The sequence below is a fragment of the Gimesia fumaroli genome (genome assembly GCF_007754425.1).
Classification (GTDB): domain Bacteria; phylum Planctomycetota; class Planctomycetia; order Planctomycetales; family Planctomycetaceae; genus Gimesia; species Gimesia fumaroli.
In genome coordinates this window covers 4,992,705-5,108,047 of sequence record NZ_CP037452.1, presented here as the reverse complement: position 1 = coordinate 5,108,047, position 115,343 = coordinate 4,992,705, and the positions used below count along the sequence as shown (strand labels likewise).

At 49.6% G+C, this 115,343-nt stretch carries 102 protein-coding genes (2 of these 102 cut by a window edge); 53 read left to right on the top strand and 49 right to left on the bottom strand.

All coding sequences use genetic code 11. The features are described from left to right. Positions 1-169, bottom strand: the 5' portion of a protein-coding gene (locus tag Enr17x_RS19375) for a hypothetical protein (protein WP_315853002.1). Its footprint begins 146 nt before the window's first position; the window shows 169 of its 315 coding nt (coding positions 1-169); it begins with the start codon at positions 167-169; the stop codon falls past the left edge of the window. A gap of 749 nt (positions 170-918) precedes the next feature. Here Enr17x_RS19375 and Enr17x_RS19370 point away from each other — a divergent pair. Next, positions 919-1,788: a formyltetrahydrofolate deformylase gene (locus Enr17x_RS19370; protein WP_145311368.1), complete on the top strand. Its 870-nt coding sequence runs from the start codon at positions 919-921 to the stop codon at positions 1,786-1,788. Between the two features lie 15 nt (positions 1,789-1,803). Here Enr17x_RS19370 and Enr17x_RS19365 read toward each other — a convergent pair whose 3' ends face one another. Beyond that, positions 1,804-2,493 (bottom strand): uracil-DNA glycosylase, encoded by a 690-nt coding sequence (locus Enr17x_RS19365; protein ID WP_145311367.1) that lies wholly within the window; start codon positions 2,491-2,493, stop codon positions 1,804-1,806. Positions 2,494-2,791: 298 nt separating this feature from the next. On the opposite strand from Enr17x_RS19365, the gene Enr17x_RS19360 reads away from it, so the two are divergent. Further along, positions 2,792-3,271, top strand: a complete 480-nt coding sequence (locus tag Enr17x_RS19360; protein ID WP_145311366.1) for a hypothetical protein — start codon at positions 2,792-2,794, stop codon at positions 3,269-3,271. Between the two features lie 36 nt (positions 3,272-3,307). On the opposite strand, the gene Enr17x_RS19355 is transcribed toward Enr17x_RS19360, so the two are convergent. Both Enr17x_RS19355 and Enr17x_RS19350 read right to left on the bottom strand, forming a co-directional pair. Further along, positions 3,308-5,029 carry an SMP-30/gluconolactonase/LRE family protein gene (locus Enr17x_RS19355; RefSeq protein WP_145311365.1) on the bottom strand — a complete coding sequence of 574 codons (1,722 nt, stop codon included), beginning with the start codon at positions 5,027-5,029 and terminating at the stop codon, positions 3,308-3,310. 58 nt (positions 5,030-5,087) lie between these two features. Then, positions 5,088-5,918 carry a DUF5077 domain-containing protein gene (locus Enr17x_RS19350; protein WP_145311364.1) on the bottom strand — a complete coding sequence of 277 codons (831 nt, stop codon included), beginning with the start codon at positions 5,916-5,918 and terminating at the stop codon, positions 5,088-5,090. Positions 5,919-6,099: 181 nt separating this feature from the next. Here Enr17x_RS19350 and Enr17x_RS19345 point away from each other — a divergent pair, with 181 nt between their 5' ends. From Enr17x_RS19345 to Enr17x_RS19325, 5 genes are all read left to right on the top strand, one after another. Continuing rightward, positions 6,100-6,639, top strand: coding sequence for an NUDIX hydrolase (locus tag Enr17x_RS19345; protein WP_145311363.1), 540 nt, complete (start codon positions 6,100-6,102; stop codon positions 6,637-6,639). A 101-nt stretch (positions 6,640-6,740) separates the two neighbouring features. Beyond that, the gene (locus tag Enr17x_RS19340) at positions 6,741-7,856 is read left to right on the top strand and encodes a pyridoxal phosphate-dependent aminotransferase (RefSeq protein WP_145311362.1); all 1,116 of its coding nucleotides are present in this window, start codon (positions 6,741-6,743) and stop codon (positions 7,854-7,856) included. A 161-nt stretch (positions 7,857-8,017) separates the two neighbouring features. Beyond that, positions 8,018-9,712, top strand: a complete 1,695-nt coding sequence (locus Enr17x_RS19335; protein WP_145311361.1) for a serine/threonine protein kinase — start codon at positions 8,018-8,020, stop codon at positions 9,710-9,712. A gap of 189 nt (positions 9,713-9,901) precedes the next feature. Next, a complete protein-coding gene (locus tag Enr17x_RS19330) occupies positions 9,902-11,626 on the top strand; it encodes a SpoIIE family protein phosphatase (RefSeq protein WP_145311360.1) in 1,725 nt (574 codons plus the stop codon). A 60-nt stretch (positions 11,627-11,686) separates the two neighbouring features. After that, positions 11,687-13,693 (top strand): ATP-dependent DNA helicase, encoded by a 2,007-nt coding sequence (locus Enr17x_RS19325; protein WP_145311359.1) that lies wholly within the window; start codon positions 11,687-11,689, stop codon positions 13,691-13,693. Here Enr17x_RS19325 and Enr17x_RS19320 read toward each other — a convergent pair. Continuing rightward, entirely contained in the window at positions 13,690-14,100 is a 411-nt protein-coding gene (locus Enr17x_RS19320) for a hypothetical protein (protein WP_145311358.1), read from the bottom strand. The genes Enr17x_RS19325 and Enr17x_RS19320 overlap by 4 nt on opposite strands. A 371-nt stretch (positions 14,101-14,471) precedes the next feature. On the opposite strand from Enr17x_RS19320, the gene Enr17x_RS19315 reads away from it, so the two are divergent. The 4 genes from Enr17x_RS19315 to Enr17x_RS19300 all read left to right on the top strand — a co-directional run bounded on the left by Enr17x_RS19315 (position 14,472) and on the right by Enr17x_RS19300 (position 21,460). After that, positions 14,472-15,644 carry a serine/threonine-protein kinase gene (locus tag Enr17x_RS19315; protein WP_145311357.1) on the top strand — a complete coding sequence of 391 codons (1,173 nt, stop codon included), beginning with the start codon at positions 14,472-14,474 and terminating at the stop codon, positions 15,642-15,644. Between the two features lie 179 nt (positions 15,645-15,823). Next, positions 15,824-16,735, top strand: coding sequence for an SGNH/GDSL hydrolase family protein (locus Enr17x_RS19310; protein ID WP_145311356.1), 912 nt, complete (start codon positions 15,824-15,826; stop codon positions 16,733-16,735). A gap of 69 nt (positions 16,736-16,804) precedes the next feature. Next, complete coding sequence (locus Enr17x_RS19305) at positions 16,805-20,290, top strand: PVC-type heme-binding CxxCH protein (RefSeq protein ID WP_145311355.1); 3,486 nt, start codon at positions 16,805-16,807, stop codon at positions 20,288-20,290. 141 nt (positions 20,291-20,431) lie between these two features. Next, positions 20,432-21,460, top strand: a complete 1,029-nt coding sequence (locus Enr17x_RS19300; protein ID WP_145311354.1) for a hypothetical protein — start codon at positions 20,432-20,434, stop codon at positions 21,458-21,460. A gap of 9 nt (positions 21,461-21,469) precedes the next feature. Here the strand turns inward: Enr17x_RS19300 and Enr17x_RS19295 are convergent, their stop codons facing one another. Beyond that, entirely contained in the window at positions 21,470-22,021 is a 552-nt protein-coding gene (locus Enr17x_RS19295) for a hypothetical protein (protein WP_145311353.1), read from the bottom strand. Positions 22,022-22,288: 267 nt separating this feature from the next. Here Enr17x_RS19295 and Enr17x_RS19290 point away from each other — a divergent pair, with 267 nt between their 5' ends. The 4 genes from Enr17x_RS19290 to Enr17x_RS19275 all read left to right on the top strand — a co-directional run bounded on the left by Enr17x_RS19290 (position 22,289) and on the right by Enr17x_RS19275 (position 31,909). After that, positions 22,289-23,782, top strand: coding sequence for an aldehyde dehydrogenase family protein (locus Enr17x_RS19290; protein WP_145311352.1), 1,494 nt, complete (start codon positions 22,289-22,291; stop codon positions 23,780-23,782). Positions 23,783-24,070: 288 nt separating this feature from the next. Next, on the top strand, positions 24,071-27,214 hold the full coding sequence (locus Enr17x_RS19285; RefSeq protein ID WP_198000680.1) for a PSD1 and planctomycete cytochrome C domain-containing protein: 3,144 nt from the start codon (positions 24,071-24,073) through the stop codon (positions 27,212-27,214). Positions 27,215-27,216: 2 nt separating this feature from the next. Continuing rightward, positions 27,217-28,674, top strand: a complete 1,458-nt coding sequence (locus tag Enr17x_RS19280) for a DUF1501 domain-containing protein (RefSeq protein ID WP_145311350.1) — start codon at positions 27,217-27,219, stop codon at positions 28,672-28,674. A 163-nt stretch (positions 28,675-28,837) separates the two neighbouring features. Next, positions 28,838-31,909, top strand: a complete 3,072-nt coding sequence (locus tag Enr17x_RS19275; RefSeq protein WP_145311349.1) for a DUF7133 domain-containing protein — start codon at positions 28,838-28,840, stop codon at positions 31,907-31,909. Positions 31,910-32,030: 121 nt separating this feature from the next. On the opposite strand, the gene Enr17x_RS19270 is transcribed toward Enr17x_RS19275, so the two are convergent. From Enr17x_RS19270 to Enr17x_RS19225, 10 genes are all read right to left on the bottom strand, one after another. Continuing rightward, the gene (locus Enr17x_RS19270) at positions 32,031-34,334 is read right to left on the bottom strand and encodes a glycoside hydrolase family 2 protein (RefSeq protein ID WP_232100781.1); all 2,304 of its coding nucleotides are present in this window, start codon (positions 34,332-34,334) and stop codon (positions 32,031-32,033) included. 53 nt (positions 34,335-34,387) lie between these two features. After that, positions 34,388-35,482, bottom strand: a complete 1,095-nt coding sequence (locus tag Enr17x_RS19265) for an aldose epimerase family protein (RefSeq protein ID WP_145311348.1) — start codon at positions 35,480-35,482, stop codon at positions 34,388-34,390. A gap of 10 nt (positions 35,483-35,492) precedes the next feature. Beyond that, the gene (locus Enr17x_RS19260; protein ID WP_145314071.1) at positions 35,493-37,127 is read right to left on the bottom strand and encodes a solute:sodium symporter family transporter; all 1,635 of its coding nucleotides are present in this window, start codon (positions 37,125-37,127) and stop codon (positions 35,493-35,495) included. Positions 37,128-37,324: 197 nt separating this feature from the next. Next, positions 37,325-38,365, bottom strand: coding sequence for a galactitol-1-phosphate 5-dehydrogenase (locus Enr17x_RS19255; RefSeq protein ID WP_145311347.1), 1,041 nt, complete (start codon positions 38,363-38,365; stop codon positions 37,325-37,327). Between the two features lie 168 nt (positions 38,366-38,533). After that, positions 38,534-39,682 carry an AraC family transcriptional regulator gene (locus Enr17x_RS19250; protein WP_232100779.1) on the bottom strand — a complete coding sequence of 383 codons (1,149 nt, stop codon included), beginning with the start codon at positions 39,680-39,682 and terminating at the stop codon, positions 38,534-38,536. A 147-nt stretch (positions 39,683-39,829) separates the two neighbouring features. Next, a complete protein-coding gene (locus Enr17x_RS19245; protein ID WP_145311346.1) occupies positions 39,830-40,276 on the bottom strand; it encodes a hypothetical protein in 447 nt (148 codons plus the stop codon). 185 nt (positions 40,277-40,461) lie between these two features. Further along, positions 40,462-41,484, bottom strand: a complete 1,023-nt coding sequence (locus Enr17x_RS19240) for a DUF1559 domain-containing protein (protein ID WP_145311345.1) — start codon at positions 41,482-41,484, stop codon at positions 40,462-40,464. Between the two features lie 375 nt (positions 41,485-41,859). Continuing rightward, positions 41,860-43,410, bottom strand: coding sequence for a hypothetical protein (locus Enr17x_RS19235; protein WP_145311344.1), 1,551 nt, complete (start codon positions 43,408-43,410; stop codon positions 41,860-41,862). A 17-nt stretch (positions 43,411-43,427) separates the two neighbouring features. Continuing rightward, on the bottom strand, positions 43,428-43,787 hold the full coding sequence (locus Enr17x_RS19230) for a hypothetical protein (RefSeq protein WP_145311343.1): 360 nt from the start codon (positions 43,785-43,787) through the stop codon (positions 43,428-43,430). A 19-nt stretch (positions 43,788-43,806) separates the two neighbouring features. Continuing rightward, positions 43,807-44,163, bottom strand: a complete 357-nt coding sequence (locus tag Enr17x_RS19225; RefSeq protein WP_145311342.1) for a DUF2089 family protein — start codon at positions 44,161-44,163, stop codon at positions 43,807-43,809. Positions 44,164-44,423: 260 nt separating this feature from the next. Here Enr17x_RS19225 and Enr17x_RS19220 point away from each other — a divergent pair, with 260 nt between their 5' ends. Then, positions 44,424-44,987, top strand: a complete 564-nt coding sequence (locus tag Enr17x_RS19220) for a tetratricopeptide repeat protein (RefSeq protein ID WP_145311341.1) — start codon at positions 44,424-44,426, stop codon at positions 44,985-44,987. Positions 44,988-45,184: 197 nt separating this feature from the next. Next, entirely contained in the window at positions 45,185-46,549 is a 1,365-nt protein-coding gene (gene dgt / locus Enr17x_RS19215; protein WP_145311340.1) for a dGTP triphosphohydrolase, read from the top strand. A 15-nt stretch (positions 46,550-46,564) separates the two neighbouring features. On the opposite strand, the gene Enr17x_RS19210 is transcribed toward dgt, so the two are convergent. Both Enr17x_RS19210 and Enr17x_RS19205 read right to left on the bottom strand, forming a co-directional pair. Then, positions 46,565-49,966, bottom strand: coding sequence for a M56 family metallopeptidase (locus Enr17x_RS19210; RefSeq protein WP_145311339.1), 3,402 nt, complete (start codon positions 49,964-49,966; stop codon positions 46,565-46,567). After that, positions 49,963-50,382 (bottom strand): BlaI/MecI/CopY family transcriptional regulator, encoded by a 420-nt coding sequence (locus Enr17x_RS19205; protein WP_145311338.1) that lies wholly within the window; start codon positions 50,380-50,382, stop codon positions 49,963-49,965. Before Enr17x_RS19205 ends, Enr17x_RS19210 begins: the two co-directional genes overlap by 4 nt. A gap of 365 nt (positions 50,383-50,747) precedes the next feature. Here Enr17x_RS19205 and Enr17x_RS19200 point away from each other — a divergent pair, with 365 nt between their 5' ends. The 4 genes from Enr17x_RS19200 to Enr17x_RS19185 all read left to right on the top strand — a co-directional run bounded on the left by Enr17x_RS19200 (position 50,748) and on the right by Enr17x_RS19185 (position 55,235). Then, complete coding sequence (locus Enr17x_RS19200) at positions 50,748-51,263, top strand: hypothetical protein (protein WP_145311337.1); 516 nt, start codon at positions 50,748-50,750, stop codon at positions 51,261-51,263. A 42-nt stretch (positions 51,264-51,305) separates the two neighbouring features. After that, positions 51,306-52,796 carry an amidohydrolase gene (locus Enr17x_RS19195; RefSeq protein WP_145311336.1) on the top strand — a complete coding sequence of 497 codons (1,491 nt, stop codon included), beginning with the start codon at positions 51,306-51,308 and terminating at the stop codon, positions 52,794-52,796. Positions 52,797-53,036: 240 nt separating this feature from the next. After that, a complete protein-coding gene (locus Enr17x_RS19190; protein ID WP_145311335.1) occupies positions 53,037-53,972 on the top strand; it encodes a PAC2 family protein in 936 nt (311 codons plus the stop codon). A gap of 57 nt (positions 53,973-54,029) precedes the next feature. Next, a complete protein-coding gene (locus Enr17x_RS19185; protein ID WP_145311334.1) occupies positions 54,030-55,235 on the top strand; it encodes a methionine adenosyltransferase in 1,206 nt (401 codons plus the stop codon). Positions 55,236-55,245: 10 nt separating this feature from the next. Here Enr17x_RS19185 and Enr17x_RS19180 read toward each other — a convergent pair whose 3' ends face one another. Together Enr17x_RS19180 and Enr17x_RS19175 are read right to left on the bottom strand one after the other, a co-directional pair. Continuing rightward, on the bottom strand, positions 55,246-55,920 hold the full coding sequence (locus Enr17x_RS19180) for a protein-L-isoaspartate(D-aspartate) O-methyltransferase (protein WP_145311333.1): 675 nt from the start codon (positions 55,918-55,920) through the stop codon (positions 55,246-55,248). A 22-nt stretch (positions 55,921-55,942) separates the two neighbouring features. Then, positions 55,943-56,386, bottom strand: coding sequence for a CBS domain-containing protein (locus Enr17x_RS19175; protein WP_198000678.1), 444 nt, complete (start codon positions 56,384-56,386; stop codon positions 55,943-55,945). Positions 56,387-56,667: 281 nt separating this feature from the next. On the opposite strand from Enr17x_RS19175, the gene Enr17x_RS19170 reads away from it, so the two are divergent. Next, positions 56,668-56,919, top strand: coding sequence for a hypothetical protein (locus tag Enr17x_RS19170; protein WP_145311331.1), 252 nt, complete (start codon positions 56,668-56,670; stop codon positions 56,917-56,919). 191 nt (positions 56,920-57,110) lie between these two features. Continuing rightward, a complete protein-coding gene (locus Enr17x_RS19165) occupies positions 57,111-57,650 on the top strand; it encodes an Hsp20/alpha crystallin family protein (protein WP_198000677.1) in 540 nt (179 codons plus the stop codon). Positions 57,651-57,774: 124 nt separating this feature from the next. Here the strand turns inward: Enr17x_RS19165 and Enr17x_RS19160 are convergent, their stop codons facing one another. Both Enr17x_RS19160 and Enr17x_RS19155 read right to left on the bottom strand, forming a co-directional pair. Continuing rightward, positions 57,775-58,455 (bottom strand): response regulator transcription factor, encoded by a 681-nt coding sequence (locus Enr17x_RS19160; protein WP_145311329.1) that lies wholly within the window; start codon positions 58,453-58,455, stop codon positions 57,775-57,777. Positions 58,456-58,582: 127 nt separating this feature from the next. Continuing rightward, positions 58,583-59,743: a baeRF3 domain-containing protein gene (locus tag Enr17x_RS19155; RefSeq protein ID WP_145311328.1), complete on the bottom strand. Its 1,161-nt coding sequence runs from the start codon at positions 59,741-59,743 to the stop codon at positions 58,583-58,585. A 610-nt stretch (positions 59,744-60,353) separates the two neighbouring features. On the opposite strand from Enr17x_RS19155, the gene Enr17x_RS19150 reads away from it, so the two are divergent. The 12 genes from Enr17x_RS19150 to hypE all read left to right on the top strand — a co-directional run bounded on the left by Enr17x_RS19150 (position 60,354) and on the right by hypE (position 71,240). After that, on the top strand, positions 60,354-60,854 hold the full coding sequence (locus Enr17x_RS19150; protein ID WP_145311327.1) for a Crp/Fnr family transcriptional regulator: 501 nt from the start codon (positions 60,354-60,356) through the stop codon (positions 60,852-60,854). Continuing rightward, positions 60,851-61,978: a 4Fe-4S dicluster domain-containing protein gene (locus Enr17x_RS19145; RefSeq protein WP_145311326.1), complete on the top strand. Its 1,128-nt coding sequence runs from the start codon at positions 60,851-60,853 to the stop codon at positions 61,976-61,978. The genes Enr17x_RS19150 and Enr17x_RS19145 overlap by 4 nt, the downstream gene beginning before the upstream one ends. Further along, entirely contained in the window at positions 61,975-62,850 is an 876-nt protein-coding gene (locus Enr17x_RS19140) for an FAD/NAD(P)-binding protein (protein WP_145311325.1), read from the top strand. The genes Enr17x_RS19145 and Enr17x_RS19140 overlap by 4 nt, the downstream gene beginning before the upstream one ends. Positions 62,851-62,852: 2 nt before the next feature. Beyond that, the gene (locus Enr17x_RS19135; protein ID WP_145311324.1) at positions 62,853-63,641 is read left to right on the top strand and encodes an NADH-quinone oxidoreductase subunit B family protein; all 789 of its coding nucleotides are present in this window, start codon (positions 62,853-62,855) and stop codon (positions 63,639-63,641) included. A gap of 5 nt (positions 63,642-63,646) precedes the next feature. Then, the gene (locus tag Enr17x_RS19130) at positions 63,647-64,939 is read left to right on the top strand and encodes a Ni/Fe hydrogenase subunit alpha (RefSeq protein WP_145311323.1); all 1,293 of its coding nucleotides are present in this window, start codon (positions 63,647-63,649) and stop codon (positions 64,937-64,939) included. A 25-nt stretch (positions 64,940-64,964) separates the two neighbouring features. Then, complete coding sequence (locus Enr17x_RS19125) at positions 64,965-65,441, top strand: hydrogenase maturation protease (protein WP_145311322.1); 477 nt, start codon at positions 64,965-64,967, stop codon at positions 65,439-65,441. After that, a complete protein-coding gene (locus Enr17x_RS19120; RefSeq protein ID WP_145311321.1) occupies positions 65,434-65,805 on the top strand; it encodes a hydrogenase maturation nickel metallochaperone HypA/HybF in 372 nt (123 codons plus the stop codon). Before Enr17x_RS19125 ends, Enr17x_RS19120 begins: the two co-directional genes overlap by 8 nt. Further along, positions 65,802-66,491, top strand: a complete 690-nt coding sequence (gene hypB, locus Enr17x_RS19115) for a hydrogenase nickel incorporation protein HypB (RefSeq protein WP_145311320.1) — start codon at positions 65,802-65,804, stop codon at positions 66,489-66,491. Before Enr17x_RS19120 ends, hypB begins: the two co-directional genes overlap by 4 nt. Next, complete coding sequence (gene hypF / locus Enr17x_RS19110; RefSeq protein ID WP_145311319.1) at positions 66,469-68,766, top strand: carbamoyltransferase HypF; 2,298 nt, start codon at positions 66,469-66,471, stop codon at positions 68,764-68,766. Before hypB ends, hypF begins: the two co-directional genes overlap by 23 nt. Continuing rightward, positions 68,757-69,032 (top strand): HypC/HybG/HupF family hydrogenase formation chaperone, encoded by a 276-nt coding sequence (locus Enr17x_RS19105; RefSeq protein ID WP_145311318.1) that lies wholly within the window; start codon positions 68,757-68,759, stop codon positions 69,030-69,032. Before hypF ends, Enr17x_RS19105 begins: the two co-directional genes overlap by 10 nt. Beyond that, positions 69,029-70,123: a hydrogenase formation protein HypD gene (gene hypD, locus Enr17x_RS19100; RefSeq protein WP_145311317.1), complete on the top strand. Its 1,095-nt coding sequence runs from the start codon at positions 69,029-69,031 to the stop codon at positions 70,121-70,123. Before Enr17x_RS19105 ends, hypD begins: the two co-directional genes overlap by 4 nt. Positions 70,124-70,202: 79 nt before the next feature. Continuing rightward, complete coding sequence (hypE, locus tag Enr17x_RS19095) at positions 70,203-71,240, top strand: hydrogenase expression/formation protein HypE (protein ID WP_145314069.1); 1,038 nt, start codon at positions 70,203-70,205, stop codon at positions 71,238-71,240. A 19-nt stretch (positions 71,241-71,259) separates the two neighbouring features. On the opposite strand, the gene Enr17x_RS19090 is transcribed toward hypE, so the two are convergent. From Enr17x_RS19090 to atpD, 10 genes are read right to left on the bottom strand one after another with little or no spacing between them, the layout of a single operon-like run. Continuing rightward, the gene (locus Enr17x_RS19090; protein WP_145311316.1) at positions 71,260-71,766 is read right to left on the bottom strand and encodes a CBS domain-containing protein; all 507 of its coding nucleotides are present in this window, start codon (positions 71,764-71,766) and stop codon (positions 71,260-71,262) included. A 57-nt stretch (positions 71,767-71,823) separates the two neighbouring features. Further along, positions 71,824-72,726: a F0F1 ATP synthase subunit gamma gene (locus tag Enr17x_RS19085; RefSeq protein ID WP_145311315.1), complete on the bottom strand. Its 903-nt coding sequence runs from the start codon at positions 72,724-72,726 to the stop codon at positions 71,824-71,826. A gap of 1 nt (position 72,727) precedes the next feature. Beyond that, on the bottom strand, positions 72,728-74,275 hold the full coding sequence (locus Enr17x_RS19080) for an alternate F1F0 ATPase, F1 subunit alpha (protein ID WP_145311314.1): 1,548 nt from the start codon (positions 74,273-74,275) through the stop codon (positions 72,728-72,730). 50 nt (positions 74,276-74,325) lie between these two features. Next, positions 74,326-75,123, bottom strand: a complete 798-nt coding sequence (locus Enr17x_RS19075) for a F0F1 ATP synthase subunit delta (RefSeq protein WP_145311313.1) — start codon at positions 75,121-75,123, stop codon at positions 74,326-74,328. 30 nt (positions 75,124-75,153) lie between these two features. Further along, complete coding sequence (locus tag Enr17x_RS19070) at positions 75,154-75,432, bottom strand: F0F1 ATP synthase subunit C (RefSeq protein ID WP_145311312.1); 279 nt, start codon at positions 75,430-75,432, stop codon at positions 75,154-75,156. 14 nt (positions 75,433-75,446) lie between these two features. After that, the gene (locus tag Enr17x_RS19065) at positions 75,447-76,175 is read right to left on the bottom strand and encodes a F0F1 ATP synthase subunit A (protein ID WP_145311311.1); all 729 of its coding nucleotides are present in this window, start codon (positions 76,173-76,175) and stop codon (positions 75,447-75,449) included. After that, positions 76,172-76,492: an ATP synthase subunit I gene (locus tag Enr17x_RS19060; protein ID WP_198000675.1), complete on the bottom strand. Its 321-nt coding sequence runs from the start codon at positions 76,490-76,492 to the stop codon at positions 76,172-76,174. Before Enr17x_RS19060 ends, Enr17x_RS19065 begins: the two co-directional genes overlap by 4 nt. Then, positions 76,489-76,845, bottom strand: coding sequence for an AtpZ/AtpI family protein (locus Enr17x_RS19055; protein ID WP_145311309.1), 357 nt, complete (start codon positions 76,843-76,845; stop codon positions 76,489-76,491). The genes Enr17x_RS19060 and Enr17x_RS19055 overlap by 4 nt, the downstream gene beginning before the upstream one ends. Next, positions 76,838-77,233, bottom strand: coding sequence for a F0F1 ATP synthase subunit epsilon (locus Enr17x_RS19050; RefSeq protein ID WP_145311308.1), 396 nt, complete (start codon positions 77,231-77,233; stop codon positions 76,838-76,840). Before Enr17x_RS19050 ends, Enr17x_RS19055 begins: the two co-directional genes overlap by 8 nt. Beyond that, a complete protein-coding gene (atpD, locus tag Enr17x_RS19045; RefSeq protein WP_145311307.1) occupies positions 77,230-78,633 on the bottom strand; it encodes a F0F1 ATP synthase subunit beta in 1,404 nt (467 codons plus the stop codon). The genes Enr17x_RS19050 and atpD overlap by 4 nt, the downstream gene beginning before the upstream one ends. A gap of 448 nt (positions 78,634-79,081) precedes the next feature. Between atpD and ppsA the strand changes: the two genes are divergently transcribed. The 4 genes from ppsA to Enr17x_RS19025 all read left to right on the top strand — a co-directional run bounded on the left by ppsA (position 79,082) and on the right by Enr17x_RS19025 (position 84,695). After that, positions 79,082-81,505: a phosphoenolpyruvate synthase gene (gene ppsA / locus Enr17x_RS19040; RefSeq protein ID WP_145311306.1), complete on the top strand. Its 2,424-nt coding sequence runs from the start codon at positions 79,082-79,084 to the stop codon at positions 81,503-81,505. Positions 81,506-81,555: 50 nt separating this feature from the next. Beyond that, positions 81,556-82,011 (top strand): hemerythrin domain-containing protein, encoded by a 456-nt coding sequence (locus Enr17x_RS19035; RefSeq protein WP_145311305.1) that lies wholly within the window; start codon positions 81,556-81,558, stop codon positions 82,009-82,011. Positions 82,012-82,076: 65 nt separating this feature from the next. Next, complete coding sequence (locus tag Enr17x_RS19030) at positions 82,077-83,081, top strand: zinc-dependent alcohol dehydrogenase family protein (RefSeq protein WP_145311304.1); 1,005 nt, start codon at positions 82,077-82,079, stop codon at positions 83,079-83,081. Between the two features lie 129 nt (positions 83,082-83,210). Beyond that, the gene (locus Enr17x_RS19025) at positions 83,211-84,695 is read left to right on the top strand and encodes a sulfatase (RefSeq protein WP_232100777.1); all 1,485 of its coding nucleotides are present in this window, start codon (positions 83,211-83,213) and stop codon (positions 84,693-84,695) included. A 20-nt stretch (positions 84,696-84,715) separates the two neighbouring features. Here the strand turns inward: Enr17x_RS19025 and Enr17x_RS19020 are convergent, their stop codons facing one another. From Enr17x_RS19020 to Enr17x_RS19005, 4 genes are all read right to left on the bottom strand, one after another. Then, entirely contained in the window at positions 84,716-85,603 is an 888-nt protein-coding gene (locus Enr17x_RS19020) for a sugar phosphate isomerase/epimerase family protein (protein WP_145311303.1), read from the bottom strand. 50 nt (positions 85,604-85,653) lie between these two features. Further along, complete coding sequence (gene aroF / locus Enr17x_RS19015; protein ID WP_145311302.1) at positions 85,654-86,670, bottom strand: 3-deoxy-7-phosphoheptulonate synthase; 1,017 nt, start codon at positions 86,668-86,670, stop codon at positions 85,654-85,656. A 357-nt stretch (positions 86,671-87,027) separates the two neighbouring features. After that, positions 87,028-87,972, bottom strand: a complete 945-nt coding sequence (locus tag Enr17x_RS19010) for a hypothetical protein (RefSeq protein WP_145311301.1) — start codon at positions 87,970-87,972, stop codon at positions 87,028-87,030. A 233-nt stretch (positions 87,973-88,205) separates the two neighbouring features. Next, positions 88,206-88,973, bottom strand: coding sequence for a 3-keto-disaccharide hydrolase (locus tag Enr17x_RS19005; protein WP_145311300.1), 768 nt, complete (start codon positions 88,971-88,973; stop codon positions 88,206-88,208). 283 nt (positions 88,974-89,256) lie between these two features. On the opposite strand from Enr17x_RS19005, the gene Enr17x_RS19000 reads away from it, so the two are divergent. Further along, the gene (locus tag Enr17x_RS19000; protein WP_145311299.1) at positions 89,257-90,981 is read left to right on the top strand and encodes a GGDEF domain-containing protein; all 1,725 of its coding nucleotides are present in this window, start codon (positions 89,257-89,259) and stop codon (positions 90,979-90,981) included. 156 nt (positions 90,982-91,137) lie between these two features. Further along, positions 91,138-91,935, top strand: a complete 798-nt coding sequence (locus tag Enr17x_RS18995; RefSeq protein ID WP_232100776.1) for a glycosyltransferase family 2 protein — start codon at positions 91,138-91,140, stop codon at positions 91,933-91,935. A gap of 26 nt (positions 91,936-91,961) precedes the next feature. Here Enr17x_RS18995 and Enr17x_RS18990 read toward each other — a convergent pair whose 3' ends face one another. The 3 genes from Enr17x_RS18990 to Enr17x_RS18980 form a co-directional block, all read right to left on the bottom strand. Continuing rightward, positions 91,962-92,879: a leucine-rich repeat domain-containing protein gene (locus tag Enr17x_RS18990; protein ID WP_198000673.1), complete on the bottom strand. Its 918-nt coding sequence runs from the start codon at positions 92,877-92,879 to the stop codon at positions 91,962-91,964. Positions 92,880-92,925: 46 nt separating this feature from the next. Further along, complete coding sequence (locus Enr17x_RS18985; protein WP_145311297.1) at positions 92,926-93,963, bottom strand: mandelate racemase/muconate lactonizing enzyme family protein; 1,038 nt, start codon at positions 93,961-93,963, stop codon at positions 92,926-92,928. A gap of 146 nt (positions 93,964-94,109) precedes the next feature. After that, the gene (locus Enr17x_RS18980) at positions 94,110-95,480 is read right to left on the bottom strand and encodes a HEAT repeat domain-containing protein (RefSeq protein WP_145311296.1); all 1,371 of its coding nucleotides are present in this window, start codon (positions 95,478-95,480) and stop codon (positions 94,110-94,112) included. A gap of 640 nt (positions 95,481-96,120) precedes the next feature. On the opposite strand from Enr17x_RS18980, the gene Enr17x_RS18975 reads away from it, so the two are divergent. Continuing rightward, positions 96,121-97,053 (top strand): histone deacetylase family protein, encoded by a 933-nt coding sequence (locus tag Enr17x_RS18975; protein ID WP_145311295.1) that lies wholly within the window; start codon positions 96,121-96,123, stop codon positions 97,051-97,053. Between the two features lie 30 nt (positions 97,054-97,083). Here Enr17x_RS18975 and Enr17x_RS18970 read toward each other — a convergent pair whose 3' ends face one another. The 3 genes from Enr17x_RS18970 to Enr17x_RS18960 all read right to left on the bottom strand — a co-directional run bounded on the left by Enr17x_RS18970 (position 97,084) and on the right by Enr17x_RS18960 (position 99,177). Then, entirely contained in the window at positions 97,084-98,112 is a 1,029-nt protein-coding gene (locus Enr17x_RS18970; RefSeq protein ID WP_145311294.1) for a prenyltransferase/squalene oxidase repeat-containing protein, read from the bottom strand. A 110-nt stretch (positions 98,113-98,222) separates the two neighbouring features. Then, a complete protein-coding gene (locus Enr17x_RS18965) occupies positions 98,223-98,582 on the bottom strand; it encodes a 2Fe-2S iron-sulfur cluster-binding protein (RefSeq protein WP_145311293.1) in 360 nt (119 codons plus the stop codon). A gap of 124 nt (positions 98,583-98,706) precedes the next feature. Further along, positions 98,707-99,177, bottom strand: a complete 471-nt coding sequence (locus Enr17x_RS18960; RefSeq protein WP_145311292.1) for a universal stress protein — start codon at positions 99,175-99,177, stop codon at positions 98,707-98,709. Between the two features lie 503 nt (positions 99,178-99,680). Between Enr17x_RS18960 and Enr17x_RS18955 the strand changes: the two genes are divergently transcribed. Further along, complete coding sequence (locus tag Enr17x_RS18955; protein ID WP_145311291.1) at positions 99,681-100,784, top strand: hypothetical protein; 1,104 nt, start codon at positions 99,681-99,683, stop codon at positions 100,782-100,784. A 10-nt stretch (positions 100,785-100,794) separates the two neighbouring features. On the opposite strand, the gene yidD is transcribed toward Enr17x_RS18955, so the two are convergent. Genes yidD through Enr17x_RS18935 form a run of 4 tightly spaced genes read right to left on the bottom strand, consistent with a single transcriptional unit; the run spans position 100,795 to position 102,803 of the window. Continuing rightward, complete coding sequence (gene yidD / locus Enr17x_RS18950) at positions 100,795-101,046, bottom strand: membrane protein insertion efficiency factor YidD (protein WP_145311290.1); 252 nt, start codon at positions 101,044-101,046, stop codon at positions 100,795-100,797. Then, on the bottom strand, positions 101,043-101,408 hold the full coding sequence (gene rnpA / locus Enr17x_RS18945; RefSeq protein ID WP_145311289.1) for a ribonuclease P protein component: 366 nt from the start codon (positions 101,406-101,408) through the stop codon (positions 101,043-101,045). Before rnpA ends, yidD begins: the two co-directional genes overlap by 4 nt. 37 nt (positions 101,409-101,445) lie before the next feature. Then, positions 101,446-101,886: a hypothetical protein gene (locus Enr17x_RS18940; RefSeq protein ID WP_145311288.1), complete on the bottom strand. Its 441-nt coding sequence runs from the start codon at positions 101,884-101,886 to the stop codon at positions 101,446-101,448. 5 nt (positions 101,887-101,891) lie between these two features. Further along, positions 101,892-102,803, bottom strand: coding sequence for a DnaJ C-terminal domain-containing protein (locus Enr17x_RS18935; protein ID WP_145311287.1), 912 nt, complete (start codon positions 102,801-102,803; stop codon positions 101,892-101,894). Between the two features lie 349 nt (positions 102,804-103,152). On the opposite strand from Enr17x_RS18935, the gene Enr17x_RS18930 reads away from it, so the two are divergent. Next, a complete protein-coding gene (locus Enr17x_RS18930; RefSeq protein ID WP_145311286.1) occupies positions 103,153-104,508 on the top strand; it encodes an ABC transporter permease in 1,356 nt (451 codons plus the stop codon). A gap of 48 nt (positions 104,509-104,556) precedes the next feature. Beyond that, complete coding sequence (locus tag Enr17x_RS18925) at positions 104,557-105,234, top strand: ABC transporter ATP-binding protein (RefSeq protein WP_145311285.1); 678 nt, start codon at positions 104,557-104,559, stop codon at positions 105,232-105,234. 92 nt (positions 105,235-105,326) lie between these two features. Here Enr17x_RS18925 and Enr17x_RS18920 read toward each other — a convergent pair whose 3' ends face one another. Next, the gene (locus Enr17x_RS18920; RefSeq protein WP_145311284.1) at positions 105,327-105,824 is read right to left on the bottom strand and encodes a hypothetical protein; all 498 of its coding nucleotides are present in this window, start codon (positions 105,822-105,824) and stop codon (positions 105,327-105,329) included. 567 nt (positions 105,825-106,391) lie between these two features. Between Enr17x_RS18920 and argB the strand changes: the two genes are divergently transcribed. Beyond that, complete coding sequence (gene argB / locus Enr17x_RS18915) at positions 106,392-107,267, top strand: acetylglutamate kinase (RefSeq protein WP_145311283.1); 876 nt, start codon at positions 106,392-106,394, stop codon at positions 107,265-107,267. Positions 107,268-107,272: 5 nt separating this feature from the next. On the opposite strand, the gene Enr17x_RS18910 is transcribed toward argB, so the two are convergent. Both Enr17x_RS18910 and Enr17x_RS18905 read right to left on the bottom strand, forming a co-directional pair. Continuing rightward, a complete protein-coding gene (locus tag Enr17x_RS18910) occupies positions 107,273-107,767 on the bottom strand; it encodes a hypothetical protein (RefSeq protein WP_145311282.1) in 495 nt (164 codons plus the stop codon). Then, entirely contained in the window at positions 107,764-108,762 is a 999-nt protein-coding gene (locus Enr17x_RS18905; RefSeq protein ID WP_145311281.1) for a hypothetical protein, read from the bottom strand. The genes Enr17x_RS18910 and Enr17x_RS18905 overlap by 4 nt, the downstream gene beginning before the upstream one ends. A 159-nt stretch (positions 108,763-108,921) precedes the next feature. On the opposite strand from Enr17x_RS18905, the gene Enr17x_RS18900 reads away from it, so the two are divergent. From Enr17x_RS18900 to Enr17x_RS18870, 7 genes are all read left to right on the top strand, one after another. Then, the gene (locus Enr17x_RS18900; RefSeq protein WP_145311280.1) at positions 108,922-110,907 is read left to right on the top strand and encodes a hypothetical protein; all 1,986 of its coding nucleotides are present in this window, start codon (positions 108,922-108,924) and stop codon (positions 110,905-110,907) included. Continuing rightward, the gene (locus tag Enr17x_RS18895; RefSeq protein WP_145311279.1) at positions 110,904-111,575 is read left to right on the top strand and encodes an ABC transporter ATP-binding protein; all 672 of its coding nucleotides are present in this window, start codon (positions 110,904-110,906) and stop codon (positions 111,573-111,575) included. Before Enr17x_RS18900 ends, Enr17x_RS18895 begins: the two co-directional genes overlap by 4 nt. Beyond that, positions 111,572-112,750, top strand: a complete 1,179-nt coding sequence (locus tag Enr17x_RS18890; protein ID WP_145311278.1) for an ABC transporter permease — start codon at positions 111,572-111,574, stop codon at positions 112,748-112,750. The genes Enr17x_RS18895 and Enr17x_RS18890 overlap by 4 nt, the downstream gene beginning before the upstream one ends. An 11-nt stretch (positions 112,751-112,761) precedes the next feature. Then, positions 112,762-113,715: a metal ABC transporter substrate-binding protein gene (locus Enr17x_RS18885; RefSeq protein WP_145311277.1), complete on the top strand. Its 954-nt coding sequence runs from the start codon at positions 112,762-112,764 to the stop codon at positions 113,713-113,715. A gap of 3 nt (positions 113,716-113,718) precedes the next feature. Then, positions 113,719-114,231, top strand: a complete 513-nt coding sequence (locus tag Enr17x_RS18880; protein ID WP_145311276.1) for a GNAT family N-acetyltransferase — start codon at positions 113,719-113,721, stop codon at positions 114,229-114,231. 233 nt (positions 114,232-114,464) lie between these two features. Beyond that, positions 114,465-114,701, top strand: a complete 237-nt coding sequence (locus Enr17x_RS18875; RefSeq protein ID WP_145311275.1) for a hypothetical protein — start codon at positions 114,465-114,467, stop codon at positions 114,699-114,701. 84 nt (positions 114,702-114,785) lie between these two features. Continuing rightward, positions 114,786-115,343, top strand: partial view of a TatD family hydrolase gene (locus tag Enr17x_RS18870; protein ID WP_145311274.1) — the 5' portion only. It continues 291 nt past the right edge of the window; only the first 558 of its 849 coding nucleotides appear in the window; its start codon is at positions 114,786-114,788; its stop codon lies beyond the right edge, outside the window.

Genomic DNA, 115,343 nt, shown 5'->3' with positions numbered 1-115,343 from the left:
AACTTTGATTGAATGATCCAAAGGCATTCGAAAGATCGTTTAGTTCTGTGTTCATAGCGACGGCAATCTGGCTGAGGCCGACGACCATCGCCATGCAGCCGATGGTAAGAACGAGAACAATTTCTGCGGCGATAATGAAACCGGCTTCATTTTTCCAGAATTGATTCATCATAATTGAGTTCCTTTTTAGAGAGGACAAAGATTTGGTCCAAGATTGAGGAATCTTGAGCCGAGAGAATCTGTCAGGTATGGATGATTCCATACACTTCAGCAATTGCGAGTGAGAATCAGCTGCAGTCTGAATGACTGGCTGGAGGACCCACTAACCAGGAAACTCAGGTGAACCAAACGAAGATGTGAGAACCGGTTCACTCACATTGCGTTTGGGGTTAGGCCTTTATTTGTAGGCTTGTTTCATTGAATTTCCCAAACTGCTAAACTGAATAAAAAAGCAGAGCGCATGCCAAACAGGGGGGCTTTATAAACGATCCAGATCGCAATTTTAGAAAAGTCTTCACAATCACTTTTATTGACACTGTTTAGTGGATGTATAGGTGATTTTGTATCTGTTCTAATGGATACATGAAGTGGATTATACAGTGAACGTTTTTGTATAATTTGTGATACGAAATGATCAGGGAGAGTTAATTATTTGTTCATAATTTAATACGGATGACAAAACGAAATGAGTGTAACCCCTCCTATAGTAGGTGTTTACTTAATAAACGACTTTAAGAAGACTACCAATGCACGAAGAGGGGCGATGAGACGAATGTGTAGATGATGCCATACAGAAACTGCTCCTGCTTCTGAGTTTATTTCAGTAAGGAACGCACCCATGTGTTAAAGTTAAGTACGAGATGTTTTGTGTCGTGGCACACGTGTGAATGAATCCACTTAGAAAGCGTTTTCAATAATATGCAGGTTACTATTACCGCCGTTGGTCCGGACAATCGTGGTTTGGCCGACCCCATCGTGCATTATGTCACTGGCGTGGGGGCGAATATTCACGAAATTCAAATGTATGACCATGATTCCGAGCATCTATTCGCGATGTTGCTGCGAATCGACTGGCCTACAGATGTGGAACCTATTGCTGTTCTGCGCGAGCGGATCATGCAGATCGGCACGCAAAAGGGACTGACGCTACGAGTCTGGGCACGTGATGAGCATGATCGCCCCCCCCGCGTTGCCATTTGCACGACCTACCGCAGCGAACCCGCGGAAGCGGTGCTGAATGCCATCCAGGAGGGCGTGATCAAAGCAGAACCCGCTGTGATTATTGGAAACCGGGACCGTTGTCAGTCGCTAGCCGAAAAGCATCAGGTTGATTTTCATAATATCGGCGATGAACGCGGCAATCCGGACAATACACGCATGGTCGAACTGTTTGACTCTTATGAGGTCGATTATGTGTTGCTGGCCCGTTACATGCGCGTCTTACCCCCCAGCATATGCTGGAGTTTTGCTGGCGGGAGAATCATCAATCTGCATCATGGGCTGCTTCCGTCCTATCCGGGTTTCCAGCCTTACGAAGATGCATTCAGCCATCATATGTTGACGTTTGGCGCCACCATTCATTTTATTATTCCCGAGCTGGACGCGGGCAATCAGATTATCCACCAGAACGCGTTTACGGTTTCCCCGGGGACTTCGTTGAAAGAGATTAAGCGGATCGGCGAAACTGAGCATGAGCCGGAATGTCTCGTGGAAGGGGTCCGCCGTGTTGTGGATCGTGAAGTTGAACTCCACTTTCACCGTGTGGTAGGCATGGAAGATCGGAAATAAAGCGGCCTTAATCGCCTACGCACTTGCTTTCAATTTCGTCTTGACCAGCTTAAAGACTGAATCGAACATGGGCTCGGTCAGCCGCCCGGTGAACGTGTTCTGCTGGCTCGGGTGATAACTGCCAACGAGCCAGTGTCCGTCGGGAAACTGAAATGAGGCACCGTGTGAGAAGGTGGGCCTTTTGCCGTCCCATTTGCCTTGGCGTTTTTTGAAATCCAGCACTGCTTTCCAGCCGATCTGACCTAACGCCAGGAAGACTTTGACGGGAAGCAGGTCAACGGTCTGTTCCAGCCAGGGATGACAGTTTTCAACTTCCTCACGTGTCGGTTTATTCGCCGGCGGGGCACAATGACAGGTGGCGGTGATGACACAGTTTTTCAACTCTAATCCATCATCGATGCGCTCCGCCTGAGGTTGATTCGCGAACCCCGCTTTGAACAATGCCCGATACAGCCAGTCCCCACTGCGGTCTCCCGTAAACATTCTTCCGGTACGATTTGCCCCGTGTGCTGCCGGCGCGAGACCCACAATGAGCAGTTCTGCTTGCGGATCACCAAAATTAGGCACCGGTTTGCCCCAGTAGTCCCAGTCCTTGAAGGATTTGCGTTTTTCGGCGGCGATTTTTTGGCAATGTGTCAGTAATCGTTCACATTTTGTGCAGTCTACGATGTTCTGGTTCAGCTGATTCCACTTCAATTCAGGCATCAATTCCTCTTTCCTTCAAGCTCATTCATTGAAATTGTCGGATTGTGACCGTTGTGATACTTAGTCCAGTTAAGCAGATTAAATGCGACCTATCTGGAATACCAATACCAGCAAACAGGCGAGACAGTCAAACCGGACTCTATATTTAAAGAGAACATTTTAAAATCCAGGCTTGAAAAGCCGTCCAATTCCACTCTACGATAGTGTCACAGCGCTACGTATCCCGGTTTTGTGTCGGCACGGCGTTTGTCAATGATATTCCGCTTTTGAATTTCAGCCCATTTCAGGAACAGCGATTGTGTCGAAACTACAACTCCCTCTGATGTCACTGGTGGCGGCAATCCCCGGCGGTCTTTTGACTTACCTGCTGGTGATGGCATTTCTGAATCATGCAGAAGCCATGTCAACTACGCTGCTGGGTGTGGCAGGACTGACGCTGTTGCTGAGCGGTTTTCTGACGATCTTACCCGTCGGTGCCTTGATCTTTGGCCCCAAGGGCGCCTCGAAGAAAAAATCCAAAAGCAAAGACGAACCCGAACTCGAAGCGGATGAGGAAGACGAAGACGATTTCGTCTCCGATTCGGCAGCCGAGCTTTCTGATGAATTCGCTGAAGACGAATTTGAAGAAGATGACGATATGCTCGCCTCAGGCGATGACCTCGACTTTGGCGAAGTCGACGAGTTAAGCGACAGTGAAATCAGCGGTGAAATCGAAGAAGAAGAATTTGATTTCAGCGATGAGTACGAATTCGATGATGAGGATGAAGAGGACAAGTAACGGGCCATTGCCCTCTTTCATTCTCATTATCATTGCTTATTTCAGGTGCTCCTGAAAGAACTGATCCATGTCTACGACCATGTCGTTGAACCACGGCAGTTGATTCCAGCAACCATGTTTCCCGTTGGGATACACTTTGACGCCGGTTGTGACGCCCAGCGACTTCAGTTTTTCACGTGAGGGGGCATTTCGTTCTGGATGATCATGCTCTCCCATCATAAATAACAGCGGGGGTGTCTTCTCGGAAAGATGCAGATAAGCATCACTCAGTTCGTATAACGCGGGTGCTTCATCGATGGTTTTTCCCAGCCATTGATTCGAATTGGATTTCTGGGGACTCTTACGAGAGCGTTCCGCGACCGAGCCTGAAGCCATCTGCATTGGCCCGGCCATCACAATCGCTGCCTGCAGAGCGGAAGACTGGTCCTGGTGACCGGCGTCTCCCTGCAATGCGTTAACATGTGGTGCCGCCGCCATGAGTCCGACCAGGTGACCGCCGGCAGAACCTCCCACGGCACCGATCTGCTGTGGATTGACGTGATACTGTTTTGCTTTCCCCCGTAAAAACCGAACGGCGGCATTACAGTCCTGAATTCCTGCGGGAAACTTTGCTTCATGTCCCAGGCGATACCCAACGGCCATTGTGACATAACCCCGTTCTGCGAGTGCAATCGCCAGAGCGCGGAACTTGGCTTTGTCTCCATTCAACCAACCGCCGCCATGCACGACGACCACAGCGGGGAACGGGCCGTTCCCTTTGGGCACGAAGATATCAGCCAGTAATTTACGCGGTCCGGCCTGGCCATAAACTACATTCAAATGAGGGGTGACCGAATCCGGCACACTTGTCGCAGGGCGTTTGGAACTGGTTTTCTTCGTCGGCTCGGAAGCGGGTTCCGGCACACAGCCGTAAGCATTCATCCGTTGACGATATAATCCGCCAAAGCCGGTGATGTAGAGCGAGCGCAGGTCCTGGTCACCGAACGCACAGTTAATAGGACGAGTCGGCGTATGAATTTTGGCCAGTAGTTTGCCTTGGGGATTCCAGATCCAGATATCCGCAGGGCCTGCACAATAGACGTTGCCCGCACGGTCCACAGTCATGCCGTCGGCTCCTTTATCTGGCCCCGAATCCATTTTCGCAAATAATTTCCCGTTGGCGGTAACGCCCGGCTTGGTCACGTCATAAGCCCAGATCTCTTTTGGGACATAGGCGGCAACGTAGAGCGTCTTTCCATCGGGTGAGAGGATCAAACCGTTGGGTGTTTTGATGTCGTTGATGGCGACGGACTGCTTCCCTTCAGGAGAAATATAGATGACTTCTCCCTGGCCTGTGAGTGTGTAATAGATTCCCCCATCTTGATCAACGACCAGATCGTTGGGGCGGCGGGGAGGCTTGGTGTCTGCTGGTTGACCGGCAATTCGGGTTTTCTGTTTCCCCTTCAACACACTGATCTGGCTGGCGCCATTGTCTGACAGATACAGTTTGCCGTGATTGAAATAACTGGCGCTGATTCGGCCGGCATCATCCAGGAAAACCGAGACTTTGCCGGAGCGGGGATGATAACGATATAGTTTGCCCCCTTTGACGTCGGGGAAATACAGATTGCCTCCTCCATCCCAGGCAGGGCCATCCGCCAGTCCGAAATCGGTGGCGATCGTTTCCAGGGGAGAGGAAGTATCAACGATTGAATCGTCGGCGGTGCCGACCTGGTTCAATAACACTAGCGATAAGAGAAAAAGGGCGAGCTGTTTCATAAATCGTTCCTAAAGTCCGGTTCAAAGGTGTAAGAAAATTTGGCTGTTTTAAAATCTGTTATTGTCTGACAAGGCGGATTTGTCGTACGTCCATTACTGCATTTTTCGCTTTTGTAACTGGTCTCACCTGGAGTGACTGCACGCCGGTTTGATTGATCTTGAGTTTTCCAATGTGACGTTCTTTAAAATTCTGAAAGTGGCCGGTCTCTTCCACGGTAAATTTTAGCTTTTGGTCATTGACTGAAACTTGAACTTCACTACCTCCCTGTCCGCGGCCGCAGCCTTGCAGCAGATAAACATCAAATACACCGGGTGTTTTCAGATCCAGTTTCCATTCACACCAGTCGTTTTCATTGGCCCAATAGCCGACCGTATTTTTATGAGGCTGCGGTTCGTAGCGTAGCAGCGTTCCATGTACGACTGCGTCCTTCGCATCCAGAACGATCTGCTGATCGGCAGTCTCTGAAATGACGCTCGGTTTTACAGGCAGAGTGGGTGCCTCTTTGAATTCAACGATCACGGTCACTGGTGGCGTCAGAGATTGAGGCAGCAGAATTTCCCATTCCTCAATGCCCGGTTTCAGGGTGAGCGGTTTCCTGGCAGTATCGCCTGAAAGGTAAATCGTTTTCACGCGGTTGTTCATCCGGGGGATTGTGACGCTTTTCGGGGACTCGGAATCAGAGAGTTTCAGTTCTAATCCCAGTGGAAGTGCACTGATGGTTCCCCAGCTTTTTTTGATGGGAAAGTGTTTCTGGTCTGCCGTAGCGGCAAATTTCGTAGCGGCTTGAACTGAGTGTCCGTGGCAAAAACCGATTGAGGCCCCTACAATCAGCAGCATAGAAAACCGGAAGGCAAAATATCGGGTGAACCTCAACGTCAAGTTGTGCATCAAAACAGTGCCTCTTGATTGATGTTGAAAAAGTGAGTCAGTGAAATTAATCTCCATTCTTGATGATCTCAATCAGTAGATCAATCGATAAGCAAGTGATTGGGGCAGTTCACCATCAGAAACCTCTACTGTCGTTTTATGGACTGGCGAGAAAAAACCGCTAAAGTATAGAAAGACATCGATGAGCGACGAAGATCAGACGATTGCTGAAGCCCGTTTCATAAAATTAATCAAACGCGGGCGCTGGGAATTTGTCCAACGCGTGAATTCAACCGGCGTTGTCTGTCTGTTTCCACTCACACAAGAGAACGAAGTAATTCTGGTCGAACAGTTTCGGCCCCCCGTTAATGCTCCGGTGATTGAGTTTCCTGCAGGACTAGCAGGAGACATCGAAGGACAGGAACAGGAAGCGTTCGAGACAGCGGCTGCGAGGGAACTGCTCGAAGAAACAGGCTATGTCGCACAGACCATGCTTCCCCTGGGGGCCACCGTTTCTTCTGCCGGTCTGACTGATGAAGCCGTTGAGTTCTTTCTGGCGCTGGATCTCAAAAAAGTTGCGGACGGAGGCGGAGATGAATCGGAAAAGATCACCGTGCACGCGGTTCCTTTCTGTGAAATCGAGTCATGGTTACAGGCCGCACAGAAACGAGGTTGTCTGCTGGATGCGCGGATTTATGCCGGCTTGTACTTTTTATCAAAACACATTCACGAAAACCGCTGACCGGTATCCTTCTTTCAGAATCATTTTCGAGTTATAATCAGTGTGTCAGTCCACTTTGATCTGACATCCCACAGCCCTATCAGAAAAAGAACGTAAATCCTATGAGCGAAGAATGGATAGCCGACCGCATGCATCTGATTGATGCCTCAGGAATTCGAAAAGTATTCGATCTGGCGGCAAACATGAAGAACCCGGTTAATTTGAGTATCGGACAGCCACACTTTGATACTCCTGATACTATTAAGGATGCTTTATGTCAGGCGGTCCGAGACGGAAAAAATGCTTATAGCCAGACGCAGGGGATTGCGCCATTAATTGAGAAAATACAATCACGGGTCGACGCCGAATATCATCATGCAGATCGCCAGGTCTTTATTTCCAGTGGTACCAGTGGCGCATTGATGCTGGTTTTGAATGCCCTGGTCAATCCGGGGGATGAAGTGATTGTCTTCGATCCTTATTTTGTGATGTATACACATCTGACGCGGGTTGTCGGTGGCAAACCGGTTTTTGTGGAGACCTATCCAGATTTCACGATCGATATCGAAAAAGTACGTGCTGCCATTACCGATCGCACCAAGCTGATTCTGTTCAATAGTCCCAGCAATCCGACCGGTCATGTTGCATCCGAAGCAGAGACGCGTGCTCTGGCAGAACTGGCGGCGGAAAAGAATATCGCACTGGTCAGCGATGAGATCTATCGTTCCTTCTGCTACGACGAGTCGTTTATCAGCCCGGCTGCTTTTAATGAGAAAACGATTGTGATCGACGGGTTCAGTAAGTCACATTCGATGACCGGACATCGACTTGGCTTTGTGCATGGCCCCAAGAGCGTCGTGCAACAGATGATTAAGCTACAGCAATACACGTTTGTCTGTGCGCCGCATCCGGTGCAATGGGCGGGGCTGGCGGCACTGGAATGTGACATTTCAGATCGGGTAGAAGAATACCACGAGAAACGTGACCTGATGCGGGATCGCTTATCAGACAAATTCGAAATTGCCGGTGCCGGCGGCGCTTTCTATATGTTCCTCAAAACACCGTGGGGAACGGGGACCGAATTCTGCACCGAAGCAATCAAAAATAACCTGCTGATTATACCCGGCAATGTGTTCAGTAATCGTGACACACATTTTCGAATTTCCTATGCGCAGGAGAATCCGGTGCTGGAGGAAGGGGCCGCAATTCTGAATCGTCTGGCAGACCGCAAAATGTGAAAAACCGGGCCGAAAGTCTGTTGTTTTTCTCTCCACAGTAAGTTTTTTGCGACAATTGAAAACTTTCTCTATACCTCAAAGGGTATCACCTCTATTATGGAGAGTGTGTACTTCTTTCTATCAGGTGATAAACGACTTACGATACTGCCAGACAACAACTTATGCCATCTGACAAACGACGCAAAAAGATCAGACCGGTCTCGGCTGGAGCGACCGGAGAAAGTTCCCCGCCGCCCTCAAGCCAGGGAAAAGGAGTACGTACGCAGCAGGCACCGGGCATTGAGGACTCTGATTCCACTCAGGAAACGATTTATCAAACCAGCGAAACTCCTCGGACCTCGGAGAAGGGGCCCTCAACGAATCTCATCGGACGGCAGTTAGATGATTTCAAGATACTGAGAAAGTTGGGGCAGGGCGGAATGGCCACCGTTTATCTGGCCGAGCAGGTCTCTCTCAAACGTGAAGCCGCCATCAAGGTAATGCACAACGAACTGATGAGTGATGAAACGCATGTCAGACGTTTTGAACGCGAGGCAAAAGCAGCCGCCGGACTGACGCATCCGAATATTGTTCAGGTTTATATGACGGGCGATTTTGAAGGCACGCATTACATCGCACAGGAATATGTGCGCGGGATCAATTTAAGAGAACATCTCGCCCGCAATGCTCCCCCCGATTGTACGTTGATTTTGCGGATCATGCGACAGGTGACCGCGGCATTGAATGCTGCTGCGGAAAAAGGGATTGTGCACCGGGATATCAAACCCGAAAATATCATGATTACGTCCCGGAAACTGATCAAAGTGGCCGACTTTGGCCTCGCCCAAATTGCACAGTCGGACGAACGCGTCGAACTAACCCAGGTAGGCACCACGATGGGTACGCCTTTGTATATGAGTCCGGAGCAAGTCAACGGCAAGCCGCTTGATCAGCGGAGTGATATCTATTCGCTGGGGGTCACGTGCTATCATCTGATTTCCGGGCGTCCGCCCTTTCATGGAGAAACCGCACTTTCGATTGCCGTCAAGCATTTGAACGAGCCACCGCCGTCCTTGTCGAAACGCCGACCGGACCTTCCTGTCGAGCTCTGCGATCTTATCCATCGCATGATGGAAAAAGATCCAGATAAACGTCCGGCGAATGCGGCTGAGCTGATGCAGGCAATTAAGAAAATTCCGGAACAGCCTTCACTGAAGCAGGGGCGAAACTGGACATCACTGATTCCTTTTCAGAGTAATCGGGGATTTCAGAAGCAACTTCTGGCGTTCATTTTGGCATCACTCTGTCTGGGAGGTGTGGCGGCTGCTATCGGTTGGGTGAATCGCCCCGGTGATCCATTGAACGCACCGTTCCAGGAGCAGGCAGGCGGGGAAGCAGTCGAGAGTATCATTCCCCATGAAAAAACGGCGATAGCGCAGTTCTTTCTTGCGATGCGATTGAAAGATAAAGAAGAAGCCTGGAAGGCAGTCATCAACTATGAGCCTGTAAGTGCAGTTTACAAAAACATTGCTCAGATTCGTTTAGGTATCTTATTGATCAAACCAGATCGATATGACGAAGCTAAGGCCATTTTTCAGGAACTGGCAAACTCGGGTCAGCCAAAATATGAAGTAAATGGTTATGCGGGGTTGATGGCGCTGGAGAGTATTAATGGAAATGCGCGGGGGGCTCAGGATATCTGGGATATCCGAGTACGAGATCATGTGAATGATCTGGATGCGGGTTTGATCGAATATGTCGTAACGGCGTTAGAGGAGAATCAGATTGCTCTGAAAGCGGATGAGGTCGATAACAGCGAGTTTATTCGCGACCTCTCCAATTTCGATGATGAGGAAGTTAGATCCCCCGGCCCTTGAAAGCCCCGGCTAGACCTGAGGGAAAACCGGGGTGAGTTCTGACAATCTTCCGAGCTCCAGTCGAGGAGAGATGTCTTTTCGTGAGCAATGACCTATAATGATTGCAGGTTCAGCTTCGTTTGAACGGCGCCCCAGACAGGAGCGTCAATTTCGTTTCTCAGGCCAATTTCAAAACATTTGGGCACAGCGGTGGCGATTTTACAAATTTTAAAAGGGAAAGTTCCCGAACAGATTATCGAACTCAGTGGCGATCGGGTTATCATGGGCCGGCATCCCAACTGTGAGATTGTGCTCGATAATGTCGCTGTCAGCCGCTATCACGCCCAGATTCTGGAAAGTCACGGCTTCTTCTATCTGGAAGATTTGCACAGCCGCAACGGGACCCTGTTGAACGGAACGGTCATTGAGGGCCGCACGGAATTGCACGAAAACGATACGATCAGTATCTGTGATATTCAGATGCAGTTCCTGTTAGACTATCAGGATTCGCCGGATTTCCTTGACTCGGCCATTCAACAGACGATGGAAGTCAGCAATCAGAGCTTGAAACAAGGCTCACATGTCGTTGCCTTGGATGGGGGATCTCATGAAGGTGTACTGGATGGCTCCTCGATTATCAGCCAGCTTGATCTAAACAGCAGCAGCCAGTTGCGAATCAGTGTAAAGCCGGAAGTCAAACTGCATGCAGTTTTGGAAATCAGTCAGATTCTCAGTCGTGCTTTGAAACTGGATGAGGTGCTGCCTCGTATTCTGGATGGTCTGTTTAAGATCTTCGCGCAGGCGGATCAGGGTTTCATCATGTTGCAGAGCCCGGAACGGAAGAAACTGGTAGTGAAAGCTACGAAAGCCCGTCGTGCGGAAGATGAAGATTCGATCCGGATCAGTACGACCATCGTACGCCAGGCAATCATGAGTGGTTCTGCCATTCTGAGCGCCGATGCTGTCGAAGACGATCGCTTCAAAATGAGCGAGAGTATTACCTCACTCCGTATTCGGTCGATGATGTGTGTACCACTGGTTTCCCAGGGGGGCGACATTCTGGGAGTCATTCAAATTGCGAGCCGCGATATCGGTCAGCAGTTTAACAAGGACGATCTGGATGTGATGGTGGCGATTGCACAACAGGCGAGCCTGGCGGTTGAAAATGCCAAACTGCATGAGGATCTGGTCAAACAGCGAGACATTGAGCGCGATCTGGAATTTGCCCATCAGATTCAGTTAGGACTGTTGCCGCACAGCCGTCCAAAATTCAAAGAGTACGAATTCTTTGATTACTACGAGTCAGCACAGAGCGTGGGCGGCGATTATTTTGATTATATCCAGCTTCCGAATGGGAAACTGGTTGTCACCTTAGGCGACGTGGCGGGCAAAGGTGTTCCCGCGGCGATTCTGATGGCACGGCTTTACGCTTCTGCACGCTATCAGGTGCTTTCCCGAAATACTCCGGAAAAAGCCTTGGGCGAGTTAAATGCGGAAATCGCATCCAGTGGAGTCGGACTGCGGTTTATCACGTTCGTGTTGGCTGTGCTTGATCCGAAAAAGCATACTGTTTCGATTGTTAATGCAGGACATATGGCGCCGTTGCTCCGAAAAAGTGCCGACGGAACCGTGGAGCCTGTGGCGCAAGAGAAGTCCGGCATGCCATTGGGTGTGATGAAGAAACAGACGTTTCATGTCGAAACGATTTTGTTCGAACCAGGGGATACTCTTTTGTTTTACACGGATGGAGTCACGGAAGCGATGGACCAGAAGAATAACCTGTATCATAAAGATCGTCTGGTGAAATATCTGAAGTCGGGGCCAGATGAGGTTGAGCCGCTTGTGAAAGGTCTCTTGTCTGATGTCGAGCAGTTCCAAAACGACTCCACGCAAAACGACGACATGTGTGTTGTCTGCTTTCGTCGCAAGAAATAAAACACTCTCTCAGAGACCGCTCAAGGATTGGCTGGTCTCATTCAGGCACCCACTCAACAGATGAGGCCCACTTTGACAACCGATGTGATTTCAATTCTCGGCAACGAAGGCAAAGTCGCTCAGAGACTCGAACGTTACGAGCATCGTCCCGAGCAACTGGAAATGGCCGAAGCCGTCGCACAGGCGATTGAGCAGAAAAACCATTTGCTTGTGGAAGCCGGAACCGGGGTCGGGAAAAGTTTTGCCTATCTGGTACCTGCAATTCTGGCGACCTGTAAACAGAATGAAACCCGCTCGGGAAAAGATCGCAAACGACTGATCGTCTCGACGAATACGATCAGCCTGCAGGAACAGTTGATCAACCGGGACATCCCGTTTTTGAACGCGGTTCTCCCAGTTGAATTTTCGGCGGTGTTGGTGAAAGGTCGTTCCAATTATATGAGCCTGCGTCGCTTGAAAGGGACCGTCGATCGAGCCAGCAGTACGTTTTCGCGGGAAGACGAATTAAGTCAACTCGACCAGATAGTGCAATGGTCGCGCAAGACCAGTGACGGCAGTCGGGCGGACCTGGAATTTCGGCCTCTTCCCAAGATCTGGGATGAAATCCAAAGCGAACACGGGAACTGTCTGGGGAAACGGTGTCCAACGTACAATGACTGCTTCTATTATCGGGCACGCCGTCGTGTCTGGAATGCGGATGTGCTGGTTGTGAATCATGCTCTGTTTTTCTCCGATCTGGCGATTCGCCGTGAAGGCAGCAGCATCCTGCCTGATTACGACACAGTGATTCTGGATGAAGCACATACGATTGAAGCGGTTGCCGGCGATCATCTTGGTCTGTCCATTACCAACAGCCAATTCGATTACCTGTTTAACAAACTCTATAACGACCGAACTCAGAAAGGCCTGCTGCTGCACCACAATCTGATCGATTGTCAGCAGCATGTCACGCGTCTGCGATTTATGGTCGAAGATCTGTTTGATCATTTACTGGAATGGCAGTCGAGTCAGGGCTTGTCGAATCGACGTATTCGGCAGCAACCACCGATTGAGAATGCGGTCACGCACGAGATGAAGTTACTGGCAGCGCAAATTTCCGAGTATGCATTTTCACTCAAGAGTGAAGAAGAAAAAATTGAACTGCAGGCGGTCGCCGAACGCAGTTCTGCATTGGGAGATGCGCTGAACAGCTGGCTTACACAGCAGGCAGACGGCGATTCGGTTTACTGGGTGGAAGTTTCGCGAGGACGAACACAGCGGGTCAAAATGGTGAATGCGCCCGTCGATGTTGGGCCGGTGCTTCGTGACGAACTGTTCAATCAGGCGAACACCGTGATTTTGACCAGCGCCACACTGGCGGTCGGCGATCAGGATTTCAGTTTCACTCGCTCTCGGCTCGGATTAACACAGTGCGAAGAACTGAAGCTGGGGAGTCCGTTTAATTATCGGGAACAGGTCCGCCTGATTTTGCCCGGATCGATGCCCGATCCTGGTGAGGCACCAGCTGCCTACGAAGCGGCGGTGGCCGACAAATTAAAACAGTACATCGAACAGACAGACGGTCATGCGTTTGCACTGTTTACCAGTTATAAAATGATGACGCAGTGTGCCGATCGAATCAGTGGCTGGCTGCAGGAACATAATCTCGCTTTGTATCTGCAAGGCGAAGGTCTACCGCGTTCCTTAATGCTGGAGCGGTTTCGGAATAATCCCCGGGGGGTATTGTTTGGCACAGACAGTTTCTGGCAGGGGATCGACGTTCCCGGCGATGCGCTCACGAATGTGATTATTACCAAGCTCCCTTTCAGTGTGCCCGATCATCCCCTACTCGAGGCCCGGGTCGAAGCGATTCGCAGTCGAGGCGGAAATCCATTTATGGATTATCAGATTCCCGAAGCGGTGATCAAACTCAAGCAGGGGTTCGGCCGGTTGATTCGCTCTGCCAGTGACCAGGGGCAGGTCGTCATTCTCGACCCGCGGGTACGCACGAAACGTTATGGTCAGAAATTTCTGGACAGTCTGCCTGACTGTACGGTGATCATTGATCAGGAAGAGGATTTCGATTAATCCGAGCCAAAAATGATATCGCTGCTGCAGTAAGATCCGCCGAAGTTATTAGCCAATGTGACGACCTGATCCAGTCCGTCTAAAAACAGATTGCGACTCAGGTCGGTCAGGGGATGTAAAAATAGAGACCAGAGCACGCCATCACCAATCGCATAGCGTGCATCAAGGGAACGGTCAAAGTTGGCTTCCATGACTTCCCATAAATCATCTTCATCCAGGTCTTCTTCTTTCAGGATCGGCGTCATGATCCGTACACGGTCGTGGATTTCATCAACAATCAGAAACAGAACCCGCTTTTCATATTCCACTTTCCAGCAGCCGGCTCCTGTCTCAAGGATGGTGCTCACTTCTTCTACCAACTCTGAAATCGATTGCGTGTTCAACGCCGTTTTTATTGTCGCAATCATTGTCCTACTCCTTGAACAAATAAACCCACTGATTGAAATCCTGGACCGACTTGCAGAAGCCAGAGTAATCGAACCTGCTATACTGGTATTCTGTCTAAACCATTACTTTCAGGATGTCAGGCCTTTTCTTGCTTCAAAGATCTGCTACGATTCCTGAAATCGGACCGATTTCAATATTCCTCACATCTCTATTGTTTAGCAACTCGCTTCAAAAAAGCAACATTTTTTTTGATACCTTGCCGAATTCTATTTTTTTGAAGATGGGAAATCTTTGAATTCGGATTAAAATCAACACAGTTTCTCACTCGATTTTTATATCTGATGCAGACAAATACCGGATGAGATTATCATCCTGTTCATGCGGAGTTCCTTTGACGAACCACGACTCAACAAAACCAGGTCACTTGGCAGAATTAGAGAAGCAATATCAGGATTTGCTCAATAATAATTTTCTGCAATGGAATAACCGCCGGACGTTTTCACGTTGCCTTGGAGTCGGAGGCCAGGGGGTCGTTTATTTGAGTGCGCGCGAAGGTGCCGATGGTTTCAATATTCCGGTGGCACTCAAACTCTTTTCTCCTAAACGCTATGACAATGCGCGTGCTTACCAGACCGAGATGGGCCGACTGTCTCAGGTCGCCGCCCGTGTGGCACGGGTTCAGGAAAATCATCTGGTCGCCGTACAGAATTTCGTCAGGCGGAAGCAGATCTACATTATGGAAATGGAATGGGTCGACGGCTATGACTTGCGCAGCCTGTTAACGCCGGCCACGTTCAAACAGATTCGTGAACAGGTGACGTTGCGTCGCTGGAAAAACATCAATAACAATGTTTTTACCAAGGGAGTGCAGCAACCCCGTTTAAAACCGGGCATTGCCGTTGCCATTCTTCGTGAGTGTCTGGCAGCTCTGGCAGCACTACATCGCAACGATATTATTCACTGCGATATGAAACCCGCCAACATCATGCTCAAACGTAGTGGGAATGCGAAGATTATTGATATCGGTTCGGCCATCGATTTGAATAATCTGCCATCCAATCAACCCTGTACGCCTACCTATGCAGCACCGGAAGTCCTTTCAGGCGAACGGGCCACACCGCAATCTGACCTTGCCAGTCTGGGATACATTCTGATTGAAGTCATAACCGGCTTTCAGCCGTTTGCGAATTTGAAATATGCCCAGTTGATCAAAGCCAAACAAAATATCCTGCAGCAGCTTCCGCAGTGGTTTCCCGATGAAGAGTTCGCATTAAGTGAACCGTTAATGAAATTGATTCATCGCCTGGTGCATCCCAACCCTGCCGAACGTTTTGCCAGCGCCGAAGCCGCGGATCTGGGGGAGGACGGTGCCGCCGAGTTCCATCGATTACTCGTGAAGAGCGATCTTCCCAGTGATTACGAGAATGAACTGCGGCTCTGGATTGAGGAAGTCGAAACCGATTATTTTGACGAAGGACAATTTACCGCCGATCCTGACACAACGGTGTTCACTACTCGCGCCTGGCAGGACCAGGATCTGGATGAATTGTCCGCGGAATCCTGATTTATTCCGGGGTACGCGGATATCTTTACAATGCTTATAAATGCAGACGCTGTGCATCCGGTTTTGATCGGCTTTTCCCCCTGATTTTTTCGCAATCCTGATTTGCCGTTGCCCTCAAGGCCTGCTATTTTAGATAGATACAACATCATTTGCTCTCAATCATCATCAGAGGTCCTTCCGTGAAAAAGCGTCTCACCTTATTTCTGCTTTTGTTTGTTTTCATCGCTTCGTCAGCCGTGTCTGCTACCCCGCCGACATTTGAATTAAAGTCAGGTGATCGGATTATCTTTCTGGGTAATACCATGATCGAACGGGCCCAAAAGTTTGGAAGTTGGGAAAGCCTCTTTCTACGAAGTTTTCCGAAAGCAAAACTTTCATTCCGAAATCTGGGATGGAGCGCGGATACCGTCTGGTCTGATTCACGCGGCATTTTTGATCCCCCGGCTGCCGGTTATCAGCGGATGCTCAAACAAGTCAAAGATTTGAAACCGAATGTGATTCTACTGGGTTATGGAGGCAATGAAGCATTTGCCGGAAAGCAAGGATTGCCAGCATTTCAAAAACAGTTGAATCAACTGATCAACGATTTGAAGCCAACGGGTGCCAGACTGATTCTTGTCTCCCCCCATCGTTACGAAAATGCAGGCCACCCACTGCCGGACCCTGCCAAACACAATCGGGATCTACAGCTCTACTGCGATCTGTTGCAGGAGACCGCTGCCGCAGGAAATCATTATTATGTCGACCTGTACTCTGAGCTAATCCCGGAACCTGCAGGCAAGCCCGGACTCAAGCTGACGACTAACGGGATTCACTTGACCAAAGCCGGCTATCAGAAAGCGGCTGAATTGATTGCAGCCGATCTCGACTTAAAACCGATTACATTATCTCCTTCTGTTGAGCAGGAAGTGAGTCAGTTAACATTCGATAAAAACCGTGAGTACTTTTACAACTGGCGACCGCAAAATATCACTTATCTGCTGGGCTTCCGCAAACATGAGCAAGGCCAGAATGCCAAAGAACTGCCTCAGTTCATTCCGCTGATTGAAGAAAAAGAGGCGACCATCCACCGTCTGGTTTCCACCCAGTAACTGGAATCAATGGTTCTTTGCATACGAAATTCTTTCCGACCTGTTTTTGATCTCTAAAGGATCGTTCCCGTGATAAATCAAGCCGCTCTTCCGCTGAAACGCATTATTTCCGGTTCACTTTCACTGCTCTGTCTGTTGACTAGTTCCACTCTCTGGGCACAGCGTGATCTGACTGATATTCCTCCCGCCGATCCCGAACTCGAACGGAAGTCGTTCAAGTTTGCAGAGGGTTTCGAAGTCAACCTGTATGCCGCTGATCCCCAAATCGCCAAGCCGATACAGATGAATTTCGACGCGCAAGGCCGACTCTGGATTGCCGCATCGGAAATTTATCCGCATATCAAGCCAGGTGAAAAAGCCAACGATAAAATTCTCGTTGTCGAAGATAAAGACGGTGATGGCACTGCAGACAAAACAACAGTCTTCGCAGACGGTCTGTTGATTCCGACCGCAGTCATGCCTGGCGATGGTGGCGCTTATGTCGGAAACAGTACAGAACTGCTGCATTTGAAAGACACGGACGGAGACGGCAAAGCCGACGTTCGCAAGACGGTACTCGCCGGGTTCGGAACCGAAGACACGCACCATATTTTGCACACACTTCGCTGGGGACCGGGGGGCCACCTTTACTTTAATCAGTCGATTTATATTCACAGTCATATTGAAACACCGCACGGCGTTCGTCGGTTAAACGGGGGCGGCATCTGGAAATATCGTCCCGAAACGATGGACCTCGAAGTCGTCATGCGCGGCATGGTCAACAGTTGGGGCCATCATTTTGACCGTTGGGGCCAGTCGTTCGCCACCGATGGAGCGTACGGGCACGGGATCAATTACACGTTTCCCGGCGCTGCCTTTGTGACAGCAGTCGGCATGGATCGGATTCTGAAAGGATTGAATCTCGGCAGTCCCAAACACTGTGGCCTGGAAATTCTCAGCGGCCGCCATCTGCCTGAGGACTGGCAGGGGAATATGATCACGAACGATTTCCGCGGCCATCGCGTCTGCCGCTTTGTGGTATCGGAAAATGAAGCCGGTTATGTTTCTCGCGAACAAGTTGAAGTCATCAAAACCGACCACGTCGCGTTTCGTCCGATTGATGTCAAGATGGGACCCGATGGCGCGATCTACATTGCCGACTGGTACAACCCGATCATTCAACACGGCGAAGTCGATTTCCGCGATCCCCGCCGGGACCATACCCACGGTCGTATCTGGCGTGTGACCTATAAAGGCAAGCCGACGTTGCCTCGACCAAAGCTGGTCGAAGCGACCAATCAGGAATTGCTGGATGCATTGAAGCTTCCTGAAGAGTGGACCCGTCAAAACGCCAAAAATGTCTTGAGGGAACGGGGACAGGACAAAGTCGAAAAAGACTTAGAGACCTGGGTTGCCAATCTTGATCCAAAAGACCCGCAATTCGAACACAATCAACTCGAAGCCCTCTGGGTGGCACAATGTATTAACAGTGTGCAGCCTGAACTGCTGCAGAGTTGCCTGAAATCAAAAGACGGCAGAGCCCGCGCCGCCGCGATCCGTGTTGCCCGGCACTGGAAGGATAAACTTTCCAACACTTATGAGCTGATCGCACCGCTGTCCGGTGATCCACATCCGCGAGTGCGTCTGGAAGCGGTCCGAGCACTTTCGTTTTATGATCGACCGACTGTCTTGACTGATGCATTGCAGGCTCTCGATCAGCCCGTCGATGAATATCTGGACTACGCGCTCTGGCTGACCACGCGCGAAACGAAATCGATCTGGCTGCCTCAGGTGCTGGAAGGGACGTCTTCACTGCAAAAAACGCCGAAGAAACTGTTGTTCGCATTGACTGCCGTCAATTCGCCTGAAGTGGCACCGGTGATTACAAAACTGATCAAAACCGGACAGATCCCTGATAGCGAACTGCAAACCAGCCTGAACCTGATCGCCAAATTTGGTAACGCCAAAGATTTGCAGCAACTGTTTGCACTCGCCTTGAAAACCGATACCAAACCGGCTCAACAGGCCGCCATTCTGCGGACGCTGTCGCAAGCATTTCAAGCGAGAAAAGTGCGACCGGCGGGTGACTTGAGTTCGCTGCAACAACTGTTTACTTCGAAAAATCTGTCTGTGCAGCAGGCGGCCATCGATTGTGCCGGGCTCTGGAAAATCGAAGCATTGCAGGGACCAATTCGCGAACTGGCACAATCGGATCAGACCTCATTAGCACTGCGAAAATCGTGTCTCTTTGCATTAGCCCGCTTTGGAGGCGTGGAGAATCAAGATGTTCTCGAGAATCTGAGTATTGACGGTGATTCACAAGATCTTCGCATTGCATCTGTTGCCGCACTGGCAGAGATGAATCTTAATCTTGCTGCCAAACAAACGGTGAGCTTGATGAAAGAGATTACCGCGTCAGATCAGCTTTCCGCGCTGTCGAATATCTTCCTGCAGCGTAAAGGGGGCGCTGGAGTGCTTGTTAAGGCTCTGAAAGGGAAGCAGATCGCGAAAGACGCCGCCATTCAACTGGGGCGATTGATTCAGTCAACCGGACGATCTAATCCGAATCTCGCTAAAGCAATCGCCGTTGCCGGTGGTTTATCCAGCAGTGGTGCACCAAAACCAGTAAAACTGTCTCCGAAAGAGATGGCAGCCATCGTCAATGCAGTCAAAACCAAGGGAGACGCTCATCGCGGCGAAGCCATCTTCCGCCGTGAAGATCTATCCTGCCTTAAATGTCATGCCATTGGGGGCGCCGGTGGCAAAGTCGGTCCTGATATTATCAGTCTTGGTGGTAGTGCGCAGCTGGATTACATCGTAGATTCCCTGTTAGACCCGAACAAAGCCGTCAAAGAAAATTATAATGCAGTGACTGTGATTACCGATCAAGGGAAAGTTTTCTCCGGGGTTCTGGTCCGCCGCACCGACAGCCAGTTGGTACTGCGAGATGTAAATGATCAGATCATGAATGTTCCACTGGATCAGATTGACGAAGAAGTCCCAGCTGCCTCACTGATGCCGGTTGGGTTGCTCGACAAACTGACTCAGCAGGAATTGATCGACCTGGTTCGCTTCCTGTCGGAGCTTGGTAAAACGGAAGCTTATACCGTTGGCAAAGATCGCGTCGTACGTCGCTGGCGCGTAATGAAAGGGACGCCGGAAGCCATGCATGCCATCCGCCGTACCCGACATGCAACCGCTGCTACGGAAAACCCTGCGTTTGTCTGGGAGCCCGCATACAGCCGCGTGGACGGCAGCTTGCCTGTTAGATCGTTCGACGAGATAGGAAAACTGCACGTTTCCAATCGTGCCAGGGGTGCTGCGTTTGTCCGTTGTGAACTTGAAGCGACTTCGCCTGGCAAAACGATTCTGAAATTCGATTCCGTCGATGGTTTAAAAATGTGGATCGGCGAAAAACCGGTGGTTCTCAAACCAGAGACCGAACTGGAACTCACCAAAGGCAAGCACCGTTTGACTTTCTCCATTGACCTGACTCCCGAACGGGACGTGCTGCGTCTGGAGTTGCTGGATGCCCCAAACTCACCGGCTCAAGTCGCGATTGTGAACGGAAAGTGATTGTGTCTCGATCACAGTAGAACAAATTGACTAGACAGGAATTCATAGGGACAATTGACCTTGATCTAGATGTGCGTATATTGGAGACGTCGATTTTGCGCTTTCCCTGACCGTTTTTCTGTTGAATTCAGGTGATTTTCAGTGAGTACACCAGCTCCCCGCCGCCGTCATCGTCGTCGCAAACCGAGAAGTACCGAGGAAGGAGAGATTTCTCCTCGCAGACGAAAGAAGCCTACAGACAGCAGGGGAAGTAGAAAGAAGAACGTTAATAATATTTTTATCGTCAAATCGATAGTGGCTGTCATTGCGGTCTTTGCAGTTATCGTCGGGATTTTCTTCTTTGACTGGAGAGATATCGGTGTGTCAATCGGGATGGAACGGTCTCCTGAGAAATTATTGTCAGATCTGAAGTATTATCAAAAAAAGCAACTAAATTTAATTGCCTCTTTTCAAGATAAAGAACATGCGAAAGCGGCAATTCCTCAACTGAATAAGGTTGCAAAAGAACTCGCGAAGATTTCTGCTGAATACGATGACTGGCATACCATTGAAGAAGATGATGAGATCCAAGAGCATCTGAAGCTCGCGCCAGAAATCCGCGAAAGTATGTCTAAAATAGCTCGGGAAATTAGTCGATTACGCTCTAAGCACCAATTTCTTCTACGAGAAGAAATAAATCGTCTCCAGGGAAATACTGCTTTTAAATCCTATGTGACTCAATTAGTAGGTAACGCAAGAAGCGCAGGTGGGAAATATGCCCAAAAGCTGAGGCTGGAAAAAGCGAAAGAAGGTGCCTATAAACACGGGTATTCCTCTGTGACAGAGAATACGAAACTGACACAAGGGATGCACCTGCAGGGGATCAGTGATCAATACGATTGGGAAGATTGTGTTGTCAGAGCCGTAAACCAGGACGGTACTGTTCGAGTCAGCTTTCATGACCAAACCACCCAAGAAATATTCGGCGAAGGGTCTGCATACTTTGACAAGAAGCTGGAACGCGATCAACTGCGGATTCCCGATGGTGTCGGAGCCATTCAGGTTCAACAGAATCCGGCGCCCTCCAGGACAGGCCGACGCATTGAGGGAACAGCAAAACGTCCCGACGTTACAGGAAAACGTATCCTGTCACACCCACCTGCCAAACCTCGCTCAGATCGCTCTTTTTGATAGCCTCATTTAAACTGACTTCCAGAGCATCTGGTATTTTTTCTGATACTTCGCATCGGTTTCGGTTTCGATCAATTCGAGTGCCAGCTTCTTGATCTTGGCATCCTGAAGCTGGTCGTAGAGATTCCTTAGACCTTGCAGCAGATCGTAGCGGATGAGTGTGCCGTTTTTTTCTGACTCACATTCCGCAAATCGGAGTTGTGTCCCTTCCAGGAGCAGCTTGAGTTGTTTCTTGCCCGCCACTCCCACTTTCCAGAGGGCTTGAATCGTGTGCCGGGCCGTCACGAACCGTTCGTCTCGTGTCACTTCTAACAGTGCCGGGAAAGTTTTGACCATTTTGTTTTGGGGGTCGCTCTTTGCCAGATTACAGAGCAGCTGCGCCGCGATGGCACGCCGGCGGTTATTTTTGTGACTGAGATCCGCTACAAACTCGTCCCAGACTTCATAAGACCACTCAACTGGTTTGTCTGTTTCTTTTAACAGGCTGAGAAATGCCGTATGTTGGACTTCACGATCTTCGGAAGCCCGTTGATCCAGTCGGGTTTTCGTTGCTTTTTTCATAAGAGATTTTAACTGTCAAACTTGTTGAAGTAGTCAACCAATGATTTTATTCATTCCAACCGCTTTACACCAGATTAGAGTGAACTGTGAAACAAATTCCTGATATCAGTTTAAATTCAGAATGGATTCCGGTTATCATGAATCAAGGCAGCAGGACGCCGTCGGGGAAAATTAATGCAAGAAAACAGCCTTGGATCAAAACAGCGATGTTTTGAAGATCGAGGCGCGAATCCGTCATTTCTGAAATTCATTGAACAGGAGCGCACGATGTCAACAACTTTAGCCAGTGAACTGTATCCCGAAGTCAAAGCCTTTCTTGAAGGAGGGCCGCTCAAAGGTATTGTCGGGGGCAACGAAGTCGAAGCGAATAGCGGTGAGACGTTTGTTACATCCGATCCGGGATCGGGGAAACAGTTAGCCGAAGTCTTCAGTTTCCAGGCTGCTGATGTGGACATGGCTGTCGATGTCGCGGATGCTGCGTTCCGGAAAACCGGCTGGGCACAATTACCGCAGAACGAACGCAGTGCGCTGCTGCATCGTCTGGCGGATGCCGTCGAAAAGCACAAGCCGATGATCGCGCAACTGGAATCATTGGACGCTGGGAAGATCGAAGCACAGGCACAAGGCGACGTGCAGAACTTTGTCGATACGATGCGCTACTTCGCCGACCTGGCGCAACACGTTCAGCGTCGTTCCGTGCTGGCCGTTCCGAATCACGAAGCCTGGACCGTGCGTCAGCCTTATGGTGCGTGTGGATTCATCTTCCCCTGGAACTTCCCCTTCCTGCTGATCGGCTGGGGCATCGCTCCCGCTTTAGCAGCTGGCAATACAGTAGTGATTAAACCGGCAGAAGATACGCCGATGTCCGCCATTTATCTGGCACGACTGGCGAAAGAAGTCGGCATTCCCGATGGCGTGATTAATGTCGTCCCCGGTCTCGGTTCAGTCGCGGGAGCCGCTTTGTCTGCTAATCCCAAGCTCAAACGCATGTCCTTCACCGGTTCTCCCGAAGTGGGACGTCTGGTTGCTGAATCGTGTGGCCGCAATCTGGTGCCCGTCAAACTGGAATTGGGTGGAAAGGGCGCTGCGGTTGTCTTTAACGACGTCGATATTCCAGACACCGCAGAAAAACTGGTGAATGCGATTACCTTCCACACAGGACAGGTCTGTTGTGATGCAACGCGCTGGCTGGTTCACAAAAACATCTACGACGAATTCGTGAATGAGTGCGTTGGACGTTTGAAAAAAGTCCAAGTCGGTTATCAACTGGATGATGCCTCACAGATGGGGCCCGTGGTGAATGAAAAGCAACACAAACGCGTGCTTTCTTATCTGGAAAAAGGACAGGCCGAAGGAGCCGAGTGCGTACTCGAAGGGGGCGCTGCGAAAGTCGAAGGCTACAACGGTTACTACGTGAAGCCGGCGCTCCTGGCAGGCTCGCTGGATAATGTCGCGGCCCGTGAAGAAATTTTCGGCCCGGTCGCTTATCTGGCTCCCTTTGAAACCGAAGAGCAGGCGATCGAGATGACCAACGCAACCGACTATGGTCTGGCGAACAGTGTCTGGTCGTCTGATCTGAGCCGGGCGGCCCGCGTTGCCGAAGCAATGTGTGCTGGCAATAGCTGGATTAATGCACATAATGTCTTCGCTCACGGCGTGCCTTATGCCGGCATCAATAAGAGCGGCATGGGAGGCGGCGTCTTGTCTGTCGAAACCCTGTTTGACTACTGGCGCAGCCTGTCGGTCGTACGTCCTCTGTAAGCGGCATCCGCGCGTGAAAGCATCAGGCCTGCAGCACGTTTCTTTTGAGACGTGCTGCAGGCTTTTTTTGATACGTTTCTTCACTATGCCGTGCGATTTAAAATCCGTCCTCACAAATGGTTGCAGGATGTGGATTCCTTGCTTGACAGTCCCTGCTTCGAGGCTCTAAGATCAAGGTAACGATCCGTTTGCTGGGACCCACCTGTTCTCCCGAACCATGATGGCATGGTTTGGTTTCTAAGAGACGCACCAGGATCGCTTTCAGATGACAAACAGGGCATGATCAGTATGCGTTCCCGTTTCCTTTCAATCTGGTTCCCCGGTGTTGTGTTGGGGGCTACGTTTATTTCGGTCTTTGCTGCGGAAAAGAGTCAATCGCAACCAGCGTCTGCCGAAACAAAGGGCGATTTCAGTCGTGATATCCGTCCGATTCTCTCCAATAACTGTTTTTTCTGTCATGGCCCCGATGAAAAACACCGCGAAGCCGACTTGCGTCTCGATACCAGAGCGGGCGCCTTTGAGAGTGCTATTGTACCGGGCAATCTGAAAGAGAGTGCCTTGATCGAGCGGATTCTGTCGACTGATGCAGACGTGCAGATGCCACCCGCTGATTCGGGAAAAACATTGAAGCCCGCAGAGATCGAGTTGCTTAAGCAATGGGTCGAGCAGGGCGCGGAGTGGCAGGATCACTGGGCGTACGTCAAACCAAAACGACCAGCCTTACCGAAAGTGAAACAGACCGATTGGCCGAAAAATGAGATTGATTACTTCGTGCTCGCCCGGCTGGAACAGGCGGGGCTCGCTCCTTCCAATGCAGCCGACCGTCGCACTTTGATTCGTCGCCTCTATCTGGATCTGCAGGGCTTGCCCCCCTCAGCAGCCGAAGTTGATGCGTTTGTGAATTCGAAAGATCCAAAAGCGTATGAAAAACTGGTCGACCAACTGCTGGCATCACCACAGTATGCGGAACGGATGACGCTCAAGTGGCTCGACCTGGCCCGCTATGCCGACACAAACGGTTATTCGATCGACGGCGGGCGGCATATGTGGCTCTGGCGGGACTGGGTGATTGATTCCTTCCATAAGAATAAACCGTTTAATGAATTCATCACCGAACAGATTGCCGGCGATCTGATTCCCGAAGCGACTCCCTGGCAGAAAGTTGCCACCGGTTTCAGTCGCAACCATATGATTACGCACGAAGGGGGCACGATTCCCGAAGAGAATCTGGTGAACTACACCGTCGATCGTGTGAAAACGACATCTGAAGTCTTCATGGGACTCACCATGGGCTGTGCGCAATGTCACGATCACAAATATGATCCGATTACGATGAAAGACTTTTACCAGTTCTTTGCCTACTTCAATACCCTCGAAGATCGCGGACTTGATGGAAACAGTGGTATCAACGCTGGTCCCAAGTTGTCAGTGAAGACGGAACTTTCATTCGCGGCTGAAGAATTAAAATCACTGGATCAAGAACTGGTCCAACTGCAGAATGAACTGGCTCACCCGGACGAGATCAAGCTCGCTGCCTGGGAAGCCCTGGTCAAGAGGGAACTGGCGGAACGCGGGCAGGGTTTGAAACTGCATGAACTGGAGATTGTCAAGGTCTCCGATCCGAATACGCGGTCCGCCTTTGAAACCAGTGAGGATGGCCACGTACTGGCATTGAAGCCCAGCGGCCGCTCGCCTTCGATTTCACTCAAAGTCAAGCCGGGCGTCGATCAACTGACGGGCCTGCGGATTGTCTTTTATCCGAATGAAAAACTACCGGAAGGGGGCATCGGGCACGGCAAGAAAGAGTCATTCCCCGGTGGATTCATTCTGACCAGCCTTTCCGCCTCGGGAACTGCGATTCCCTCCGACCAGCTTGATCTGTATTCGATGTTCAATATCGCGAAGATCACGACCAGTGCGGCGCACCCTGATTACCCGGTGAAAGATTGTCTTGACCCGCGCGATCACAACGGCTGGTCTCCTGCCCCCGAAAATAAAAAACAACAGCATCTGACAGTCACGTTTGACAAGCCCTACGATACAAACAATTCACGATATCTTACCGTGATGCTGGTTTGGGGCGGTGGCAAATTCGGTGGACGACAATCGTTGATGGCCGGCGATTACCAGGTATTTGGAATCTCAGGTCAGGATGATGGCACCAACATTCCCGATGACATTCAGAAGATATTGGCGGTTGATCCGAAAAAACGAGATGCCAAGCAGATAACGGCTCTGAAAAACTATTACAGCCAGATTGCTCCTGAATTCGAAAATCTGCGACATCAATTAGTCAATCTCAAAGAGCGTCGTAAGATGCTGACAAGTTCGTTCGAAACGATGGTTATGAACACGGCGAAAAAGCCGCGAGAAACGTTTATCTTGACTCGCGGACAGTACGATCAGCCGACTGAGAAAGTTTCAACAGGCGTCCCCGGCTTCTTACCCGGGTTACCTGAGAAGGCCCCCGCCAATCGCATGGCGCTCGCCCAATGGCTGACCTCGCGTGAGAATCCCCTGGTGACGCGTGTGGCCGTCAATCGGTTCTGGGAAATGCTGTTCGGGCAGGGCATCGTTTCCACGACCGCCGACTTCGGTTCCCAGGGCGATCCGCCGACGCATCCGAAACTGCTCGACTGGCTGGCGGTCGACTTTTATGAATCGGGCTGGGATGTCAAACGGATCATGAAAAAGATTCTGATGTCGGCCACGTATCAACAGTCGTCCGCGGGAACACAGGAACTCTGGAAGCGGGACCCGCAGAATCGTCTGCTGGCGCGCGGCGGTCGATTCCGTCTGCAGGCTGAAGCGATTCGGGACGCGACACTCAAAGTCTCGGGCTTGCTCGTCGAACGCGTGGGCGGAGCGAGTGTGAATCCGTATCAGCCCGAAGGGCTCTGGCGGGAAGTCAGTCATTACGGAAGCTCACCCGCGACTGCGCAGGTCTTCGTGCAGGATCATGGCGAGAAACTGTATCGCCGGAGTATGTATACCTACTGGAAGCGGACAGTACCGCCACCCAATATGCAAACCTTTGATGCACCGAACCGTGAAGTCTGTCTGGTGAGCCGGGCGCGCACGAATACGCCTTTGCAGTCGCTGGTTCTGTTGAATGACGTGCAGTTCGTGGAAGCATCGCGGAACTATGCCGAGCGAATCATGAAAGAAGGCGGCTCGGAGATCGACTCGCGGATTCAGTTTGCTTTCATAGAAGCGTTAGGGCGTTTGCCTGAAGCGTGGGAAGTGAAAACGGCCAAAACTGCTTATGAACGCGAGTTGAAAAATTACCAGTCAAATGAAAGTGCCGCGCTGGCTTTGTTGAGTCAGGGAGAGTCGAGTCGCGATGAAGCGCTGGCTCCTGCGGAAGTGGCTGCCTGGACCGCAGTGGCCAGCATGATTTTCAATACATACGAATTTATTACCCGGGGATAGTGATGGACCCAATATTTGAATACGAACGTAATGTCACCCGTCGTACGCTGCTCGGACGCTCGGCACGCGGCATTGGCGGAGCAGCGCTGGCGAGCCTGCTGTACCCGGAACTGTTTAACAACAGTGTGAGCGCCGAAGCGATCCCCGAAGGCGTACAGCAAATTGCACCCAAGGCAAAACGGATTATCTATCTGTTTCAGTCAGGCGGTCCTTCGCACGTCGATCTGTTCGACTATAAGCCGATTCTGCGCAAACTGCATGGTTCGGACCTGCCCGATTCGGTAAAGGGAACACAGCGAGTCACCGGGATGACGGCTCGCCAGAAATCGTATCCGGTTGTGGCACCGTTCTGGGAAATGAAGCAGTGCGGTCAGCATCAGACCTGGATCAGCGAGCGGTTGCCGTATACGCAGACGATTGCCGATGACATTACAATTCTCAAATCGGTCAATACCGAAGCCATCAACCACGATCCCGCGATTACCTTCATCAATACGGGAACCCAGCAGATCGGCCATGCCAGCCTTGGCTCCTGGCTCAGTTATGGTCTGGGAAGCGAAAATGAAAATCTGCCCGCCTATATGGTGATGCTGTCACAAGGCACGGGAAAAAATCCGGGGCAGCCACTGTTTGATCGATTATGGGGTTCCGGTTTTCTGCCACCCAGTCATCAGGGCGTCAAACTGCGTCCTGGTTCCAGCCCAGTATTGTATCTGTCGAATCCCGCGGGCATTGATCGGAAACAGCGTCGCAAATTATTAGACGATTTAGCCATCCTGAATCGTGGGCAGGCCGAAGAAATCGGTGATCCCGAAATTCAGGCCCGTATCAATTCCTACGAGATGGCCTATCGGATGCAGACCTCGGTTCCCGATCTGATGGACCTTTCCAGCGAAACACAAAAGACATTCGAAATGTATGGACCGGAATCACGCAAGCCGGGCAGCTTCGCCGCCAACTGTCTGCTGGCCCGCCGGATGACCGAGCGTGGCGTGCGGTTCGTGCAACTCTTCCATCGTGGCTGGGACCAGCACGTTTCACTCAAAAGCCAACTGCCCAACCAGTGTCTTGACGTGGACCAACCCTCGGCCGCTTTAGTCAAGGACCTGAAACAACGCGGCCTGTTGGATGAAACGCTGGTCATCTGGGGTGGCGAATTCGGTCGCACCGTTTACAGTCAGGGCGCGATTGGCAGCCCGAGTGCGGGTCGCGATCATCACGGTCGTTGCTTCTCCATCTGGATGGCAGGCGGCGGCATCAAACGCGGCTTCGAATACGGCAAGACTGATGATTTTTGCTACAACATCGTCGAGAACCCGGTTCACATCCGCGACATGAACGCCACCATCCTGCACTGCATGGGCATCGACCACCGTCGCCTGACCTACAAATACCGCGGCCTCGACGCCCGCCTTACCGGTGTTGAAGAAGCCCACGTCGTGCATGATATTTTGAGCTGACGCTGAGTTCGAGTGGATGCATTTGGGATAAGGATACTGTAGAATCCGCGCACTGTCGGGCCAGCCGACAGTGACACACGCCGTTGAATCTTTTTTGCTTAACTGTTCTTTTCCGACGCTGTCTTTATTTATTGTCTCATCTTGATTGACTGAAAGTCTCGGCATGAAATCATGTTTGATTGTGCTTGCGTTCCTGCTCTGTTTACCGGTTTCTTCAGAGGCTGCTGATGTTTCTAAGCCAGACAAGCATGTTGGCAACTATCGTCGGGGGCGGGCTCTGTTTGCGCAGCGGGGGTGTGCGGCCTGTCATGCCGTGGATGGGAAAACGGTTTCGCTGGGACCGGATTTGACCAAGCCGGAGAAGCCGTTGACGCGGCAGGAATTTCTGGAGTCGATTAACGAGCCGAGTAAACAGATTAAAAAAGGATTTGAGGCGTATTCGATTCTACTGGAGTCGGGAAAAGTTCTGACGGGTCGGATTACGAAACAGACCGACGATGCGGTGACTGTGCTGATTCCAGATAATCAATTTGTGAAGGAACAGACGATTCCTCGCTCTGAAATTGAGGAACTGGTCAAACAATCGGTTTCTGTGATGCCGAAAGGACTTTTGAAGGGAGTCCCTGAGTCACAGGTTTCTGATTTGCTGGCTTACCTTGCCTCTGTGGGGGATCCGAAATTTACGCCGCCGCCCCGCGCCACAATTCCTGCAAAACAGCCCGGTGTGATGCGTGATCCGGAAGATGCGGATTCCACTTTTTATTCTCCTGAAGAATCGATGAAACGCATTCATCTGGCACCCGGCTATCGGCTGGAACTGGTGGCTGCGGAACCGATGATTGAAGAGCCGGTGCTCTGTGTCTGGGATGGTAATGGGCGGATGTATGTGGCTGAGATGCGAACCTATATGCAGGACGCGGATGGCATCGATCAGGATTTGCCTCGGTCGCGTGTCTCGATGCTGGAAGATACGGACGGCGACGGCCGCATGGATAAAGTCTCGCGGTTCGTCGACAACATGGTGCTGCCGCGAATGATTCTGCCGCTCGATGATCGGATTATTGTCAACGAAACATACACCGAAGATTACTATAGCTATCGCGATACGAACGGCGATGGTGTAGCCGACGAAAAAATTCTGCTTTATCCGGGAGGCAAAGCAGGGGGGAACCTCGAACACCAAAACAGTGCGCTGACCTGGGGCATCGATAACTGGATTTATACTGCGCGACTAGGAGCCCGACGGCACCGCTTCCGAAAAGGGAAATGGGAGTCCGAGCGGATCTACGGTGATAACGGTCAATGGGGACTGGCGATGGATGATGTCGGGCGGTTCTTTCTGTCTGCTGCAGGGGGAGAGAAACCGGCGTATGGTTTTCAACAACTGCCACAGTATGGCAGATTGAATTTACCTGGAGAACTCGAACCAAATTTCGAAGCCGTCTATCCAATCGTAAAGATGGTCGATGTTCAGGGCGGACTGGGACGCGTCGATAAGGAACGGGGCGGGTTGAATCGATTTACTGGTTGTGCCGGGCAGTCAATTTATCGTGGTGATCAACTGCCGGACGATTTTAAGGGGGACTATATTCTTCCCGAGCCGGTCGGTCGTCTGGTGCGTCGCGCCAAGGTGACGCAGATTGACGGGAAGACAGTGCTCAGTAATGCGTATGAAAATTCGGAGTTCATCGCCTCGACGGATAAGAACTTTCGCCCGCTCTGGTCAGCCACGGGACCTGACGGCTGCCTCTATCTAGTTGACATGTATCGCGGCATTATTCAGGAAGGTAACTGGACGCGCAAAGGCTCCTATCTTCGAGGCGTAATCGACAAAGAGGGCTTTGCGAAAAATATTGGCCGCGGTCGCATCTATCGCGTTGTGCATGAAACAACGAATCGCCAGCCGCCTCCGAAACTGTTAGATAAGACCACCGCACAACTGGTGGAAGAACTCTCCCATCCCAATGGCTGGCGACGAGATACGGCACAAAAACTGATCGTGTTACGAAATGACAAATCGGTTGTTCCGGCTTTAATAATACTGGCGAGAACAGGCACGTCTCCGCTGGGCCGAATGCATGCACTATGGACTTTGGACGGTCTGGATATGATTTCAAAGCCAATGATTCTCGCCGCACTCGGTGATGATGATCCGAGGGTGAAACAGGCAGGCATGCGAGTCAGTGAGTCACGATTGGCGGGCGACCCCGATCTTGTGAAAAAAGTTGCGGATGCTGGCTATGATAATGACATCGGTGTTGTCGTGCAGGCGGTGAACTCGTTGCGGTATGCAAAATCGGATCTGGGGCGGCAGTTGATCAGCGAATTTGCCGCCGCGTATGCTGAGAATGATCTGGTACTGGTTTCTGCGCAGGCCAGTCTGCGATATCGGGAAGGGGGGAATCAACCGGTGTTTGCCAACCTGGATGCAAAAACACTGGAGCAGATGAAGCAGGGCTATCAGACTTATACGCTGTTGTGCATCCGCTGTCATGGGCACGATGGAAAGGGGGCACTCTCCAGCGACGGATTGCAGTTGGCCCCCTCGCTGGCCAAATCGCCTCGCCTGCTGGCCAATCCGGAATTACCGGCGAGGATTCTCTTGCATGGTCTCAAGGGGCCGATTGAGGGGAAGAAGTACCCCGGATTGATGGAGTCGATGAAGCGACAGGACGATGCATGGATCGCCTCGGCTTTGACATATGTCCGCAACAGTTTTGGCAACAACGGTTCTGCAGTCACGGTAGAAGACGTTGCCCGTGTACGCAGTATGACACAGGATCGGACGCAACCTTATACGATTGAAGAATTGAGTGAGTTCCTGCCGGTCTCACTGGATATTATGAAAACGTGGAAACTCTCTGCCTCGCATGGCGGGGAGCACGTGGGGGCGGCGATTGACGGGAATTCGGATTCGCGGTATTCCACAAACGAGAGTATGAAGCCCGGCATGTGGTTTTCGATCGACATGCAACAGCCTTACAGCGTGACCAGCATTCTGCTTGATACTCAGAAATCAAGGGGGGACTACCCGCGCGGCTATGCGGTTTCGATCAGCGACGATGGTAAGACGTGGTCTGAACCCATTATCGAAGGCAAAGCGACGACCGCGATCACCGATATTCCGTTTCCCAAAGGCGTCTCGACCCGCTTCGTGAAGATTGAACAAACGGGCCAGCATGGTCTGTTCTGGTCGATTCATGAACTGAAGGTGTATGGGAAGCCGACTGAGTGAAATTTTTTCTTTTATTGACTACCACGAAAGATGTTAACTGGCAAATTAAAAAATAGAGGCAGAGTAGGGATGCAGGCCCGCATCGCCCCCCTGCTTTCGACTGCCTGTTTGCACGATGAGTCTAGGGTTGGTCTGATAAGAGTAACTCGTGGAGTTTTGCGAGATCTTTGGCGGGGATTTTGATGACTCTGCGGTCGTAGGTCATTAAGCCGTTGATTTCTCCTTCGACATCGGTTGTCTGAGTGTAGACGCCGGCTGCGATGCCGCGTTTGCGAAGGTCATTCAGTAAGTGCAGTGATTTCTGGTAACGGGCTTTGTATTCAGCTTCGTTTTGGGGGAGATCACCATAACCCCAGTTGCGGCGAGTGGAGTCCCACAAGTGATCTTTCACCGGATAACCGTGTCCGCCGAACTCTCCGATGACCTTGATATAGTTGTCATAACGCCCCGGTTCAAAGGGAAAGCCGGGGTGAGGATATTGATGGGCGTCGACCACATCACCCACAGGCCAGAAGTTGCCGCCGCTGGCGATGTTGATCAGCCGAGACGGATCGCGTTTGACGGCCCATTTTCCGACTGCCAATGTGCGATGCTGTCCCCAGGCTTCATTGAACGGAACCCAGACGACAATGCAGGGATGGTTTTCCAGAGTATCAATCATCTGTTCCAGTTCGTGCATATACTGATCGTGGTGTTGATCAGACCAGGGAGCATCGACGGGATTGTGTTTGAGTCGTGTCCAGGGGGGATTGTGTCCTGCGCTGACCTGATCCTGCCAGACCATCATGCCCAGTCGGTCACAATGATAATAGAAACGACGTGGCTCGACCTTGATGTGCTTGCGGATCATATTGAAACCGGCGGCTTTGAGATACTCAATATCAAACAGCAGGGCTTCATCTGAAGGGGGAGTCAATAGTCCATCGGGCCACCAGCCTTGATCGAGAGGTCCCCAGTGGAAGATCGTTTTTCCGTTGAGAGTGAATCGCAGATGGCCGTCTTTGTCGCGAATTTTACTGACACTGCGAATTCCCGTGTATGACTTGATTTGATCGATGATGTTGCCGTTCTCGATCAGGGAGATTTCCAGATTGTAGAGCTGCGGAGAATCAGGAGACCAGAGTTTGGCATCGGGAATGGTTATTGAGAATTCGTCGTCTGTTCCTTTGGCTTCGGCGACTTTTTGATCTCCGTCTTTGACGATGATCTCGACTGTTTGATTGGACTTACCGTTGTTGATCTCGGGATACACTCTGATTATGCCCGTCATCGCGTCGGTTTGGATCTTCAGATCTTCGATGTAGCTGGGGCCGACCTGCTCCAGCCAGACGGTCTGCCAGATGCCGGAGACCTGTGTGTACCAGATTCCGCGTGGGTCGAGAGTCTGTTTACCACGGAGCTGCCAGCCTTCCGTGGCATCTTTGACGCGAACGATGACGCTATTCTGACCGGGGCGAATCTGCTCAGTCACGTCAAAAGAGAACGGGGTGTTTCCACCTTTATGAGAACCGACAAATTTGCGATTCACAAAAACATCGCAAAAATAGTCGACGGCTTCAAAGTTCAGTAACATACGACGATTGGTTGATTGGGGTGCTGCGAAGGTGCGGCGATACCAGAGTGCTTCCGAAGGAGTGAGCAACCGTTGTACGCCCCCCAGTTTCGATTCCAGGCAGAACGGGACCAGGATTTTGCCCGTCCAGTCCTGGGGTATCTTCTTTTGATCAATGGCTGTGATGGCATAGTCCCAGTGCCCATTGAGGTTCTTCCAGTTATCGCGGACGAGTTGCGGACGCGGGTATTCGGTCCAGGCGTTTTCGGGGGTGACTTTTTCGCCCCATTTTGTGATCAACTTGGACTTAAAAGGGATGGTGCTACGTTGGGGATGCGGGAGCTGAGGAACATGTTTGATATCGACAACGTGTACATCGATAAACTGTCCCCCTCCATCCTGAAAGCAGTGTACCGCCAGCAGGTTTTTTCCTTTTTGAAGGGCCTGAATCCCTGTTTCATCTAAGGGAATCACGCTGTAGTTAGTGGTCCAGCCTTTTAAGTCTGCGACTCGTTGACCATTGATATATATTTCAGCTTCATCATCATGGTGAACCATCAGCGCAGGCTTTTGTGGAATGTCTTTCAATTGGAATGTTTTTCTCAACCAGATATTTTCTGATTTCCAATTCGTGCCAACGCGTGAGCCGGGCGTATTGCGCGTACCAAATCCCCCGGGACCTGTCTGCCATTTGCTGTCATCAAACTGAGTCGATTGCCAGCCGTCAGCAGGACGTTGAAACGTATACCGCCATTGATCGTTGATCTCCTGTGCCAGAACCAACGTGGAACTGAATATCATCACTGCCAGTGCTGAGGCAATGCGAACCGGATCAGAGGCCGAGACCAAGTCGGTAATTCGTATTGGATACATAGCGCCGTTCCAAAAGAGTTGTTGTTCAATTTGTGGTAATTGATGCGATTTTATTATTTCGTCGAAAATTGAAAGACCGTGGTCGACTTATATTCTTCACCCGGTTTTAAAATCGTGGACGGGAAATTGGGTTGATTGGGACTGTCGGGGAAATGTTGTGTTTCCAGACAGAAGCCGCCGCGATGCACGTACGGTTTGCCTGACTTTCCAGTCAAACGCCCGTCCAGAAAGTTGCCGCAATAGAATTGGATTCCGGGTTCGGTGGTGCTGATTTCAAGAACGCGTCCCGATTCAGGTTCAAATACTTTCGCGGCGCGTGTCAGCTGGTTTTCTTTGCCGCTCTTATCGAGTACCCAGTTGTGATCAAAGCCGCCTCCGAACTTCAACTGCTGGTGATCCTTGTTAATGTCCCGACCAATGGGTTTGGAAGAGGTAAAGTCGAATGGCGTTCCCGCGACAGGTGCCAGCTTGCCAGTGGGGATCAATGTTTCATCGACGGGTGTGTATTTTGAAGCATTCAGCATCAGTTCGTGGTCGAGAATGTTACCAGCGCCTTCACCCTTTAAGTTGAAGTAGGTGTGTTGTGTCAGGTTGATGGGCGTTGCTTTATCGGTCGTAGCCAGATAGTCCACGATCAACTGATTCTTGTTGGTCAGTGTGTAGGTGACTTTGATCTTGAGGTTTCCCGGATAGCCTTCTTCACGGTCTTTCGCGCGGTAGTTCAATTCGATTTTTGTGGGAGAAACCTGAGTTGCCTCCCAGACGACTTTATCAAGACCGATGATACCGCCGTGCAGGTGATTCTCGCCATTATTTTTTGCGAGGGAATAGGTTTTGCCGTTAAGTGTGAATTGGCCTTTGGCAATGCGGTTGCCGTAGCGGCCCACGATGGCGCCGAAGTAGGGCTTATCCACCGCGTTGATGTAGTCTTCAACACAATTATAGCCCAATGCAATGTCTGCCATCTTACCGTTTCGGTCGGGGACAGTAATGGACGTGATGATGGCGCCATAGTTGGTGACTTTGACTGTCATGCCTGCGTTGTTTTTCAACGTATACAGTTTGATGCTGTCGAAATCTTCGACCTCCCCTTGAGCAGAGGCAGCCAGACACAAAACCACGGCAGTCAATAATGAGAAAGTTTTCATATCAGTTTCCTTACGAGGCGGCGAGGACTGAGAAGTTTGCAAATGTAGCGTAAATGGTAAAAACGATCAGAATCAGGATGAAGCCGGCCGGTTTGGCGAGTTGCCAGGGCGTCATATCGACGGCGCCCACATCTTCCTGCTCAAATTCGGTTTCGCGCGGGGCGATTTCACCGATGACCAGCATCAAAATCAAAAGCCAGCTGAAGACGAGTCCAAGAAAGTGGAATTCGTGCAGTGAGGCGACAATGGTATCGAACGGATGTACGAAGTACCCAATTGCAATCACAGCGAAGCCCACAATCAGTCCAGCCTTGGCAGCAATAGAAGGGACACGTTTGGTTAGCATACCCATCAAAACCACCGCAAAGATGGGGATGAAATAAATGCCGTTCATTTTCTGCAGATAGCCGAAAATGCTGGTCGTATTTGCCAGCAACGGTGCGAGACACATTGCTACTACGGCGACAATCCAGCCGAATACTTTCCCCGATTTCACAACGGCTGCTTCACTGGCGTTCTGCTGGAATACGTTTTTATACAGTCCCAAGCTGAACAGGGTGCAGGAACTGTTCAATGCGGAGTTGAAACTGGAAAGGATCGCACCGATCATGGCGGCTGCGAAAAAACCCGTCAATGGTGCGGGGAGAACGCGGTTTACCAGTAATCCGTAGGCGTGGTCGGCTTTGATCTCTTCTCCTGCAAACATTGTGAAGGCGATCATTCCGGGAATGACGAGGTAGAGTGGTCCCAGCAGCTTCAGGGCACCGGTCAACAGGACGCCTTTCTGCCCTTCGGCTAAACTGCTGGCACCCAGTGTCCGTTGAATGATTTGCTGGTTCGTTGTCCAATAGAACAGGTTCAACAGGAAGATCCCCGAGAAGACAGTGCCGAACGGAACCGATGATGTGGGACTGCCGATGGAATTGAACCGTTCTTGCTGTTCTTCAAATATCTGAGAGGCACCCACGGAGATTCCGCCTTCACCGCCGAGCATCGCCAATGCAAAACCGGTAATTAAGAAACCGCCGACCAAGAGGCCGATGCCGTTCAACGTGTCCGAAACGGCCACAGTTCGCAAACCGCCGAATAAGGCATAGATTGATCCAATGATGCCGACAACCCAGACAATCAGCCAGAGAGAGAGTGTGTGCGTATCGATGCCCAGTGATTCCGGCCAACCGCCTAACATGGAAGGCACGTCCAGAATGCCGAGCATCCCGGTGGCACCCGTGTAGAGGATAATCGGGAGCAGAATTCCCACATAAGCCACCAGGAAAATTAGATTGGTAATGACCTGTGTCTGGTGGTCAAATCGAATTCCCAGATATTCTGGCACAGTAGCGACCCCGCTTTTGAGGAACCGCGGTAGAAAGAACCAGGCCATGAAGACCAGGGCAATCACACAAAGCACTTCCCAGACCATCACGCACAGACCGTCGGTGAAGGCGGCGCCGTTGAGTCCGACCATCTGTTCGGTGGAGAGATTCGTGAGTAAAAGTGAACCAGCGATTAAGGGAAACGTTAGCGAACGCCCGGCGAGAAAGTAGCCACTGCTGCTGGCATGATCATCGCGGCGCGTGATCCGCCAGGTGAGGAAGGCGACAAGGCCGGTAAAGAATAAAAAAGAAAGAATTGTGATGAGCATTGTGTTTTGTTCCCATAATCGTTTGAGGCTATGATTTGGTTCAAATGCATCGTAATGGTGCGTTTTTTGAAAGGCATTCGCTACAGTACACAGCCTCAGCTCTGAATACCAGCAAAACAACAGCGTTCGCATACTGTTGCACTGGTTTCCTCCAGGGCGACTTTCCAGATTTTTGGCAAGTGAATTCTTAAGTAATCTTATTCAATAGTGGGGTCGATGATGACTTTCATGGCACCCGGCTCACCGGCATAGAGACGAGCAAACCATGCAGGGCCTTCTTGCAGTGATGCCTTTGCGGTGATGAGAGGCTCAACGCGAATGGCCTGTTTTTGAAGTAAATCAATACAGGCAGGGTACTCGCCGCTCGAAGCGCAGGTTCCAAAGACCGATAATTCGCGCGTGACAACCGATTGCAAAGGCATCTCAATCGTGGGGGAAAGGTTACCTACCAAGGTGACGGCTCCCCCTTTGCGTGCGCACTCAACAGCGGTACGAACGGTGACCGTAGTTCCGACCACTTCCAGAACGACATCGGCACCATGGCCGTTCGTTCGTTTTTTGACTTCTGCAGGCACGTCTACTTCGTCTGCCTTCAGACCCACGTCTGCACCCAGTTGTTGCGCCAGTTCCAGACGCCCGGGATCAAGGTCAACGGCAATGACCTGTGAACAACCGGCGAGACGGATCGCCTGAATGGCCAGTAACCCGATCATTCCACTTCCCACGATGACCGCCGTATCGCCGAGAGAAACCGGAGTCCGATTGGCGGCATGCACGGCAACGGAAACCGCTTCGATCATTGCGGCATGTTCAAAAGGGAGGTCCTTGGGAAGCGAGTAACAGATATGCTGCGGGACCGCTACGAATTCGGCAAACGCGCCGTGCCGACGGTATTCGTCGCATGAAACGCCGAGCACTTTTCGATTGTCACAAAGATTGATCTCTCCCCGGCGACAAAAGAAACATTCGCCGCAAGAGACGGTTGAGTCAAACGTCACATGGTCGCCCGGCTGGAATCCGGAAACTTTATCTCCCACTGCGGCTACGACACCGGCGGCTTCATGTCCCATGACCAGTGGCGGAATGCGTCGTCCGGTACTGCCGTCGTACCCGTGGATATCACTACCGCAGATGCCGCACGCGCGAACCTGCACCAGGATATCTGTCGGTCCGATTTCTGGCTGCTCGAAATCAGTGACTTCGAGTTGTTGATATTCGGTTAACACCATTGCTTTCATGTTGCTGCTTCTATGATAAATCGGTTGGAATTAATATGTTGAATCGGGACTGCACTCTTGGCGGGGCGTTCCTGACAGAGTCTTCAGGGACAATTTACATGAGTTTGATTATAAAAGCGATCTGTCCAGAAGCAATGAGATGGGACGTCATTATTGTAAGATATATTGTCACGCTGAAGGCCAGGGCTGTGCCTGCCTGCGAAACTCGCCGGGAGTGATCTGAGTCAGTCGTTTAAAAACGACATGCATGTATTCCGGGTGCTCGAAACCGCACAATGCCGAGATACGCTCGGCCGATAAATCGGTCGTCAGCAACAATTCCTGAATGCGTCTGACTTGCACGTGCCGTATCTCTTCCTGCGGGGTACGTCCGAGATATTTTCTCAGCTGACGTTCGAGCGTACTGCGTGAGACGGAAGCATTCTGTGTAACATCGTCGACGCTGATTCCCCGGCAGGCATTTTCGCGAATGAACTGCAGGGCCGCTGCGATCTCCGGATCATCAATGGCAACGACATCCGTTGATTGCCGCGTGGCAATTCCAATCGGTGGGATCACCTGAGACGATTCCGTGATGTTTTTACTATTCATGACCTGGGACAACAGATCGGCGGCACGAAATCCGACGGCTTCTGCATTCGGAATAACGCTGGAGAGGGGAGGCGCACAGATGCGGCACAGTAAATCGTCATTGTCGACACCGATCACGGCGACCTCTTCCGGTACCGCCAGTTCAGCATTCGAACAGGCATCGAGCACATGCTGTCCGCGCATATCGTTGCAGGTCATAACGGCGAAGGGGCGCGGAAACTGCTTCAGCCATTTCGTCAGTCGACTTTGAACATCTTCCCAAGATCGAACGGAAGGACCATGCCAGGGGGAGCTGTAAATATCGCAAACGAAGCCCGCTGCATGTAAGGTTTCGACAAAGCCATCCTGTCGACGTTGGGACCAGGCTTCACCGGTGAATCCACAAAAACCGAATTTCTGAAAACCGCGCTCAAGTAAATGTTCGGCTGCGATCCTGCCGATGGCGTGATCGTCTGACCTGACTTGCAGGAGCCCCAGATCTTCTCCACGATCCGTGAGTTCGACCAGCGGAACGCCGGTCGTCGCGACAGCCTTGACCAGATCGGGAGTGGTGGCACGGGAGATGATTCCGTCGCCGTTCCATTTTCTCAGCCACGCAGGCGGTTTTTTTCTGAGATCCCGTTGCTCCAGAAAGACGGACCATTCATCATGCATTCGCATAAAGCGAACGATGCCTGCCAGCAGATCTCTGCCGTAGCTGCTGGAGGTTTCGATGATGAGTGCCACATGCCGCTTCATCCTGCATAGCTTACCGCTTTCGAAACGCACCGTCGAGGCTGTCTGTACTGTGTGAGTAATCAGGGGGCAAGATTCACATCTGCCTTTCATGAACCGGCAATGTCAGCTGACCAGTTGAATGACAACTTTAATCGATTACAGCGGTTTCAGATCGATATTTAATGATTCATTTTTGCCATTGGGATCGATTTTGACTGTCACAGGTGATTTTGCCGGGTCGGAATAAACGAGAGGAATTCGATCCTTCTTTTCCACCGTTTGAATCGGCTCAGAAGGAGCAGGTCCGGGAGTCGTTTCCGATGCAGCGCCATCACTATCTGCTACTGTTTCCGGTTCTTGTACTGTTGTTTGATAAACCGTGACGCGAAATTCTCCCGCGATGGAACCATCGCCTGTCTCATAAGTGGACATGACAAAGGTACCATCATCTTTGATGATTCCCCCGGCGGCCTTTCCATTTTGAGTTGAGATCGGGACAAAAGAAATTGCTCCTCCTCCCACCATCGGCTTGCCATCATAGTGGACAATGCCACTGGTAGGATAAACGGTGGCCCGTTCTTCGCCACCGCAGCCGATCAGCATGATAGACAAGTTCAGAAAAAGACAGCTAAAGAAAGTAGTTTGAGTGAATGAATTCATGGTATGTCTTTGAGCAAAAAACAAAATATTCTTGATCATGATGGGAATCATTGTGTGTAAGAAGAGACAAAGTGATTCGACCCTGGAGACCAGGATCGAACCGTTTTTTCTACGACCACGATTTCTGATTAGAAATTATCTATCACTTCGCGTCCGCCTCGGGTGCTTAAGGCTTGCCAGAGCGTGAGGTCGATGTTTTCAGAGAAAAATCTCACTGAGCCGTCTGCCATGGCGCCCTGAACTCCTCCTGTGTGATAGCTGCGAGCCGCAGAGTACATTTCGGTATAAGGTGAGCCGATCTGGATACAGGCCATTCCCTCTTCGGGATAACTGCGACAGCCCCAGATTCCATCAGGGGTCGAACTGTTTGGTCCCGTTTGCGTACTGAAAATGTTTCCTCCCATGACGCCATAAGGCCAGGTACCACGGGTATCCTGTCTGGATGGGCCCGTTGAACTTTGCAGACGAAACTTGAGCTCACTCAAGGCCAACGTATTGGATGTGCCGTCGATGATGTCTCGGATTCCGATACTGGAATTGTTGCCGAAGACGCCTCCTTTTTTCATATCGTTCGTGTGAATCTGCCCATAACCGGCTTTGCCATAGTTGGCTGCGTAATTTCCCCGAGCTAAATTCTCCAGGCCGGTTCCATTTCCAAATTGCTCCTGGTTTTTAGGATGAGAGGGACAAAGCATCGAGCTGATTTGTTTGCTGCCGACATAGATGCCTTGCGATGTATAAGTTCCATTTCCCAGCCAGTCCAGTACTTCCGGTCGTTCGTTGGCAATTTTCATGAAGTCGTCGAACATGGCGGACTGCTCAATATCTGCCAGCAGCATCAGAATCCATGAGCCACCTATGGCGACCCCTCCGGACCCGTTCGAGCCATTTGGATTATCGCCGGCACCGTTCACACTGCCAGGGGGGAAAACCGTGTGTGTTGAGTGGTAGTTATGTAATGCCAAGGCAAGTTGCTTCAAATTGTTTTTGCAGGTAGAGCGTCTGGCGGCTTCGCGTGCCTGCTGGACTGCCGGGAGTAAAAGTGCAATCAAAATGGCAATGATCGCGATGACGACGAGCAGCTCGATCAAAGTGAATGCAGAACGTCGAAAAAGTTTTGGATAAAATCGGCAAAAGGAATGATTTCGCATCGTAAATTCCTTAATCTGTAGAACTGAATGATGAAAGACTCTCAAGCATCGTCGGATGTTGGGATTGCTTACTCTACACAGACGCCAGCTAAAATTGCATTGATGCGAATACGTTATCTATAGATAGTTTTACGTTCAATGGCATTCTGATTGACTTCACTTTTATTCATCAATTGTTAACCCGAAGTTAACTTGAAATTGGCTCAGGGAATTATCTCTATCAATCCAGTGTGGATTGTTCCAAGTATGTGATCGGTCTGGGCGTCGCTTACCGGAAAGTTTCAAAACGTCAGAAAATGAAATTCAAGTTACGTTTGATGATTCAAAGCCAGGAGGCGCCAGCGACTCTGTGATAGTACTCTCATTTGATACGTTTTAACGGCTGACTTTAAGGTCAATCGTCGCACCTTTTGTTCGAAATGGCGACTGCATATAGCCGGTGGTGGGCAAGTCAATCTGGACATGCAACCGCTGCCGTTTGCCTTCCTTTTCGACGGTATACCCAACGAGTCGGTTCTGGAGTTCTTGCCCAGCAGCACGTGCTGCTGAGACCTCGACCGAATTGATATCCTCCCAGTCTTCCGGCAGGTCAACGACGATGAGGGCGCGATCGTTGAAGAGTCGCTTATTCGAGGACAGATCAGAATAATAGGTGTCAGTGTATTCGCTCTTCAACTGAGTATTCGATAGCAGAGCCGTGATTTGTAACTGATCGGAACCGATGTGTGATGTCGTCACTTTAAATGGCGGTTTCGTAAAGGCTTTTGCAATGATCATTGCAGGGTCGCCAAACAGAACCCGCGCAGCCGTCCCTTTAAGCATCACGTCGCTGGGAGTCCATTTCGGCGAGGGCATCTTGTCTCTAAACGGCTCGAAGGTTGGCAGCGTTCCTCCGTTTCCCAGAATGACTCCGTTGTGCGTGTGACGCATGACATCGCCGAGCGACTTTCCAGAGTAGGCCAGGTATTCCATTTCCTGATAAACGGGAATCCCGTGATCGGGGTGCAGCGCTGCCAGATAGGCGACGGCGCTGTTATCTAGCAGATTCAGGCAGAAGCATTGCTCATCGGCGACTGTCTGACTCTCTACGGTTCCGTTCGGAGTCCATTGGTTGAACCAGCGACTGGTGACGCCCGTGTAACAGGCGCCGTTGAATACAATGCAGGGAGAGAGTTTCAGTTGTTTCGTCTGCTGGCCTTGAAGACCGTCAACAACCCGGTCCGGATAGCCGTGCCCTCCAATATGGATTAGCCCCGCATCGTGCATCGAGTCCAGTCGCGTATTGGTGAATCCGTGAGTGCCATGAGATATGCTTGCGACTGCGGTCCGTTCCTGAAAAACGGGAATCATAAAACAGCCCGGCTGCTGGATGAAACTGTTCTGTGTGGCTTGTGGGTTGGGACCGAAATTATCAATGAGCTTGCCCGGCAACGTTAATTCCCCACTCACGGTTTTCGCAATCCGGTCTACGAATATGGCGGCTGCTTCCGGGGTCGAGCCAGTGATGAATCCACTGCTGACATCAACGAGTGGGTCTTCGTCAATCTGTGTCGTCAACTCCAGCCATTTCCAGGCAAAGTTGACATCAAGTTCGTTCGGCTTAATAAATATTAACGCATACCGCGGCTGGATTGTTCTGAGTTGATCCAGAATCGATTCCATGTCGTCGGCAGAGAATTTCAAACGGGTGGCTTCCGGATGCAGTGCTTGTGCTTTTTGAATCGCCTGCCGATAATCGCGATCCGCGGCTTCAGTAGCAAGAATAAGATAGGGGCCTGACGAGTCCATTCGAACGGCCAATGGTTCGCGCGGCTTTGACAGTGCGAACGGCTGGAAGGCGGAGAGCATGACAAAACCGGTGACAGCGATTCCGATCAGACAGAAAGTCCAGATCGAACCGATACGTTTCTTGGATTGAATGGTCATGTTCCTTCTCTCCTTACTCAGCCAACGCGAATCGACTTTGCGGCGATGCGTCGATTCTCAGCTTGTTCGTAGTTTTTGCGAATCACAGGAATCAGTGCGCCGTTGACAATGGCAAAAACGAATCCCGACAACAGGAACGGATACCAGATCCCATAAGGTTGTCCGCTTAACAAAGCGAATATCCCTGTACCAACGAGAAGTAGTCCGATGGTGATAAACACGAACATCCCACCGAGGATGAATTTTCTTCCCTTCCCACGCGGGCTCAGGATTCCACAAAGAGCACCCAGTAGCCCGCACAGCGTACCCCCACCACCACCAACAACCGTGCCGAACCAGGCACCAAACGTAGTGGGATCAAACCAGGGCGCGTCCATAATGGTACTCCTTCTGCTGTTAGTGATTGGACCGATGTAACTCGAGAATGCTTTGAGCGGCTGTGCTGGTGAGCTGACCGGCTTCAACAAGATTGGCCAGAAGATTCGCCATTTCATCCCGTTCGCGGCTTTCGACAATCAATTGCAGCCGCACAATCAACTTATCCAGCCGGGCGCGAACTGTCGGGTAGCTGATACCGTAATAGCGTGCCAGTTCTTTCAGTGAACCCGATGCCAGTACCAGCTGCAGCACGAACTCAAGATTCTCCTGATCCAAAGACAGTAATGGATGCTCTGGTCGTTGAGTTTGACCGGGAATCAGCTGTGAATTGTCAGCCACTTTCTTTACAGATTCATTTAGATTGATATTGCTCATGTTTAATAATGTTTATCATAAGTTAAACAAAGTAAAGGGTAATGTTGATAAAAAAGACGAAAAGTTAAAACTACTTCCGTTTTCACAGAGGATGGATCGAGAGGAATCGTATTGCAGGATGGGGCTGTTCTAGACTACATTACGCGTGACGGGGGCGGGTTTTATTGTGAGGCATACGGGACTGGAACTGCGTTCCTTACCCACTTTATCACTCTAGTCTACGTATCCAGAGTCGAATCAGGCTGGATCAGGATGTTTTTATGCGGAATCTGTCAAAACGCCCCCTGTTTGGAATGGTCCTGTGTCTGTTCTGTCTGTCAGGGTGCATTCCGGTGTATATGAATGCGCCCGAGCATTATAAGCCGCTCTCTTATTTTCGTACGTTAGATGATGCGGGGGAATATCAGGAGCAATTGGCGAAATACAATCTCGCCATTGATGCCAATGCGGGAGATCTCGACGCGCTTTTCGGGCGGGCAGTGTTGTACATGGGGGTCGGGCGATACACGGCTGCAAAAGCAGATTTGGATCAGGCAATTCAGCATGCGGACAAGCAGCCTGATTATAATTCAACCCGGCTCGCTTCCATCTACGTACACCGTGGACTCCTCCGGTGGGACGACGAGCAGATCGATCTGGCAATTGCCGATTATTCTGAGGCAATTGAACTCAAGCCCGATGACTGGGAAGCCTATTTCCATCGCTGGCTGGCTTATCAGTATCAGGGCAAGGAAGAAAAAGCCAAACAGGATCGCGAGCGAGGCAAAGAGTTGATGCCCAGAGTGTTTGAGCGAGAGTACTCATTTACAGACAGACTGATCTAGCCTTCATTGCGCGGCAGACGGAGTAAAACCAGTCTTCGTTCCCAGAGATCTTCTGAGCGCGGGGATGCCTGCCCGGGAAATGTCGTGGTGTTGGGATTTTTAATCCGTCACCCCTTTGACCTTTTTTTGCCGCTTTCCTATTCTCTTGGAATGCTTTCCGCATTCATTTTTGTTTTTCTGGAGTTAGATCGAAGTCGATGTCTCATAAATTGTCATGGAAGAAACTCCTCTCTGCCAGCAGGGTCTCTGGCCCGAGGAAAGATCGTACCAGGTCAGTTGACCGAAGTTATGTGAAAGCAGATCGAAGAACGAATTTCGAAGCCGATTACGACAGGATCGTTTTTTCTCTGCCGTTTCGCAGGCTGGCCAGAAAAACACAAGTTCATCCGATGGCCAGCAATGACCATATTCATAATCGATTGATTCATTCCCTGGAAGTAGCCAGTGTAGGGCGTTCGTTATCAGATCGCGTGGTTGAGCTGGCAGTGAAAGAGAGCGATCTTTCTGAGAGCGCCCATCTGGATTTAAGCTGGATACTCCAATCAGCGTGTCTGATTCATGACTTGGGAAATCCGCCCTTTGGTCACGCGGGGGAAGAAGTGGTCCGGGCTTGGGTTAAAGAGCACTTGGAAGAATATTTTTCTCCGGCTGAGTTTGAAGATGACGATCAAAGAACACGTTGTATCAGTGATTGCCTGAACTTTGAAGGGAATGCGCAGGGATTCCGAATCGCCTCTCGTTACGATAATCCGAGTGCCGGGTATTTAAGATTGACGTATGCGACGCTGAGTTCCGCGGTCAAATATCCGTGGCTCTCCACAGATGATCGTACTCCAAAGAAAATGAAGCATAATGTTTATACGACCGAAGCAGAAATCTTTAAGGAGATTGCGGATGAGCTGGAGCTCTACAACGCCCAGGGTGATTTCTGTCGGCATCCGCTCTCGTTTTTGACTGAAGCGGCTGACGATATCTGCTATCGTATTCTTGATCTGGAAGACGCTGTCGAAATGGGGATCTGCAAGAGGAACGAAGTTCATAAACTCTTTCTGGCGATTTCGAATAACAAAGACAATGACTGGATGAGTCTGCCTCAATTAAGAGGGCAGGCGATTCAGAGTCTGATCAATGAGTTCTGGAACGTCTATGAAGCAGATTTTGATAACATAATGAATGGAGAACGTGAAGAAGATCTCAAGGCGTCGCTGGATGAGAACTACAGAAATCTGCTCAGAGAAGTGAATCAGTTCTATGAGGATATTTTTGGACACCGGAAAAAAATTGCGACCGAACTGGGAGCATATCACATTTTGGGCCGCGTTTTGAAATCGCTGTTCAAAACGATTCAATCGATTGTTGCTTCCGAAAACTATGAACAGATTCATTTTCTCTCGAAACGCTGCATTGAGCTGACCTGGGGGAAAGAGCATGTCGAACAGAATTTAAACAACAGTTACAGTTGGTGGGTTCAGCAGGTCATGGATTATGTCAGCGGCATGACCGATGATTACGCCATGAAAGTTTCAGGAGAAATCGGCGGTTTTTCACTGGATATGAAATAAGCGCGTCACCCTGTTTTACTTCTTGTCGGGGACTTTGGTCACTCCCAGATCGATTTTTTGTCCCGGTTTGATTTTGATCTGAACCGGTAGAGGATAATAACCCCTTCCTTTCCATCGATTCGCACGTAGCGTGTAAATCGCTCCAACCATGAGATCGTGAAACAGGAAATTTCCCTCTGAGTCGCAATGCTTTGGCATCCAGGTACTCCCGGTATCATAGTTCGGTAAAGTATCGGTACCGGGGGGCGGATTCATTGCCAGTGAAATAGGCGCATCGATGTCGGGTTCCCCTTTCGCAGTGAGTAATTGACCTTTCACTGATCCGAGGGGCTCTAATTTCACTTTGCGAATACTGCGATCTTCCGGAACTCCATAAATCGTGACGGCACGCCCCAGTTGCTGCTGAAGGTGCCGAAAGTAAATGGTTTGGGTTCGTTGCGGGTGAAAGCCAAAGATCGTCGCGGGTTCTCCAGCAGTGCCGGGATAATGGTGGTGGTTTATCGTGTAATTTGTGAGTGGTTTCCCATCTGGTCCCACTACTTCAAACTGAAGTGCTATTCCGCGATCTGCCTGTAAGTCAATCTGAAATTCACTTTCTCCTGTGGGCACCGTGATCAGTTTTACAACCTGATAGAGATTTGTGAAACAATAATCGTGGGTCTGGTATCGGTCATCTCGGTTTTCGTCGATCAGGTGATGTAGTTTCTCCTGGCCGATTCCCAGTAGATGGTCGGTATTAAAGGTGCGTGCTCCAATGATTCCGGCACCTGGCATTCCGATCAGAGAAAATGATCCGTCTTCAGCCGAGATAAATCGGTTCTGCATCGGTTCCAGGCTGGTCGTATTATCCTGGTAAGGAATGAAATGGGTTGCATTTTTGTTACTCAGCAGCGGGAAGTAGTCAAAGCTGGCATTCGGAATCGGTTTGCCTGTTTCCTTATCGGTGATTGTGCCGTGAAACATCACGCCACGACGCAGCTTGATGTTTAACGAAATTGGTTTGAGACCGCTTGGTTTCGGTAGAAGATAGTCTGTCGAAAAATAGGGCTGATCGACATCAGGAATTACATAGAGGCGTAACGTCCCGGAGTAGGGAAGTTGCTCTATACGATATCTACCTTTCAAGTCTGTATGAGGATTCGAAATCTCAACTTCGTTCATTGATCCTTGAACAGATTGTCGTATCTTCAACCTTGCTGAAATCGGGGCGCCGGTTTCCCGATCGCGCACAGTGCCTTCGACGACGAGACTTGGCTCTGTCACATGTGTGAACGTTGCTCCGTAGTGAGTTCCTTTGACGGGACCCTCATAGCCGATCGGACGTGCCTGAACTGACTGCATGTCACGGGAGACAACCGCAATACGTTCGGTCGCCACTTGAGGACCTTCGATTTTAAGAATCAGTAGCCGATCAATGCCGATGTTCAAGAATTGAAAACGGCCTGCTTGATCTGTCTCAATCGAGGTCGGGAATCCGGGTGTATTGGCGGTCACCATGGATGCGCCGGGATACTTCCCGATGGAGGCGTTGTAGCTGCCTGGTTTCGGTTTCTTTTTTTCATTGGGTAGCAGTCCCTGCTGGCTCAACGTGGGTAAATCATGCAGCCAGCGATCTACGGCACCTTCCTCTGCAGAGCAGACTGCCTCTACCGACACGGTGATACCTGCGAGTCCGCGGCCCTCCAGATCGACCAGTCGCCCGCGAATCGGGGCGGCACTTTTGCTTAGAGTGATCTTTAATGGAACAGCCGGATCGGCGTCGGTAGTAGTGATCCATTCTGTTGCATATCCGGGAGCCGTGGCAATGATGAGAGTGCCCGGGTGTTGTCTATAATAAAATGGAGCCGGGCGTACTGTGCTGGCACGCATGACTCGTGTCCAGAGGTCATCAAATTCAAGACGGAATGTTCCATCTGAATTCGTCAGGGTTTCCGTCAGCTGCTTATGGACGGGGAGAGAAATATTTGATTGCCGGTGCTTGGAGTGATATTGTGAATTGTCAACATAGAGTGTTGCGCCTGCGATGGGATGTCCCTGTGAATCGACAATCCGACCTGTATAGACGAAATGACTGTTCTCAGCGTCATCAGTCTTTGCATTCTCTTCAGCGACCTCTTGCTTTGTGGATCTCTCAGGGGCAGCCGTTTGATCAGGTTTTTTGTTCCGGGGAGGGATGGCGGCTTTCTCAGCGACTGCCAATGAGACCGTGCCGAAAGCAGCCATACTGGCAATTCCCGCCGACAGAATGCTGATCAATAGGATTGTCCGTTTATTTAGCCGCGTGACGCAACAGCGTTGTTCGTCCAAAAGGCCGATGATCCGCTGCTCCAGTTTCCAGCGCGATGTAAACAGTCCGACGGTACCGGGAATGGGGCGGGGCGTATTCAAGATTTGTGCCATAGTCAGCAATGTGCGACTATAAGAGGGGGCATCAGTTACGGTCAGTACGTAATTGTCGCAGACTTCTTCGCGGGCCTCTGCGAGCTGACGGTTGAGCAGCCTGACCAGCGGGTGTGCCCAGAAGAGGGTGCCGATGAATGTTTGCAGCAGCACAACAATTTGATCACGGCGTGCAATGTGGGCCAGTTCGTGAATCAGAATCTCGCGCATTTGATCTGCATAAACCTGTTGTAATAACGCTTCGGGCAGAACGACTTTAGGTGACCAGATTCCAGCGGCAAAGGGGCCTGAAATCTGTTCTGATAAGACGAGTTCCGGGATGTTTCTGTTTTGAGAGACTTCCAAAGATTGCCATGTTCGCTGAAACAGTTGTGTCAGATTTTTGTCAGTATTTACATTGGCCGACTTTAACAGCAGTGCCAGGCGATACCATTTCATGGCGAGTTGAATCAGCAGAAAGAGTGAGATAAAAGACCAGAGAAGGAGTGCCGGAAGTATGATGGTTTGCAGTAAATAGCCTGTGATGGTCGGGCGGACTTTCGCAGAATTTGAAGCCGCAGTTGCGGATATTGCTGCAGATGTCACAGACTGGGGCGCTGCTTGTTGAATCGTACTTTTGTCTGAATTGCCTGTCAGGGAAGATTCGGCGTCCTGTTTCTCTTCGGGCAGAACCTGGTTCGTGTTTTTTTTCAGGACGAAGGATTCAGGAGCGTTCTGCCTCAAAATATGAGGTGAAGATGCAGCCGGTTGTGTGCTCACTGTTGTGGGGGCAGGCGGGTTTTGTACCAGTGCGACCGAAAAGAAATTCATTCCGGTTGATTGAATCAGAGTGGAAAGCAGGGGAGACGCACAGATAAGGATCAATGCAGAACAGAGCAGGCAGTAACGTTTTACCGGGGCGCGTCGCAGCATGAGACTTGCCAATGATGCGAAAGCGGCGATGCAGCCAACCTGAATTAAGACGTTCAGACTCCAGACCAGAACCTGATCTGTGGGATTTCCAATCAAACCAGTCATGACCGTTTCCCTCTCTGTTTTCGATTTTGTTTTTGCTTTGACTCCGCTTGCTCGATCATTTCGCGAATGCGCTCTGTCTCTTCACTGGTGAGGCCGCGGTATTCAATCAAGGCGGTGACCAGGTCTTCCGGCGAACCGGCAAACAGACGGTCGACCATCTGACTGACCTTCATTCCCAGCGAAGCTGCCCGGGGGCGGGCGGCGGAATAAATGAACGTACGGCCCTGCTGTCGATGCTGCAGCCAGCCACGTTCTTCCAGCCGCACCATCATCGTCAGCACGGTGTTTCTCGCCAGCTTCCGTTTAGCTTCCAATGCATCCCGCACTTCGCTGACGGTCACCTGACCATTCTCCCAGACGATTTCCATAATCTCGCGTTGAGCTTTGGTAAGCGGTGTAGAATCAGGGGGGGCCATGTTTGTGCTCCAGAACGAAAGGGTGACTACAGTGTGTAGTTATAATGCCTACAGGGTGTAGTTATGTCAAGAGTTTTCTGAAAAATCTTCGGAGGTTGCTAGAGGGATGCCATTTTGATTCAGGTAAGAATTTGGAAGGGAACTGCTTTGAGGCTGTTCATGAAAGAATGGAATACTGCTGGATCTTCATCTCTGATTCCCGGTGGCCGTCAGGTAAAATGTAGTTATGTAGGCAGATTCTGTCTGGACAGGTAATAGAATGCTGAGTCATTTTCTGCTTGTAAAAATAGGTTTTATAGATTCATTGCTGGCTCTGTTCGCGCACTGTTGGGCAAGCCAACAGTGGCACCCAACGCGGGTAATGGTTGCACCCGGCGAGTTTAAAAGCGGTGCCTGGTGAGTTTAAAGATGGTGCCACGGGCCTGGATGATTTCACTGAGTTTTTATTTATGGAATACATGATGTTTTTATTTCTTGTTGAGTTTTCGAGCATGTTGACTTGGAATGATTTTGCTGAAGGGCGTGGTGAGATCAAGTGGAATGTTGGTCAAATTCTGGTGCAGCCTGGTCAGGCCTTGGTTAGAGTTTGTCACAGTGTGGTTCAAATTGTGTCCAGATTGTCGCAGAAAATGGAGCACCCTGTGCAGTGGAACAAGTTGTTCACAAGCAAAATCGTGCTGAAACCAGCGGGTTTTATAGTGCTGAGATGTTTTGCTATTGATACGGTCAGCAAATATGTGGTCTCACTCGCGCGCGACGCTTGCTCCGCATTCTCGTGGTGGGCATCTTTGTGTCAAGTTCTGTTCTTTCACTGGGAATCGAAGGGCAATGAACAGGGAAAACAGATGACATCTTGCGCAGGCTTTGGTAGGCTGGAATGATGAATTGAAAACTGACCCGCGTTGATCTACAAGGAAAACATCATGCGATTATATCTGAATAAACAACTGTTGTGGGCTGGATGTGCACTGGTTTTGCTGCACTCGAATATGGGTCTTCTCGTTTCAGCTGCGGAAAAATCTGCTGCGAAGTTGAGTGAATCACAAAAGACGGCTGTCGACGATGTGACTCAACGGGCAGAAGAACTGAAAGCCGTGAATCAGTCGATCTGGAATTATGCTGAGGTGGGACTCCAGGAAATGAAGTCGTCACAGTTATTGATCGAGAAACTGAAGTCGGACGGGTTCACGGTGAAGAGTGGCGTAGCGGATATGCCGACAGCATTTGTGGCCAGTTACGGGAGTGGTCAGCCGGTCATTGGGATTCTGGCGGAATATGATGCATTGCCGGGATTATCGCAGAAAGCGGTTCCGTTTCGTGAAACTCAAGCAGACGAGGGCGCGGGACATGCCTGCGGTCACAGTGGTTTAGGAACAGCCGCTCTGGGAGCAGCATTGGCGGTGAAAGAGGCGATCGACAAACATCAACTCAAAGGGACAGTTCGCCTGTATGGAACGCCGGCGGAAGAGACGGGGTTGGGAAAAGTTTACATGCTGCTCGACGGGCAGTTCAAGGATCTGGATATCTGCCTGCACTGGCATCCCGCGAATAATACGAACGTGCATCTGGGAAGTTCCAAGGCGCTGGTTTCGGTTAAGTTTACCTTTACCGGACTGCCGGCGCATGCTTCAGTGAGTCCGGAAAGTGGTGTGAGTGCCCTGGATGCGGTTGAGTTGATGAATACCGGCGTGAATTATATGCGGGAGCATGTGAAAGAAGACGCGCGGATGCATTATGTGATTATCGATGGGGGAGGTCAGCCGAACGTGGTGCCGGCGAAAGCGACGGTCTGGTATTACGTGCGTGCGAATACGCACGAGGATCTGGAACGCAATTATCGCTGGGTCGTGGATATCGCGAAAGGGGCAGCGTTGATGACGCGGACGAAACTTAAAATCGACGTCGATACCGACAATCACGAATTGATTCCCAATACACCATTATCGGAAATGATTCATCAAAAGTTGACGGCGATCGGACCGCCGGCGTTTTCAGCGGAAGAGAAGGCCTTCGCGAGGCGGATTCAGCAACCGCTGATTGATGAATTCGGTCAAAATTTTCCTGTAGCGATCGACAGTCGGATTCATTCATTGTTGGAATCAAAAACGTCATCTAAGGGTTCAACCGATGTGGGGGATATCAGCTGGCATATTCCGACCGGAGGTTTACGGACGACCTGTTTTGCGGCGGGAAATCCGGGACATAGTTGGCAGAACGTTGCCTGTATTGGTTCATCCATCGGAGAGAAAGGGATTTTATATGCGGCGCAAGCATTAGCAGCGTCTACTGTGGAATTGATGGAGAATCCAGCGTTGGTCACCGAAGCGAAAGCAGATTTTGATCAACGGATGCAGAAGCGAAAATATATTACGCTGATTCCGAAGGGACAAAAACCACCCGTGAAAATTCGGTAACGCAGGAGCTGATTTGTGGGAAGCGACCTCAAAACACGATGACTCAGATTGACTCATTTACGCGGTATCAGGAGTATCCCGATAGTTTTTTGATTTCACTGAGTGATAATACTGAGGCAAGCTGTGCTTGTTTGGATGTTCTCAGAATTTATTAAATGGAGTTATTGTTCTTTTGCTTTTCAGAAGTCATAACAGATTGCGCAATGAAGATTCAACAACACAATTCGGGAGGTAAGTACCATGATAGACGGTGTCGAAGAATTGTCAGATCCCTGGTTAATTGCAGTCTGGCCGGGAATGGGGAACGTTGGTTTGTCCGCCGGTTATTACCTGATGGCAAAGTTGGGAATGGAGCTTCTCTCGGAGTATTCACCGCCCGAATTATTTGATGTTGATCATGTAGAAGTGCAGCGTGGCCTGATTCGCGCGGGGGTGCGCCCGCGCAGCCGTTTTTTTCTCTGGAAGGATCCTCAAGGAAAACACGATCTGGTCGTGTTGATCGGCGAGGCGCAGCCCCAATTTGGCAAGTATAACTACTGTCAGAAACTGATTGCTTATGCACAAGATCTTGGGATACAACGTGTGATCACTTTTGCTGCGATGGCAACAGCCATGCATCCCGAGCATGAATCACGCGTGTTTGGTGCCGTCACCGATGTCGAGAGCCTGGATGATTTAAAGCGGTGGGACTTGAATATTCTGGAAGAGGGAAACATCAGTGGCTTAAATGGGATCCTGTTGGGGGCGGCCGCCGAGAAGGATCTCAAAGGGGCCTGTCTTTTAGGCGAAATGCCGCATATCTTTTCTCAGCTTCCGTTTCCCAAAGCGTCATTGGCAGTTCTGGAGACATTCAAATTGCTTTCCGGAATTGAGATCGATACAACAGAGCTGGCCGAGCAGGGAAAAGCGATGGAGCAGCGGCTGGGCGAATTGCTGTCGCATGTTGAACAGTCTATGGGGGAACAGCAACCAGAATCTTATGAAGAAGCATATCAGCCCGAGCCGCCGGAAGAACTAAAGCTGACCCCCGAGGAAGAACAAAATATTGAGGACTTGTTTGCCCAGGCAGAACAGGACCGTTCTAAAGCCTATGAACTGAAACAGGAGCTGGATCGACTGGATCTGTTCAAAGACTATGAAGATCGCTTTCTGGATCTGTTTAAAAATAATAAATAAGCGCTTTTCGAAGCAGTCGGATTGAATTCCGGGAAACATCAGGAAAAGAGTACGTCGATGCAAAACTTTAATCTGGCTCTGTTGGGAACCGTAGCGACAGCAGAGCGACAGACCGAATTTGTGGAGCGCAAAGGTATCGGTCATCCGGATACGATTTGCGACGGGATTGCTGAGTCGATTTCGATCGATTTAGCTCAGGCCTATTTTGAAATGATCGGTCGTGTGTTACATCACAATATTGATAAAGGGTTACTGGTAGCCGGCCAGACAACTCCTGCTCTGGGCGGGGGAATTGTGAATGAACCGATGCGTCTGGTGATTGGGGATCGCGCCACCGCAGAATGCGACGGCTACCGGATTTCGACAGACCAGATCGCGATTTCCAGCGCAAAGAGATGGCTCAAAGACAATTTGCGACTTGTGAATCCAGAGAAACATCTGATCTTTCAAAATGAATTGAAGGCCGGTTCCCCGGAATTGACAGATATCTTTGCCCGGAGATCACTTTCTGCTAATGATACATCTGCTGCGGTAGGCTATGCCCCTTTGTCAGAGACCGAACAACTGGTATTGGCGACGGAACGGCGGATTAATTCCGATGAATTCAAAATAGAATTTCCGGATACGGGGGAAGATGTCAAAGTCATGGGGGTACGCCGCGATCGGAGTTTGCATCTGACCGTTGCTGTGGCGATGGTCGATTACCATTTCAAAGAGGCAAAGCAGTATTTCGAGCGGAAGCAGGAATTGCAACAGGAACTGACTCATTTTTTAGAGCCTCAATTGAAGGAACTGGATCAAGTTCAACTCGAAATCAATACACTCGACGATCCGGAGCGTGGCTCAGGAGGGATGTATCTGACTGTGTTGGGGACTTCAGCAGAGGGGGCCGATGGGGGGCAGGTTGGGCGTGGAAATCGGGTGAATGGTTTAATTACCTTGAATCGTCCCATGAGTACGGAAGCAGCCGCGGGTAAGAATCCGGTCAGCCACGTCGGGAAGATCTATAATGTCTTGAGCCACTATCTGGCAGACCAGATCTACAATTCCATCCCGCCCGTGAAAGAGGTCTGCGTCAGGCTCTGTAGTCAGATCGGAAGAGAAATCAGTGATCCCTGGATGATAAGCGTGGAAGTGGTATTGACCGCGAATACCAGTCTGTCAGACATCGAGCCTGCGATTCAGGAGATCGTACAGAAAGAGCTGGCGGGGATGGACGACTTTGTTTTGAGGCTTTCGCGGGGAGAGTTCAGCGTTTACTAAGCAGACAGTATTATCGGGACCAGCCAAATTCTCCGATCAAGGGAACAAAGGCGAACGCTCCCAGATTTTCCTGGGATAATTTTCCTTTGATCATCGTGTATCGATACATGGTTTGTCCCATCGTTTCTGATCCGATGGGAATAATGATTCTACCTCCGTTCTTAAGTTGTTCGGTGTAAGGCTCCGGTAGAGTTTCTGCTCCGGCAGTGACGATGATGGCGTCAAAGGGAGCCACTTCGGGAACTCCCAATGTTCCGTCGGCAGTGTAGACGTGTACGTTCGAAAAGCCCAGGCGTGTGAGACGTTCGCGCGCTATCGTCACTAATTCCGGGATGCGTTCAATCGTATGAACTTCGCGGGTCAGCAGTGATAAAACGGCCGCCCCATATCCAGAGCCAGTACCTACTTCTAATACTGTTTCATCCCCCGTTAATTGAGCCGCTTCACACATATAAGCGACGGTATATGGCTGAGAAATTGTCTGGCCGCAATCAATGGGGAGGGCACAATCGCTATAGGCATACTGTTTCTGTTCGGGAGAAACAAATTCCTCTCGCGGGACGCGGCTCATGGCCTCCAGAACACGAGGATCACGGATGCCTCGAAATCGAAGATGGTTTTCGACCATTTTTTGTCGCGCCGCTTCCCACAGATTCCTATCCTGGTTCGAAGTTGATTCGGTCATGTTATCTCGGTCTTTCGTCGTACTAGCTTTGAGGATGCGCCAGACTCTTTGGACTTTCTTTTCGGATGAGATTACCGATTTCGGTAAATTCAGAACAGAGCAACTCAAGAATGTCATCGAGCGAGATGACCCCGCTCAGTTTTCCTTCTGCATCGACAACTGGCAATCGACGAAAGCCGCCCGATCGCATTTTTGAAAGCGCTGTTTCTATGGTTGTCTCTTCGCTGGCATTATAAGGGAATTGGGTCATGATCTCGCCGACCAGTGTTTGAATTGGATCGCGGCCTTTACCTACGATTCGTAAAGCCACGTCACGGTCGGTAATCAAGCCGACCGGATGTGAATCCTGATCCAGTACAATCAGCGTTCCCACATTCCGTGCATTCATTCGTTCCGCTGCCACCTGGACTGATTCATCAGCGTCGACTAAGTCGGTGTCTCTGGTGCAAATTCGCCCTACGGTCATGATGAGCTCCTTAAAAGAATTCATGTTTCTCGTGATCTTCAAGAGAGTAAAACGCAAGAAAATCTGGCACAACCTTAAATCTACTCTCAACATACCTTTCTGATTTCACTGTGTAAATACATGAAGGGTGGTAGATGAACCGTATGGTTTATTGGGGGAATTCCCTAGCCAGGTTTAGCTCTATTCCTGATTTTATTCCTCGCTGGAAACGGTATTTTATGGAATCAAAGGAGTATGTCGAATTACTTCAACTTCCAGAGATCTAAAGAAAGGGATTTGCGATGACATTAGTAGCCGAACGACAGATGGAACACATTGGCGAAACCAAAGGCTGTGCAGATCATGATCACGATATGGTTCATGAGTTAAGCAAGCGACTGGACTCTCTCTGGAGATGTGATCAATACATTGCCAATGCACAAGGTCATTCCGAGTTGGAGAAGTTCTGGGAAGATATCAAAGCACAGGAAGAAGATAATATTAGCCGCATGAAGGAAATTCTGGCGGATCATATCAGTAAAGGCTGCTTTTAAACTGCTTGTTTTCCCGGGTCGGCTCCCATCATTCGAGGGGGAATTCGAGAGAGGAGAACACTCGGTCAAGTTGTCTTTGTCGTATTGCAGCGACAGATTTATCTGACAAATGACAACATTATGTTTCTGCGTAACAGCTGCAGTTCTGCAGAGGTTTTCAGTTCAAAATATTTATAGTAAGGATGACGAAAATGGCTTCGACAATGACTAAGGTAAAAGAAAAAACGGCTCCTGCTGAATTATCTCAAGTCGCACGTAAAAAAGCACCGCTGTCACGTTTTTCTCAGGAGCTGAACTCCTTGTTCGGGCGTGCTCCTTTCTGGTCTCTACGAGATGAGATGGATAGTCTGATTAACCGCTTTTCAGATGACTGGAGCAGTGGCTGGTTAACCCAGGGGTTTGATGCTTCACTGGATATGTCCGAAACCGATGATGCGATTGAAGTTCGGTTGGATGTTCCGGGGATCAAACCGGAGGAAATTGAAGTTGAAGTCGCCGGGAATCAATTGCGGATCAGCGGCGAACGAAAAGAAGAAACCGAAGAGAAAAGTAAGACATTTCATCGTATCGAACGGCACTCAGGCAGCTTTTCCCGTGCCGTGACGTTGCCTTGTGATGTCAACGAAAATCAGGTTCAGGCCTCCTGTGAAAATGGCGTCCTGACTGTGAGTCTCCCCAAATGCGAAGCTGTGAAACCTCATAAAATTTCTGTGAAGCCTAAAGCCAAATAGCATGCATGAAGTAGAGTGAACTCACAGAGCGCGGGAATGGTGTGTCACACAAGGGTGTGTTGTGGCGCACCATTTTATGAATTTATAGCCTGAAGGATGATTCGAGATTCGAAGCGAGCAAGGATTACTTGTTTTCCAGGACCCACTGGATCGCATGTCCGGTTAACTCGGTGGCATTTGCCAGGTTGAGTTTGTGTTTGATATTTTCCCGGTAGGTTTCGATGGTCTTGGAACTGAGGTTCAGCTTATTAGCTATTTGGCGAGTGGTTTCACCATGGCCGATTTGTTCGAAAACTTCCAGCTCCCGGTCAGAGAGGCTTTCGATCGGGGACTGGGCCGAATAATTATCGGAACCAATCGAACGGCAGATCATGCGCTCGGTCACCTCCGGGCTAAGATAAACTTTTCCCTGGATGACCTGGTCGATTGCTTTGATGAGTTGCTCGGGAGCCTGTTGTTTATTTACAAATCCGAGGGCTCCCGCGCGAATGGATCGTTCGGCAAACAGAGATTCATCATGCATCGAGACCGCCAGAATTCTGATTTCCTGAAATTGTGCTTTGATATCTTTAATCAATTCCAGACCACTGCCATCTGTGAGCGAGATATCGACAATGATAAGATCCGGTGGGTTCTGCATAATCAGCTGGATGGCTTCGGCTTTACTTCCTGCCTGTGCGCAAGTTTGTAAGTCCTTTCGCCGTTCGATAAGACGGACGTACCCCTCGCGCACAATCGGATGGTCATCCACGATCATGATTCGGGTCTTCAAACAATCGGTCTGGTCTCTCTTCGGTTCTTCCATCACAGGCCCTGATAATGCAAGATAGAGAATAGGTTATGTTGTGTAAAAGATTGCGATTGTATCCGTTCTATTCGAATGAGAGAACTCTGTCATGCAAATGTTTTCGACACGATCGAAGTTATATCTCTTACCAACGAAAATAAGCAAGCAATGGTTGGTCTTCCGGCATATCCTCGTTATTAATAATATAGGGGGTGCCACCATGTCTGTAGGTATGTCGGACTGCACAATTCAGTAACGCCGTGTCTTCTGCTTCGGGCTGAGAATGTGTTTTTACTAATTCACCATCATTGGGCACTTTCCCCCAGAGTTCTTTACCGAGAGGGGAAAACAGCGATTCGATTCGGCCTGCACCGGCTGCTTGCAGAATCTCTTCCAGCTGATGTGAGATCCGCTCAGTACCTAAATGCTTGCGGTATTGCTTGACTGCTTTATGCAAGGACTCTTTGGAAAACTGATTTACCAGTGGTAAGGCTAACTCTAATAGTTCCTGATCGCCGAGGCGGTCAGGCGAAGTCTGAATTCGGTCTGAGAGAAGATTCTTCGACTGATAATGTTTTCGAAACAGACTTTGTTGTTTCTCTGCAGCGACCAGAATCAATGGGGGACCATCGTTGTCCAGGTGCTTTTCCAGTTGTTTTGCCAGCAGTTGAAAAAAGTCAGAGAGCAGCTTTTCGTTCTGTTCTTTGGTTAAACCATGACCATGCAGCATACCCGCGTTTTCACCCCCCGGACCAGCGGGAGAAGTGGAGTGATATTGTAAGGATTCTTCAAATTGCGTTTCAGCAGAAATGTCTTCCAGGTTTGTCGGAACATTGTCCGGGAGTTCGAGCTGAGTAAAATCGCCGTTTTGATGTCGAAATAACCGCACCGATTTAGGGCAGATTGCCAGTAAATGAAAGTGATCGTTTTCGAACGCTTTGTAAAATAAGGGGCTGACATAAAAAGCATCTTCGACAGACAGCATCTGCGGGCATTGGTAATTTAGGTCATATTGGTGCGATAACCCGGGCGCTAATAAAAGGCAGAGTCCCTGAGCCGGGCCACGTTCCCAGAATGTTGCGTCGTTCTGAATCTGTCTACCTGCTTCAAGAAACTTGCGTGTTTCTACAGCCCCGAGTCCACGTTGTTGTAGTAAACCCTCTGCTTCATCAAGCAAATTGCGCAGTTGAATTGCATCTTTCCCATGTTCTGAGACCGCTTGATGGCGTGGTAAATAGATCGAAACACAAGGGCCTTGTTCCCACTCGGACAGAGGTTTAAGTTCATCATGCGACAGGGTCTTCATCGAACGCTCCTTGATCATGAAATTCTGAGTAAGTTGGGTTACACTCAACGGATAAATCTGATCCCTGCCTTTATTATACAGAAATCGTTCTCTGAAAAGAAAATGTAGATCGTATTAATTTGAGAGTGATTAGTTACGATCAGGCGGGTTGAGTTTTGTCGTTTGAGATAAGTGATGCAGACAAAACTGGAAAAACTTCCTGTTTATGATTTGCTTATTTAAATGTGAGAAAATTATGACAGCGATCACTCCTTCCATCACAAATGCGATTTCTTCAACGGACCGATAAACGAGCCAATTCGAAACGAATTCCCAATTAGTTTAAAATCTAGTTTAAAATCGCCTTCTAGATATTACATCAGGCAATCAGTCTGATTTGATATCAGATGAATTTCTTCACTGAGTATGGGGGGATCCCCCATACGTGGCAAAGCGTGCTTATTATTTATTTCTGGAACAGCGAAAGAGTCGCTGTAAAATCGCGATCGTGATTGTGAAATCTAAGCTCGCAGACGGAAGCGTTCTTTCTATAGACGGTTCCGTAACGGAAGGTTAAACTTGAGAGAGACTTGGATGTATCGTTTCTACTCTGCAAATATGAGAGGCTGCGATGGAGACTCAACAGCTTCAGCAAATTTTAAAGGAACTTCGATTCACGGCAGGGTTGTCGGAAGAGGATCAGAAGAAACTGGCTGAAATCTCGCGTCCTCAGGATTTTCCTAAAAATGCCACCATATTTACGGAAGGTTGTGAGCATAACGACATTTATGTTATCCGTAGCGGTCGCGTTGAAATTTGCATGAGCATTCCCGCCCGTGGTTGTCTTCCGGTTCTGACATTGGAAGCCGGGGATCTGGTCGGTTGGTCCTCGGTATTACAACAGGGGGAGATGACGGCAACAGTCGCCGCGGTAGATGACACGCAAACGATTGCCATTGATGCCGCTAAATTACGCGCGCTATGCGAAGAAGATCATGACATTGGCTATCAGATCATGCGGCTGATCGCGAAGGCATTGTCCCAACGGCTTGTTGCCAGCCGACTGCAGGTGCTCGATATGTTTGGAGATGCCAGCTCTTACAATAATACTCCGGAAGGGGCCTCGGAATGAGTCAAGAACCACAGACGGAAGAGGTCCGATCCTGTTTTCTTTCAAACAAACAGTTCGAGAAGCTCTTCGAAATCTTGTATGGCTTGGATTATGAGGTCATTGGGCCGATCATTGATCAGGGAGCGATTACTTATGATCGACTGACTTCAGTCAATGATCTACCCCGTGGTTGGACCGACGTCCAGGAACCGGGCAAGTATCGTCTTCAGGAACGGGATGATGACGCCTTGTTTGGGTATGTAGTCGGCCCTCATTCCTGGAAGAAACATCTGTTTCCTCCGGTGAGTACGCTCTCTGTTGCGGATCGGACGGAGGAAGGCTGGCAGTTTTCTGAAGTCGAAGAAGATCGGCCTAAGCTGGCTTTTTTAGGAGTGCGGGCCTGTGAATTAGCGGCACTCAAAATCCAGGATCGGGTCTTTCTCGGTGGTGCGTATGTTGATCCGATCTATCAGGGGCGGCGTGCAGAAACACTGATTATTGCCGTGAATTGCACACAGGCGGCTGCAACCTGCTTCTGCACTTCGATGAACACCGGACCCCGCTGTCAGTCTGGTTTTGATCTGGCGTTGACCGAACTGACAGACGGGTTTGTGGTCGAAGTGGCGACTCCCGCGGGTGAGACGGTCATTCAAGCTCTGAAAACACAGGAACTCTCAGACGAACAGCTGACCCAAGCCTCTGCAGCGCGTCAGCAGGCCGTTGATCAGATTGAGCGGGAACTGGATACCACCGATATTCATGACTTACTGATGTCGAACCTGGAGTCTTCGCATTGGGATGATGTCGCTGAACGCTGCTTATCTTGCACGAACTGTACGATGGTCTGTCCGACCTGTTTCTGCAGTTCGGTCGAAGAAGTCAGCGATCTGACAGGTGACCACGTCGAACGACAGCGCATGTGGGACTCCTGTTTCAATATGAACTTCAGTTATATGAATGGGGGGCTGGTTCGTAATAATATTCGGAATCGCTACCGTCAATGGCTGACCCATAAACTGGCGACTTGGATCGATCAGTTTGGAACTTCTGGTTGCGTCGGCTGTGGTCGTTGTATCTCATGGTGCCCCGTGGGCATTGATTTGACACAGGAAGTCGCTGCAATTCGGAAAGACGGAGAAACATGAATTCCTGTAGTGCGACAACCGGAGGGGACGGCAATTCCGCAAATAATCCCTGGTTACCACAGTCGGCGGTGATTCGTTCGATCTCGGCCGAAGTCCGTGATGTCGCCACGTATCAATTAGCGTTGACTGATCCAGCTGCCGCAGCGGCCTATCGCTTCCAGCCCGGACAGTTCAACATGTTGTATGTACCGGGAGCCGGTGAGTCTGCTATTTCGATGAGCGGAAATCCTGAAACACACGATTCATTGCTGCATACGATTCGGTTTGCCGGAAATGTGACACGCAGCATCGCGGGCATGAAAGTCGGCGATACGCTGGGCCTTCGAGGCCCCTTTGGAACCAGTTGGCCTTTGGAATCCTGCGTCGGCCAGGATGTGATACTGGTCGCGGGGGGAATTGGCTTACCTCCATTGCGCCCGGTAATTTATCGCCTGCTTGCCGAACGCCAGCGGTATGGACGCTTGCATTTGCTCTATGGAGCCCGTTCGCCTGAAATGCGGCTCTATACGGAAGAGTATGAACAATGGAGCGAAGGAGGTCTGGATGTCAGACAGACCGTGGATCGATCCAGTCCCGGCTGGCATGGGAATTTGGGAGTGGTGCCGCTGTTGTTGGAGCGATTACCGGCTTTTGATCCCGCGCGGACGGTGCTCATGATCTGCGGGCCGGATTTAATGATGCGGTTCACAGCCCGTGCTGCGCTACAGATGGGAATGACTGCCGAGCAGATCTGGGTTTCCACCGAACGCAATATGCAATGCGCAGTAGGATTGTGCGGACACTGCCAGTTAGGGCCGGAGTTTATCTGCAAAGACGGACCGGTTTTTCGTTACGATCGAATTTCACCTTATATGAAAGTCGAAGGGCTGTAATCGTGGAGCAGGAAAAACCCCGGCTTGCCGTTTTCAAATTCGCGTCCTGTGATGGATGTCAGTTGTCGCTGCTTGATGCGGAAGATCAGCTGTTGGCTGTCGCTGGTGCGGTGGAGATAGTTTATTTTCCGGAAGCCACCAGCCGGATGGAAGACGGCCCTTACGATATTGCTCTGGTGGAAGGTTCTATCACAACGCTGCACGACGCCGAGCGGATTCAGCAGATTCGAAAAGACTCAAAGTACCTGATGACGATCGGTGCCTGTGCCACCGCAGGAGGGATTCAGGCACTTCGGAACTGGGCGGATACCGATGAATTCATGCGAGCCGTGTATGCCAAACCGGAATATATTCAGGTACTGGAAAGTTCAACGCCGATCTCTGATCATGTTAAAGTCGATTTCGAACTGCGAGGTTGTCCGATCAATCAGTATCAGTTAATCGAAGTCATTCAGTCATTATTAGCAGGCAGAAAACCGCGCACGCCGCAACATAGCGTGTGTCTTGATTGTAAACGCCGCGGAACCGTCTGTGTGACCGTGGCACAGGGCATTGCCTGTCTGGGGCCGGTGACGCAGTCAGGCTGCCATGCATTGTGCCCGAGTTATCACCGAGGCTGTTATGGCTGTTATGGGCCAGCCCCGCAATCGAATCTGGTGAGCCTGGCGACACATATGGAAAAGGAAGGCGATTCCCGAACTGAGATTTCTCATCGCCTGCACAACTTCAATGCTTATGCCCCCGCCTTTCGGAATGAAAGCCAGCGGTTACTCGAACAGGATGGGGAGTAGAGCAGATGGCTGACCGTACGATCAAAGTAGAAACGTTAACGCGAGTCGAAGGGGAAGGCGGGCTCTATGTTCGTTTGCGCGGTGATGCGGTAGATGAAGTGCGGCTGGAGATTTATGAGCCGCCTCGCTTGTTCGAAGCACTCTTGCGCGGTCGACCGCTGGAAGACGCACCCGATATTACGGCACGTATCTGTGGGATTTGCCCGGTTGCCTATCAGATGAGTAGCGTGCATGCGTTGGAGTCGGCCCTTGATGTGACTGCCTCAGCAGAGATACGCCGATTGAGGCGGTTGCTCTATTGTGGAGAGTGGATTGAAAGTCACGGCTTGCATATGCACCTGCTGCACGCTCCTGATTTTCTGGGCTTCGACAGCGGCCTGGATATGGCGAAGCAGTTTCCGGACGAAGTCAATCGGGGACTAAGACTGAAGAAACACGGCAATCAACTGGTGGATATGCTGGGGGGCCGGGCTATTCATCCGGTCAATGTCTGTGTCGGTGGTTTTTATCGCATGCCGCGGCGGGATGAATTCCAGAAACTGATTCCTGATTTCGAATGGGGCTTGAACGCTGCTGTGGAGACCACACGTTGGGTGGCCGGTTTTGAGTTTCCCGATTTCGAAACCGAATGCGAATACATTTCGCTGTCTCATCCCGATGAATATCCCATGAATGAAGGCTTCATGAAAACCAGCAGCGGCGATTCGATTGAAGTCAGCTACTATGAAGATGAATTCCAGGAACGACACGTTCCCCATTCGACAGCATTGCAGGCGATTCGCAAATCAACGGGGCGGCCTTATCTATTAGGTCCATTAGCACGCGTTAATCTGAATCGGGAACAGCTCTCGCCGACCGCGCGTCAATTAGCAGATGACGTGGGGCTGGAACCTCTGTGCAAAAACCCGCATCGGGCGATCATCGCACGCGGGCTGGAAATTGTGCATGCCTATGAAGAAGCGTTAATGATCATGCGCGGCGATCATCCGACCGGGAAGCCGCGTGAATCTTATTCGTATCAGGCGGGCGAGGGAATGGCTGCCACAGAAGCACCGCGGGGAACGTTGTTTCATCGCTATGTGATTGATGAAGCGGGCAAGATTGTGAAAGCGGTAATTATTCCGCCGACCTCACAAAATCAGGCACAAATTGAAGCGGATCTGAAACAATGGGTCACGCATGTGATGAGTGATGACGAGCAGGAAACGGCCCGGCAATGTGAAAACCTGGTGCGTGCCTATGATCCCTGTATCAGTTGTTCGACGCATTTTCTGAATGTGAAAATTGAGCGGACTTAGTAGTCAATTTGAAAGCGGTAACATCATGCAATCAAAGACCATGATAGCAGGGATTGGCTCTCCTCACGGTGATGATTGCGTGGGTTGGGAAATTGCCAACGCGATTCAAAGCAGAATCAGTGATCGAGCTTCTATCCGTCTGGTGCGAACTCCCGATGCATTACTCGATTGGATCGAAGATGTTCAGGAACTGGTGATTTGCGATGCCTGTCAGGGAGCGGGAGAAGTCGGCAGCGTTCATCAATGGGAGTGGCCTTGTCAAGAACTGGAATCAATCAACTGGTCGGGAACGCATAATCTTTCATTGCCAGCTGTTTTGGCATTAGCACAGCAACTGGAGCGACTTCCTGCATCAGTCCGCATCTGGGGTGTGGAAGTGCAGCAGGTCCAGCCTGATCAATCGATGTCTAACGCTGTCGAAGCGGGAGCGAAGATTGCAGCCGACTCGATTTGTAAAGCACTGAGTATTCCCCTGAATCAAATGGAGCAGCAGCATGCATGAACGCTCGCTGGTTCAACGTTTACTGCAGCAGGTTCAGCAAATCGTCGCTGAGGACGGGGGCGGTCAAGTTACGGAAATTCGAGTTCAGGTGGGGGATTTATCCGGCGTCGAACCGCTGCTGTTTCAAGCGGCATTTGAGGAAATGGTGTCTGATTTGTTTTCGTCTGAGTGTCAGTTGGCCTTGGATATCGTCCCCGTGATGGCGGTTTGTCATGCTTGTGGTCAGCAGTTTGAAATTGTCGATTTTCAGTTTCAGTGTCCTGCCTGCCCAACGGGAGCAGTGCAGGTGATTCAGGGGGACGAGGTGAAGCTAATCAGTATCAACGTCAGTTCAGACAACCCGGTAGAAGGAGTTGCCTCATGAATCAACGTACGATTATTGTCAAAAAAGATATCCAGGCAGATCAGAAAGCAGATGCAGCCGCTCTGCGTGAGCAACTGGGACGACGGGGAACCTTGGTCGTCAATCTACTCTCATCACCGGGATCAGGGAAAACGACGCTTCTGGAAGCAACGGCTCAAGAGTTTGCCGATCGACGAAGTATGGCGGTTCTGGTTGGTGATCTGGAAACAGACCGTGATGCACAGCGATTAGCGCCATTGGTTCCGGTCGCACAACTGACAACCGGCGGGGCCTGTCATCTCGAATTGCCGCTCGTACAGCGTGGACTTCAGGCTCTGGGCGATCCTGTCGTCGATTTTCTGTTTATAGAAAATATCGGGAATCTGGTATGTCCTGCGTCGCATGACCTGGCTGAGCATTTGCGAGTGGTACTGATCAGCACCACCGAAGGCGATGACAAGCCCGGAAAATATCCCAAGATGTTTCGCACCAGTCAGGCGATGGTGATTTCCAAGCTTGATTTACTGCCCCATGTCCCATTTTCCGTTGACGCTGTCACAGAGGACGCACGCCGGATTCAACCGGAGTTGGATGTGTTCACAAATTGTGCATTGAAGAGACAAGGCGTGTCGGACTGGTGCGATTATCTGGAACAGCAACATCAACAACTTTTGGATCGATACCATGCAACGGCAGGCAATCACTGATCTCACCGAAACCAAAATGGCCGTGCAGTTGACCCTGAACGGTCGTGTGCAGGGAATCGGTCTGCGCCCTGCAGTCGCACGTTGGGCACGCGAATTGGACTTAGTTGGTTGTATCAAAAACACGACCGGGGGGGTCGAACTGACAGTGGAAGGCTGTGCCTCTGCCATTACACGCTTTGAAAAAGAACTGGATTCACATCTACCTCAAGAAGCCCGTATTGAAAAACGGCAACGGAGACGCTGTACCGAGCGTGGATACACGGGGTTTGAAATTATAAGTGGTCAAGCAGATGGGCCTTTAGCCACACAAGTTCCTACTGATCTTGTCGTCTGCCCCGAGTGCCTGGCTGAGGTTTCCGATGAAACGAACCGACGCGATGATTATCCCCTGACGAGTTGCACCCACTGCGGACCCCGGTATTCCATCATTAAAACAATGCCTTACGAGCGGGAACAAACGGGGATGGCTGAATTTCCGCTCTGCGATTTATGCCGGGATGAATACCAGTCTGCCACGGATCGCCGGTTTCACGCACAAACGAATGCCTGTGCCGCCTGTGGTCCCGGTATCTGGTCTACCGATTCCAAAGGTCAACAGCTTGCATCGGGACGCGACGCACTGCACTTCGCAGCCGCTATGTTACTGCAGGGAAAGATTCTTGGCTTACGTGGGCTGGGCGGTTATCAACTGCTGGTAGATGCGACATCCGAAACTGCGGTAGCGAATCTACGAGAACGAAAACGGCGTTTCGGTAAGCCTCTGGCAGTGATGGTGGCTTCCGTAGAACAGGCGGAGACGCTGGTCTATCTCAGCAACTCAGAACGTAGAGAACTAACCAGTTCTGCCGCCCCGATTGTATTGTTGCCAGCACGAACTGATTCTAGCGTGGCGCCGAACGTCAATCCCGGCTTGAATCTGCTGGGAGTGATGCTGCCCACGACGCCCCTGCATTGGTTATTGCTGCAGCAGTGCTCTGGTCCGCTGGTGGTGACGAGTGCCAATCTCGAAGAAGAACCGCTGGCTTATCAAAGTGAACGCATTGGAGTTCAACTGAAGTTAGTCGCCGATCTCTGGCTGGAGCATGATCGGCCCATTGAACGTCCGATTGATGATAGTGTCGTGCGCTGGATGGCGGGGCGGTGCGTGACCATTCGACTGGCTCGTGGCCTCGCACCCTATCCTTTGGACCTGCCATGTGACGAACCCTTGTTCGCTCTGGGGGGACATCAAAAAGCGGCATTAGCACTCTGTAACGGCCGGCAAAGTATTCTGGGGCCGCATATTGGTGATCTGGAAAATTTGGCTTCTCGTGAACGATATCAGGACCAGTTACAGGCCTTACAAACATTATACGGGATTGAGCAGGCATCGTTTCTCTGCGATGCGCATCCCGATTATTTCACTTCACAGTGGGCGGAACGGCAGTCAGCATTACTGGAAACGGTGCAGCATCACCATGCGCATATCGTCGCTGGCATGCTGGAGCAGGGCTGGCTCGACAAACAGGTATTAGGTGTTGCCTTTGATGGAACCGGATGGGGCGACGATCAAACAATCTGGGGGGGAGAATTCCTGTTATCCACGGCAACCGGTTACGAGAGAGTCGCGCACCTGCGACCGTTTCCTTTACCCGGCGGCGAACGTGCTGTCCGCGAACCGTGGCGGGTTGCTGTCTCCCTGGTGGTGCAGGCAGCAGGAAAACAGGCGGCTTCCCAATTGAAACTGACAGCAGAGCCGATCGAACCGTTTTTGACAATCATCGATTCAGAGCGTTACTCACCGAAAACAAGCAGCGCCGGTCGTCTGTTTGATGGCGTGGCGTCGCTGGTTTTGGGAGTGACCCATGCGGAATTCGAAGGGCAGGCGGCTATGATGCTGGAATCGCACTGTGATCTGTCCGAAACGGGGAGTTATGAAATCGTATTGCAGGCAGGCAAGCCGATTCAACTCGATTGGCGTCCGCTGGTTTCTCAGATACTGAAAGACCGAGCCAGAGGAGTTGCTCCGTCTGTGATGGCGATGCGTTTTCACCGCGGGCTGGCTCAAGCAGTGGCTCGATTGTGTCGTCAGTATGCTCCGACGCCTGTTGTTCTGGGGGGCGGCGTATTTCAAAATCGATGTCTGGTGGAATTGTTCGTTGAGGAATTTGCAGAGAATCAGCAGCCACTCGGATTACCCGGAATGATTCCCCCCAACGATGGCGGTCTGGCGGCGGGGCAATTGGCGGTTGCGGTTGTTCGACGAAATCAGAAAGGGGCGGGCCGATGTGTTTAGGAATTCCGGGAAAAGTGGTTCACTGGCTGGAACGGGAAGGGGCGTTCTCGCAGGCCGAAGTGGAATTCGATGGGGTCCGCCGGGTTGTACATATGGCGTGTGTCACCGAAGCGGAGTTGGGAGATTATGTGGTCGTTCACGCGGGAATTGCCATCAGCCGCATCGATCCGATTGAAGCGAAACGGATCTTCGAAACGATCGCCGGATGGGGCGACGACGAAGGCTGGCGTCCAGAACGACTCGAAGAACCTGAGGCACCTCAATGAAATATCTTGACGAATATCGCGATCCTGAGGCCGCTCGGTTATTATTGGATGAAATACGCAGAGTCTCCACTCGTTGCTGGACATTGATGGAAGTCTGTGGCGGGCAGACCCACAGCTTGTTAAGACATGGTATTGCCGCTGAACTGGAAGGGACGGTGGAGTTAATCCATGGTCCCGGCTGTCCCGTCTGTGTGACGGATCAGGAAGCGATCGATTTTGCTTGCCAGTTGGCACAGCGCGACGATGTGATACTGGCAAGCTTTGGTGATATGTTACGCGTACCGGGGAGCCGCGGTTCATTGCTCGATGCCAGAACGGCTGGCGCGCGAATTCAGATCGTTTATTCACCTTTGGATGCCGTGCAACTGGCGCGGAAGCATCCAGAGAAGCAAGTTGTGTTTTTTGCTGTCGGCTTTGAAACGACGGCGCCTGCGACTGCGCTGGCTGTCAAGCAGGCCGCTCGGGATCAACTCGACAATTTCAGTCTGATTGTTTCGCATGTGCGTGTGCAGCCTGCGATGGAGTCTTTGGTTCAGGCACCCGATAATCGGGTTCAGGCTTTCCTGGCAGCCGGGCATGTCTGCACGGTGATGGGGTATGAATCGTACGAGTCGTTTGTAGAACAGTATCGCTTGCCGGTGGTTGTGACAGGTTTTGAACCACTGGATTTACTTGAAGGAATCCTGGCGTGCGTCAAACAGCTTGAAGCGAATGAGGTACGACTTGAGAACCGATATGCCCGCACGGTACAGGCAGCCGGTAATCAGTCAGCACAGGATCTCGTACGGGAGATCTATCAAATCTGCGATCGCGCGTGGCGTGGTTTCGGAGTCATACCAGAGGGAGGCCTGGAACTGTGTCTGGAGTGGCGTCAGTATGACGCTCGCACGCGTTTTTCTGAACCTGCTTTACCGGTGCTGGGCATCGATGAATGCCGCAGTTTTGATGTGATGACCGGGCATCTCAAGCCTCCCGATTGTCCTCATTTCAGAAAGTCTTGTAATCCCGAATCGCCGCTGGGAGCGCCGATGGTCTCTTCTGAAGGGGCATGTGCGGCCTACTATCGTTATGGAATGACAGCCAGCCATTGATTGAACAGAAAAGTCAAACTCAACATAGTTATTTTCAAACATGCATGACAAAGAGCAAAACGCGTTTTCTTCCTGGCAGATGAATTGCCCCGTTTCCATTCCCACTAATGCAGACTATGTGACGCTGGCCCACGGGGAAGGGGGGCGCCTTTCACGGAAATTGATTCAGGAACGAATTGTTCATGCACTGAGTAACGAAACTCTGCTGGCGATGAATGACGCCGCTCAACTCCCACGGGTGACGGGGGCTTTGGCGCTGACGACAGACAGCTTTGTGGTTTCCCCTTTGTTTTTTCCGGGAGGCGATATCGGCACGCTCGCCGTTTATGGAACTATCAATGATTTAGCCGTCAGTGGTGCCAGGCCGCTCTGGCTCACGCTTTCGCTCATTATGGAAGAGGGTTTGCCGCTGGTGATTTTGGATCGTGTGTTGCAAAGTATTGCGGAAGCGGCTCAACAGACGGGAGTTAAGATAGTGGCCGGTGATACCAAAGTGGTTCCCCGGGGAGCCGCGGACGGCTTGTTTATCAACACAGCGGGGGTCGGTGAGTTAATCGCACCAATCCCATCCGGTGCAGCAACACTACAGGAAGGTGATGAATTGATTGTCAGTGGCACCATCGGTCGTCACGGCATTGCGATTTTAGCTGTACGGGAAGAACTGGGGTTGGAGCCGCTGCCCTCCAGTGACTGTGGATCTTTGCTGCGACCTGTTGAAATCCTACGCGAATCAATGGGGCATCAGGTTCGCTGTCTGCGTGATGCCACCCGGGGAGGGGTTGCCGCTGTGATGCAGGAATGGGCGGAAGCGAGTGGCATGACGCTGAGCATCGAAGAACAAAGTCTCCCTGTCTCGCCGGTAGTACGGGGAATTTCAGAGTTATTGGGGCTTGATCCACTACATATCGCCAATGAAGGGACAATGATGATCGCTGTCAAACAGGGGGCCGGAGCGGATGCGGTTTCTTTCTTGAAATCGCTACCGGAAACGGCTGATGCCCAGGTGGTCGGGACGGTAAAACACCGGGGCATTGCAGCCGTGACCATCAAGCGGACCCTAGGCGCAGAACAGCCTTTGGATGATCCGCTCGGGAGTCCTTTGCCACGAATCTGCTGATCCGTGTTTTCAGAAGGCTTTAACCACGGTCAATATTAAATCTGAGATTCATGATCTGCGAGGTATCGCGTAATTGCCGTTCGTGATCACTCGTATGCACGATTTGACTGTAGTAGGTTTCCATCTCTTTCAGAATATCAGAGCGACTGACGATGCCTAGCAGTTCTCCGTTTTCTACGACCGGTAGATGATGGACGTTATGGCTCGTGAAAATAGAGACAATTGAAAACAGTTCGGTTTCAGGGGCGATACAGATTGGATGCGCGGTCATGATGGTTTTCGCACTTTGTGGCGGACTGGGGTTACCAAAAAAGAGTTCATTGGAAACTGCCTTCAGACAATCGCCTTCTGAGATAAAGCCCAGGAGAAATTTCTTGTCATGCTTGATTTCAGCTACAGGTGCGTTCGAAAGTTTATGTTTCAGTAAGAAGCGAATGACCTCGGTGAGAGTCATGTCGGGCGTCACTACTTCCACGTAGTGTGTCATAAAATTCTTGGCATGAGGTGATTGTTTAGGATCGTTCATGGGTTTGCGCTTTCTATGAGGTAGGTGTTTGAATGAGTCACTTTTACGATTTCTATTTTATCCTGATTCGTTCAATTTGGAATCTTTCAAGGCTTCGAATCCCGTGACGACATCAAGTAATTCTTCTGTTATCGAAGTCTGTCGCTGTTGATTAAAGTCTGATTGCAGATTTACGAGTCGTTCTTTGATATTGCGTTCGGCAGCCTGCATGGAGGCGATTCGGCTGGCATTTTCACCCGCCAGCGATTCCGCACAGGCGCGAAACAACGAGACGAAAAGATACTGGCGAATCAGCCGCGAGAGGAGAACACTGCGATTCATCGTAAACAGGGGGAGCGTGCGTGAAGGCCAGCTTCGTTCTTGATGGCGGAAAAACCGTTCCGGATCAATCGGGAGTAGCTGTAACGCATGCGGTTTGTAGGTCGAGGCTGAAACACGCTGGTTGTAGAAAATAAAGATGCGTCCTAAACGTCGCTGGTGACGCCACTGATCAATGTTGGTCAGGATATCAGTGACCAGGGGGGCGATGCTTGTAGCGGAGCCCGGTAGAGTGAACTCGAAATCGACGTCGACACCCGTATCCTGTATTTTTCCCTGGATGCGGGAGCCGATCACCATCCAGGCGAATTGATCCAATCTCAAATTGTCATCAGAAAAATATTCAGAAGCGTACAAAGCAATCTGCTCATTGAATTGCCCGCACATTCCCTGATCAGATCCAAAAATAATAATGCCGGTAGCCCCATCTGTATGTAACTCTGAGAGACTGGTTTCCCGCTCCAGATCCCAGAGTACCATTTTGAGCCCCTGTTCGACCGTTTCCGAGTAATCTTCCAGTGAGTCTACGGCCTGTTCATACTGTCGAATACTGACCGCTGCCAGAGTTTTCATGGTGCGTACGACGGACTGCAAATCTCTGGTGCTATCAATACTCCGCTTTAATGTTTCCAGGTCTTGCATCTTACGGACTGTCTTCAGGAGTTTTGTGATGAAATTTGTGAATGAGTTCTTTGGCAGTATTAATAATCGTTTGTTGATTTTCTTCAGTGAGTTTATGGCCTTCCTGAATTGCCTCACTCAGGTCTGGAAAATCATTGATCAGGATTTTTTGCACGAACTCTTCTGTTTTTCGAATCTGAGATAAATCGGTCTCGTCAAATGCGCCTCCGGCCATTGCCAGTAACACGGTAATCTGTTCGGGGACGGAAAGCGTTTCATATTGGGGCTGTTTGAATATTTCACGAACCCGGCGACCTCGTTCGAGTGTGGCCAGCGTTTCTTCATCCAGTCGACTGCTAAACCGGGAAAATGCTTCCAGCTCTTCAAACTGGCTGTAAGAGAGCCTTAAGTCGCCAGCTACGGCGCGATAAGCGGGGAGCTGTGTTTTACCACCGACACGGGACACCGATCTGCCGACATCGACTGCGGGCAAAATCCCTTTTTGAAAGAGATGAGGTGAAAGATAAATCTGGCCATCGGTAATCGAGATCAGATTTGTCGGAATATAGGCAGACAGGTTTTGGGCTTCGGTTTCCGCGATCGGCAGTGCTGTCAGGGAACCGCCACCCAAAGAATCTTTTAAATGCGTCGAACGTTCCAGCAGACGGGAATGCAGATAAAAAATGTCGCCGGGGAATGCTTCCCGTCCCGGAGGTCGTCTCAACAGCAGTGATAATTCGCGATACGAGCGCGCATGGGAAGTGAGATCATCGTAGACAACGAGTACATCTTTTCCCTGATCCATGAAATATTCGCCCAGCGTTGTCGCTGCGTAAGGTGCGACAAACTGCAGGCCGGGGGGCGCATCGCTTTCAGCAACGACCACAGCCGTATATTCAAGAGCACCATGATTTCGCAGATCGTCAATCACTTTAGCGACTGCCGTATTGCGCTGGCCAATCGCGCAGTAAATGCAAATTACATCTTTATTATGTTGATTGATAATCGTATCAATGGCGACAGCGGTTTTTCCCGTTTGTCGATCTCCCAGAATCAGTTCTCGTTGACCACGACCGATGGGAATTAATGCATCAATGACTTTGATACCGGTTTGTAGAGGAACGGTCACCGGCGCACGGTCGGTAATCGAAGCGGGATCTCGTTCATAAGGTCTGCGCTCAGCTGCAGAAACCGGCCCATGACCATCCAGTGGACGGCCTACGGGATCAATGACGCGTCCGATTAATGATTCGCCGACAGGCACATCCAGCAGGCGGTGGGTCCGCCTTACTTCATCGCCGGCTGTCAGTTGTTCGCTGTGGTCCAGTAAGACGACGCCGACTTCATCTACGTCCAGGTTTAATGCCAGGCCGAGAACGTGGTTGGGGAACTGCAACAGTTCTTCCGATTGGACATTGGGTAAGCCGCTGACGCGTGCATGGCTGCGACCGACGTACGTGACTTTGCCGACTTCGATCGGTTGTGGCTCAAAATTATGCTCTGCCAGCACACCATCAAATTTTTCAAAGGTACGATCGAGGAGTGCTTTGATCTCGGGAGAAATCGACATATCATACTTTCAATATGGTTCAGTCAGCCTGTTTGAATACACATTTCTGGTTACGATGTTGAGGGGACTTCTATTCCTGATTCCAGCGTAATCACTTCATTCAGCGATTGAACAAACTCCTCTTCCAGTTCCTCAAGCGGTTCCTGGATATTCCAGGCAATTTTGTAACCTCCGACATGAAAGTCAATTCCACAAATCAGTTCGGGCTTTTCCTCAAAATCGATGTCGACATCGGTGCTTAGAAATTCATGCACGAATGAAGTGATCTTTTTACGGTCTGCTTGACTCAGGGCAAACGCACTTTCCACCAAGATGCGATTTTGTGTTGATTCGAGCAGGGAAATGAATTGTTTTTTTTGTTGCTCGTCAATTCCTTTGATTCGGTCAAGAAACACCTGAATCGTCTGTTGTTGCAAATCCGTATTGGCGAGTTCTTTTAAAACACATTGGCTCATATGATGGATATGGCCCGCCATGCGAAGTCGGGCTTCACGCATAAATGATTCGCGTTCCCGATGCAGAGCACGATACCATTCCGTTTTTTCCTCATCTACTTCGGCGCGGGCACGTGTCAGATGTTCCTCACGCCAGCGTTGAATATCTTTTCCTGCGTCGGCCAGTAATTCATCTTTTGCATGGGCCAGTTGCTCTGTTTTCTCTTTATAGGTTGCTGCTTCGGATTCTGCCTGTTGCTGAAGCTTGATTGCATTCTCATGCTCTGTTGCAATCTTCTGTTCCCGTTCCTGCATGGCGTTGAGGATCGGTTTATAGAGGAAGTGCGATAACAACCAGACCAGGACCAGGAAGTTGAGAATCTGAGCGGTAAAAGTAAACCAATCAATGGCCATAGTTTAATCCTGACTTCTATTTCAAAATGATCAACCGCCGTTTGCCTGCAGAAAGTAGTTCCAGAACGGATTCGCAAAAATCAAAATCATGGAAATCACGAAACAGTAAATTGCCGTTGATTCCACCATCGCCAGACCGACAAACAGGGTACGAGTAATGGTGCTTGCTTCATCGGGTTGTTGAGCGATCGCACTCAGTGCCTGGGCGAGTGCCCGTCCTTCACCCAAGGCAGGTCCGATTGAGCCAAGGGCAATGGTGATTCCTGCGGTAAAGATGGAGACGGCTGCAATAATCGTATTTGAATCCATAGAAATATCCTCTTTCAGTTGCTCTTTGTATTTACAGGTTCCGTGTGATCGTCTGGAACGTTTTCTTTAACGTTATTTTCGTGATTTGAATGTGTTGCAGATGCGATGTAGACCATAGCCAGGACAGAAAAAATATAAGCCTGAATGATTCCGGTCAGTAATCCAAACGCCTGCATCAGAATCGGCACAAACAGTGGGACAAATCCCAGCAGAATTGCACCGATGACAGCGCCGCTCATCATGTTTCCGTAAAGGCGAACTGCCAGAGCCAATGTGCGTGAGAGCTCGCCGATGATATTAAAAGGCAGCATGAAAATGGACGGCCTGATATATTGTTTCATGTATCCCAGAAAACCCTGATGAGCAATGCCATAAATGGGAACGGCCACAAACACACACGTTGCCAGTGCGGCTGTTGTGGAAAGTGAACCGGTGGGAGGATGATAGCCGGGGACGATCGCCATAATATTGGAAACGGCAATAAATAAGAACAAGGTTCCGATAAATGGGAGATAGGAGCCGGGGTTCTGCTGGCTGACTTCCTGAATCTGATCGCGCAGGCCGATTACAAGCACTTCCAGCAGGTTCTGACCACGAGACAACTTTGTACTGGAAGAGAGCCGGCGTGTGATCAGCCAGGATACAAAAACCAGCAACGCCATGATGAGCCAGGTAAATAGAATCGTCCGGTTCAGGATAATGAATTCCCATTGCCAGAGCGGTTCATCGGGAGAAATATTCATGAAAATGTTTCTCCTGAAATTGTCGAATTGTCCGGTCGCAACTGACGCGTGCAGACATAGCGGGCGATTATAAAGCCAAGCAGGCAGGCGACCATTCGTTGCCAGCGTCCCGTTTCTGAGAGCCAGATTCCAACAAACCAGAACCCGGCAAGTGTGATCAGGGTTCGGCTCATCCCACTCATCAAAAATAAGAGCCAGGGGTGTCTGGCTTTGGGGAGTTGCTTGATGGTGTACCAGAGCCCGCCGAAAAAGAGGACTCCCAGTAGCGTGCCCGCAATGCAGCTCGCAATCAGCTGGAATGTCAAAAGTTGATTCATGATTCGATATTTCCTTCTTTGTGCAGCCATTTCCAGGCATTAAAGCAGCCTAAGCAAATTCCACCGATCAGCAGCATCAAACTCCATGAGTAGCGGGAAGGCCAGCGTGAATCGATCCACATCCCGATGATTGCTCCCGCAACTGCTGGTACTGTGACCGACCAGCCAATCAGGCCGAACATTCCGAGTCCAAACCAGATCGTATGATGTTTCTCACTTTTGGCTTTTAGTTTTCGCATTTCCTGAGCGGCAATCCGTTGTTCAATTTCCGTCTGATTATGCAGATGAAGTTGGTGCGGCTCAAAGTTCGCTTTAGTCGAATCACCATTTTGTTCCGGGGAGGACTCAGACATCAACGTTCGCTCCCTGTTTTACAAAGTGTCTGAGAATATCTGCTTCGAGTTTGGCAATCGCGGATCGGACCTGTCGCTCTCGCTCATGGAATTCTTCAAATTGCTCGGCAACTCTCTGGCGGAGTGTGCCCAGATCGTCTCCCTGAACGGCATAAATTGTTGAGACACGCACCTCTGATCCGGTTTTTGTTAAAATGCCCCCGCCAATTCCCAGATAATTTTCGCAGTTTTGTTCATCAACGAATGTCAGAATTCCAGGCAGCAGTGCCGATAAGAAGTCGACATGTTTTGGCTTTAAACAGAAGGAACCATTTTCCGCTTCTGCGATGATCTTTGTCACCGGCTGGTCGACTTTGATTTCGGAGGGTAATAAGATTTTCAGGTTCATTTGGTGTCGCTCTTTTTCACTTCCGCTATGGAACCAATCATATACAGGGCGCGTTCCGAGACATCGTGAAATTCGTCATTTAAGATTCGTTCGCAACCATCCAGGGTTTCTTCCAGTGAGACAAACTTGCCTTCATAGCCGGTAAATTGCTCGGTACTGAAAAACGGTTGTGTCATAAACCGTTCCAAGCGGCGTGCCCGATTCACCGTTCGTCGGTCTTCGCGGGAGAGCTCTTCCAGCCCCAGCATGGCGATGATGTCTTTGAGGTCTTCGTAATTCGCCAGTGTTTCCCGTACTGCTTGCGCAACCTGATAGTGATGATCGCCTACAATGGGAGGCATCAGCATTTTGGAACTGGAGTTCAATAAGTCGATAGCGGGGTAAAGCCCTTCCGAAGCGCGTTTGCGAGACAGAACCACGGATGTGGAAAGGTGGGCGAACGTATGGACGGCGGATGGGTCTGTAAAATCATCAGCGGGTACATAGACGGCCTGTACCGAAGTAATCGATCCATTCGTGGTCGTACAAATCCGCTCTTCCAGTTCTGCGAGATCGGAAGCCAGCGTCGGTTGATAGCCTACCCGTGAAGGAAGTTCTCCCATCAATCCTGAAACTTCGGTCCCTGCCTGAATGAATCGGAAGATATTGTCAATCAGCAGAAGTACGTCCTGTCGTTGATCGTCGCGAAAATATTCCGCCATGGTCAAGGCGGCATGTCCTACTCGATAACGGGCACCCGGCGGTTCGTTCATCTGGCCGAAGACCATGACCGTGTTTTCGAGGACTCCTGCCTCTTTCATTTCACGATATAATTCTTCGGCTTCCCGGCAGCGCTCACCAATGCCACAGAACAGACTGACTCCTTTATGCGCCCCGACAACATTATGAATCAACTCGGTGATTAACACGGTTTTCCCGACGCCGGCCCCTCCAAATAGTCCTGCTTTACCGCCTCGTTCCAATGGAGAAAGCAGATCAATGGCTTTAATTCCGGTCTTGAAAATATCGGAGCGAGGCGGGCGTTCAACTAATGCCGGTGAGTCATGGTGGATCGAACGCAAGTTAGTATTTTCAAGCGGTTTTCCGACATCAATGGTTTGTCCGAATACATTTAACATCCGTCCCAGCAATTCTCGTCCTACGGGAACTTTGAGTGGGTGGCCGGTATTGTTGACTTTTGAACCGCGTGATAACCCGCGTGTGGATGTTAAAGCAATGCCACGGATGGTGTGATTATTTAACTGGGTGAGGACTTCAATCACGATTTCCTGATCATCGCCCGCATGCAACTCACTTTGGACTGGAGGCAAATGATGGGGGAAATAGGCATCAATGACACTACCTCGAACCGAGAGAATCGTTCCCTGGTTGAGCTCATTGGTCAGGAATTTCTGCTGCATTGAGAATGACATCCTTCCTGTTCTAAACAGGTTCCCAGTTGACTTATAACTTCATGTTATCAAATTGGCAGCCCTCTGACTACTTGCTCATAGTTGTGAAAATGATTGATATTTTATCAGAACGCAAGCGATTGAAAATGAATTATGACTGTTTTAGAAGATATTATAATTTCACTGAGTGGGATCTCTCTGACTAATGGTTTCCCCCATGGGCGTACCGGGCATCGCCTCTATTGAAGTCCTACAAATTCATGGTACTAATGAAACTGACAAAATATAGGAATGGAACAGTGACAGGAAAATTTGATTGATATTCTCAGACTTTATATAATCGCAGGCTGGTCTTCGGTACACAGTGGTTTGATTCGAAGAGGATAAGCCGCTTGGAGTCTGGAAGCACCGAGCAGTGATGACGCACATTCAAAATTAGAGAGCAAGGAGTAGCACTGTGACAACGAAGGAGCCTCAGGTTTTATGGTTCGAGGAAATTAGCATCGGTGATGTCCCTGCGGTGGGAGGGAAGAATGCCTCGTTGGGGGAAATGTATTGCAATTTGAATTCCAAAGGGATCTCCGTACCCAATGGATTTGCCACGACGGCCTCCGCGTACCGTCTGTTTATGTCTGAGACAGGACTGGATCAACAGATCCGAGAAATCCTCCAGGATCTGGATACCTCGGACATTACGAATCTTCAGGAGCATGGCTTAAAGGTCAGGCATGCGATTCTCTCTGCTGAAATTCCGGAAGTCATCCGGGAGGAAATTCAACAGGCGTACCGAAGTCTGAGCGACAATCGGGCCGGAGGCATTGATGTGGCTGTGCGCAGTAGTGCGACCGCCGAAGATTTACCCGATGCCAGTTTTGCCGGGCAGCAGGAGTCTTATCTGAATGTGCAGGGAGAAGCCAACTTACTGGATACCTGCCGTCGCTGCTTTGCATCCCTGTTTACGGATCGTGCGATTTCGTATCGCACAGAAAAAGGCTTTGACCATTTCGATATTGCACTTTCCATTGGTATTCAGCGGATGGTGCGTTCGGATCTGGCTTCGTCCGGGGTCATGTTTTCCATTGACACCGAAACCGGGTTTCGGGATGCGGTGTTAATCAACGCCGCCTATGGGTTGGGGGAAAATGTCGTTCAGGGAAGTGTGAATCCGGATGAATATTATGTATTCAAGCCGATGCTCAAAACCGGCTATAAACCGATTTTGAAGAAGTCACTGGGGTCGAAGGAGTTCAAACTGATCTATGATACCGGCGGCGGGAAAATGACCCGTAATGTACCCGTTGATGTGGCTGATCGCAAACAGTATGCACTCAGCGAAGAAGATATTCTGACATTGGGACGCTGGGCCTGTTTGATTGAAGATCATTATTCCAATGTGCAGGGACACTTCTGTCCGATGGATATGGAATGGGCCAAAGATGGCGTTACAGGCGAATTATTTATCGTCCAGGCCCGACCTGAAACCATTCATTCGAATAAAGAGATTAAACGGTTAAAGACTTATCATCTCAATCAGCGCGGGACAGTGCTGACTTCAGGTCATAGTGTCGGGGAACGAATCGGTCACGGCGTCGCACGCGTGGTTCAAAGTGCGGAAAACCTGAATGAAGTACAGCCCGGGGATGTTTTAATCACCGACAGGACAGATCCGGACTGGGAACCGATCATGAAAAAGGCGGCGGCGATTGTCACAAACCGGGGTGGCCGGACCTGTCACGCTGCGATTGTAAGCCGGGAACTGGGGCTCCCGGCGATCGTCGGTGCGGAGGATGCCACGACCGCGATTGCTTCCGGAACCATGGTGACCGTCTCCTGTGCCGAGGGTGATACCGGTTTTGTGTATGAGGGGCAGCTTGATTATAACGTCGATGAAGTTGATCTCTCTGAATTACCACAGCCGAAAACTAGCGTGATGATGATCGTGGGGAATCCCAATGAGGCCTTTCGTCTTTCGATGCTTCCCAGTAACGGGGTTGGGTTGGCACGGATGGAATTCATTATCAATTCGTTCATTCGGATTCATCCGATGGCACTTCTGGAATATGACCAGTTGAAGGACCCGACTTTAAAAGACGAAATCGATCGTCTGACGCCCGCTTATACAAATAAACCTCAGTTTTTTATCGACACGCTGGCTCAAGGCGTGTCCATGATTGCGGGGGCCTTTTATCCACGTGATGTGATCGTGCGAATGAGTGATTTCAAAACGAATGAGTACGCCAATTTGATTGGCGGCCAGCTCTACGAGCCGAAAGAAGAGAATCCGATGATTGGGTTTCGAGGGGCTTCCCGATACTATCACCCACACTACCGTGATGCCTTTGGCCTGGAGTGTCAGGCCATGCGCAAGGTGCGTGAAACGATGGGTCTGAAGAATATGAAACTGATGATTCCCTTCTGTCGTACGGTGGACGAAGGAAAAAAAGTTTTAGAAGAGATGGCCAAACATGGCTTGCACCGCGGAGAAGATGGCCTTGAAATCTACATCATGTGTGAAATTCCGAGTAATGTGATTCAGGCCGAGGCATTTGCGGAAATCTTTGATGGTTTTTCGATTGGTTCCAATGACCTGACGCAATTGACGTTGGGCGTTGACCGGGATTCAGAAGTGGTGGCGCACATCTTTGATGAGCGCGATCCTGCTGTAATGGATTCGCTTGCAGCGGCGATTCATCGCGTGAAAGGGGCGGGGAGAAAAATCGGGATCTGCGGTCAGGCTCCCAGTGATTACCCTGAAATCGCAGAATTCCTGGTGAAGCAGGGGATTGACAGTATTTCACTCAATCCCGATGCCGTTCTGAAAACGGTCACACGCATTGCCGAGGTCGAGGCTGAGTTGGGGGAAAAAGTCAGCGTGTCATAAATATATCGCAAACAGAATGATAATAATAAAACGAACCGGAAAAGGAGGAGATGATGAACAAAAACATGAATTCCCACGAGCATTTGCAGTATCTGTTGGATGAGCATGAGCAAATCCTGACGCACATGAAAGAGTTAAATGACTGGTGGACCGAGCTCGATGAACGTGGATTGCCCAAATTCGGTGAGATGGGAACCCGAGTGGAGCGATTTCGTGAACTGCTGGCCAAGCACTTCGAAGACGAAGAGCAGGAAGGCTACTTTAAGCCGGTGTTAGATGAATCACCTGGTTTTTGCATCATGGTACCTGATTTCAAAGAGAAACATTCTACGATTTTAGGCCGGATTGATGATTTTATTGCACGTCTCAAAGATCCGGAACCACCTTTTAAAAACTGGAACGGTGCATTCCAGGAGTTTGAGAAATTGCTGGCCGATCTCCGGGAACATGAAAATCGGGAAATCCAACTGGTCCAGGAAGCATTCGACAAGTCATCTTCTCATTAATGTTAAAACTGAATCGGGAATGAAGTCCCTTTGACGAATATCAGTATGATGGAGAAAAAGCCCTGATGAAAGCCATGGTACTGAATCAGCGTGCTGACATCAGTCGTTCTCCTTTATCGCTGGTCGATGTTCCTGCACCTGAGCCGGGACCAAAGGAAATTCTGATTCGCGTGCATTGTTGTGCAATTTGCCGAACTGATTTGCATGTGATTGAGGGAGATTTGCCAGAAACAAAGTCTCCCATTATCCCGGGGCATCAGGTGGTGGGGACAATCATTAAAATGGGGTCGGCTTGCAAGCGTTTTCAAATCGGTGATCGAGTTGGGATTGCCTGGTTGCGCAGTACCTGTGGTATTTGCGAGTTTTGCCAAACCGGGCGCGAGAATCTATGTGAGCAGTCCCATTTCACCGGTTATCATGCCGATGGAGGCTATGCCGAACTGGCCGTGGTACTCGAAGCTTATGCGTATGCAATTCCGGACGTCTTCAGTGATACCGAGGCAACGCCCTTACTCTGTGCGGGAATTATTGGTTATCGTGCCTTAAATCGAAGTGAATTAAAGCCGGGTGAGCGATTGGGGATTTATGGATTTGGTTCCAGCGCACATGTGGTGATTCAAATTGCCCTGCACCGAGGCTGTGATGTTTTTGTTGTCACACGTGGGGAAAAGCATCGTAAACTGGCACGTGAAATGGGAGCGGTCTGGGCGGGGGAACGAGCCGAACAGATACCCGTCAAAGTTCACTCGGCGATTATATTTGCACCTGCTGGTGAACTTGTCCCTGCTGCTTTAAAACAACTCGAAAAGGGGGGCACGCTGGCGCTGGCGGGAATTTATATGTCTGACATTCCTCAGTTGAATTATGAGGAAACGTTGTTTTATGAACGCAATTTGCGATCTGTCACAGCGAACACCAGAATCGATGGTCAAGAACTGTTGTTGGAAGCCGCTGAAATTCCAATCCGTCCTCACATCACAACTTATTCATTACAAGATGCGAACCGGGCCTTGAACGATTTGAAAAACGACCAAATCAATGGGACAGGCGTTTTAATAATGGAATCTTGATTGCACGGCAGGCAGCACTTTCAGGCAGTTTTACTGTGTACAAGACTGTGTGCCTGTGTCAAACTCTAGACTGAAGGTTGTTGTTTTTTATGCCAGTCAGTCTGTGTTTGTTGGCGGGAGTTCTTTTCTGTGAATCCGGTTTCCATCTTGCATTTGAGAATAGTAATTCTTGCTTTTGTCTGTCTATTGCACTGGTTGCCCGGTCAAGCAATCGCGGCGCAGCAGAAACAGCGTCCCAATGTACTGTTTATTGCCATCGATGATTTAAGAACAGAACTGGGGTGTTATGGGGTCCCTCATGTGCAGAGCCCCTCTCTGGACCGACTTGCGTCACAGGGAGTTCTGTTTACAAATCACTTTGTCCAGGTTCCGACGTGCGGAGCATCCCGTTATGCTTTGTTGACCGGGCGCAGTCCCCGAAATTCAGGCGTCACTCGCAGTAATCAAGCCTTCTATCGCGGGAAATCAGCACTCTCTGCCACGCAAACGGTCGGAGCTCAGACACTGCCGGAACTGTTTCGCCGCAGTGGTTATCATACAACGTGTATTGGGAAAATCTCGCATACAGCCGATGGTCGTGTGTTTGAATATAACGGAAAGGGAGATGGCCGTGATGAATTGCCTCATGCCTGGGATGATCTGGCGACTCCCTTCGGATCCTGGAAACGGGGTTGGGGCATCTTTTTTGCCTATGCGAACGGGCGCAGTCGCGAAGATGGCTCTGGTATTCGTGATCTAATGGAATTCACTGTCGAGCAGGATGAAGATCTGCCCGATGGATTGCTGGCCCAACAGGCGATTCAGAAGCTCGGTGAGTTGAAACAGCAGGAACAGCCATTCTTCATGGGACTTGGTTTTTTCAAACCGCACCTGCCTTTCGTAGCTCCTGAGCAAGATTGGGAAGCCATGTCACGTGTGACGATTCCCCCACCGCCTCATCCTGAGAAAGTCAATTCTCCCTACTGGCATAAAAGTGGTGAGTTTTACAGTTACAACATGGAATATGAAAAAACGCGTCCCTTAGATCAAGCCGCCCAAATCAAGACACGGCGGGCGTATCTGGCATGCGTACGTTATGTCGATCGGCAGGTTGAAAAAGTACTTACTGCGCTGGATAAACTGGGATTAAGTGAGAATACAATTGTTGTCGTCTGGGGAGATCACGGCTGGTTTCTGGGGGACTCTGCACTCTGGGCCAAGCATGCACCATTTGAACGTGCTTTAAAGAGTACGCTGATTATCCGTGCGCCGGGAGTTTCGCAGGCAGGTTTGAAATCTGCTGCTCTGGTTGAGACGGTTGATCTTTATCCCACCCTCGTCGATCTTTGTCAGCCTGAATTTCAAAAGACGGAGTATCCATTGGACGGTATCAGTCTGAAACCTATCTTGGATGGGAGTAAGACTGATGTGCGCGAAGCAGCGTTGAGTTATTGGAACAAGGCGATCAGTGTGCGGACGAAAACACATCGTCTGATTGCCACTACCGGCAAAAAGCAGCCGACGAAACTGGAACTTTATGATATTTCAGAGACGCCTGATCCGGTGGAGAATCTCGTAGACAAACAGCCGGAACAGGTGCAGGAGCTATTAAAGTATCTCCCGTCACGGAAGTAATCTGGCTGCTTAGATCCGGTTCAAATTAAGTGGGTTTTCATCCACGTCAGATACTCAGCCGCAAAATCATTCAGGTTTTCCAGACTGCCGCCGCCACGAATGGGTGAGCACATTTCATAGGTTGCGGTGCCGTTGAAACCGCCTTCTTTCAAGCCGTGGAAAAAGGCAGAGTAATCGATGAACCCGGTACCAAATTTGACAGCACGTACTATGTCAGGCTGCAGGCGCTGATAATTGATCACTTCAGGCTGATAGTTGAAACGGGGGAGCCTGATGTAATCGGCATTGGTGGTGATGGCGGTATAAGGCGCCATTTTTCGGGCTGCTTCGAACAGATTTTCTTCGCGCAGTGCAGGGGACCAGGCATCAAAGCCGAGCTTGCAGTTCGGTCGGTCGATATCGTGCAGTAGTTCTAATAATGCATCAGAGTGGACGCCGACGTCGTGGTGATTCTGGACGGCGACTGTGACATTATAAGCGGCGGCACGGTCGCAGCATTCCTGGAGTGCTGATACGACTTGACACCAGAGAGCGTGTGGAGTCTGTTGTGGGGAGTCGTAAGCGGTAAAAATGCGAACGGTTGAGGCGCCCAATTGCTGTGCCAACTGTGCTAACTGCTGGACATACTGGATTTGGAATTCCAGAAAAGGAACCTCAGCGGCTCCTGTACCAGAAAAATCGGTGTAGCCGCCGATGATCGAACACTTGATTTGATGTTCATCGAGCGCGTGTTGAATTGAAGCGACTTTTTCAGGAGTCACATCCAATGGAGACAGGTGAGGCCGTTTGCCCATTAGCATCACCGAATCATAACCCAGTTGAGAAGACTGGGCGATGAATTCGGTCAGGTTCAAGGTGGATTGTCCCCAAAAACCAGCATAACTCACTGAAAAGAGGCAAAGCTTCATGATCGGGCTCCAACGGTCAAGCGGTGAACTCAGTGTTCGTCAACAGACGATTATCCTAATTCCTTCCCGATGGCTGCGGCCACTTTGCGGCAGGTCTCCATCGTATCAGCGAAAACTTCTGGAGTCAGTGACTGGGCACCATCGCTCATCGCGCGAGAAGGATCAGGGTGAACTTCGAGGATCAATCCATCACAGCCGGCGGCAATCGCGGCGGCACACATGGGAGGAACCAGACTGGCGATGCCGGTACCGTGACTGGGGTCAATCACAACAGGCAAGTGTGTTCGCTCATGCAGGTAAGGGACCGTTGCCAGAGGCAAGGTGAATCGGGTATGTGTTTCGAATGTTCTCACTCCCCGCTCACAAAGCATGACCTGCTGATTACCCTGGTCGAGAATGTATTCTGCGGCGAGAAGGAATTCTTCAATAGAGGCGGAGGGGCCTCGTTTGAGCAGTACAGGAGTACGCGTTTCACCGACTGCTTGCAGCAGGTGATAGTTTTGCATGTTGCGGGCACCAATTTGCAATACATCGGCATATTGGCAGAGCATGTCAACGTGTTCGGGAGTCATGACTTCGGTGACGACGGCAAGTCCTGTTTCTTCACGTGCCAGGGCCAATAGCTTTAAGCCTTCTTCTTTCATTCCCTGGAACGAGTAAGGGCTGGTTCGTGGTTTGAAAGCACCACCTCGTAACCCAGTTGCACCAGCTGCTTTCACCTGACGGGCAACCTGCAGTATTTGTTCTTCACTTTCCACGGAACAAGGGCCTGCAATCACACCAACATGAGAACCTCCAATTTTAAGATCACGTATCTGGACGACCGTGGGTTCCGGTTTGGTTTCTTTGCTGGCGACTTTATACGAAGCGATGATAGGAACGATTTTTTCTACTTCGTCGCACGATTCAAGCTCTGCCTGATGGCCGTCTCGTTTAACACCAGCGGCTGCAATCACAGTTCGTTCTTCGCCAACGATGACATGTGCTTTCAGCCCCATTTCTTCCACACGCTTCACCATTGCCTGGACCATTTCCGCTGTGGCATTAGGCTTCATTACTACTATCATGGCTTTGACTCGTTTCTATTTTAGACTCAGGGTATAAAAAAAGCCCTGTAACCAGGCAGGTTACAGGGCCAATCGAATTCAGGGTTTGTTCATCTATTGTGAACGATGTATGCTCGATCGGTCTGGTAACCTGTTCCGGTAAACCAATAGCTAAAAAAGTGCCAGGCTGAAACATAAGTCAGCCGCACGAAATTAAAGCTAAAAGTACCAAACCGATGTGTCACGGAGAAACTCCAAAACAATAAAATTACTAATTCAACGAAATTTCTTTCTGAATCACTTCAAGCTCAATCATACTCCTGTACGGGGAATCAAGTCAACTGATATTCCATCAAGTTTCTACTGGTCTTGCAGTCGTCAGGAAGAAGACTCATTTGAATTGCGTTTTTTAAGCTTGGAAAAGCTGATTGATGTTTTTTGATTGAGGGGGGGAGGATCTGTTTTTAATTGGGCAGGCGGTTTGGGGATTGTCTGTTTTTGAGTATGGGTTCCAAACAGACTACGATACATGGCTGTATTAAAGTGTTCCGGTAGACGATCCGGGCGCATTTCCGGATGCTGGCCACTACGCTCGATACGAATTCGCTGGAGGGATTTCATCGTGGCGGAATCGTTAAAGCACTCAGAGGGATAACAGGCAATGATCGCGCCCAGCATTTTTTCCCAATGATCATCTGTTTTACTGGAGAGGCCGGCGGGGAAAGAGATACGCAGGCCGGCTGTGATGAGATCCCATGTTTGAACCGGGTGAGGTGCATTCAGATTAGAGACCTGATCTTCTCCAAAATCTCTGGAACGGGCCGTTTCATGCGCGAATTCTTCCAAGCCAAATCGGAAGACCAGTTGTCCTAGAAACAAGTCGGTCCAGCGTTCGATTGAACGTCTGATACGATTGATGCTTTTTAAAGTCTCCAGGCTCATGTGTTTTTCAGACACGAGAATTGTCAACGCCAGCTTTTTGACGTCAAGAAATGATAAAAAGAGACTCCGGGATATCGGCTCAGCCTGGCATTGATTACGTCTTTTGTCAGCGGCAGTGAATACCGCGGTAACAACACGAACCAGCATTTCTTCAGCGAAGAAGTCCTTGAGGATCACTTCCAGTTCTTTTTCAGAGATTGAAGAATCCCCGTCTGCATTGGCAAATGGCTCCAGAACTTTACGGCGTTGTTTCAGATGTTCCTGTCCATGAAACCAGAAATCGTAAAGCGCTGTGGGAGAGAAGGGGTTTGTTCCTTCAGCCAGAGAGAGACTTTTCGATGCAATCAGTGCAGCGACTTCTGCTGTTAATTGTGAATTCAAGATAATACCGTTTTTCCCAGAGTAAAGAAAAAGAGGGCTTGAAACCACGCACTATTCCAAACCCTTCTCTCTCTTTACGAATGCAAAACCGATACCGCTCGTTTTCTGAATTGACGAATTATCTCCTAAATGTAACAGGTTTATCAGTTTATGGATTAGCTCAAATTAGAATCACCCGATAGTCTGGTGAGTTTGTTCATCAGTCTGTTGATATTTATCAACATTTTGTTTTTTTACTTCGGTGCCGTATTCGCGACTTCCTGCTGAGTTAACTTGCGAAGTCGGATATTTTTCAAAGCGGCTGTTGTAGCGAATGATGTAATTCCAAAGGGGCGGGAAAGTTCGACTTCATGACGAATCGAAATTTTGCGGTCCTTCAAATTCTGATCGACGATCTGTTTTCCATCCAACCAGGCCTGAATTTTATGATCCGTCACCTGGAGACGGATTTTATACCACTGCTTCTTCTTAAAGGTCTGGAAGGTGGTGGTACTGTTTTGAGAGGCATCATCTCCATCAATACTGGAAATTCCGCACAGGCTGCCGCCCCAGCCACCAAGAATGAAGGAACAGGGATCTTTTTTAACTGGAAAAGTCAAACCACAGAAGAAATCTGTACCATCGACACGCATGGCTTCCAGCTCAACTTCGTAGTTGGTTTTGGGAAGGTTTTTGATTTTTGTCAGCGTGACGCCGGTCAAATCGACGCCCATTTCCAGCATCAGGTTCCCATCCTTGACATGGACTTCCCCTTCTCCACCAAACTCAGGGACTTTCCAGCCTTCGAGATTTTTGCCATTGAATAGTGATACCCATGGAGTTGCGTTTTTCTTTTTGTGGGTGTCTGCCTTGGCTGCTTTCTTATCGGATGATGCTTCTTTTTTCTTTTCGGCAGAAACCGATCCTGACAAGGTAACAAACAGAATCAGGCAGAACAGCAGACAGATTTGAGGGAAACGATTTCCTGACAGTGAACAGGGAAGGACAATGGTTTTGTTCATGGAAGGACCTGATGCTCTCTAAAAATTGATCTGAAAAGGAGTTAGCTGCAGTAATATTAGAAATGAACCGTCCCGGCTCTTAAAGTGAAAAAAGTCTCTTTCTTTGGATTATAACGAATTCAGCGGGGAATCAAATGAAGTGAGGGAATTCACTAGTGGTGAACGTAAAATCCATGCTCCCCGGACTCATTTTTTGAGCTAAGTTTTAATGAAGACCACAGAATTCACATTGATTTTCTATTCGAATTAATCTGGCCTGTATGTTAGAAAGCGCAGGAGACAGTTGTCTTACCTTATCGCATCAATCATAGAAGTGTTTACGAATAACGTAGCGCACGGCGTGTCCAGCTTGAGTGTCGTGGCGATCGCTTGTGTATGCCTGCTGCAGTATGCTGTTTACTCTTTGAAAATGTCTGCCGTTCGTCAAGAGAATGAGGAATTCCAACGTAATATTTCTGCAGTTGAAGAAGAATTAAACGATGTTCAATCTGATCGTGCCATGACACTGATCGAGAATCATATTCTGCGTGAATTTGTGACTCAGTCTGAATTTGACCAGACCATAGAATTATTATTGAAACGATATGTTCCATCTTTACGCGAAGGATTTGGAATCTATCTCAATCAAATTGGTGGTGAATTCAAATTAAGAGAAGCGCGGGGTATCACTAAGAATACCAAAGCCGTCTACGAAGTTGATTCAGAAATACTGCATCAATTACGCAGTGAAAATGTTCTGATCTTGCGCGGGAAGAAACTGCGTGAATCTCAAATCTACGGCTGCCTGCACGAGCAGGATCGATCGCGAGTCCAAAAGCTCTGCCTGATGGCTGTGTATGATAAAGAAGATGTTTCGGGCATCTTTATCACGACCGATCTGTATCCCAAAGGCGTGGATGAAAAACAGCAGATAAAACTGGCAAAACGATTACTGATCTGTATCTCGCGGAACATTGTAAAAAATCAGGATTTTGAATCTCACCGTTATGAATTACGGGTGACAAGAGAGCAGCTCGAACTACGTTCTTTAGCTGACCAGCAATATAAGACTCCCGTCAAAATGCTGGAAGAGTTTTTGGATCGGCTCCGTCAGTTGACCAATTCCAGCAGGGCAGGTTTATTCCTGTCGACACCGGGTGAAGAATCGGGCTGTAAAGCCATTGTACAATGTGGAATTACCCTTCAGACTGGGGTGAAGACCCGTTGGCGTGAACATGAAATCAATCTGGTCCGAATTGGATTGAGTTCGGGCGAGAATACATCATTGGCAGGTGATCAATTAGAAAACCATGGGATTCGATCATTGATCGGCGCTGCCTTGATTTCTCCACTGGTGACGAATCGGAAACGTATTGGAGCCATCTGTCTGACCAGTCAGGAGAGTCAGCCTTACGATGAGCGCTCCCTGCGATTGATTTCCTGGGCTTCTCAGTTTCTTTCCAATACACTTCTCAAGGTACTGAGTCATGCCACAATTGAACGACAGGCGAAGCAGGATGGTTTAACAGGATTAGTGAATCGTCGTTCCTTCGACGAATTGATCGAAGACGAATTCAACCGCGCTCATAGTATGCAGATGTCGTGTTCGTTGATTCTGATTGATCTGGATCATTTCAAATCCGTAAACGATACTTATGGCCATCAGGCAGGAGACGAAGTTCTCAGGCGGGTGGCTCATATTCTGAGAGAACGAATCAAAGAGATTCGCTCTTCGGACAGCGTGATCGCCGCCCGCTATGGTGGCGAAGAACTTGCAATTTTACTGCCTGACATTGGTCTGGCAGGTACTGAACGGATTGCAGAGGTCATCCGGCATTCGATCGAAACGTCAACGATTGAATTTAATGATACTGTCATTCCAGTGACAGCCAGTCTGGGCATTTCGACCTATGCACCCCATGTTATGGAGAGTGTAGAAGCGATGGTTGCAGCTGCCGACGGTGCACTCTATCAGGCTAAGGCAGAAGGAAGAAACCGGGTTTGCAGCCTGACCTCCTCTCCTGTTTGACTGATTCGCTAAAACTCACGCTTTTAGACTTGTTTACGGTTTGTTTCTCGTAAACAATGCATCGCAGTCTGTAGCTGAATTCATATGGTCGTTCAGACTTATGATGTGATTTCCCACAATGTTGTCCTTTGCTGCCCCTCTTTTTTCGATTGCACAATGTCTGATCCCATTTCTCACGAGCCTGGTACTGTTCCTCCCCGAGGTCGCGTCATCGCTGTGATGCCGGCTTACAATGCAGCCAGTACTCTGGAACGAACGGTTTCTGATATTCCAGAAGGCTCGGTTGATGAAATTGTACTGGTCGATGACTGTAGCAGCGATAACACAGTTGAGGTGGCGAAGCATCTGGGTTTAACCGTGATCCAGCATGAACGGAATACCGGTTATGGTGGAAACCAGAAGACGTGTTACCGATATGCATTAGAAGCCGGCGCTGATTATGTGGTGATGATCCATCCGGATTATCAATATGACAGTCGTGTTGTGCCGGTCGCGATTGAACTCATTCGTCTGGGAATATGTGATGTGATTTTGGGATCACGGATTCGGACCAGGGCGGAAGCGTTAGAAGGCGGGATGCCACTATATAAGTATGTCGCCAACCGTGGACTCACCATAATGGAGAACATTGCACTCGGACAGAATCTCGGCGATTTTCACAGTGGCTTTCGTGCTTACCGGCGTGAAGTTCTGGAAAAAATCCCTTTCGAAAAAAACTCCGACGACTTTGTGTTTGATAGTCAGTTCCTGGCACAGGCAGTACGATTTGGTTTTAAACTGAGCGATATCCCTGTGCCGGTCCGTTACTTTGAAGAAGCCTCAAGTATCAATTTTAGACGCAGTGCCCGCTATGGTTTATTGACCTTGGGCGTGCTCCTGCAATACTGGGGAAATCGACTTGGAATCTGGAAATCAGATATTTTTTCTGATAACCGACAGCATCTGGTCGATTGAAGCTACCCTGCATGCGGGAACGGCTGTTATTTTTTCTTCGCGCTTTGGCTGAGATCATATTCTTTCCAGAATTCAGCAGCCGCTTTCACATTATCGAAGTTCGTTCCGATTCCCTGAATGGATTGATTCTCACGAACGATATTCATACCTTTTGTGATTTTGGATGGTGTGAAGATCAACCGTTGTAAAGGCATCCCTTTGAGCGGAGTCAAATCGGTAACGTCTGAGTTTGCCAGGTTCAACCTCAGAAATGGCATCCCTCTCAGTGGGGAAATATCGGCTACTTTCGTATCTTGAATATCAAGACTTTCCAGAAGCATTCCTTTGAGTGGAGAGATATCAGTGATTTCCGTTTTGGGAATCCACAGTGTTTTTAAGGGAAGTGTATTGATCAGGTTCAGGTTTTTGACTTTCGTATCAAACAGATTGAGCTGATTGAGGGGCATGCCTTCCAGGGGGGAGATATCCGAGATCGGAGTATGTTCCAATCGGAGAATCTGAATTGGCATGCCTTTCAAAGGGCGTAGGTCGCTGACATAAGTTCCTTCCAGATAAAGTTCCAGCAGCTTCATCCCCTTTAAAGGGCTTAAATCAGTAACCGGGCAATTGGTCAGGTCAAGATATTGTAATTTCAATCCCTCAAGTGCGGAAATATTTTCCACTTTGGTGTTGAACAGATTGACCGAAATGATTTCTCCTTTTACTTTCCCAAACTCAGCATTGTTCTGGTAATCAGGATTGTCTTTTTTCAGGCGTTCATGAATGTCCTCTTCGGACAGAATCGCAGGACCTGCTGGCGCTGTGGGAATGGGTGGGTCTTCTTTGATCGGCTCCGGCTGGTTGGCGGTCTGAGGTGATTCCTGATTGCATCCTGCCAGAGACATTAGAGTCATTAGAAAACAGACTGCTACTATGGGGGTAAGAAACGTATCGAATTTCATCATTAGCAGCGCTTTCAGTGTCCAGAGTGATATGGACTAAATTGTGATTTCAATTGACAAGGAAGAGATTCTGTTCATCGAACAGCAGACCAAATCCAGGGCGGTCTGATAATTCAATAGTTCCCTCTTTCACTTCAGGTTGTCCAGCGACCCAGGTCATCCAGGGGCGTCCGGTTTCCGCAAGTGGATCAGGATCAAGAGCAGCAATCGCGTGCAGAGCCCAGATTTCACATCCTCGATGAGGACAAACACGTAACCCTGCTTTATTTGCCATTGTGTAGATTTTGATGAGTTCCGTCAAACCACCACACCAGCAGACATCTGGCTGTAGTACGGAATGCAACTGCTCCTCGATTAACTGGCCGAAGGCAGCCGAAGTGAATTCGTGCTCTCCTCCGGCAATCGGAACGGCAGATTGTTCTTTGAGAAGTCGATAGCCGGCTAAATCGTCAGGCGAGAGTGGTTCTTCAATCCACTCAATCCGGGAAGATGCAATCTCTTGAGAGATCGCGATTGTAGATTCGACGTCCCATTTCATCCAGGCATCCACCATTAAGAGTGGATCGGGACCGATCAATGAACGCGCCTGTTCGATAGCAGAGATCATCAACTCGCGTTGACCTGGGGCTGCGACTTTACCCAGGTGTAGCTTGTAGCCGGCGTGTCCTGATATTGTCTGTAATTCCTGAGGATCCCAGACGGTACGGTATGTCGGGATTTTCTTTCCCGGCTTACCTCCCAGCAGAGAGACAAGCGGTTGCTGTTCGTGTTTTCCACGCAGGTCCCATAATGCCAGATCGACTCCACTGAGAGCCATGACCGCAATTCCCTTGCGTCCAAACGCCAGCGTGGCCTGATACATTTCATCCCAGAGCTGAGAAATCTCCTCCGGATTTCGACCTAGCAACAGATCGCGGAGAACCGTTTTGACAACATGCATGCCCGCGAGTCCTCCCCCGCCAACGCCATAACCCGTGATTCCCGAATCGGTATCAATGGCAACCAAGATTTGGCCCAGGCTGGTACGCCAGTCGGCAGGGGAATTTTCTCCAACGGGTTGTATCGCGCGAACGTCTGTGATTTTCATGCAATTAGTTTACATGAACCAACAGGAAATTGCAGCGACCACTTTTCGTATCAGACCAGTAAAATTTGTGATTTTTCTTGTCAGTCTGATCAAACACGTTTATTGCTACCAGAGAAAGGATGACGCGACGTAAACACCAAAACACCTTAATTTCCTTCAGCAACTTGCTGATTTTTCGGCTTTGCCTGAACGGGAGCAACACGGAAGTTTTTAGGAAGATTTTTTTTCAACCAGTCATCCATTGATTTGGTGACGTCGGGGGCAATGGGGGGGGTTACTCCTGGCTGGAGGACCGTCTTTACTGGTTTGATGATTTGTTTGTAGGCATCATTGACGACTGTCTGATTCACTGGCTTTTGAGTTAAACCATTATCCATGCCAGCCGCCTGTGGTTTGAAGGCCAGATAGACATTCCAAAAATAGCGTTTCCAGAAGCGGGCTTTATTATTCGCGTTATAGGCTTTGATCATTTTCCGAGTCAGATCAACGATCGAATATGTGATCAGCTTGATATCTGAATTGGCTTTAAGCGGAAGTTTTCCCAGATTGTAGGCTGCTGAGGATCGGACACGCCAGGTTCGTTTGGGATCGTTCATTACCTTGAGCAAAGCATTTACAACGACCGGGCGGCGGGCCAGGTTATCAGTAATGCCCATAGATCCCAGAGTATCCACCAAGCTTCTCTGGTACCAGGAATGCTCTTGTACTGAGAGTTCTAATGCAGGAATGAGTGCTTCTACGATCGAAACACGACGGGAGTTCGTGGGATCGCCAATTTCTCCAATTCGGGCGAGGCCATTCGCGGCAATAATTTTTAATTCGGTGGGTTGTCTTGGTGATGCAATGATTTTGAGAAGCGGAGCATAAGCAGGTACATAAGCAACCCGATTGAGCTTTTTCCGTCGATCTTCATCTCTCAGATCTAGACTTGATAACAGCACAACTGCGCTGAAACGAACAAGCCGATGATTATCAAATAAATCTTCTGCGCGTTTGGTGAGTTCTTCGAGATACAGTTCTCTGGCTTGATAATTGCCTGAAACACGCCCCGAGAATTGAATATCGCGTAAGATATTTGCTCTGAGTTTTTTCAGGTCGGTTTTGTTTTCCGGCTTTCGAGGATCCTGTTTCAATGTCATCAGGTACAGGTTATAGCGAGCGCCCTCAGCGATGAGTTTTTTGTCTGCATCGGAACTGATCTTTCCTCCTCGCAGCAATTCTTCAAAGTCTCTCAGTTTCGTTTTTCGAAATCGCTCGGCTTCTTCGGGAGTCATTAACTCCTTGACCTGATCTAGCCCCGGATCTTGCATACCGGGTTTCGGTTGTGCTGCCGCTGGTTTTTTCTTTGCAGCTGGCTGCTCAGGATTGGGTTGATTAGGGGGAGCAGGCTGTTGGCTCAGAAGCGCCGAACTGCTTAAGAGTAACAGACCGGTTGCCAGTAGAGGAATCGCCGTCATTCTGGCGGCCAGCATTCCAATTCGCGAAAAGGCCTGAAACGAGCATGTAGATTGTCGCACGGAAAGTTCCTTCATTCAACGTTCTGCTCGAACCCCAGTGACCAAATAAACTTATGGGGCATTCTAGACTACAACAGGGAGCTTTACATTTAAGGAAAATATTACACAAATAAGGCAAATAACTCTATGGCAGCCGAATAGAATTCCTGTGATTAAATAACGGCCGCTATAATGGTTCCGAACGAAGCGGAATGAAGAGATGATTTACTATAAATAATACGATAAATACGGTTCAGATTCCAATTAAATATGCCAATTTCTACTCTCACTGACAAGGAATCGCTAATGAAAGATATAATCGAACGAGGAAAAATCGTCTGATGAGGTGAAGAATTCTATATGGCAGTCTTACGAGACTTTATTTTATTATCTTACGTTATCGCCTTACCTTACGAGCTGTCAAGATTTTTCTCTACCCACATGGTTGTTTTCTCTTCAGAAGGTATTGGGAGAACAGGAACACTCTGATTGGCGTTCCCGTCTGGTCTCTCAATTTGATATTCTGATGCTGCACACTCAATTGAGCGAAAGTGCGGTGGGAATGTACAGTTGGGTATGAGCAGGATCTCCCTTTCATAACGGTTAAATGACTTACACTGAAAATCAAAATATGCGTTATCCAGAATGAATGGGAATCATTATGGCTGATTTTTTTCAGAGTCCTACGTTTTTACTCCACGAAACAGGTCAACATCCTGAGAATCCGTTTCGTTTGACAAAGATCAAGGAGCGGGTTACGGAGGAAAAAATTGCGAATCTAAAAAACGTGAATCAATGGGCTTCCGGAACACCTCAAGAGATACTTAGAGTTCATACAGCCGAGTATTTAAAGGAATTAGAACAGTTTTGTGCCGATGGTGGAGGCCAGATTTCGACGGATACGGTAGTCTGTTTTGAGTCTTATAATGTGGCAACGTATGCTGCAGGATGTGCTGTGACTGCAGTGAATGAAGTGCTGGGAAAAAAGACGAAACGAGCATTTTGCGCAGTGCGACCGCCGGGACATCATGCCTTGCCTGATCAGGCGATGGGGTTTTGTCTGTTGAATAACGTGGCGATCGCAGCCCGGCATGCCATTCAACAACATCAACTGAATCGGATTCTGATCGTTGACTGGGACGTTCATCATGGCAATGGAACGCAGGAGATCTTTTACAAAGACGGGCAGGTATATTTTTTCTCGGCCCATCGATTTCCCTTTTATCCGGGGACTGGGACTGCGCAGGAAACAGGGGCAGGCGACGGACTGGGGACAATCTGGAATCTGCCACTTGCATTTGGAATTTCCCGAAAAGACTATTTCGAAAAATTCGAACAGATGTTGCTGGAAGCGGCGCGAAAATGCCGACCGGAACTGGTCCTGATCAGCGCAGGCTTTGATGCGCACAAAGATGATCCGATTGGCTCTTTAGGTTTAGAGACTGAGGATTTCGGCAAACTGACACAGTTAGTGCTGAATGTTGCCCAAGAATATTGTGAAGGCAAGGTCGTCAGTCTACTCGAAGGAGGTTACAACCCAGCGAAACTCGCCGAGTCTGTCGTCAGCCATTTAAAGGTGCTGAGTCAGAAATAAAGCAGCCTGTGCCTGAATCATGGCACGGAGTTATTTCTGATAGATCGGCAGGTATCCATTATCCAGTTGCAGGATGGTCGCATTGATTGCGGTTGTATAAACCGGGCCGACATGACCTTCCATCCAGGCGCCAGACGCTGATTGTTTGCGGATAATCTGTTGGCCGATATCTTTGATATACTTGTCCCAGTTTTTGGTTTCGCCGCGGTACATGACCTGGGCATAGTAAAAATGGGCGTAGTGCCAGTGCCCAAAGTAGCGGTTCGAACTTCCGCCCGGCCAGATGTTTTTTCGGCAGTACTCCAGCATGTTTTTTAAGTGATCAGAATCAAATTCTCCCGCATTGAACAGAGCCGCACAGGCGGCTGCGGTTATCGCCGGTCTGGCACCGCCGCCTCGAATACTGTATTGGACCCCGCCATCTTGAGTCGTGCAGTCTGCGATATATTTCTTTGCTCGATCAATGATCTTTTTATCAACAGGAATACCCGCATTGCGGCAGGCACGTAGCCCCTGAACCTGGGTGATACACGTTGATCCTTCGTCAAAGTCATTCCCGTCTTTGGCGGAAACGTATCCCCAGCCACCTCGTGTTGTCTGGGCACCGGCACAGAACTCGACAGCTTTCATCAGCACTTTTTTCAGTTCATCGCGGCGTAATGAATCTTCTTCTTCGCCGTAAACTTGTGACAGAAAGACCATGGAATATCCATGCCCATAAGTGTAATGGTAGTCATTCTTGTAGCCGATCAAGCCGTTTGGCTGGCTCATTTCGAGAAGATAATCAACGGCGTTCTTGATATTCTTAGCGTATTTGCCACGTGTGGTGGTTGAACCTTCTGCCAGCAGCGCATTCCCGGCAAGGGCGGTCATCGCGACACGATACTGGCCTCCGTTGGCTTCCCAGTACCCCTGACGACGTTGTTCTCTCGCCAGATATCCCAGTGCGTTTGTCACCGCCTTCTGAAGCTTGGGATCACGGGTTTTCGCGAATGTAGATTCCGTGACAGGCAGGAGTACGCAGCCAGTGATCAGTAGGAAAGCCAGAACTCTTCGCATGAGGTTCTCCCTCGATTAAGAGGTTCCAATTCCAGTCACATGATCAGAATTGGTTTAAAGAGATGCCCTGATCATCGCGCAACCAGAGCGTCCCGGGGTTTAAGCATCGTTTATTTATCAACCCATTCAACGGGCTGTGGTTCAATTTCGTCTTTCGGTCTATTGCCTGTGTCAGCGCGTCCACTGCCTTCAAGACGGCTGATAACGCGGACAGTCATATCATGATCACAGAGAATTTGACAGCTCAATCGGCATCCGGACAATTCCCGGGCTTCGAGCGTAGTTTTTTCTGCGACGGTCATCTGATTCGGTTCACCCTCTATAAACTCGACACGACATGTCGTGCAGCGACCTGCGCCACCACAAGCATGTAATTGATCGACGTGAGCATTATCGGTTAAGGCCAGTACCAGCCGTTTCCCCGATTCCACTTCGAACTCTCCTACATTTTCAACAGTCAGTTTCGGCATTATTTCCTCAATGTGATATGGGGTTCTGTATTTGTGATTTCATCTTGAATCAGTGTACAATGTTCCCTTAAAGTGCTTCCGTCAGTAAGGACTCAAGTCATTATAGGCTTGAAGCACACCTATTTTAAGTCGGCATTACAAATTCTCTTTCGGGATGTGAAACCGTTAGTACAGGGCAGGGGGCTTTGCGAACCACTTTTTCCGCCACACTACCTAGTAACATGTGTTTAATCCCGGTTCGGCCGTGGGTACCAATGACAATCAGGTCGATTTCTGCCTGTTTCGCATAACGGATAATTTCGAGAAATGCGGGGCCGACACGCACTTCCCGCACCACTTCCAAGTCCTCGGTTCCCGGCAGGCCAGGCATCTCTTCCAGTTGTTTTTTAGCCAAATTCTGCATGTCTGATACGAGATCATTCATGGAAGTCCCCATCATGTTTGGTTCCGGGAACATCGCGACAGCATCTTGAACAACATTCAGCAGATGTAATTTTGCGTCAAATCGTTTGGCTAATTCACAACCATAGAGCAGGGCCTGCTCGCCAAATTCACTAAAATCGGTAGGGACGAGAATGTTTTTGAGTTTAATCATGGGGTTCCTCCTGGCTCAAGTAATCCTGATTCAGTCGATCTTCTCTTATTGTAGTAAATCTGATGACCTGTTTCCGAGTTACCGGTAGCGGTCTTGTGCAATATTCTTCATTAATCTCTTACGACTCGCTTTCGGCAAGCGAATATTATTATCAGGAATAATCATTAAAATTTGACTAATTCCTAAGCAGTGAATTATCTTAAAAACTGGCTTTTCAGTGATTTTCCACACTTTGAACCTGGTAATAAACAGTACGACCGTTAGAGAACGAAAAATAGAATTATCAATCACGACACTTTTATTTATGAGAAATCGTTTTAGCAAGAATAAACGGATGGTTGTTGAACCTATTCTAACTGATTCATCACTTTGATATATCAGAAAGCGGCAGATTTAACCGATTTTTATTCCGTGTGCCATACCACATTTTGAGAGTTTGTCAAATTGGAATTGTGGTATTTGAAAATGGTGCCTGTCGCACGACACGGAAAGAGGAAATCAAGATGACAATGCCATATAAAAAAACAGTCTCGTTATTTGCCTGCTTACTTTCATTGACGGGATCATATGGCTGTCAGTCTGCCCAGCAGAAGGTGTATCAGCAGGCCGCACGCCCCAGTACAGAATATCAGGCGGCTCCCTATAGCCAAATGGAACCCAGTCATCCGGGATCAGGAAAGTTTTTTAATGAGCCGGCTCCCGCTCCGGTCGATAATAGTTTTCCTCCTGCAGCACCACCGAGCTTGAATGTGCCTGTGCCTGAAAAACAGACCAATAATGGTGGTCCTCTGATTCAGAGAACTTCTCAGGAAGAAGTTGCTGAAGATCAGGAGTACTTTAAATCGGTCTTTAGTTCTGAGCCGGTCGAGCCTGCTCAGAAACATCTGGGGCTCGTACCTCGCTATTCGACAGTCTCCTCATCTGTTTCAGAGAAAGTCAAACAGATGAACGGGAAGGTTAAAGGTTTCTATTCCAAAATGAAATCGCACGTGAAAACGCCTGAATGGATTCGAAAAGTTTCAGGCAGTCATGTTGTTGTCCAGGAAGAAGAGGTATTTTGTACTGATATGTCCTGCATTGAAACGGCACCAGTATTTGAGGAACTTCCCGCTGAGTCAGTGCCTGTTGACTCAGATCCTGTAGGACCACAGCCCGTAATTCCTCAGCCAAAACAACTCCAGCCTGAATTCCCTCAACCGGAACCGCAGGAAAAGAACAATCTTCCACGACTGCCCCCGCCGGGAGAAACAACTCATTGGGATAATAACTGGAGAGTTTCCGCTACACTGGAACAACTTCCCGTCGATAACTACTCAACATCAGAAGATCAACTCGAACAGTGGCCTCATTCGAAACAACGCATGCAGTCGAATGCCCAGGCATTTCAATTGAAAAAAACGGTCCCCGTTTCCACGCCTCAGTTCATCCCGAATGAACCACAGCAGAAACATCCCAGTCAATTGACTGTCCCAGCCATGATTTCTCAGGAACAGTCTGGTCCGATTCGGAAAATCGGCCTGCAGAATTCGCAGAATGCAAAAAATTCCGCAACTTATTCTCCCTACACGCCACTGCCGGCCAGAGCGACATCGCGAACGGGATATTAAGTCGAACGATTTAAGGTGGGTCGTAGCCACCCGGGTGAAAAGGATGACAGCGGCAGATCCGCAGGATTCCTTTCACGCTCCCTTTTACGGCTCCATATTTCTGGACTGCCAGAATAAAGTATTCGCTGCAACTCGGGTGAAACCGGCAGTGTCCTCCCAGAATATAGCGAAACGTCTTCTGATAAATTCGCACCAGTCCGATCAGGATGAAGGCTGGAACTTGGTACAGAAAACGGAAAATGTGCAAAGCAATCTGTTTCATCCGCTTTGCTTTTGCTCCAGACGGCGGTTAAGTTTCTGAGAAAGTCGCTTGAGCGAACTCTGATACTGTTTCAGGTCAGCTTCGACGGTAGGTCGGGGTATGGCAATCAGATCTAATCCTTTTGGGAGTTGATGCTGAATAAGTCGAAAGGCTTCACGAATCAGTCTTTTCTTGCGGGCCCGTTTGATGGCGTTTCCATTTTTCCGGGAGACACTGACTCCCAGACGGGTCTGGTTCAGTTCATTTCGTACCGCAAACAATAGCAGACATTGATCTCCGGCTCGCTGCCTGGCGGAATAGATCGTGGAAAAATCCTGCTGGCTGCGTATTCTTTTCGTGTTTGGAAATCCGAATTGTTTCACCGGAAAATTCTGCCTCCCACAGGCGTCATAGAAATAGTTATGCTTTAGGCGGCTCTTCTTCGACCTGCTCAGAATCGTCAGAATTATCTGGTGCTGGTTTCGCGGAATTCTGCTGGTCAGGATGTGTCTGTGACGGATAAGGTCTTCGGATCATGCTGCGAACAGAGTGACCAAACAGGGATGTGAAAATCAAAATGCCAATCCCGGTTCCTGCCAGAATCCAGACAATGAGGATTAAAACTCCCAGTTCCCGCGGTCGCTCGTCTTTCTTTTTGTCATTTGCTTGCTCATTTTCCCCCTGCTCAGACTCACCAGGTACATCGACCCCTGTTTGTTGACTGGAATCGACGGTAGCAGAACCAGCTTCCCCGTTCTGCTGTGCAGACAGGTCAGCGACCGGCATGCTGATGAAGAACAGCAAGAGCATCAGGAAACACAATCGATGTCGCTTTTTCTCACGCTGGAGTAATGTTTGCATTGAGATCACCATGCTTTCGACCGAGGGGCTTCTTGATTGATTTGCTCATAGAGCGAGCGATCCTGCTCACTCAGGTCTTTGGGAGCTACAATTTTGATAGAACAGATCTGATCTCCCGGTTGTTTGGTTTTCTGATCGGTGATTCCTTTTCCGCGAAGTCGTAGTTTCGTTCCGCTGGAGGTTCCCGGTGGTATCGTAACGGTGACTTCGCCTTCGGATAACGTGGGGACGTCGACCTTAGCACCTAAAGCTGCTTCAGGAAGTGTGATAGGAACTTCCAGCAGCAGATTGCTGCCATCCCGTTTGAAATAAGGGTGATTTCCGACTTTGATCGTGATCAGTAAATCACCCGGAGGACCGCCGTGAATTCCAGGGCCTCCCTGACCGCCCAATCTGATCACTGATCCGTTATCGACTCCAGCTGGGATTTTGATCGTCAACCGTTCGGAAGAACTCCCTTTCTGAAGTGTGACTTCGTGCTGACCGCCGACTGCTGCCAGATGAAAAGGAATTTCGATCTGAAGTCGTTTTGACTCTCCCTTCTGGGGCCGCGGTTGTGCACGTTTGCCTCCGCGGAATGCACCACCAAATAAATCGCCCAGGTCAATCCCGCCACCGCCGAACAGATCTTCCATATCAACCGGGCCGGCTCCACCGCCAGACTGGTAGTAGCCGCCTCCTCCGGGACCTGCCTGCTGGAAGGAGTGGCCAAACTGATCGTATTGCTTGCGCTTATTCTCGTCGCGCAGAACTTCGTATGCTTCTTGAACTTCTTTAAATTTCTGATCCGCTGATTTATCATCAGGAGCCATATCAGGGTGATATTTTCGCGACAGTTTTCTGTACGCTTTTTTAATCTCATCAGCGCTGGCGCTGCGGGATACCTCCAGAATATCGTAATAGTCTCGTTTGTTCATTGATTCGAAATTCGTTATAAGTACCAGGCATCAAAATAGAGTTTGCAGATCGAATTTGTTTCGGGAAATCTGAAAACAAGGTGTTTCCACGAGAACTCCGAAAATCAACTGCCCTATACCATCAGGCATCAGGTTTCAGTTGAATCGATTTATTGACTGACTCGAGCTGGGAGCATTCTACGTTTGAATTTGACTGGTTTTCAAGTTAGGTCTGTCTATAACTCCTTATTATCAGTTCTTTTATTATGAGAAACCGAATCAAATTGATTCATTGATGGAACTGATCTGCGTAGAATAACACAGACACTTTGAAGGCCGGAATGAATCGACTCACTGGAAAACAGCCTAAATGTTTAAATTTGCCTTGCGAAACCTCCTGAGCCGCGCTTTACGTTCTTTTTTATGTTTGATGGGATTAACCATTGCGATTGCTGGCATGGTGGGATTGTTTTCCATTGCTGGTGGGCTGGAAGATACCGTTTCTCAGACATTTGGTAAAATATCGGGGATTGTCGCGATGCAACCCGGTGCGCCAATCCCGTTGTTCTCCCGGATTCCCCGATCATGGGGAACTGAGATTGAAGAGATCGCTGGTGTGTCGATTGTAAATCCGGAAATCTGGTCCCGCGTCAATATCATTGAGGGCAAGCCGGTTATCAGTCCGCCTCGATTTCTATTTGGAACAGATCTTCCCACCCGGCTACAATTAAAAAAAGGCATCTATCGTGAAGGCATCTATGCGGGTCGGTTTTTAACCCTGAAAGACCGGGGGAATCTCAATACGGTGATCAGCCGCCAGATTGCAGAACAGCACCAGAAGCAGGTCGGTGATCAAATTGAGGTCAACGGTCAACAAATGACGATCGTCGGTCTTTACGAATGCGGCTCGATTCTGCTTGATGTGGCGATCATTCTGGACATTGATGTTGTACGGGATATCACACGATTCGATCCACAGACTGTCAGTTGTTTTTATATTGAGCAGTCCGGAGATCTCAAAAATGAGGTGATTGTGAAAAATATCAAAGACCAGTTTCGGGATCGGGAACTGGCTTCCTGGCAACCAGCGTCTTTGGCATTAGCCAATGCATCACAATCCAACATCCTCAAAGACTTAGTCAATGCCCTCGATCAGGGGTTAAAGGGAGCCTCGGAACAGGGAGTGTCGAAAAAAGAGGACCCTGGGAAGCAGTCGTCCTCTCCCAGAAAAGCCCCAGTTGAGACCACGAAAGCGAAATCAGATGAACATCCCAGTGCATTGGAAGTAAGGGCGGCTTCCGACTGGGGAGACCGGCTGGAAACATTTACTGCCGATCTGGATATCTTTCTGGGATTGATGACCGGGATTGGGATGTTAATCGCCATGCTGAGTATCATCAATACGATGTTAATGAGCGTGATGGAACGAATTGTGGATTTTGGGATTCTCAAAGCGAATGGCTGGTCCAATCGGGATGTGATGCTGCTGATCACCTCCGAGAGTTCGCTTTTAGGAGTCACTGGCGGAGTTCTGGGAGGCATCCTGGGATTAGTCGCCATCGCAATCGTGAACTGGAAATTTGCCAGTCAGGTCCATCTTTATGCCAGTCCGGGATTACTTCTGTTTGGTGTTGTCTTCAGTACGCTGCTTGGCATTCTTGGTGGGCTGTATCCTGCCTGGTGGACCACTCGGATGACACCCATTGATGCAATCCGACGTGGTTAAAATTAAATACATCTAATCTGGAACGTGTTAGCAGAAAGTTGACTACAGATGATCGAAGTTCGCGATGTAACGAAAATTCACCAGAGCGGCGAAACAGAAGTGCGTGCGTTGCAGGGCGTGAGTTGCCGTTTTCCCGGGCAAACATTTTCGTTTATCCTGGGACCATCGGGAAGCGGAAAAAGTACGTTGCTTTATCTGATGGGGGCGCTGGATGCTCCTTCGACAGGCGAAATCTTTGTGCAAAATCGATCATTGTCGACATTGAATCAAACCGAACGTGACACCTACCGCCGCGAAAAAGTCGGGTTTGTCTTTCAGAGTTTTAATCTATTGAAAAACCTGAATGCATTGGAAAATGTACTTGCCCCGTATTTGCCTCAGGGAGTGACAGCCGAACAGAAACAGCATGCTGAAGATCTGCTGAAACAGGTGGGGTTAGGCCAGCGGATTACGCATCGTCCGAATCAATTATCCGGTGGAGAGCAACAGCGGGTGGCGATCGCCCGTGCTCTGTTAAAACGGCCTTTATTGATCCTAGCCGATGAACCGACGGGGGAGCTGGATACTAAAACCGGCGCGGAAATTTTTAGTTGTCTGCGCGACATGAGCGAACAATATCAAACAACCGTCGTGATCGTGACACACGACGAACGCTATATCAGAGAGACCGATTATATTATCAGGTTACGCGATGGGAAAATTGCGGATGAGAATAGAGCAGAATAAAATACAAAAACAGCTACGATTCGGGATTCAGGAATCGTAGCTGTATGGAAAGCCGACGATGCGGTTTTCTGGTTTATATTTTCTGAACTGAATCAGACAGTGTCAATTTTTCCGTCATGCGATTTGCGAAAACCGGGGCCTGCCTCTTCAGGGGGAGTGGCATAAACATTCAGACGCACAATTTCCAAATCAGCCAGATGGCCTTCAATTGTGATGTAGGCGGATGCTGGGGTACTGGCAACGGCTGCTGCTGAATCTTCCTGATAATGGAAGTGGAAGCGATTGACTGACTCAAATCGGTCCAGCAGCTGTAGCAGGTCGAACTGAAAGCTGGCAGCGATATACTGGCCGTCGCGTTGTCCACCAACAATCTCCGTGCTACCCAGGAACAGGCCGACTTCCCAGCATTCTTCAGTGAACTGACAGTCGAAGCCAACCCGACCTACTTCATCATGCGGATTGAAGATGTCAGCGACCTCGTCCACAAAGCTACTGAGCCAGGAAGGACGACAATTGATATTTGTTTGATCTGAAGCAAAGTTTTCCATTTGTTTCATCAGGTGTTGAATCGGCAAGTGTGAATGGGCCAACGTTGTTTCTCCATCTCAATCTCTTAAGGTCTCATAGTGGTTGTAAAGCAAGCAATTTCGTGAGCGATTACGATCTTGTTCTGTAGAGTTAAATATCGGGGAATTTCATGGAACGGCCACACATCAATTCTGCTGTTCTCCTGAGATGGCCCGTATCTGTGTCTGTGAGTGCAAAATTGCCGAACCGGCCTGTCGCACCATTCCCTCTACTTGCCGGGGCCGTATTGATCAGTCCGATTGTGTTGCCTGTCAGGGAGTCGATTCAAGTTGGATTATGCCAGTTCGAGACCTGAAATATTTTGTGAAATTTCGGTTTGAGACATTTGAAATTGAAGTTGAGTGAAAAAATACGAAAACGGATTAAAATACGAAAAAAACATGTTCTTTTGTGGACAGAATTCAGTGGCACCAGGGATTCAAGGCAGTGGTTTGACAGTTCACAGAGGTCACTTACAATAAGACCAGACTAATTCTGTTTTCTGGTCAAACTGCAATCTCTTTGATGAGATTGATTTTAGAATACAAATTTGCATCCGTTGATGTATCAAGAAGGGTTAAAGGTTTACTGTGGAAGGTGCCGTTCGAAAAGCTGCTGTGTTGATCGAGGCGTTAAGCTGGATTAGAAGATTTCGTGGGCGCTATGTTGTGATCAAGCTCGGAGGCAGTGCCCTCGAAGAAGAGTCCGCCGTCAAAGCGTTTTTGACCGACGTGATCTTTATGCGCACGGTAGGCATGCACCCGATTCTTGTGCATGGTGGCGGGAAAGCCATCAGTAAGGCAATGAGCGAAGCCGGCATTGAACCCCGGTTTGTGCATGGACGACGTTATACCGATGAAAACACACTGGAAATCGCCACCGATGTCCTCGCCAATCAGATCAGCGAGTCACTGGCTCAGGAAATTAGATCCCAAGGTGCGAAAGCAGAACCGCTCCATTTTGGGACACGGAATTGTCTTAAGGGAGAGCAACTGACTCTCCAGGCGGAAGATGGTTCTACTATGGATCTCGGGCATGTTGGTTTTGTAACGGACGTAGACCAGGAACTCCTGGCGGAAATCTGCGAATCGGATGCAATTCCCGTGATTCCGTCTGTTGCTCTGGATCAATCAGGACAGAAACTAAACGTCAATGCAGATACCGCTGCTGCTGCCCTTGCCCGTATTTTGAAAGCGGAGAAGCTGGTCTTTTTGAGTGATGTACCGGGCATTTTTCTCGATCGGAATGATCCCGAGACGCTGGTCTCCCACCTGGAAACCGAGCGCTGTCGGGCTCTCATTGCGGATGGCACCATTGATGCCGGCATGGAGCCCAAGGTCGATGCGGCTCTGGAAGCGCTGGCAAGCGGAGTCGGCAAGGTTCACATCGTTGACGCCCGGCTTCCGCATTCGATTCTGCTGGAAATTTATTCCGATAAAGGGATCGGGACCGAAATCGTCAAATAGGGATTTTAATTGCCGGTCTGCGGATTTTCCGGCGTGACGGCTTCTACTTGATTCGATCCGGAAAACCGGATCTCCGGGTGCCTGATCATGCCGCCCCAGTGCGCGGCGATGGTCCAGAAAACGGCCATTGAAATCGTGCCGACCACAATCAGCGATCGCTGCCAGCGGGGAATGGTTTCCCCCTGAAATCGTTGAATCAATGCATTGCCGACAATCATCGATAAAACGACCATCGCCAGCAGGCAGGAGCGTGCCAGGATAGCGTGAAATTCGACAATTTCCTTCTCGACGTTGTAATGTGCTTGTAACAGCTCATACGCGGGAGGACCAGAAAAGTAGGCCACTGTTGCCAGCAGCAGAATGGTCAGTAGCAGCCAGCAACAGATTTCAAACAGACGGTCATCGCGCAACAACCGTGCCAGGACAAATAAAATCGACAGACCCCAGCATCCCACTATGGGGACGTGGACTGTGATAAGATGGATTTGGGCCGCGTTCATTGTCGACCTGTCTTGATTGCTTCACTGGGATCAATTCCCTGATCGACCTGACTGTAATCCAGCTCACTCCCCCCCATACTGTGGGGAATCAGATAACAGACTGTCATCACGATTGAAGCAGTGAAGACAGCAATCCGCATGATGCCCGTCACTTTTTTGTACGGATTTAAACCGATCACCGAGCAGGCAAAGACCCAGGCCAAAAACATGAACAGCATTTTATTATCAGTCCAGTCACCTCCCAGCGGAAATCCGGTCCAGTATTCTCCGAAGGCATATTTTTGAACCATGGGGCCTAAAATCATTCCGCCAACCGTCATGCCACATAAGGTGACCCAGGCCAGCTGACGCATATTGTAAGGAGCAAAGAGAGCGGCCAGACCGGATCGCATGCCTAACAGGATCGAAAAAATCATCAACGAGATGTGAGGGATCAAAACGCCATCCGGGACGGGATCCTTGAAGCGAATCAGGACAAATTCATCATCCTGTGCTGGGAAACGTCGTTCTTGCCCGCCGCTATCACTATAAATCTTCGCTTCGATATAGTATTCCAGTTTGCCCGCCGCTGGCTGTTTGGGAAGCGCACCTTCCAGTTTGTACTGTTCTCCTTCCTTGACTACCGTCATTGGGACAGCCGTGAATTCATCAGTCGTGCGATACCGTTTGTAGAATAATGTCGCCGATGGTTCTGGTTCGGATAAGGGGGCCGGTAATTCAACAATCGCATCAGCCGTGGATTCATGTGTACGAATGAGCTTAGCGGTGATTCCGTCATCCACCCGGATTTTCATAGGATAGGTCGGCCCTGTTGCCCGCTGATAAATCATCGCAGAAGCGGCCAGAATAAATGCCAGAAACCAGAGACCGCTCCGTTTGAGCAGGCTGGGTTTAGGCGGGAGCGTGGGGGCTGCTGTAACTTCTTGTATTGTTTCAGCTTCGGTCTGGTCTGAATCCTGAGTTTCTTCCATGGGAGACCCTTTTTTCTCAATCATTGGGAATTCAATATTCGTAGTGTCTTATAAGCAGACCACGATTGCAATTCTATACTCTCTCTCGGTACGATCAAATAGTACAGAAATGTAATAAAACCTGCCTGTTTGATACGCTCTTTTCCATTAGAGCTCCGTATTTATCCAGTTCGAAATTCCGATATGACCCCACGAGTTGCCGCTTTAACCTGTCACAGTAAGAAACCACATGGCTGTACTTACAAACAGAGAGCAAAAATCCGACTGGTGCTGCTCTCTTGTCTGGTGCTACTTTGTAGTCTCGGCACCCCCAAAATCGGCGAAGCACATCCGATTTCCGTCAGCCAGGAGAATGTCTACGTCACTCGCGACAAGGTGATGCTCTCGATGCAGATTTACGTCGAAGATCTGTACTTTTTTCAGAAGCTGGAACCAGACAAAGAAAATATCGTCTCTGCTGATAAAATCAAAAAAGCCATCGAACAACACAAACAGTTCCTGCTGGATCGGCTGATCGTACGGGATATCAACGGCGAGAAATTAAAGGGAAAAGTGGTCTCGGTTGATGATTCTTCGATCAAACCTCAAGGCGTCGCGATGTCGGACCTGATGCTGTTTACGCTGGTCTTTCAGATTGAATATCCACTCGCCAAACCACCCGAATTTTTGACGTTCAGTCAACAGTTAATCGATTCCAATGCTGGCTTTCCCGCGATGGTGCAGTTTAATCTCAAGCAGGAAGGTTCTGAGACTCCCTATGCGGTCTCGATGAAACCGCGGGAGCCACAAACGATTCGTTTTAACTGGGACAGTCCTCCTTTAGCTCCGGATGCTTCCGAAGCTGACTGGCAGAAGTGGCTCAAAGAGCGTCGGGAGGAGACGTTGGGCATTACCAGTTATGGCACCATCTATTCGTTTTTGTATATTGAAGATTTTGAAATCCGACACGAAATTCTGATTCCGCTGGCAACACTTGAATCATTCTTCACCCTTGAACGCAAAGAAGACGATTTCCTGTCTGTCGCGGAACAGGAAGCGTCGCGGGAAAAGATCGAACAGTTTTTTGCGAAAGCGAATCCGATTGAAATTGACGGCATCGTAGTGAAACCTGTCATTTCGCGTCTCGATTTTTATAGTCTCGATTTTCGGGATTTTGCTAAGCCGGCAGAAAAAAAACGGGTCAGTGCTGCCAATGCCCGCGTCGGAATCATTCTGAATTACAGCACTAAAGGGACTCCCGAAAAAGTCAAAGTGACCTGGGACATGTTCAATCGGAGTGTCTGGAGTGTGGAGTCGGTCTGCTTTGCCTTTAATCAATCTTATAGACCGGTTTTTTCCAAACTGGAACGGAACAGTGTTTTTGAATGGACCAATCCGGGCCGTAAAGTCAGCCTGGATGTCAATCCCGTGGCAGTCAGTCTGCAGCCCCGTTCGCTCTGGTCGATTCCCCTGATCAGTGCGGTCGGCCTTCTCTTATGCTTTGCCGTCGCTTTGAGCCTGTTCCGAAAAACACCATCGCGCCGGAATACATTGATTGTGGTTGTTGTTTTGTTTGTTGCTAGCCTGTTGTGTTGGCCGTTTTCGCGCGTCACCTTTGCCAATCCTCTGGAGCCGATTCCTCAGATACCCGCTGAGAAGGCGGAAGCCGTTTTCAAAACGCTGCATAAGAATATTTACCGGTCGTTCGATTATCACACTGAAAGTGATGTCTACGATGCCTTGGCAAAAAGTGCAGACGGCTCCTTCCAGGAAACATTGTACCGCCAGATTAACCAAAGCCTGAAAATGCAGGAGCAGGGGGGGGCCGTTTCGCGTGTCACCGATGTGCAATGGGAGACGGTCCAGCCGGAAACGGAACTGACACAAGAAAATCAGACTACGCGTGATGAACGCAGTTTTAACGTCAAGACAACATGGACAGTCGCAGGTACGGTCGAACATTGGGGCCATATTCACACGCGCACGAATCAGTATCAGGCAATTTTTTATCTGGAACCGGTAGAAGATGTCTGGAAACTCACTGGCATGAATCTGCTGGATGAACAGCGATTAAGGTTTCAGACCAGCTTACGTGAAGTGAATACGGAAGAAAAAAACGATCCAAAAAAAGTAGAGAGCCCCCCAAAAAAATCACCAAAAACCAAGTCAGCTGATTCGAGTTCATCATGATTCAGATGCAACAACTCAAATTCAGTTATCCTCAATCCCCATTTCGATTGAGCATTCCCGAACTGGAGGTCAAAGACGCCGAAAAAGTCGCCGTGGTCGGACCCAGTGGGTGTGGTAAGACAACACTGCTGAATTTGATTTCCGGCATTCTGATTCCCGAGCAGGGGACATTGATTTCCTGTGGGATTGACTTGAAAACACTCAACGACAGCCAGCGGCGCGCGTACCGCATTTCCAAAGTCGGTTTTGTCTTTCAGGAATTTGAGTTGATCGATTATTTGAATGTCTATGAAAACATTCTGCTACCGTATTTCATCAATTCGACACTGCAACTGGATGAAGGTGTGCAGCAAAGGGCACGTGAGCTGGCGACTTCCATGCAGATCGATTCGTATTTTAACTCACGCATTGATCGCATCTCGCAGGGTGAACGGCAGCGAGTAGCGATCTGCCGGGCACTCTTGCCTCAGCCACAGATTTTGCTGGCTGATGAGCCCACTGGAAATCTCGACCCGACTAATAAACGGCTCATTCGTGATCTGTTACTCGAACACGCCACGAAAACCAATGCCACTTTAATCATGGTGACTCACGATGATCGCCTGCTGGATCAGTTCGAACGTACCATTGATATCGAACGTTTTCACGAAATGGTGGAAACGGCATGAATGGGATCCTCCGACTGACATTACGCTATTTAGCTTATAATAAGTTGAAAACGATCACGCTGGTTTTGTGTGTCTCGCTGGCGTTGCTCTTGCCAGTCTTGTTGCAATTTGGCGTGGCACAGTTCGAACAGGATCTGATGGCCCGAGCCCGTTCGACCCCATTGGTGGCAGGAGTCAAGGGAAGTCGTTTTGATCTTGCGCTACAAAGCATGTATTTCAGTCGTGCAGATCTGGAGCCGACATCGATGCGGGAAGTGGAAGCGATTCAGGAGACAAACTATGCACTCCCGATACCACTGGCACTCCGTTTTACCGCACAGGGATTTCCCGTTGTCGGAACGACTCTGGATTATTTTGAGTTTCGTGAGCGGGAGATCGCGAAGGGAACCCAACTGAAACGGCTGGGGGATTGTATAATTGGAGCCAATGTTGCTGAGAAACTTCAGTTACAACCCGGCGACAAACTGATGTCGGATCCGCTCAATGTGTTTGATCTATCGGGAAATTATCCGCTGAAAATGCGGGTCGTGGGAGTACTCGAAGAATCTGAGTCACCCGACGATGATGCCGTCTTTGTCGATTTGAAAACGGAATGGATTATCTCGGGCATCGGACACGGCCATCAGAGTGTCAATGCGGAAACCAGCAAAGATCTGGTCTTGAAGCAGGAAGATCAGACAACGATTGCGAACGCCGCCGTCCCTCAGTTTAATGAGGTGACCGATGAAAACTTGTCTTCGTTTCACTTTCATGGAGAGACTGATTCGTTTCCCATTTCCGCTATCATCGTGGTTCCCGTGGATCAAAAGTCGGAAGTCCTGCTGTTGGGCATGTATGATACGAAAGAATCACAGTTACAGTTGATTCGTCCAACCGAAATTGTCAATGAGTTGATGAGCATGGTGTTTCGCGTGAAGCAGTTATTTGATATGAATTCCTTGCTGGTTTCGATTTCCATAGGATTATTATTGGCACTGGTGTTTGTGCTTTCGCTGCGCTTACGCAAGCGGGAACGTCAAACAATGTTTCAACTGGGCTGCAGCCGATCGACGATCTGGAAGCTGCAGCTGACAGAAGTCTTCTTTATTTCAGCCGCCAGTCTGCTGGTTGTACTGGGCATTACCTTGATTGTCCGGGTTTACGCGGGGCAGCTGCTGCGTCTCTGGTTTAGTTAGTGATTTTGAATATGCAACGGACTATTTTGCTCTTGGTACTGTTTTCAGTGCTGACACTCTGTGCCTGTCAGCCATCCCCACGGTCAAAAGAAAAAAAGACGGCGGAAAATGAAACACCTGTTGTCGTGGTGGTGAACTATCCTTTGCAGTTCATTGTTGAGTCTCTCGTCGGCCCGGAATATGAAGTTCTTAATCCAGTGCCTCCCGACGCAAACCCGGAAACCTGGCTTCCCGATGATGTGATGATTCAGACAATCCAGCAGGCAGATCTGATTGTTACTAACGGTGCCAATTTTGCCGACTGGGTTAAGAAACTGTCGCTGCCCCGTTCCAAAGTCTTAAGAACATCGCTTTCATTGAAAGATGCCTTGATCACGGTTCCCGATTTTGAAGTGCACAGCCATGGGACCGGCGGCGCGCATTCCCACGCCGGGACCGTCGCCTTTTTCTGGCTGGATCCGGCTTTAATGGCGCGACAGGCAGAAGCGATTGCACAACGACTGATTGAGATAGATCCGCAGCAAAAAGAAAGTATCACGGCCAACCTCAAGAAACTGAAAGAATCGTTAAAGTCGCTGGGGAAAAAACTGGATCAACTGCAGGCGGAATTTCCCGGGTTACACTGGTTTTCCGAACGTCCCGTGTATCAATATCTGGCACAGCGGTGTGACTGGACGATGCATCATCTGCATTGGAAGCCGGGGGTGGTTCCTACCGAGCATGACTGGGACAAGCTGAAAACAATTCAGCAGGAGCACAAAATCTCGTTTCTAGTATGGGAGCATCAGCCGAAAGAGAATCGGGTAAAAGATCTCGCAGAACATGGTATTGCTTCGGTGGTCTTGGATCCACTGACTGGGAAACCGGCTCAGGGTGACTATGTGAGCGAAATGCAACGCCAGTTAGAACAACTGGAACAGTTCTTGAAGCAACATCAGTTAGAATCTGTTAAGTCAAAGAAGTAAGCGATGATCATTCGTCCGGAAGAACCTGAGGATATTGCCACGATCAGGCATGTAGAGAAACAGGCTTTCGGTCAACCTGCTGAAGCGGATCTGGTGGATCGATTAAGAACAGCATGTCCGGAGCAGATCTCTCTGGTTGTGATTATCGAAAATCAATTGGTGGGGCATATTCTGTTCACACCGGCAGTCATTGAATATGAGGACGGAGCAAAGCTCGGCGGTTTCGGGCTGGCTCCTGTGGCGGTATTACCCACCTTTCAGAAACAGGGGGTCGGGACAGCTTTGATTCAAGCCGGCCTGGAAGTGTTACAGGACCGAAAACAGTCTTTTGTGATCGTATTAGGACAGCATGAATTTTACCCGCGATTTGGCTTTCAGCCCGCTTCTCAGTATCAAATTACCTGCCAATTTGCGGGCGAAAATCCTGAGGCATTTATGATTCATCTCCTGAACAACAAAGGGTTTCAGTCGAAAGCAGGAGTCGCCCGGTATCATTCCGTATTTTACTCACTCTAATTCCTACGATTCGTCTTATTATACTGAAATTCTGTTTCAGGTTTCGGGAATTTGACTTGAACTCAGTTAAGAGAGTAGGAAGAACCGATGTAAGGTGTATAATAAAGCGTGACTCAGATCACCCAAATTGGAGGTGATCGTAGCGTTTTTCGAGCCCCTGGCGGATTCGTTGAAGACGCTTTCGTATCATGAAGGAGCGAGCTACCACAGACGTACTAATCCGAAAGGTTTTAATGATGCAAACAGCTTTACAGGTTTTGGATCGAGAGTATCTCGAAGCCCGTTGTTCCCTGTTGGAACTAGCCGCGACATTGGATCGCATTGATCGGGCCAGTGATGAAGAGGAATCCAACGATTTCAATGATTCCCGCTTGGATCTTCTGAATCAGGCGATCGCACTTTTGACAGAAAAAAGTCATCTGCCGAATCGGTCTGAACGAATGCTGCTCCTCTTTTCTGATCTGGACTAGATCAAGTTTTCAGAAAACGAATTTGGAGCGAGCCGACGCGAAATCCTCCCACCCGCTTACTTTTGAATAAACAGTGAGACGATCATGCAAATCATTCAACCCCATTATCATGCCATTGCAAGAACCGCACAAGATTACGAACGCATGGCGATGTCCGGCGTTGTCGCCGTTGCAGAACCTGCCTTCTGGGCCGGTTTTGACCGCCTGTATCCGGAAACCTTTCTGGATTACTTCCGGCAGATCAGCGAATTTGAACCGACGCGTGCCGCCGAGTATGGCATCAAGCATTACTGCTGGGTCGCCGTGAATCCCAAGGAAGCAGAAAATCCGGAATTGAGCCGCGAAGTGCTCAAGCACATGCCGGAATTTTATGAAAAACCGACTGTACTCGGCGTGGGAGAAATCGGCTTCCATAAGACCACGAAAAACGAAGAAGCGATCTTCGAAGAACAAGTGGAGCAGGCGATCAAGTATGACCAGTTGATTCTGATTCATACGCCGCACCTGCAGGATAAAGTGCGTGGCACAAAACGCACACTGGAAGTGTTATCACACATGAATGTGAATCCTGAGCGAGTCTGGATCGATCACGTCGAAGAACACACCATTCGAGAGCCTTTAGAAGCCGGCTACTGGGTCGGA

What these genes read in the sequence shown, in the direction of transcription:
- Enr17x_RS19370 (WP_145311368.1), top strand. Translation starts at nt 919, where the DNA reads ATGCAGGTTACTATTACCGCCGTTGGTCCGGACAATCGTGGTTTGGCC.
- Enr17x_RS19365 (WP_145311367.1), bottom strand. Translation starts at nt 2,493, where the DNA reads ATGCCTGAATTGAAGTGGAATCAGCTGAACCAGAACATCGTAGACTGC.
- Enr17x_RS19355 (WP_145311365.1), bottom strand. Translation starts at nt 5,029, where the DNA reads ATGAAACAGCTCGCCCTTTTTCTCTTATCGCTAGTGTTATTGAACCAG.
- Enr17x_RS19350 (WP_145311364.1), bottom strand. Translation starts at nt 5,918, where the DNA reads ATGCACAACTTGACGTTGAGGTTCACCCGATATTTTGCCTTCCGGTTT.
- Enr17x_RS19345 (WP_145311363.1), top strand. Translation starts at nt 6,100, where the DNA reads ATGAGCGACGAAGATCAGACGATTGCTGAAGCCCGTTTCATAAAATTA.
- Enr17x_RS19340 (WP_145311362.1), top strand. Translation starts at nt 6,741, where the DNA reads ATGAGCGAAGAATGGATAGCCGACCGCATGCATCTGATTGATGCCTCA.
- Enr17x_RS19335 (WP_145311361.1), top strand. Translation starts at nt 8,018, where the DNA reads ATGCCATCTGACAAACGACGCAAAAAGATCAGACCGGTCTCGGCTGGA.
- Enr17x_RS19325 (WP_145311359.1), top strand. Translation starts at nt 11,687, where the DNA reads ATGAGGCCCACTTTGACAACCGATGTGATTTCAATTCTCGGCAACGAA.
- Enr17x_RS19320 (WP_145311358.1), bottom strand. Translation starts at nt 14,100, where the DNA reads ATGATTGCGACAATAAAAACGGCGTTGAACACGCAATCGATTTCAGAG.
- Enr17x_RS19295 (WP_145311353.1), bottom strand. Translation starts at nt 22,021, where the DNA reads ATGAAAAAAGCAACGAAAACCCGACTGGATCAACGGGCTTCCGAAGAT.
- Enr17x_RS19290 (WP_145311352.1), top strand. Translation starts at nt 22,289, where the DNA reads ATGTCAACAACTTTAGCCAGTGAACTGTATCCCGAAGTCAAAGCCTTT.
- Enr17x_RS19285 (WP_198000680.1), top strand. Translation starts at nt 24,071, where the DNA reads ATGCGTTCCCGTTTCCTTTCAATCTGGTTCCCCGGTGTTGTGTTGGGG.
- Enr17x_RS19280 (WP_145311350.1), top strand. Translation starts at nt 27,217, where the DNA reads ATGGACCCAATATTTGAATACGAACGTAATGTCACCCGTCGTACGCTG.
- Enr17x_RS19275 (WP_145311349.1), top strand. Translation starts at nt 28,838, where the DNA reads ATGAAATCATGTTTGATTGTGCTTGCGTTCCTGCTCTGTTTACCGGTT.
- Enr17x_RS19270 (WP_232100781.1), bottom strand. Translation starts at nt 34,334, where the DNA reads ATGTATCCAATACGAATTACCGACTTGGTCTCGGCCTCTGATCCGGTT.
- Enr17x_RS19265 (WP_145311348.1), bottom strand. Translation starts at nt 35,482, where the DNA reads ATGAAAACTTTCTCATTATTGACTGCCGTGGTTTTGTGTCTGGCTGCC.
- Enr17x_RS19260 (WP_145314071.1), bottom strand. Translation starts at nt 37,127, where the DNA reads ATGCTCATCACAATTCTTTCTTTTTTATTCTTTACCGGCCTTGTCGCC.
- Enr17x_RS19255 (WP_145311347.1), bottom strand. Translation starts at nt 38,365, where the DNA reads ATGAAAGCAATGGTGTTAACCGAATATCAACAACTCGAAGTCACTGAT.
- Enr17x_RS19245 (WP_145311346.1), bottom strand. Translation starts at nt 40,276, where the DNA reads ATGCTGATCGGCTGCGGTGGCGAAGAACGGGCCACCGTTTATCCTACC.
- Enr17x_RS19240 (WP_145311345.1), bottom strand. Translation starts at nt 41,484, where the DNA reads ATGCGAAATCATTCCTTTTGCCGATTTTATCCAAAACTTTTTCGACGT.
- Enr17x_RS19235 (WP_145311344.1), bottom strand. Translation starts at nt 43,410, where the DNA reads ATGACCATTCAATCCAAGAAACGTATCGGTTCGATCTGGACTTTCTGT.
- Enr17x_RS19230 (WP_145311343.1), bottom strand. Translation starts at nt 43,787, where the DNA reads ATGGACGCGCCCTGGTTTGATCCCACTACGTTTGGTGCCTGGTTCGGC.
- Enr17x_RS19225 (WP_145311342.1), bottom strand. Translation starts at nt 44,163, where the DNA reads ATGAGCAATATCAATCTAAATGAATCTGTAAAGAAAGTGGCTGACAAT.
- Enr17x_RS19220 (WP_145311341.1), top strand. Translation starts at nt 44,424, where the DNA reads ATGCGGAATCTGTCAAAACGCCCCCTGTTTGGAATGGTCCTGTGTCTG.
- dgt (WP_145311340.1), top strand. Translation starts at nt 45,185, where the DNA reads ATGTCTCATAAATTGTCATGGAAGAAACTCCTCTCTGCCAGCAGGGTC.
- Enr17x_RS19210 (WP_145311339.1), bottom strand. Translation starts at nt 49,966, where the DNA reads ATGACTGGTTTGATTGGAAATCCCACAGATCAGGTTCTGGTCTGGAGT.
- Enr17x_RS19205 (WP_145311338.1), bottom strand. Translation starts at nt 50,382, where the DNA reads ATGGCCCCCCCTGATTCTACACCGCTTACCAAAGCTCAACGCGAGATT.
- Enr17x_RS19195 (WP_145311336.1), top strand. Translation starts at nt 51,306, where the DNA reads ATGCGATTATATCTGAATAAACAACTGTTGTGGGCTGGATGTGCACTG.
- Enr17x_RS19190 (WP_145311335.1), top strand. Translation starts at nt 53,037, where the DNA reads ATGATAGACGGTGTCGAAGAATTGTCAGATCCCTGGTTAATTGCAGTC.
- Enr17x_RS19185 (WP_145311334.1), top strand. Translation starts at nt 54,030, where the DNA reads ATGCAAAACTTTAATCTGGCTCTGTTGGGAACCGTAGCGACAGCAGAG.
- Enr17x_RS19180 (WP_145311333.1), bottom strand. Translation starts at nt 55,920, where the DNA reads ATGACCGAATCAACTTCGAACCAGGATAGGAATCTGTGGGAAGCGGCG.
- Enr17x_RS19175 (WP_198000678.1), bottom strand. Translation starts at nt 56,386, where the DNA reads ATGACCGTAGGGCGAATTTGCACCAGAGACACCGACTTAGTCGACGCT.
- Enr17x_RS19170 (WP_145311331.1), top strand. Translation starts at nt 56,668, where the DNA reads ATGACATTAGTAGCCGAACGACAGATGGAACACATTGGCGAAACCAAA.
- Enr17x_RS19165 (WP_198000677.1), top strand. Translation starts at nt 57,111, where the DNA reads ATGGCTTCGACAATGACTAAGGTAAAAGAAAAAACGGCTCCTGCTGAA.
- Enr17x_RS19160 (WP_145311329.1), bottom strand. Translation starts at nt 58,455, where the DNA reads ATGGAAGAACCGAAGAGAGACCAGACCGATTGTTTGAAGACCCGAATC.
- Enr17x_RS19155 (WP_145311328.1), bottom strand. Translation starts at nt 59,743, where the DNA reads ATGAAGACCCTGTCGCATGATGAACTTAAACCTCTGTCCGAGTGGGAA.
- Enr17x_RS19150 (WP_145311327.1), top strand. Translation starts at nt 60,354, where the DNA reads ATGGAGACTCAACAGCTTCAGCAAATTTTAAAGGAACTTCGATTCACG.
- Enr17x_RS19145 (WP_145311326.1), top strand. Translation starts at nt 60,851, where the DNA reads ATGAGTCAAGAACCACAGACGGAAGAGGTCCGATCCTGTTTTCTTTCA.
- Enr17x_RS19140 (WP_145311325.1), top strand. Translation starts at nt 61,975, where the DNA reads ATGAATTCCTGTAGTGCGACAACCGGAGGGGACGGCAATTCCGCAAAT.
- Enr17x_RS19130 (WP_145311323.1), top strand. Translation starts at nt 63,647, where the DNA reads ATGGCTGACCGTACGATCAAAGTAGAAACGTTAACGCGAGTCGAAGGG.
- Enr17x_RS19125 (WP_145311322.1), top strand. Translation starts at nt 64,965, where the DNA reads ATGCAATCAAAGACCATGATAGCAGGGATTGGCTCTCCTCACGGTGAT.
- Enr17x_RS19120 (WP_145311321.1), top strand. Translation starts at nt 65,434, where the DNA reads ATGCATGAACGCTCGCTGGTTCAACGTTTACTGCAGCAGGTTCAGCAA.
- hypB (WP_145311320.1), top strand. Translation starts at nt 65,802, where the DNA reads ATGAATCAACGTACGATTATTGTCAAAAAAGATATCCAGGCAGATCAG.
- hypF (WP_145311319.1), top strand. Translation starts at nt 66,469, where the DNA reads ATGCAACGGCAGGCAATCACTGATCTCACCGAAACCAAAATGGCCGTG.
- Enr17x_RS19105 (WP_145311318.1), top strand. Translation starts at nt 68,757, where the DNA reads ATGTGTTTAGGAATTCCGGGAAAAGTGGTTCACTGGCTGGAACGGGAA.
- hypD (WP_145311317.1), top strand. Translation starts at nt 69,029, where the DNA reads ATGAAATATCTTGACGAATATCGCGATCCTGAGGCCGCTCGGTTATTA.
- hypE (WP_145314069.1), top strand. Translation starts at nt 70,203, where the DNA reads ATGAATTGCCCCGTTTCCATTCCCACTAATGCAGACTATGTGACGCTG.
- Enr17x_RS19090 (WP_145311316.1), bottom strand. Translation starts at nt 71,766, where the DNA reads ATGAACGATCCTAAACAATCACCTCATGCCAAGAATTTTATGACACAC.
- Enr17x_RS19085 (WP_145311315.1), bottom strand. Translation starts at nt 72,726, where the DNA reads ATGCAAGACCTGGAAACATTAAAGCGGAGTATTGATAGCACCAGAGAT.
- Enr17x_RS19080 (WP_145311314.1), bottom strand. Translation starts at nt 74,275, where the DNA reads ATGTCGATTTCTCCCGAGATCAAAGCACTCCTCGATCGTACCTTTGAA.
- Enr17x_RS19075 (WP_145311313.1), bottom strand. Translation starts at nt 75,123, where the DNA reads ATGGCCATTGATTGGTTTACTTTTACCGCTCAGATTCTCAACTTCCTG.
- Enr17x_RS19070 (WP_145311312.1), bottom strand. Translation starts at nt 75,432, where the DNA reads ATGGATTCAAATACGATTATTGCAGCCGTCTCCATCTTTACCGCAGGA.
- Enr17x_RS19065 (WP_145311311.1), bottom strand. Translation starts at nt 76,175, where the DNA reads ATGAATATTTCTCCCGATGAACCGCTCTGGCAATGGGAATTCATTATC.
- Enr17x_RS19060 (WP_198000675.1), bottom strand. Translation starts at nt 76,492, where the DNA reads ATGAATCAACTTTTGACATTCCAGCTGATTGCGAGCTGCATTGCGGGC.
- Enr17x_RS19055 (WP_145311309.1), bottom strand. Translation starts at nt 76,845, where the DNA reads ATGTCTGAGTCCTCCCCGGAACAAAATGGTGATTCGACTAAAGCGAAC.
- Enr17x_RS19050 (WP_145311308.1), bottom strand. Translation starts at nt 77,233, where the DNA reads ATGAACCTGAAAATCTTATTACCCTCCGAAATCAAAGTCGACCAGCCG.
- atpD (WP_145311307.1), bottom strand. Translation starts at nt 78,633, where the DNA reads ATGCAGCAGAAATTCCTGACCAATGAGCTCAACCAGGGAACGATTCTC.
- Enr17x_RS19035 (WP_145311305.1), top strand. Translation starts at nt 81,556, where the DNA reads ATGATGAACAAAAACATGAATTCCCACGAGCATTTGCAGTATCTGTTG.
- Enr17x_RS19030 (WP_145311304.1), top strand. Translation starts at nt 82,077, where the DNA reads ATGAAAGCCATGGTACTGAATCAGCGTGCTGACATCAGTCGTTCTCCT.
- Enr17x_RS19020 (WP_145311303.1), bottom strand. Translation starts at nt 85,603, where the DNA reads ATGAAGCTTTGCCTCTTTTCAGTGAGTTATGCTGGTTTTTGGGGACAA.
- aroF (WP_145311302.1), bottom strand. Translation starts at nt 86,670, where the DNA reads ATGATAGTAGTAATGAAGCCTAATGCCACAGCGGAAATGGTCCAGGCA.
- Enr17x_RS19005 (WP_145311300.1), bottom strand. Translation starts at nt 88,973, where the DNA reads ATGAACAAAACCATTGTCCTTCCCTGTTCACTGTCAGGAAATCGTTTC.
- Enr17x_RS18995 (WP_232100776.1), top strand. Translation starts at nt 91,138, where the DNA reads ATGTCTGATCCCATTTCTCACGAGCCTGGTACTGTTCCTCCCCGAGGT.
- Enr17x_RS18990 (WP_198000673.1), bottom strand. Translation starts at nt 92,879, where the DNA reads ATGATGAAATTCGATACGTTTCTTACCCCCATAGTAGCAGTCTGTTTT.
- Enr17x_RS18985 (WP_145311297.1), bottom strand. Translation starts at nt 93,963, where the DNA reads ATGAAAATCACAGACGTTCGCGCGATACAACCCGTTGGAGAAAATTCC.
- Enr17x_RS18975 (WP_145311295.1), top strand. Translation starts at nt 96,121, where the DNA reads ATGGCTGATTTTTTTCAGAGTCCTACGTTTTTACTCCACGAAACAGGT.
- Enr17x_RS18970 (WP_145311294.1), bottom strand. Translation starts at nt 98,112, where the DNA reads ATGCGAAGAGTTCTGGCTTTCCTACTGATCACTGGCTGCGTACTCCTG.
- Enr17x_RS18965 (WP_145311293.1), bottom strand. Translation starts at nt 98,582, where the DNA reads ATGCCGAAACTGACTGTTGAAAATGTAGGAGAGTTCGAAGTGGAATCG.
- Enr17x_RS18960 (WP_145311292.1), bottom strand. Translation starts at nt 99,177, where the DNA reads ATGATTAAACTCAAAAACATTCTCGTCCCTACCGATTTTAGTGAATTT.
- Enr17x_RS18955 (WP_145311291.1), top strand. Translation starts at nt 99,681, where the DNA reads ATGACAATGCCATATAAAAAAACAGTCTCGTTATTTGCCTGCTTACTT.
- yidD (WP_145311290.1), bottom strand. Translation starts at nt 101,046, where the DNA reads ATGAAACAGATTGCTTTGCACATTTTCCGTTTTCTGTACCAAGTTCCA.
- Enr17x_RS18940 (WP_145311288.1), bottom strand. Translation starts at nt 101,886, where the DNA reads ATGCAAACATTACTCCAGCGTGAGAAAAAGCGACATCGATTGTGTTTC.
- Enr17x_RS18935 (WP_145311287.1), bottom strand. Translation starts at nt 102,803, where the DNA reads ATGAACAAACGAGACTATTACGATATTCTGGAGGTATCCCGCAGCGCC.
- Enr17x_RS18930 (WP_145311286.1), top strand. Translation starts at nt 103,153, where the DNA reads ATGTTTAAATTTGCCTTGCGAAACCTCCTGAGCCGCGCTTTACGTTCT.
- Enr17x_RS18925 (WP_145311285.1), top strand. Translation starts at nt 104,557, where the DNA reads ATGATCGAAGTTCGCGATGTAACGAAAATTCACCAGAGCGGCGAAACA.
- Enr17x_RS18910 (WP_145311282.1), bottom strand. Translation starts at nt 107,767, where the DNA reads ATGAACGCGGCCCAAATCCATCTTATCACAGTCCACGTCCCCATAGTG.
- Enr17x_RS18905 (WP_145311281.1), bottom strand. Translation starts at nt 108,762, where the DNA reads ATGATTGAGAAAAAAGGGTCTCCCATGGAAGAAACTCAGGATTCAGAC.
- Enr17x_RS18900 (WP_145311280.1), top strand. Translation starts at nt 108,922, where the DNA reads ATGACCCCACGAGTTGCCGCTTTAACCTGTCACAGTAAGAAACCACAT.
- Enr17x_RS18895 (WP_145311279.1), top strand. Translation starts at nt 110,904, where the DNA reads ATGATTCAGATGCAACAACTCAAATTCAGTTATCCTCAATCCCCATTT.
- Enr17x_RS18890 (WP_145311278.1), top strand. Translation starts at nt 111,572, where the DNA reads ATGAATGGGATCCTCCGACTGACATTACGCTATTTAGCTTATAATAAG.
- Enr17x_RS18885 (WP_145311277.1), top strand. Translation starts at nt 112,762, where the DNA reads ATGCAACGGACTATTTTGCTCTTGGTACTGTTTTCAGTGCTGACACTC.
- Enr17x_RS18880 (WP_145311276.1), top strand. Translation starts at nt 113,719, where the DNA reads ATGATCATTCGTCCGGAAGAACCTGAGGATATTGCCACGATCAGGCAT.
- Enr17x_RS18875 (WP_145311275.1), top strand. Translation starts at nt 114,465, where the DNA reads ATGATGCAAACAGCTTTACAGGTTTTGGATCGAGAGTATCTCGAAGCC.